The organism is gamma proteobacterium symbiont of Scutellera amethystina, from assembly GCF_059730845.1.
Genome location: NZ_AP035935.1, coordinates 3,884,373 through 3,999,715 on the forward strand (window position 1 = coordinate 3,884,373; position 115,343 = coordinate 3,999,715).

Below are 115,343 nucleotides of genomic sequence, written 5' to 3' on the forward strand. Positions count from 1 at the left end.
CCCAGCACCACCTGCGGCAGATGGGTATAGCGTTTCATAAAGGGATAAACCCACGCCAGCGCCAGCCCGCCAAATGACAGCAGAATGGTCATGCGGTTCATGGTCAGCACCAGCAGGAACGCCAGCAGACCGAGGCCGGCGAACAGCAGTTTCGCCTCTTTCTCCGTTACCGCGCCGCTGGCTAACGGTCGCGCGGCGGTGCGTTTCACGTGGCCGTCGACGTTACGGTCGGCATAATCGTTGATCACGCAGCCCGCCGCACGCATCGCAAACACGCCAAGTACGAACACCACCAGCACCGACAGCGGCGGAATCGCCATGCCGGACAGCCACAGCGCCCACAGTGTCGGCCACAGCAGGAGCAGCGTGCCAATCGGTTTATCAATACGCATCAGGCGACTATAGGCCTGCCATTTGCTCATGGTTAAAGTCTTTTGCACGGGGCGTTATCCTTGCTTCAGCGCGCGGTACAGCGGCGACGCCGGTAAAAACAGTTCAGTTAACAGCAGCGGTTTGCCGGACAGGCGCAGCCGCGAGCGGCGTCCCCACAGGTCATCAATCTGGCCCGGATCGATAAAATCGCGGCTCAGCGTCGAGGAGGAAAACAGGTAGCGTCCCAGCGGTCGCGTGCCGAGATTTTGCAGCATCTGTTCCGGACCGTTCAGCGTGCTCTCCGGCACCACGGTACGGCCAATCAGCCAGGGTTCATTGTCACCGCACAGCACGATTTCACGCAGCCAGAAGCGCGTGTCGGCAGGCAGAAACGCCGCTTCCTGCGGCATCTCATCGGCGGTAATGAACGCTTCCCGCAACAGTTGTACGGTAACCTGCTGGCAGTGCTGCTCAAAGCGGCGCGTCATTGAGTCTTCTTCCAGCAGCCAGTCAAGCAGCGGCGGTGAAAGTAACGGGGAAGAGGCTGGCAGCCAGTGCAGTGCGCGTAACTGGCGCAGCGCGTCATGCGACATCAGGACATCTCCGGTAAAAAAGTTGCCCTAGTGTAGCGCACCGCGCTCAGCGTGACACATCTGCTTGTGCCACGCTGGCGTCGCGGGAGGAGTTACTCACGTTTCAGGCGGTTACTGTTGGCCAGCCACAGCGTCACCACCAGAATCAAAATGGCCGCCGAGTAGCACAACGTATCGAAAGGATTTTTATGGTCGACAATGATCAGACGAATAATCGCCGTGATCCCGATATAGACGAAGTAGCGCAGCGGAAAGTGATAGCCGGACTGAAAGTACTTCACAATCAGCGCGATAAACTCGAAATAGAGAAAGTAGATCACAATGCCTTCGATCAGCAGATATGAGGACGCCTGCTCACCGGTGCTGAACAGCACATTCGCCAGGTGAATGGTCTCTTTACCGAGAAACACCACCAGAATAACGGCCAGAATCACCAGGCCAATGTTCAGTACCCACTGTAATACCGAAGCAATAAGCTGCCCCGCCGCTGGTTTTGTTGTCATTATTTTGCGCCTCAGATGACGAGATTCTTCTGGCGCTATCATGCTGTAATGTGATCTAAATCACAATACATCACACCTCAACATCAACGCACAGCGCGTCATAACGCCAGTACTCGCAGTCGCAGTCAATCACCCGCTTATACTGGTCACGGTTGATACGCGTAATCAGCAGGCCGGGCGTACCGCTCGCCACGTTCAGTGCGGGCGCCGCCCGCGCCGGAAGCGGACCGGGCACAATGGTAAACCGTGCGCCGCCGTAGTGAATGCCGTAGCGCTGGTCATACAGATCGGTCAGCGAGCGGGTGAGATCTTCACGCAGCAGACCGGGAAAGAAGGCCGGATTGAGGTAATGCTCGACGTACAGCACTGCGCGGCCATCTATGCGGCGCAGGCGGCGAATGCGGTACACCTGATCGCCTTCCAGCAGTTGCAGATGACGCGCAATTGCCAGCTGCGCCGGCACCTCGCGCGCCTCCATCACCTCAGTGCTGGCAATGCGCCCCTGCTGCAGCGCCATGGCGTGAAAGTGGCTGTGATGTGCCGGGTTATAGATGAGGCGCGGCGGCGCAATAAACCAGCCGCGCCGCAGTTCGCGGTAGATGACGCCCTGCGCTTCCAACAGGCCAAGCGCTTCACGCAGCGTGATGCGCGTGGTGGAATATTGTTCGCTCAACGCGCGCTCGGCCGGCAATCGTCTGGTGACAAACTCTCCGTTTTCAATCCGTTCGCATAGTGCGGCGGCGATCACATCTGCGGTTTTCGACGACATTTTTTTCAGCCTCATTTTGGGGCAAATCTGCACTATGACAGTTCGATGACTACAATGTGACAAGGCACATCCCACGCTTTAGCGCGCTGTAACCGCATGTGGAACGACGCGCCACATCCCATTTCAACACCCCGGTCATAAAACCTTCATCTATCCGGGCTACATTGGCTCGGTTCTTGCTGGACTAGACCACGACGACCCACAACTTACACCCGGAGCAATCGAGATGAAAGCGTTTATCTCTTCTGTAGTAGCCAGTGCCGTTCTGCTTGCGCTGCCCGCCGCGCATGCCGCCGATAACGATGTTGCCGCGCTGGAAAAAGCCGCGCGCGCTGAAGGCCAGGTGAACAGCGTCGGTATGCCTGACACCTGGGCTAACTGGAAAGATACCTGGAACGATCTCAGCACCAAATACGGTCTGAAGCACAGCGATACCGATATGTCTTCGGCGCAGGAGCTGGCGAAGTTTGCCGCCGAGCAGGATAACGCCAGCGCCGATATCGGCGACGTGGGCGCCGCTTTCGGTCCGATTGCCGTCGCCAAAGGCGTGGCGCAACCCTACAAACCGACGCACTGGGATCAGATTCCGGCATGGGCGAAAGACGCCGATGGCAACTGGATGCTGGCCTACACCGGCACCATCGCTTTCCTGATCGACAAGCAGCAGGTGAAAGACGCACCGCACAGCTGGGCCGATCTGAAAAAAGGTAAGTATGTGGTCACTATCGGCGACGTCGGCACGGCTGCTCAGGCGGCAAACGGCGTCCTCGCCGCCAGCTATGCGCTGGGCGGTGACGAGAAGAACATCAAGCCGGCGCTGGCGTTCTTTGGCGAGCTGGCGAAACAGGGCCGCCTTGGCGTGACCGACCCGGTAATCGCCAACATCGAAAAAGGTGAGATTCAGGTCGCCGTGGTGTGGGACTTCAACGGTCTGAACTACCGCGACCAGATTGATAAAAATCGCTACGAAGTGGTGATTCCGTCGGACGGGTCCGTGACTTCTGGCTACACCACCATTATCAACAAATACGCCCGCCACCCGAACGCGGCGAAGCTGGCGCGTGAATACATTCTGTCGGATGAGGGCCAGATCAACCTGGCGAAAGGCTATGCGCGCCCGATTCGCGCCGAGCATTTAACGCTGCCGGCAGACGTGCAGGCCAAACTGCTGCCGCAGTCGGAATATAAAAATGCCCGTCCGATCAAAGATCAGGCTGCCTGGGATAAGACCTCAAAACTGCTGCCGCGCCTATGGCAGGAGAATGTGGTTATTAACATGAAGCAGTAACGCAGACGTTCTGCCAGTCGCACATACCGTAGCGGCGCGATGTATCGCGCATCCGTTTTCCGGCAATGCGCAATACATTGCGCCGGTACCTATCACCAATTTTTACTGGGTGCGCATTCATGCGCACCTGAGGGAGCGGGGATGAAAACAATCCTGGTGGTACTCGATGGGCTGAGTAATCAGGTGGCGCAGCACGCCATGGGCTATCTGTTTGCCGAATGCAAACAGGGCAACGGCCACTATTACACGCTGACCTGCGAACTGCCGTCGCTGTCGCGTCCGCTGTACGAATGCATTCTGACCGGCATTCCGCCGGTGCGCAGCGGCATCATTCACAACGGCGTCAATCGCCTGAGCAATCAGCGCAGTATCTTCCACTACGCGCGCGACGCCGGACTCACTACCGCCGCTGCCGCTTATCACTGGGTGAGCGAACTGTATAACCGCTCGCCGTTCAACGCCGCGCGCGATCGCCACACTAACGCGCCCGACCTGCCGATCCAGTACGGCCATTTCTACTGGGACGACGGTTACCCCGACTCGCATCTGTTTGAGGATGCCGAAAGCCTGCGCCTGCAGCACGATCCCGATTTCCTGCTGATTCACCCAATGAACATCGACGATGCCGGGCACAAGCACAGCCTGTCATCACCGCAGTACCGTAACCGGGCACGAATGGCGGATGGCTATCTGTCGCAGTGGATGCCCGGCTGGCTGGCCGCCGGTTATCAGGTGATTGTCACCGCCGATCACGGCATGAACGACGATCGCTCGCACGGCGGTATTCTGCCGGAAGAGACGCAGGTGCCGCTGTTTGTTTTTGGCCGCGGCTTCTCGCTGCAGCCCGACCTTGAACCGCAGCAAACCGACCTGTGCGGCACCGTCTGCACCCTGCTCGGCGTCCCGCACGACAAACCGCTGTGTCGTGGTCTGCTGGCGGAGCCGCGCTGATGAAGGGCAAAACCCTGGCCTCGCTGTTGCTGCTGCCGTTCGTGCTGTTCTGGATCGCCTTCCAGCTCGCGCCGCTGCTGTGGATTGCCATCAACAGCTTCTGGAGCGATATCAATGAGCGCTGGGGCATCGATAACTACAGCGATATCCTCACTTCACCGTTCTACCTGCAGGCCTTTCGCCTGTCGCTGGATATTTCACTGTGGTCGAGCGTTTACGGTCTGCTGATCGCGCTGCTTGCCGGTTATTCGCTGCACAAGCTCGGCACCGGGCGTTTTCAGCGCTTTTTGCTGTCGTTCACCAATATGACCAGCAACTTCGCCGGCGTGCCGCTGGCCTTCGCCTTTGTCATCCTGCTCGGACTGAACGGCTGCCTGACGCTGCTGCTGCGCCACTACGGCTGGCTGGACAGCTTTAAGCTGTTTTCGCGCGACGGCATGGTGCTGGTTTACACCTGGTTCCAGATTCCGCTCGGTATTCTGCTGCTCTACCCGGCGTTTGACGGGCTGCGGAAAGACTGGGAAGAGTCGGCGGCACTGCTCGGTGCCAGCCGCTGGCGCTACTGGTGGCACATCGGCCTGCCGATTCTGTTTCCGGCACTGCTCGGCACCTTTGTAATTTTGCTGGCCAACGCGCTGGGCGCCTACGCCACCATTTATGCGCTGACCACCGGCAACTTCAACGTGGTGCCGGTGCGCATCGCCGCGCTGGTGTCAGGCGATATCTCGCTCGATCCCAATACCGGCGGCGCGCTGGCGATGCTGCTGGTGCTGATTATGGCGCTGATTACCGTGGTGCAGCAGTATCTGGTGCGTCGTAGCTATCTGCATGCCCGCGTACAGGAGTCCTGACATGTCTCGCGTCGAAAAACTCTACCATCGCCTGATTGTCTGGCTGCTGCTGATCGTGCTCGCCGCACCGCTGCTGGCGACGCTGCTGTACGGCATCTCCAGTGAGTGGAGCGATACCATTCTGCCGCAGGGCTTTACCCTGAAGTGGCTGACGCAGTTGTGGAGCGATCCGCGCTTCCTCACCGCGCTCGGTCATTCACTGCTGATCTGCGTGGGTGCGCTGCTGTTCTCCCTTCTGCTGGTGCTGCCTGCGATGTTTGTAATCGCTTACTACTATCCAAAACTGGACGCGGTGATGAACGTGCTGATTCTGATGCCGTTTGCCGTGCCGCCGGTGGTCTCGTCGGTCGGGCTGCTGCAGCTCTACTCCTCAGGCCCGCTGATGCTGACCGGCACGCCATGGATTCTCATCGGCTGTTACTTCACCATTGCGTTGCCGTTTATCTACCGCGCCATTGCCAACAACATGCAGGCCATCAACCTGAAAGAGCTGATTGACGCGGCTCATCTGCTGGGCGCCAGCACCTGGCAGGCAGCCCTGTTTGTGGTGCTGCCAAATCTGCGCAAAGGGGTGTTCATTGCCGTGCTGCTCTCCTTCTCCTTTCTGATTGGTGAGTTTGTCTTTGCTAACCTGCTGGTCGGCACCCGCTATGAAACGCTGCAGGTTTATCTCTACAACATGCGCAACGGCAGCGGGCATTTCACCAGCGCGCTGGTGATCTCTTATTTTGCGGTTGTCCTGCTGGTCACCTGGCTGGCCAATGCCCTCAATCCTGAACGAGGCTGACCATGAGTTACCTGAACGTTACCCAACTGAATAAAAGCTACGGCCCGACCACCATTTTTGAAAACATCGATTTCAGCGCCGACGAAGGTGAGTTTGTCACCCTGCTCGGCCCGAGCGGCTGCGGCAAGTCAACGCTGCTGCGCTGCATCGCCGGCCTGACCGATGTCGACAGCGGCACCATTCTGCTGCAGGGCCAGGATCTGGTGCCGCTGCCGCCACAAAAGCGCACCATTGGCATGGTGTTCCAGAGCTATGCGCTGTTTCCCAATATGACGGTGGAGAAGAACGTCGCGTTTGGCCTGAAGATGCAGAAACTGGCCGCCGGTGAGATTCAGCAACGCGTGATGGAAGCGCTGGCGCTGGTGGAGCTGACCGACTTCGCGCGCCGCTATCCGCACCAGCTGTCGGGCGGCCAGTGTCAGCGCGTGGCGCTGGCACGTTCGCTGGTGACGCGGCCGCGTCTGCTGCTGCTGGATGAACCGCTGTCGGCGCTGGACGCCCGCATTCGCCGCCATCTGCGCGAGCAGATTCGCCACATTCAGCAGGAGCTGAAGCTGACCACCATTTTTGTCACCCACGATCAGGAAGAGGCGCTGACGCTGTCGGACCGTATTGTGCTGATGAATCGCGGTCGCATTGTGCAAAACGGCAACGCGGAAACGCTCTATACCCAGCCGGTGGATCTGTTCGCCGCGGGCTTTATTGGCAACTACAACCTGCTGAGTGCCGAACAGGCAACGCAGCTGACCGGTCAGCCGTTCAGCAGCCAGGTGGCGATTCGTCCGGAATCCATCCAGCTGTGCGCACCGCAGGCAGGCATCGCGGCCACCATTCTCAGCCATAGCCTGCTCGGGAACGTGATCCGCTATCGCGTGCTGGCGAATCAGGTCGAGTTGTCGGTGGATGTGCTCAACCGCAGCGTGGCAGATTTACACCCCGCCGGCATGCAGATTGGACTACAGTTAGAGATGTCGACGTTGCGCCAGGTCGCTTAAATTAAACGAAAAATTGGCAACGCAGCGCGACGCAGGTATTTATCGGCTGTGCTTATCGCCAGGCAGGCAGCCGCCTGTTTTCTGCCTGGCGCATAGGAGCCTTTATTCGTGCTAACCCTGCTTAACCTTCTCTCCGCCGTCGCCCTGCTGGTATGGGGCACCCACATTGTCCGCACCGGCGTGATGCGCGTGTACGGTGCCGATCTGCGTCGCGTGTTAAGCCGCAGCGTGGAAAAAAAACCGATGGCGTTTCTTGCCGGGATTGGCGTTACCGCGCTGGTGCAGAGCAGTAACGCCACCACGTTATTAGTCACCTCGTTTGTGGCGCAGAATCTGGTCAGCCTGACGCCCGCGCTGGTGGTGGTGCTGGGAGCCGACGTCGGTACCGCCATCATGGCGCGCATCCTGACCTTCGATCTCTCCTGGCTGTCGCCGCTGTTTATCTTTTTTGGCGTGGTATTTTTCCTCAGCCGCAAACAGACGCGCGCCGGTCAGATCGGACGCGCGGCCATCGGCCTCGGGCTGATTCTGCTGGCGCTGCAGCTGATTGTCGCCGCCGCCAAACCCATTACCCAGGCCGCCGGCGTGCAGGTGCTGTTCTCCACGCTGACCGGCGATATCATGCTGGATGCGCTAATTGGCGCGGTATTCGCCATCATCAGCTACTCCAGCCTGGCTGCGGTGCTGATTACCGCCACGCTGACCGCCACCGGCGTTATCTCGTTCAAAGTGGCGCTGTGTCTGGTGATTGGCGCTAACCTCGGCAGCGGCTTGCTGGCAATGATCAACGCCAGCGGATCGAATGCTGCCGGCAAGCGGGTGGCGCTCGGCAGCCTGTTGTTCAAGCTGATTGGCAGCATCGTTATTTTGCCGTTTGTCGATTACATCGCCGACCTGCTGGATAAGCTGCCGGTTAACGATGAAGAGATGGTGATCTTCTTCCACGTGTTCTACAACCTGGTGCGCTGTCTGGTGATGGTGCCGTTTGCCGAACCGATGGCGCGCCTGTGCCGCCGCATGATCGCCGACGATGCGGAAAACCAGACCCATCTCAAACCTAAACACCTCGACAGCAGCGCGCTGGATACCCCGGCGCTGGCGCTGGCCAACGCGGCGCGGGAGACGCTGCGCATTGGCGATGTGGTGGAGCAGATGCTGGAGAGCTTCAACAAGGTGGTGATGGGCGAACTGCGCGAGGAGCGCGCAGTGCGGCGGCTGGATGATGATGTGGATGTGCTGTACACCGCCATTAAGCTCTATCTGGCGCGCATGCCGAAGGAGGATCTGGCGGAAGAGGATTCACGCCGCTGGGCCGAGGTGATTGAGATGGCGCTGAATCTGGAGCAGGCAGGCGACATTATCGAGCGCATGAGCGCCGACGTGGCGGACAAATCGCTGCAGGCGCGCCGGGCATTTTCGCCGGAAGGGCTGGAGGAGCTGAATTCGCTGCAGGAGCAGGTGTTAAGCAACCTGCGCCTGAGCCTGTCGGTGTTTCTGTCGCACGACGTCAGCAGCGCGAAGCGCCTGCGCCGTGCCAAGCACCGTTTCCGCATCCTGATTCGCCGTTATTCCCACGCCCACGTCGAGCGCCTGCACCGGCAGAATGTGCAAAGCATCGAAACCAGTTCGCTGCATTTAGGTTTGCTGGGAGATATGAAGCGCCTGAATTCGCTGTTCTGCGCGGTGGCGTACACCGTGCTGGACCAGCCGGACGATGAGCGCGAGGTGGATTAATTTTAAGGTCGCCATGAATGGCGACCCTGTAAAACCGACCGGCCGTTGTAGGGTGCGCATTCATGCGCACCAGGCAATTTACGACAACAAACTAAACGCTATCATCCCGACGATAGCGCCGGTGGTGCCGAGAATCGTCTCCATCAGCGTCCAGGTCTTCAGCGTCTCGCCTTCGGTGGCACCGGTGAAGCGGCCGAACAGCCAGAAACCGGCATCGTTGACGTGGCTGATAATAATCGAGCCGCCGCCGATGCAGATCGACAGCGCCGCCAGCTGCGCACCGCTGTAATGCAACGGTTCAATCACCGGCATCACCAGCCCGACGGTGGTTAAACAGGCCACCGTGGCCGAGCCCTGAATCACCCGAATCGCGCCGGAGAGAATAAAACAGGCCAGCGCAATCGGCATGCCGGCACCGGTCAGCGCGTGGCCCAGCACCGGGCCAACGCCGGAATCCACCAGCACCTGCTTGAACACACCGCCCGCACCAATCACCAGCAGAATAATCCCCGCCGGCTGCAGCGCGCTGCCGCATACCTGCATCACCTTCTCTTTATCCATGCCCTGACGGTAAGCCAGGCCGTAAATCGCTACCAGCAGCGCCAGCAGGATGGCGGTAAACGGATGGCCGATAAACTCCAGCCACGCATACAGACGTGAATCCGGTGTGGTAAAGCGCGCGCCGATGGTTTTCAGCCCGACCAGCAGCAGCGGGAACAGAATCAGCGACAGGCTAAAGCCAAACGACGGCAGCTGGCCCTCGCTGACGTCCGGCTGATGATCTTCCGGCGGCGCGCTGAACGTCACATGGCGCGCAATCAGGTTGCCGAACAGCGGACCGGCAATCAGCATGCCGGGGATCGCGGCGCACAGCCCCAGCAGGATCATCCAGCCAAAGTCAGCGTGCATCTGCGCCGCCAGCAGCATTGGTGCCGGTCCGGGCAGCAAAAAGGCAGCCGCGGCGGCGACACCGGCAAACAGCGGGATCACCAGCTTGACCAGATTATCGTGGGTGCGGCGTGCCACAGCGAAGGCGATGCTGATCAACAACACCACGGCCACTTCAAAGAACAGCGGCAGCGCACAAATCAGCCCGGCAATGCCCATCGCATAGTGCGCGCGCCGCTCGCCAAAGGTTTTCAGCATACGAATGGCGATCTGATCGACCGCACCGGTTTCATGCAGAATTTTGCCGAACATGGCGCCCAGCGCCACCACAATGGCGAGAAAGCCGAGCGTGCCGCCCATGCCTTTTTGCATGGTCTCAGCAATTTTATCCAGCGGCATACCGGAGAACAGACCGGCACCCATCGACACTAACATCAGAGCGACAAAGGCGTGCATACGCGCTTTCATCACCAAAAACAGCAGCAGCAGGACAGAGCCTGCTGCGGTTAACACCAGCGTTGCGGTACTCATGACTAGCCCTTGTTGATTGCGCCCTCGATGGTCGCAACCGTGGCCGCAACTACCTCATCCAGTGAGTGATTGATATCGACAACCAGCACATCCGGCTCGTCGGCACCCGGTTCCTGCAGGGTTTCAAACTGTGTTACCAGCATCTGCGGTTTGAAGAAGTGGCCTTTGCGCGCCTTGAGACGAGACTCAATGGTGGCAAAATCGCCCTTCAGATAGATGAATTTCAGGTTGTGATTGCCCTGACGCAGGATGTCGCGATAGGACTTCTTCAGTGCCGAACAGACGATAATCGAGATCGCCTGGGTGCGCTGCATCGCGAACGCCGCATCATTCAGCGCCTGCAGCCACGGCTGGCGATCGTCGTCGTTCAGCGGATGGCCTTCCGCCATTTTGGTGATGTTGCTGCGCGGATGCAGGAAATCACCATCCAGAAACGCGGTGCTGAGCTGATGAGACACCTGATTGGCGACGGCAGACTTTCCGCTGCCGGAAACACCCATCAGGATAAAGACGTGGTGCGATGGAGATGGCGTGGTCATGGTTTTGCGCTCCGGCAGTTGGTGCTGCCAATGTTACCGATAACAATTTTGATTGCCATTGTCCGAGCGCGCTCAGACGCTGGCAACCCTTGTCAGGCGGAAAAGCACGAAAGTGTGAACTGACTCAAAAAATCGCCAAAATCAGATGCTGCCACCTTCGGCAATCTCAAAACCGACATCCAGCGGCGCGGTCACGCTGCGATCGCCGCCAATCCGCGCCAGCAGCATGGCGGCTGATTCACGCCCCATGCGTTCGCGTGGCGTCAGCACCGTAGCCAGCCGCGGATTGACCACCTGGGTAATGTCGTGGCCGTGAAAGCCGGCGATCGCCATCTGCTCCGGCACGCGCAACCCCTGGCGCTGGCATTCAAACATCGCGCCTACCGCCAGGTCATCATTGGTACAGAACAGGCTGTCAGTGTGCGGATAGCGCTTCTGCGCCTCGCGCAGCAGCTGGGCACCGGCGCTGAAGGAGGAGGCATCTTCCATCATGACGCTGTGTGGCGTCAGCCCGGCTTCGCGCATCGCCTGTTCGTAGCCCTGCTGCTTTTGCAGCGTACGCTCATCGAGGCGCGCGCCCAGATAGACGGTGTGACGATGGCCTTTCCTGAGGATAGCATGCGTCATCTGCCGCGCCGCCTCGACGTTGTCGAAGCCCACGGCCATATCAAGGCACGGCGTGACGCAATCCATCATTTCGATCACCGGAATGCCCGCCACTTCCAGCATGCGCAGCGTGCCCGGCGTGTGGGAACGTTCGGTAAGGATCACGCCATCAATGTTCCAGCCCAGCAGCGAACGCAGCTGCAGCTCCTCTTTGTGCGGGTTATAGCCGAAGTGCGCCACCAGCGTCTGATAGCCCGCTTCATCGGTCACGGTTTCAATGCCGCGCAGCACGTCGGCAAATACCTGGTTGGTGAGCGAGGGCAGCAACACGCCAATCGCGCGGCTGGTGGCGTTAGAGAGCATGTCGGGCGCACGGTTGGGGATATAGCCGAGTTCATCCAGCGCCACGGCGATTTTATCGCGCAGCGCGGCAGAGACCTGATCGGGGTTCCGCAGGTAGCGGCTGACGGTCATTTTTGTGATGCCGACGCGATCGGCAACATCCTGTAATACCGGTCTTTTCTTCTTCATCGTGTGCGCCTGAGGTCAGAGATACGCTGAGTTTATCATTTTTTTGTCATGTTATGCCGTTGCGGCCACGGAAGGAGAAGAGGGATAAAGTGCTGAGGACGGGGTTCGGCTGAGGCACAGGCAAAAAAAAAGCCAGCACCCGAGCTGGCTAAGAAACACTGGAAGCAATGTGAGCAATGTCGTGCTTACCCGGTTTGTCAGGAGACGCAGCCGGATTCGCGTTGACAATAATAATCATTATCATTCTCGTCTGTAAAGCCCTTTCCCGATTTTTTTACCGTTGACGTTGCGCGCGAATTCCCTGATGTTAAAGGGGATTTCACTATCTGAGTGCAAGGAGCTGCTTTATGAGTCAGGTTACTGTTCGTCACGCAACGCCCGAAGATGCCGCCGTTCTGACGCGTATCTATAGCCAGCCGGAAACCCAGGCGGGCACGCTGCATCTGCCGTATCAGTCACCGTCACTCTGGCAGGAGCGGCTCGCGAATCCCCGTCCCCATGTCACCATGCTGGTGGCCTGTATTGACGGGCTGGTTGTCGGTCAGCTGACGCTGGAGGTTATGGCGGTGGCACGCCGCCGTCACTGCGCCACTATCGGCATGGGCGTTGATCCGGCATTCCATCGGCGCGGCGTGGGTAAAGCGCTGATGGCGGCGATGGTGGATCTGTGTGACAACTGGCTGCAGGTCACGCGGATTGAACTGACAGTGTTTGCGGATAATTACCAGGCCATGGGTTTGTATCAGCAGTTTGGTTTTGAGATTGAAGGTACCGCCAGAGGTTTCGCGGTCCGCGACGGCCAGATGATCGATACGCACTACATGGCGCGTCTGAAAGGGAATGCGCGATGAATCGCGCCGCTACCGGCCGGTGCACGGTGAGGTAGCGGCGCAATTTATTGCGCGACGTTAATACCCGGCGCTCAAATCATCCACCGAGCGCGGGTCGGATGCGCCGTAGCGCATGCCGTCCGGGCCAATCATGATGCTCTGCGTGCTGCCCATCGCCGGCAGCACTTTGACATGCTGACCTTTTGCTTCCAGCAGACGCAGCGTATCCGGGCTGAAGCCCTTCTCGACGCGCAGCTGATCCGGCAGCCACTGATGATGGAAGCGCGGCGCATTGGTGGCTTCCGCCACGTTCATGCCGAAATCGATACTGTTCACCACCATTTGCAGCACGGTAGTGATAATCCGACTGCCGCCCGGGCTGCCGGTCACCAGCCAGGTTTTACCGTCTTTCGCCACAATGGTTGGCGACATCGATGACAGCGGACGTTTGGCCGGCTGAATCGCGTTCGCCTCACCGCCCACCAGGCCATAGACGTTTGGCGTGCCCGGCTTGGCGGAGAAATCATCCATTTCATTGTTCATCAGAATGCCGCTGTTACCGGCCACCACGCCGCTGCCAAAGTAGGTATTCAGCGTGTAGGTCACCGCCACCGCGTTGCCGTCTTTATCCACCACCGAGAAGTGAGTGGTTTGATTGCTCTCGTACGGTGCCAGCTTGCCGGGCTTGATGTCGGCTGAGGGGCGCGCCTTGTTGACATCAATCTGCTGGGCCAGCGTTTTGGCGTAGGCTTTGCTGGTCAGCGCCTGCTGCGGCACCTTAACGAAGTCGGGATCGCCGAGATACTCGGAGCGGTCGGCGTAGGCATATTTTTCCGCTTCGGCCATAACCTGCATCGCGTCCGCGCTGCCGAAGCCCCATTTCGCCAGGTCGAAGTTTTCCAGGATATTGAGGATCTGCACAATATGAATGCCGCCGGACGACGGTGGCGGCATTGAGAACACCTCGTAGCCACGGTAGCTGCCGCTTACCGGCTTGCGTTCCACTGCGCGGTAGGCCGCCAGATCCGCCTTGCCAATCAATCCGCCGTGCTGCGCCATTTCGGCAGCGATCTCATCGGCAATTTTGCCTTTGTAGAACGCATCCGGCCCCTGCTGGGCAATCAGCTGCAGGCTGTGCGCGAGGTTTTTCTGCACCAGGCGATCGCCCTTCTGGTAAGGCTGACCGTCGGCTTTGTAGAAAATGGCGCGACTGTTGTCGTGGTTGATCAGATTCTCTTTACCGTAGGTAGCGAGATCGTCAGCCAGCGCATCGTTAACGATGATGCCCTCGCGCGCCAGTTTGATCGCCGGCGCCAGCAGCGTGCTGAGCGGCAGCGTGCCGTACTTCTGCGCCGCCAGGGCAAAACCGGCTACGGTTCCCGGCGTGCCCGAAGCCAGATGAGAAGTGAGTGATAACTTACTATCCGCATTGCCCTGCTTATCCAGGAACATATCGCGCGAGGCACGCGCCGGCGCCATCTCGCGGAAATCAATGGCGGTGGTGCGGCCGGCAGCGGTGCGCAGCAGCATAAAGCCGCCACCGCCCAGGTTGCCCGCCTGCGGGTGAGTGACCGCCAGCGCAAAGCCCACCGCAATCGCTGCATCTACCGCGTTACCCCCCTGTTTGAGGATATCGACGCCCACCCGGGTTGCCATGGCGTCCACTGACGCAACCATCCCGTGCTGTGCTTTCACCGGGTGAAAGGTGTCGCTGTCGACGCCATATGACACCGGCGGTGCGCTGGCTGGCGCTGCCTGCGCCCCCTGCACCACGGTAAAACTCATTAACAGCGCCCAGCCGAACTGGCGCACACCGTTATGTATCCTCATCCCGCCACCATCCTTTCAGTTGTTTACATTTGTTATTGATTGCTGCAAGTGTTTGCAAATACTGTAAAAAAGATAGCAGTTAAGCCAAATTAGGTGCACTCCTGGTTTTGGGGTTTGTGATATCGCATAAACTTATGGTTGCGGCGGTTGCTGCCGGGTGGCGAGCAACCTCACACAGCAGGCCGCACTGATGGAGGAACACCATGAAAAAATGGCTGATTGTTATCGCGGTACTGATGCCGCTGAGTGGCATGGCGAACATGCTGAACAACACTAACCAACCGAATCAACCCGGCTATAACCCAAGCCAGCAGCGGATGCAGACGCGCATGCAGGTCCAGCAGCAGCAACAGCAGCAGCAGTTGCGTCAGGATCAGCAGCAGCAAAATCAGGAGATGCAGCGTAAGCTGCAGGAGCGGCGCGATAGCGCCCGGCAGCGCGTGATTCAGTCGCAGCCGGGCCAGCAGAACAGCAATGCGCAGACGCAGTACGGCAATTAACGGAAGTCCGGGCCGATAGCATCAATGCGATCGGTACAGATGGCATCCACGCCCCAGCTCAGCAGCTCGCGCGCCCGCGCGGGCTGATTCACGGTATACACCAGAATACGCAGACCGGCGGCTTTAAGCGCGGCGGTGCGTCCGGCGTCCAGCAAGCGATGATTTAAATGGATTGAGACACAGTCGAGCGCGGCGGTCAGCGCCTGCCAGTCGTCGTGCCACTCATCCAGCAGCAGGCCGCGCGGCAGCTCCGGCGCAGCCTGCATCGCCGCTTCCAGCGCCGCGTACGAGAACGAGGAGAGCAGCGGTGCCGTTTGTCCCTGCCACAGCGTACGCGCGGCCAGCGCCACATCACGTCCGGTTTCCACCTCGGTACCGCTGCTGGGTTTAATCTCAATGTTGGCCATCATCTGATGCTGGCGGCAGCGCGCGGCCACCTCGCTCAGCAATGCCAGCGGTTCACCGTCAAATTCACGGCTAAACCAGCTGCCGGCATCCAGCTGCGCCAGCTGCTGCCACGGCAGATCGCCCGCCACGCCCCAGCCGTTGCTGGTGCGGTCCAGCGTGTCATCGTGCAGCAGGAAAATCTGCTTATCCTGTGACAGTTTGGCGTCGAATTCGATCATGGTATGACCGTAGTGCGCGCCGACATCAATCGCCGCCAGGGTGTTTTCCGGGGCCAGCTTGCCGCCGCCGCGATGCGCAACAATGTGCGGATAGGGCCAGTTTTTTACACTCATTCCAGACGCTTTCCATGGGTAGAATCGAAGAAGTGTAACGCATCTGGCGGCAGTTGTAGCCACAGGCTGCTGCCAGCCTGCGGCCGCTCGCTGTGCGGCAAACGCACCACCAGCCGCGTATTGCCAATGTGGCCATGCGCAAGATTGTCCGCGCCGAGGATCTCCAGCGTATCCACCACCAGCGGCACACCGCCGGCCTCACGGCTGCTGAGCTGAATATGCTCGGGACGAATGCCGAGCGTCAGCGGACGGTTGGCCCATCGCGCTTTGCCGGCGCCGAGCGGCAGGCTGTTGAGCGCGTCGAGCGTAAAGCGCGAGCCATCGCTATTGATCTGACCGGGTAGCAGGTTCATCGCCGGCGCGCCGATGAACGACGCAACAAACTGACTGGCCGGACGCTCATACACCTCCACCGGCGTGCCCACCTGCTCCACCACGCCTTTATTCATCACCATCACGCGCTGCGCCAGCGTCATGGCTTCAACCTGATCGTGCGTGACGTACAGGCTGGTGGTTTTCAGCCGGCGGTGCAGTTGCTGCAGCTCCAGACGCATCTGCACGCGCAGGCGCGCATCCAGGTTCGACAGCGGTTCATCAAACAGAAACACCGCCGGTTCCCGCACGATGGCGCGGCCCATGGCCACGCGCTGACGCTGGCCGCCGGAGAGCTCGCGCGGACGGCGCTGCAACAGGTGATCAAGCTCCAGACTGCGCGCCGCATCCATCACCCGCTGGGTAATCTGTTCCTTGCCCATGCCGCGGATCTTCAGGCCGTAAGCCATGTTCTCTCCCACCGTCATGTGCGGGTAGAGCGCGTAATTCTGGAATACCATGGCGATGCCGCGATCTTTCGGCTCCATGTCGGTGACGCGCCGATCATCGATGTAGATATCGCCCGACGTGACGCGCTCCAGCCCGGCCACCATGCGCAGCAGCGTCGATTTCCCGCAGCCGGACGGGCCGACCATCACCATAAATTCACCGTCATTGATGGTGATGTTCAGCGGCTGAATGATTTGGTTTTTGCCGTCATACGATTTCGTAACGGTCTGAAGGGTTACCGCTGCCATCTATTTCTCACTCTCCACCAGGCCACGCACAAAAGCGCGGTGCATCACAAGCACCACCACCACCGGTGGGATCAGGGTTAATAACATCGCCGCCATCACTTCGTTCCACTGCGTCGGACCGCCGCTGGTGTTGATCATACTTTTCACCCCCGCCACGGCAGTGCTCAGGCCGGCATCGTTGATGATCAGCAGCGGCCACAGATACTGGTTCCAGCCGTAAATAAAGGTGATGACAAACAGCGCGGCGAGATTGGTTTTTGACAGCGGCAGCACGATATCCCAGAAAAAACGCATCGGACTGGCGCCGTCAATGCGCGCCGCTTCAATCAGTTCATCCGGCAGCGACATAAAAAACTGGCGGAACAGGAACGTGGCGGTCGCGGAGGCCATCAGCGGCAATGTCAGACCGCTGTAACTGTCCAGCATGTGCAGCGTGGAGATCACCTCCACCGTCGGGAAAATACGCACTTCTACCGGCAGCATCAGGGTGATAAAAATCAGCCAGAAAAACAGCGTGCGCAGCGGAAAGCGAAACCACACCAGCGCAAACGCCGAGAGCATCGACACCGTGATTTTGCCCACGGTGATGCCCAGCGCCATGATCAGGCTGTTCAGCATCATCAGGCCAAACGCCGCGCTGCCGTTGACGCCATCGCGCCAGATGTGGGTGATGTTGTCGATGAGATGCGGGCCGGGCACCAGCGTCATCGGCACCTGATACACCGCGTTGTTATCCAGCGTCGCGGCGACAAACGCCACGTACAGCGGGAACAGAATGGTCAGCACCCCCAGCGCCAGCAGCGTGTGGGCGAAGATATCCAGCCCGCGTCGGTTTTCAATCATTGGTATTGCACCTTACGCTCGACAAAGCGGAATTGCAGAATGGTCAGGCCGATAACCAGCAGCATCAGCACCACCGACTGCGCGGCGGACGACGAGAGATCGAGTCCGGTGAAGCCTTCGCGGTAGATTTTGTAGATCAGAGTGGTGGTGGCCTGTACCGGCCCGCCACCGGTGGCGGCATCAATCACCGGGAAGGTGTCGAAAAAGGCGTAAACCAGATTCACCACCAGCAGGAAAAAGCTGACCGGCGTAATCAGCGGCAGCGACAGATGAAAGAAACGGCGCACCGGTCCGGCACCGTCAATCGCCGCGGCTTCCACCAGCGATTTAGGAATGGACTGCAGCGCGGCAAAGAAAAACAGGAAGTTGTAGCTCATTTGCTGCCAGATCGACGCTAATACAATCAGGAACATCGCCTGACCGCTGTTCTGCGCATAGTTCCAGTTGTAGCCAAACTGGTTCAGCAGATGGCTGAACAGCCCCAGCCCCGGATTGAACAGGAACATCCACAGTACTGCCGCAACCACCGGCGCTACCGCATAGGGCAGCAGCAGCAGCGTCTGATAGAGCTTTTTCAGCCGGATAACGTAATCCACCAGCGCCGCCAGCAGCAGCGAGAATGTCATGCCGCATACCGTCACCAGCGCGCTAAACACGAGGGTGGTCCAGAACGAATCAAGGTAGTAGTCGTCACTGAACAGGCGGCGGAAGTTATCAAGGCCAACAAAGGTGCTGGAGATGCCAAACGGATCGATGCTTTGCAGCGAGTACCACAGCGCCTCTCCGGCGGGCCAGAGAAAAAAGATCGCGGTGATCGCCAGCTGCGGGGCCACCAGCAGATACGGCAACAAACGGGCGCGGAAAACCGGACGTGATGATGAGGACATAGCAGGCTCGTCAGAAAGAGACAGCGGGACGGACTTACTGTCCATCCCGCCATTACGGAGTTACTTCACTTGCTGTTCAAAGCGACGCAGCAGTTCGTTGCCGCGTTTCACCGCGTTGTCCAGCGCTGCCTGTGGCGACTGTTTGCCGGTCCACACGCCTTCCAGCTCTTCGTCGACAATGGTACGAATCTGCGGCATGTTGCCCAGACGCATCCCTTTGGTGAACGGCAGCGGATCTTTATTCAGCATCTGCCGCGTGGCGATGTCCGCGCCCGGGTTTTTGTCATAGAAGCCCTGCTGTTTGGTCAGCTCATAAGCCGCGGTGGTGATCGGCAGATAACCGGTTTTCTGGTGCCATTCTGCCGCGATATCCGGCTGGGCGAGGAACTTCATGAACTCAGCCGCGCCTTTGTAAGTCGCGGCATCTTTGCCTTTCATCACCCACAGGCTGGCGCCACCGATAATGGCGTTCTGCGGTGCGTTCGGCACGGTGTCATCGTACGGCATCATGCCCACGCCAAAGTTGAATTTGGCGTAATGCTTAATGTCGGCCAGCGAACCGGATGAGGCGGTGGTGATACCGCAGTCGCCGTTGTAGAACTTGGACGTCGACTCATCTTTACGGCCAAAGTAGGTGAAATCACCTTTCTTATTCATCTCTTCCAGCAGCTGGATGTGGCGCACCTGCACGGGTTTGTTGAACTCCAGCACCGCGTCGGTACCGTCAAAGCCGTTGTTTTTGGTGGCAACCGGCAGGCCATGCCAGGCGCTGAAGTTTTCGATCTGAATCCAGCCCTGCCAGCCGCTGGCATAGCCGCAGCTCATGCCGGCTTTACGCAGCGCGGCGGCATCCTGCGCCAGCGCCTGCCAGGTTTTCGGTGGCTGATCCGGGTTAAGACCGGCTTTTTTGAACGCGTCTTTGTTGTAGTACAGCACCGGCGTGGAACTGTTGAACGGCTGCGAGATCAGCTGGCCGTTGCTGTCGCTGTAGTAACCGGCAACCGCAGGGACAAACTGTTTCGGGTCCATCGGCACGCCGGCGTCTTTAAACACTTCATGCACCGGCACGATGGCTTTAGAGGCCATCATGGTGGCGGTGCCCACTTCGTAAACCTGCAGAATGGCCGGTGCCTTACCGCTGCGCACCGCAGCGATACCCGCGGCCAGGCTCTGCTCGTAGTTGCCTTTGTAGGTCGGAACGATTTTGTAATCCGGGTGAGCCTGGTTAAAACGCTGTGCCAGAGAATCGACTTCTTTGCCTAACTCGCCTTCCATGGAGTGCCAGAAAGGGATTTCGGTAGCAGCCAGCGCATTACCGCTGATCGCCAGACCGAGCAGCAGACTCATCAGGCGGGGACGAAGCGTAAAAGCGGACATAAGGGTTTCCTGTGCTTGTGGCGCGCGCGATATCACGCATTTTTTGTTCGCGAAGTAACATGACACGAGGAAATGACGGAAAAATAACAGGATTATGACGGGAATATGACGGGGTTAGTGCGCGCTGATGCCCTCACCCCGGCCCTCTCCCACGGGGAGAGGGGGATAAAAGGCGGTGCGCTGATGCCTTCTTCTGCAGGGCGAGAGAAGTCCGGGAGGATGCCAGGATAGCAACCTGGTCTGAAAAACGCTGCCGTACGGTTCCCTCTCCCGCGTGCGGGAGAGGGTTAGGGTGAGGGCAAATCACCGCACCAACGTCATGACCAAAGCCAGGTCAGGCGCCTAAATACGCGCTTCGCACCGCTTCATTGGATAACAACGCTTCACCGCTATCCTCCAGCACCACGTGACCGTTCTCCAGCACGTAACCACGATCGGCCAGCTTCAGTGCCTGGTTGGCGTTCTGCTCGACGAGGAAGATGGTCATGCCCTCTTTACGTAGCTGTTCGATGGTGTCGAAAATCTGCTGGATAATGATCGGCGCCAGACCCAGCGACGGCTCGTCCAGCAGCAACAGGCGCGGCTGGCTCATGAGCGCGCGGCCAATCGCCAGCATCTGCTGCTCACCGCCGGACATGGTGCCGGCGCGCTGCACTTTGCGCTCCGCCAGCCGGGGGAACAGCTGATAAACGCGCTCAATGCGCTCCTGATACTGCTGACGCGTCGCGAAAAAGCCGCCCATCGCCAGGTTCTCTTCCACCGTCATGCGCGAAAACACGCGCCGGCCTTCCGGTACGATGGCAATCGCTTCACGCATGATTTTTGCCGTCTGCCAGTCGGTAATGGTTTTGCCATCAAAGGTGATGGTGCCGCTGGTGGCGCGCGGTTCGCCACACAGCGTCCCGAGCAGCGTGGTTTTACCCGCGCCGTTAGCGCCAATCAGCGTCACGATTTCGCCCTGGCTGATGTGCAGATTAATGTTATGCAGTGCCTGGATCGGGCCATAGTGCGCACTGACGCCCTGTAAAGTTAAAATCGGGTTCGCCATGTTACGCCTCACCTAAATAAGCACGGATCACATCCGGGTTGTTACGCACTTCTTCCGGCGTACCGTTGGCCAGCGGCGTTCCCTGATTCACCACATAAATGCGGTCAGAAATGCCCATCACCAGTTTCATATCGTGTTCAATCAGCAACACTGTCACCTTGTGTTCGCCGCGCAGTTCAGCGATCAGCTCATCCAGCTCGTGCGTTTCGCGCGGATTGAGGCCGGCCGCCGGTTCGTCGAGCATCAGGATTTCCGGACGCGTCACCATGCAGCGGGCGATCTCCAGCCGGCGCTGCTGGCCGTAAGCCAGATTGCCGGCCTGGCGGTTAGCCAGCTCCAGCAGGCCAATGCGCTCCAGCCAGCTGGCCGCGCGGTCCAGCGCTTCGCTCTCGCCGCGCCGGAACGCCGGGGTTTTAAACAGCCCGGAGAACACGCCGCTTTTCAGATGCTGATGCTGCGCCACCAGCAGGTTTTCAATCACCGTCATCTCACGGAACAGGCGCACGTGCTGGAAAGTTCGCACCACGCCCATGCGCGCAATCTTCTGCCCCGGCAGGCCCTGCAATGGCTGATCGCGCAGTTTGATGGTGCCGCCCGTTGGCTTATAGAAACCGGTCAGGCAGTTGAATACCGTGGTTTTCCCCGCCCCGTTCGGGCCAATCAGCGAGACGATCTCCTGCGGATGCAGTTCCAGCGCCACGTTGTTGACGGCCAGCAGGCCGCCGAAGCGCATCATCAGGCCTTCAACGGCTAATAAAGGCTGACTCATGCCTGCTCTCCTTGTTTTGCCTGTTTCAGCTTCAGGTGCGGACGCTTCATCGGCAGCAGCCCCTGCGGACGCCAGATCATCATCAGCACCATCAACCCACCGAGCACCAGCATGCTGTACTCGTTCAAATCACGCATCAGCTCGCGCGACACCACCAGCAGAATCGCGGCCAGGATCACCGCCAGCTGCGAACCCATGCCGCCCAGCACCACAATCGCCAGCACAAACGCGGACTCGACAAAGGTAAAAGATTCCGGGCTGACAAAGCCCTGACGCGCGGCAAACAGCGTACCGGCGAAACCGGCGAACACCGCGCTGATGGTAAAGGCCGTCAGCTTGATGCGCGTTGGGCTGAGACCGAGCGAACGGCAGGCGATCTCATCTTCACGCAGCGCTTCCCACGCACGCCCCAGCGGCATGCGCAGCAGACGATTGATGACGAACAGCGTCAGCACCACCAGCAGCAGCGCCACCAGATAAAGGAAAATCACGCGGTGATTGGGATCGTACGCCAGGCCTGTCAGATCGTGGAAGGTGGTCCAGCCGCCTTCACTGACGCGCCGGCCAAATTCAATACCAAACAGGCTCGGCTTGGGAATCTGCGCGATTCCATTGGGACCGCCAGTGATTGATGTGCTGTTCAGCAGCAGAATACGCACGATCTCACCAAAGCCGAGCGTCACAATCGCCAGATAGTCACCGCGCAGCCGCAGCACCGGGAAGCCCAGCAGCAGGCCAAAGGCACCGGCAACAATGCCGGCCAGCGGCAGGCTCTCCCAGAAGCCAAAACCGTAATAGTGATTCAGCAGCGCAAAGGTGTAAGCACCGATGGCGTAAAAGCCGCCGTAGCCCAGCACCAGCAGGCCGGACAGGCCCACTACCACATTCAGGCCGAGGCCGAGCATCACGTAGATCAGCGTCAGGGTGGCGATATCCACGCTGCCGCGCGACACGAAGAAGGGCCAGGCGACGGCGGCAATAATCACCAGCAGCATCAGCAGCTTTTGTTTTGGTGTCGAACCGTCAAAACCCGGCAGCACCAGCCCTTTGCCACTGCGTTTGAGCTTGCCCTGCAGCAGCGGACGCAGCAGCTGGAACACAAACACCACTGCGCAGCCGAGGAAGATCCAGTTCCAGCGCACGGTGCCCGCATTCGCCACTACCAGTTTGGTACCGTCGAGATCGAGGCGCATACCCATAAAGAAGCTGGCGAGCACCAGCAGCATCACCGTGGAGACCACGGCGTTAACCAGACCGAGGCGTTTCATACTTTCTCCACCTCCGGACGGCCCAGGATACCGGTTGGCATCACCAGCAGCACCACGATCAGCAGCGCGAATGACACCACGTCTTTATATTCGGTCGACAGATAGGCTGACGTCAGCGCTTCCGCAATGCCCAGCACCAGGCCGCCAATCATCGCGCCCGGAATGCTGCCGATGCCGCCCAGTACCGCCGCGGTAAAGGCTTTCATACCAGCCATAAAGCCGATGAACGGGTTAATGGAGCCGTAAAACTGCCCCAGCAGCACGCCAGCCACGGCCGCCATCGCTGCGCCGATCACAAAGGTCAGTGAGATCACGCGGTCGGTGTTGATGCCCAGCAGGCTGGCCATTTTCAGATCTTCAGCGCAGGCGCGGCAGGCGCGGCCCATGCGCGAATAACGAATGAACAGCGTCAGCGCCAGCATCGCGAGGAAGGTGACGACCCAGATAACCAGCTGCATGGTGGTGAGCGTGGCGGCAAAGCCGTTGCTCTCACCCAGCGTCCACTGGCCGGTGATCAGGCTGGGCAGCGCCAGATCGCGCGAGCCCTGCGTCAGGCTGACGTAGTTCTGCAGAAAGATCGACATACCAATCGCCGAGATCAGCGCGATCAGGCGTTTGGAGGAGCGCACCGGCTTATACGCCACGCGCTCAATGCTCCAGCCGTAGGCGCTGGAGATAATCACCGCCATCACGAACCCGGCGGCAATCATCAGCCACGAGGTGTCGATACCCATCATCATCAGGGCGGCAATCACGATAAAGGAGACATAGCTGCCGATCATGTACACCTCGCCGTGGGCGAAGTTGATCATGCCGATGATGCCGTAAACCATGGTGTAACCGATGGCGATCAGCGCGTAGGTGCTCCCGAGTGTGACCCCGTTGAACATCTGCTGAATGAAATAGAGAAACTGCTCGGACATAGTGAGGACCTGCATGTAAACGGGAAATCCCCGGTGCGTTCGGCACCGGGTTAGGGTGAGAGCACCGCGTCGCAGCGCCTCATTCAGCGCGTGCGCGCGGTGCCGCACCCTGCCCTCGCCCATCAGGAGAGGGACAATTCAGGAGCGTGCTTACTTAACTGCGGTAGAAGAACCGTCTTTGTGCCATTTGAAGACGCCAAATTCGAAGCCCTTCAGATCGCCCTTCTGGTCCCAGCTCAGGTTACCCATCACGGTGGGCACCGGCGCACCCTCTTTCAGGTTTTTAGCAATCGCATCAGGCTCATCGCTTTTGCTGCGCTCAATGCCCGCCACCAATGACTGAATAGCCGCATAGGTGGTCCAGACGAACGGGCCGGTTGGATCTTTGCGGTTTGATGCGCTGTTAGCTTTGATCGCGTCCACAATCGCTTTGTTGTCTGGCAGCTGGTCGTAGCGCTTCGGCAGCGTCACGTACAGGCCTTCAGACGCATCACCCGCGATGTTAGACAGGGAAGCGTTGCCGACACCTTCTGGTCCCATAAAGCCGGCTTTCAGACCGGCGGTTTTGGCCTGACGCAGAATCTGGCCCAGCTCCGGGTAGTAACCGCCGTAGTAAACGAAGTCGACGTTCTCTTTCTTCAGGCGCGCAATCAGCGTGGAGAAGTCTTTATCGCCCGCGGTGATCCCTTCGAACAGCACCACGTTGCCGCCTTTCGCCTTCAGGGTTTTCTGCACGGATTCCGCCAGGCCCTGACCGTACTGCTGCTTGTCATGCACCACGGCAATACGTTTTGGTTTGATCTGATCGAGGATGTAGTTGGCAGCGGTCGGGCCCTGATCGGAATCCAGACCGGTGGTACGCATCACGTCGGCATAGCCGCGCGCGGTCAGTTCAGGCGCGGTCGCCGCCGGGGTGATCATCAGAATGCCTTCATCATTATAAATGTCTGATGCTGGCTGAGTGGAGGAGGAGCACAGGTGGCCGATAACGTATTTGATGCCGTCATTGACCACTTTGTTGGCCACCGCAACCGCCTGTTTCGGGTCACAGGCGTCGTCATATTCTACGCCGACCAGCTTGTCACCGTTTACGCCGCCTTTGGCGTTGATGTCCTTGATCGCCTGGGCCGCACCGGTGAACTGCATGTCACCGTACTGCGCCACCGGGCCGGTTGCCGCACCGACAATCGCAATTTTGATGTCTTTCGCCAGTACCGCATGGCTCATCGCCAGCGCTACGCAACCCGCCAGTAATGCGCGTCCTTTACTCATTTTCATGCGAACTTCCCCATCTGTTGTGTCGTGTCTGTTGTGATTGGTTATTTATCTGCCAGTCAAAGAGCAAAACTGATTTGAGAATAATGAGTTAGCGCTCTTTTCTGGCATTTTTTGTTAAGAAGGCTTTATTTTTCAGGTTATTAAACAGGAACTTTCTTCTGTAAATCAACTGACATATTCAGTAAAAGCTGACAGGAACAGCAGATTACTCTGGTTTTTATGGCCGGTTTTTCACCACCAGGCCAGCGCGTTATGCTGGCTTTTTCAGCGATCGATGCTGGCTTACTCCACAATCCTGGCAAAGTGGCTGGCATTTGACCTCTTTTCATCGCAAAAAAGTGACAGCGCTCTGACTGTCTAAATTCGCTACACTAAGGCCTTTCTGCCAGTACAGGTAAGGGTTATGAAGCTCACTATTCAGCGCATCAGCACGCTGACGCCGCAGGATCGACTGGACTTAGCCAAAGTCTGGCCGCAGCAGGATATCGCGCAGCTGGAAGCCAGCCTCAGTGAAGCGCAGCGGCTGTATGCAGCGCGCTTTAACGATCGCCTGCTTGGGGCGCTGCGGCTGGAGATTCGCGGTACGCTGGGCAAGATTACGCAGCTGGAAGTGCGTGAAGTCACGCGGCGGCGCGGCGTAGGGCAATATCTGCTGGAAGAGACGATAGCGCAGAACAGCGCGCTGGATCACTGGTGGGTTGCCGATGACGGCGAAGACGATCAGCGCGTACGCGCGGCGTTTATGCAGGCGTGTGGTTTCCGCGCGCAGAGCGACGGGTGGGTGCGTTAAGCGGCGATTTTACGCCGTGCAGAGCGGTGCGCATGAATGCGCAGGACGAGTGTACAGATTGCGTGGGATCGTGATTAACGATGCCTATGCATGCGTGTCCTGTAGGGTCGCCATTCATGGCGACCGTGCTGTAATCCGCACAGGTCATAAGTCATCGCCGGTTATTACGCGCATAAAAAAGGGCGACCCGCTGGTCGCCCCATTTATCTGTCAGCCGTTAATCAGGCTTCAATCGCCATACGCAGTTTCTTCATGGCGTTCTTTTCCAGCTGACGCACGCGCTCGGCAGACACACCGTACTGGTCGGCCAGCTCCTGCAGCGTGGTTTTGTTGTCATCATCCAGCCAGCGGGCGCGGATAATGTGCTGGCTACGCTCATCGAGACTCAGCATTGCATCGCTCAGCTTGTCAGCGGCGTGCGCATCCCAGTTGTCCTCTTCGATGCCGTCGGCAAAGTCAGAGGTTTTATCCTGCAGATACAGCACCGGTGCCATCGGCTTGCCTTCGCCCGCATCGTCATCAGACGACATATCGAAGGTCATATCCTGGGCCGCCATGCGCGACTCCATTTCCAGCACGTCTTTGCTGCTGACACCCAGCTCGCGCGCCACCATTTCGACTTCATCCTGATTGAACCAGCCGAGACGCTGCTTGGTTTTACGCAGGTTAAAGAACAGTTTGCGCTGTGCTTTGGTGGTGGCAACTTTCACGATACGCCAGTTACGCAGCACGTACTCGTGAATCTCCGCTTTGATCCAGTGCACGGCAAACGACACCAGACGCACCCCGACTTCCGGGTTGAAGCGACGCACCGCCTTCATCAGGCCGATGTTACCTTCCTGGATCAGGTCCGCCTGCGGCAGGCCGTAACCGGAATAGTTACGAGCGATATGAACAACAAAGCGCAGGTGAGACAGGATCAGCGTCTTAGCTGCATCCAGATCGCCCTGGTAATGCAGCCGCTCAGCCAGTGCTTTTTCCTCTTCTGCCGTTAATACCGGCCAGTTGTTAGCAGCCCGGACGTAAGATTCCAGGTTGCCCAGAGGAGCAATCGCTAAAGTTTGCATTTCTTTGGTCATTCAAACCCTCACAAATTCAATGGACTTGCTGCTCGTTTCCCTGCGCAGCCGTTACATTATGTCAACGACGCGTGAAAACCAAAAGCAATCTGTGCTACTTGGACGTCAAAGTTATCCACAAGTTCAATTATAGCAGTGAATATTTTACACACAGATGACGGCGGGGGAAATCGGAGAAATCCTCTGCTCCCAGGTCGTCGGCAGCAGAGGAAGAGTATATCAAAAAATCGTTGCTATGGGTTACTGCGGCGTAAAACGACGTAAATGTTGCACCGTTGCCAGCCAGGCGGCAATCCAGCCGATGATGGCCGCGATTAACAGCAGCAGCAGACCTTCATCCCATGAAAAGCCCTCCAGTGCGAAGCTGGTGCCGAAGACGGAGGCGACCTGCGCCACCACCGACTGCAGGCGCAGCACCAGCACTTCCGACAGAATCAGCGACAGCACCGCACCGCTGAAACCGAGCAGCGCGCCGCCGTAAAGGAAGGGCCGCAGAATAAAGCCATCGGTCGCGCCAATCAGCTTCTGCACGTTGATGGTGTCGCGCCGGGCAAAAATGCTCAGGCGTACGCTGTTGCCAATCACCAGGAACACCGCTACCACCATCAGCAGGCCGATCATTGACGCCACCTGCCCCACCAGCCCGGTGAGCGCGGCTAAACGCGCAAACCAGCTGTCATCCATGCGCACCTCATCCACGCCCTGCACTTTCGCCACGCGATCGCGCAGATTGGCCATGGTATCGGAGTTCTGGAAGTTCAGCTTCGGCGTGATGATCGCCACCGCCGGCAGCGGGTTCTGCTCCAGCATATCCATCGCACCACCAAAGCCGGACCAGTTGCGGAACTCGCTTTGCGCCTCTTCACGCGTCAGGTAGTTCACCTTGTCCACGCCATCAAGCTTTTTCAGCTCGGCGGTCACGTTCTCTGCCGCCGTGTCATCCAGCGCTTTGTCGAGGTAAACCGTCAGTTGCGGCGCCGGGTACCACTGCGCGGCGGCCTGGCTGACGTTTTTCCACACCATGTAGCACACGCTGGGCAGCGTCAGCGAAATCGCGATCACCATTACCGTCAGCAGCGTCGCCAGCGGCTGACGATACATGTCGGACAGCGTACCGCGCCACGCGTAGCGCCACTGCTCCTGCCAGCCGCCCTTCAGCGCTTTGCTCTTTGACGGCTGCTTCGCCGCTTTCGGCGCAGCCGGACGCTTGTTACGTTTATTGACCATCGTGGCCTCCGTGCAGACGTCCCTGATTAAGCGTCATCACGCGATAATTGCGGCGTGCGATCAGCCCGATGTCGTGCGTCGCCATCAGTACCGTAACGCCCACGCGGTTGAACTCTTCAAACAGGCGCAAAATATCTTCCGACAGCGCGTTATCGAGGTTACCGGTCGGTTCATCCGCCAGTAGCACGGCCGGTTTATTCACTACCGCGCGGGCAATGCCGACGCGCTGCTGTTCACCGCCAGAGAGCTGAATCGGATAACTTTTTGCTTTGTCGAGCAGGCCGACTTTGTCCAGCGCCGCCGACACGCGACGGCGAATATCCTCGCCGCTGGCCCCGGAAATAATCAGCGGAATCGCCACGTTGTCGTAGACCGAACGATCCATCAGCAAATGGTGATCCTGGAAAATCATGCCGATCTGGCGGCGCAGGAAAGGCACTTCGCTGTGACGCAGCCGGGAAATATCGTGACCGCTGAACCAGATTTGCCCGGCGCTCGGGCGCTCAATGCCACAAATCAGCTTCAGTAAGGTACTTTTCCCCGCGCCTGAGTGGCCGGTCAGAAACGCCATCTCACCGGGACGCAAATGGAAATCCACGCCCTGCAGCGCCTGGCGTCCTCCCAGATAAGCCTTACTGACCTCTTCAAAGCGAATCATGCCAATTATTCCTCTCGGGCAAACAGTGCCTCAATAAAGTCGGCGGCCTTAAACGGCCGTAAATCTTCGATGCCTTCCCCGACACCGATATAACGAATCGGAATGCCAAACTGATCGGCCACCGAGAAGATCACGCCACCTTTTGCGGTGCCGTCGAGCTTGGTCAGGGTGATACCGGTCAGGCCGACCGCTTCGTGGAACAGCTTCGCCTGGCTGATGGCGTTCTGGCCGGTGCTGGCGTCAATCGTCAGCATCACCTCATGCGGTGCCTCTTCGTCCAGCTTCTTCATCACGCGGGTGATTTTTTTCAGCTCTTCCATCAGGTGCGCTTTGTTCTGCAGGCGGCCGGCGGTATCGGCGATCAGCACGTCAACGTGGCGCGATTTCGCCGCCTGGATGGCGTCAAAAATGACCGACGCAGAATCCGCGCCCGTATGCTGCGCGACCACCGGAATATTGTTGCGCTGGCCCCAGACCTGCAGCTGCTCTACCGCCGCCGCGCGGAAGGTGTCACCCGCCGCCAGCATGACGGACTTGCCCTGCGCCTGATACTGACGCGCCAGCTTACCGATGGTGGTGGTTTTACCCACGCCGTTAACGCCGACCATCAGGATAACGAACGGCGTTTTGCCCGCCACGTCCAGCGGAGCATCGACCTTTTCCAGAATGCCGGCCATTTCAGCCTTCAGCAGGCCATACAGCGCTTCGGCATCGCGCAGCTGCTTACGGCTGGCCTGTTGCGTCAGGCTGGTGATGATGCGGCGCGTGGTTTCCACGCCGACATCGGCAATCAGCAGCTGCTCTTCCAGCTCTTCAAACAGCTCGTCATCGATTTTTTTGCCGCGGAACAGGCTGATAAAGCCGGATCCGAGATTTTCACGCGTTTTGACCAGGCTGCGTTTCAGGCGGGCAAAGAAGCCCTCTTTGGTGGGGCGCTCCTGCTCCTGGGCCACGATCGGCGCGGCCGCCAGCGGCAGATCGCTCACGGTGTCTGTCGCCACGCGCTCTTCAGCCGCGTCTTCGGCGTAGGTTTCCGCTAACGCCAGCGCTTCCAGTTCTTCATCGCTCAGCGGTGCGTCTGCGTCCTCTGCGTCCTCTGCGTCCTCTGGCTGAGGCTCCCCAGATAAAACCGGTGCTTCAATAATCAGTTCTTCAGCCTGCGGCTCCTCTTCAACCGGCATCAGCTCCGGCTGCGGATGATCTTCCGGCAGTACCTCTTCTTCAATCGCGCTGACGGCAGCGATTTCTGCGTCATCAGCGTTAGCGTCGGATTCGGCTGCGGTTTCTGCTTCCGCGACGGGATGCGTTTCAGCGTCGGCGTGAACCGGCGATTCGGCCTGCTGTTCTGCCACCTGTTCAGTGACGATCACGGTTTCGGCGGCCTGCGCTTCGGCGCTTGCTAACGCGCTCTCTTCAGCGGCGGGTGCCGGTTGATCGGTCGGCTGCTGCTGCGCCTGCTCTTCCGCTGGCTGCTGCTCTTCTTTGCCAAAGCCCAGCCAGGAAAAAAAGCCGCGTTTTTTCTCTTTTGCCATTGTGTGACCACACTCCTCGATGGCTTATTCCCGGTAGCACGCTGTTCCCAGGGGATAAAAAATTCACTTTTTCGCGCGTGAGCGGCGTAAAAATCAGGCAATTACGTCCGCTTTATCAACTTAGTAGTCTAACACTTTCCTGCCAGCGCACCACAGCACCCTTTTTTAACGTTTCTTCTGCCTGCTACGCCCGTTAAACTACGCAACAAATTATGACGAGTTGTGAGCGAAATGAGTAAATCCCCCCGCAACAGCGGCGCGGCAGGCCAGATTCGCCTGATTGGCGGACAGTGGCGCGGCCGCAAATTGCCGGTGCCGGACAGCGCCGGCCTGCGCCCGACCACCGATCGCGTGCGTGAAACGCTATTTAACTGGCTGGCGCCGGATATCCAGCAGGCGCGCTGCCTCGATTGCTATGCCGGCAGCGGCGCGCTGGGCTTAGAAGCGCTGTCGCGCTATGCCGCCTCCGCGACCCTGCTGGAACTGGAACGTCACGTCGCGCAGCAGCTGACGCAAAACCTGCACACGCTGCGCGCCACGAATGCCAGCGTCGTCCAGACCAATACGCTGCAGTGGCTAAGCCAGCCCGGCGAGCCGTTTGACGTGGTGTTTGTTGATCCGCCGTTCCGCAAAGGCCTGCTGCAGGAGACGCTAACGCTGCTGGAGAACAATGGCTGGCTCGCCGCTCACGCGCTGATTTATGTTGAGAGCGAAGTGGAGCACGGCACCCCGCTGGCACCGGCTAACTGGGATCTGTATCGCGAGAAGATTGCCGGTCAGGTGGCCTATCGCCTCTATCAACGCCAACAGGAGACCAATGATGTGGCTTAATCTGGGACGTTTGCTGATGATTTGCGTCTGGGCATTTCTGCTGCTTAACCTGGTGCATCCCTTCCCGACGCCGCTGCGCTACTTTGTCCACGTTGCGCTGTTCTTTATGGTGGTGATGCACGGCCTGCAGCTGGTGCTGCTGCGTGCCACGCAACCAAAGGAAGCGCCAAAGCTGAGCCGCGCCACGCAGGCGAAAATCTTCTTCTTTGGCGTATTTGAACTGCTGGCGTGGCAGAAAAAGCACTATCCGTCGTAACGTAAGGCAGCGCGCGCGGCTTCAGCCCCGTGCGCTTTAGCGCCTATTGCGCCGGGGTAAAGCTGACAAAGCGCGTGCCCTGCATTTTCAGCTCGCCCTTCACGCCTTTGTCCATCTGGTGATAATCGCTGGCGCTGACGTTGACCTTAAAATCACCGGCGCCGTTCAGCGGATGGAACCAGGCTTCATACTTCATCTCTTCCGCCACAATCTCTTCGCGCTGACGCGAACGGCGATTGGGGGCCGGAAACTCTCGCTTGGTTTTCACTTCCACACTCATTGAGCGCACCGGTGAAGCGTCGTTGACCGCGGCTTCGCGGCGCTGCTTGATAAACTGACGGGTTGCCAGGATGGCAATTACAGCCAGGACGATAAAAAAGATTAGCGGTGGTTTGCTCATGTTTTCTCTCGCACTTTACGTCGGGGGTTAACAGATAAAAGACGCCAAAGCATACAACCAGAGTTGCCCGATTGTCACATTTGCCGCCAGTAACTTAAACTGAGATCGCGATTTTGGGAAAATTCATCAATGTGGGCGACACGTTCACAAAAGGGAGAAAAAATGCTTTGGTCTTTCCTTGCAGTCCTTTTTTCCGGTTGGCTGTATGTCGATGCCTCCTACCGCGGCCCGCAGTGGCAGCGCTGGCTGTTCAAACCCGTTACGCTGCTGTTGCTGGTTGCCTGGGCGTGGCAGGCTCCCACGCTTAACACCACCGACTACCTGATTCTGGCTGGCCTGGTCGCTACGCTGGTGGGCGATGCGTTAACCCTGCTGCCGCGTCAGCAGATGCTGTATGCGCTCGGCGCCTTTTTCCTTTCGCATCTGCTGTACACCATCAGCTTTGCCGCGCACATGACCATGAGCTTCTTCTGGCCGATTCCGCTCACCTTCCTGGTGATTGGTATCATCGTGATCGCCATTATCTGGTCAAAACTGGATACGCTGCGCTGGCCGATCTGTACGCTGATTGGCATGACGCTGGTGATGAACTGGATGGCGGCGGAAAATTACTTCTTCCGTCCGACCGATTACAGTTTCTCGCTGCTGGTGGGTGCCGTGCTGCTGTTGCTGGCTAACATAGTGTGGTTTATCTCGCACTATCGCCGTCGCTTCAGCGCTGACAGCGCCATCGTTGCCGCCTGCTACTTCGCCGGTCACTTCATGATTGTGCGTTCACTTTGGCTGTACTGAAAAAATTGACCTCACCGCTTGACTCTGGAGTCCACTCCAGAGTGTAGCATGCAGACTGCGGGCATCGGCCCGCTTCTGCAACCGGAGGTCACATGCATCAACATGCCCACTCTTGCCGCTGTGGCAAATCACACCGTCAGCCAAAACCGCTGTGCGCGGTACGCAGCGTTCAGCCTGCATCCCTGAAGATTTCCGCCGCGCAGCCGGTGGCCGCGTCCAGTGATTGTGGCTGCTGCAACAGCGATGACGACAGTCCCGGCGGCGGCGACGCCGACAGCGACAGGCGCGCATCCGCGTCCTATCAGTTCCGCTGGCAGATTGCCGGCATGGACTGCCCGAGCTGCGCCCGCAAAATCGAAACCGCCGTGCAAAAGCTGCCGCAGGTCGCCAGCGCGCGGGTGATATTCGCCAGTGAAAATCTGCTGGTGGAGGCGCACAGCGATATTCGTCCGGCTATCGAACAGGCCGTTAACCACGCCGGCTTTAGCCTGATTTCTAAAGACAGCCCGGCACCGGCGGCGCGCCGCTGGCGCGATAATGCGGCGCTCATGCTGCTCACGCTGTTGATGATTGCCAGCTGGCTGCTGAGCCAGCTCACGCCGCTGTGGGGCGATCGCCTGTTTGTGCTTACCACGCTGGTCGGTCTGGTGCCGGTAGCCCGCAGCGCGTGGCAGGCCATACGCAGCGGCTCGCCGTTCAGCATTGAAACCCTGATGACCCTCGCCGCCGGGGGCGCACTGGTGATTGGCGCCCACGCCGAAGCTGCCATGGTGCTGCTGCTGTTCCAGCTGGGAGAACGGCTGGAAGCCTATGCCGCCGCGCGGGCGCGCCGTGGCGTCACCGCGCTGATGGCGCTGCGTCCGGACACCGCCACACGCGTCAATGGCACACAGCGTGAGCAGGTAGCACTGGCGGCGCTCCAGCCCGGCGATGTGATTGAAGTGGCGGCAGGCGGTCGTCTGCCCGCCGATGCCGAGCTGCTGCACGCCAGCGCCAGCTTTGATGAAAGCGCGCTGACCGGCGAATCGCTACCGGTGGCCCATCAGCCGGGCGATGCCGTGATGGCAGGCGCCACCAGCGTGGATCGGCTGGTGACGCTGCGCGTGACCTCACAGCCGGGCCACAGCGCTATCGACCGCATTCTGCAGCTGATAGAAGAAGCTGAAAGTCACCGCGCGCCGGTGGAGCGTTTTATCGATCGCTTCAGCCGCCTCTACACGCCGGCCATCATGCTGCTGGCACTGCTGGTGATGGTGCTGCCGCCGCTGCTCGGATTCGGCGCCTGGCTGCCGTGGATCTACAAAGGGCTGACGCTGCTGCTTATTGGCTGTCCGTGCGCGCTGGTGATCTCCACGCCTGCCGCTATCACTTCCGGCCTGGCGGCGGCGGCTCGCCAGGGCGCGCTGATTAAAGGCGGCGCGGCGCTCGAACGCCTCAGCCGGGTGCAGGCGCTGGCGTTTGATAAAACCGGCACCCTGACCGCCGGTAAACCGCAGGTCACCGACGTAAAGCCGTTTGGCGCGGATGCACAGCAACAGCTGCTCAGCCTCGCGGCCGCTATCGAGCAGGGCTCCGGCCATCCGCTGGCGCGGGCGATAGTGGCGGAAGCGCAGCGCCAGCAGCAGGTGATTCCACCGGCGCAGCATCAGCAAACGCTGGCCGGCAGCGGCATTCGCGCACAAATCGACGGCGTGATGCATCAACTGCTGGCACCGCGTGATGCGGCGGCGCTGAGTGACACGCAGCAGCAGCAGATTGCGCAGCTGGAGGCACAGGGCAAAACCGTGGTGGTGCTGTTGCGCGAAGCACAGCCGCTCGGGCTGCTGGCGCTGCAGGATTTGCTGCGCGAGGAGGCGCGCAGTGCGCTGGCGGCGCTGCAGGCGCTGGGAATTCGCAGCGTGATGCTGACCGGCGATAATCCGCGCGCCGCCGCCGCGATAGCCGCCGAACTCGGCATCAGCTATCGCGCCGGTCTGTTGCCTGCGGATAAGGTAGCCGCCGTGCGTGAACTGGGCGAACAACAGCCGCTGGCGATGGTCGGCGATGGCATCAACGATGCGCCAGCCATGAAGGCAGCGACGCTGGGGATTGCCATGGGCAGCGGCACCGATGTGGCGCTGGAAGCGGCCGATGCGGCTCTGACGCAGAATAACCTGGCGATTCTGCCGCGCACCGTGCAGCTGGCACGCCGCACGCGCGCCATTATCCGTCAGAATATTGCGCTGGCGCTGGGGCTGAAGGCGATTTTCCTCGTCACCACGCTGCTCGGCTTTACCGGCTTGTGGCTGGCGGTGCTGGCCGATTCCGGTGCCACCGCGCTGGTCACCGCCAACGCGCTGCGCCTGCTGCGTCAGCGCTGAGGCGGGCGGATGCCGCGATCAGGCATCCGCGCCTTTCTGGATCAGATACTGATACGGCAGGCTCTCGGTCTGCTGTGCCAGCAGCTGATGCTCCATAAAGCGGCAGAAGCCGGGAATATCACGCGTGGTCGCCGGATCGTCGGCGATGATCAACAACGTTTCGCCCGCCTGCATGGTACGCACGGTTTTGCGCACCATCATCACCGGCTCCGGGCAGCGCAGCCCAAGCGCATCAAGTGTATGGTCCGCAGCGGAAAAAGGATCGCTCATGATTCTCTATCTTTATTCAGGGTGGGCGCTCATTCTAACGCGCTACAGCGCGCGCGCAAGGCGAGAACGATTGCGTTAAAATTAACCATTGCATTTGTTGCGCAACACGCTAAGATGCCGTCCGATTTTTTAATGTTACTTCCAATTCCTCAAAATAATTCAGGTTTTAGGAAGGCGGCAAGCCTGCTCACCCCAGGAGCTTACTGAAGTAAGTGACTGGGGTGAGCAGGCGCAGCTAACGCACATAAAACCTGAAGTATGAAGAGGATGGGTTCCCTCACCCCATTTTTAAAAAAGGCCTTTATGATCAACTTCTCTGCAAGTCAGCGCATGCATGCGCTATTCTGGCTATCGCTGTTTCACCTGCTGGTGATTACCTCCAGTAACTATCTGGTGCAGCTGCCGGTCGCGATTTTCGGTTTCCACACCACCTGGGGTGCGTTTAGCTTCCCGTTTATTTTTCTCGCCACCGATCTCACCGTGCGTATTTTTGGCGCACCGCTGGCACGGCGCATTATCCTTGCGGTGATGATTCCGGCGCTGTTTATCTCCTACATCGTGTCGTGCGTGTTTTATCAGGGCGCGTGGCAGGGCTGGGCCTCGCTGCAGGAGGTCAATCTGTTCGTGGCGCGTATCGCCTGCGCCAGCTTTATGGCCTATGCGCTGGGGCAGATCCTTGATGTGCACGTGTTTAACCGCCTGCGTAAACTGCCGCAGTGGTGGATTGCGCCTGCCTGTGCCATGTTCCTCGGTAATATCAGCGATACGCTGGCCTTCTTCTTTATCGCCTTTTATAAGAGTCCGGACCCGTTCATGGCCAGCCACTGGGTGGAGATCGCACTGGTGGATTACAGCTTCAAAGTGCTGATCTGCATGATTTTCTTCCTGCCTGCTTACGGTGTTCTGCTTAATGCGGCACTTAAGCGCCTGGCGGAACGTTCGGCTCAGCGCCAGATGAATTTCGGCTAATTGAACGTAGACGAAACGCCACGGCACGCTAAGATTTCCTGACAAAGCGCTGATTGCTTTTAAGCACCGATTCCGTTTTGATAACGGCTGATGGAAATCTTACGAAGGGATAAGAATGCGTAACTTAGTGAAATATGCGGGCATCGGCCTGCTGGTGTTAGGCCTGGCGGCGTGTGATCAGAAGAAAGACGACACGGCGGCAAACAGCAACGGCGCCAGCGCCAGTCAGTCAGCACAGACGGTGAACCTGATGGACGGTAAGCTGAGTTTCAGCCTGCCAGCAGGCATGTCGGATAAGAGCGGCAAGCTGGGTTCGGAATCCACCAATATGCACGTGTATGCCGATGAAACCGGCCAGCGCGCAATTATCGTGATTGCGGGTGATCCGACCAATGAAGGACTGGATGCGCTGGCTCAGCGTCTGGAGCAGCAGCAGCGCAACCGCGATCCGCAGCTGCAGGTGGTGTCGAACAAGGCGGTGACGCTGAAAGACCAGCCGGCACAGCAGCTGGATACGGTGATTTCCGCCAATAACCAGACCTCCTGGTCCTCGGTTATTCTGGCGAAGGTGGACGGTAAACTGCTGACGCTGCAGATCACCCTGCCCGCCGACAATCAGCAGCAGGCGCAGAGCGATGCCGATGCGATTGTGAAGAGCATTACCCTGAAGTAAGACGTTACCAGGTGCGCATTAATGCGCACCCTACGACAAACAGCAGCGGTTGTGAGATTGTGCCAGGTGCGCATTAATGCGCACCCTGTGACAAACGGCAACGGTTGTGGGATTGTACCCGATGCGCATCAATGCGCATCGGGCCATATTTTGTAGGGTCGCCATTCATGGCGACCTTTTTTATAACCTCACCGGCGAAATATGCCAGATCTCATCCGCGTACTCCTGAATGGTACGGTCGGCGGAGAAATAGCCCATATTGGCGATGTTCAGCGCCGCACGCCGCTGCCACTCTTCCGGCTGACGATAAAGCTTATCCACCTTATCCTGGGTATCCACATAACTGCGGTAATCCGCCAGCAGCTGATAATGATCGCCAAAGTTGACCAGCGCGTCGAACAGGTTACGGTAGCGCCCCGGCTCCTGCGGGCTGAAGACGCCGCTGGCGATTTGCGTCAGCGCCTGGTGCAGTTCCGCATCCTCTTCATAGTATTTACGCGGGTTATAGCCCTCAGTGCGCAGCTTCTCCACCTGCGGCGTGGTGTTGCCGAAGATAAAGATATTCTCTGCGCCGACGTGCTCGCGCATCTCCACGTTGGCCCCATCCAGCGTACCGATGGTCAGCGCGCCGTTTAGCGCAAACTTCATGTTACTGGTGCCGGAGGCTTCGGTGCCGGCGGTAGAGATCTGCTCGGAGAGATCCGCCGCCGGAATGATGATCTGCGCCAGGCTGACGCCGTAGTTAGGGATAAACACCACCTTCAGCTTGTTCTTCACCTGTGGATCGTTGTTGATCACGTTGGCGACATCGTTGATCAGGTGAATGATGTGCTTGGCGACGTAATAGGCCGACGCCGCTTTCCCGGCGAAGATATTGACGCGCGGCACCCACTCTGCGGTCGGATCGGCTTTGATACGGTTGTAACGCGTGATGACGTGCAGCACGTTCAGCAGCTGACGTTTGTATTCGTGAATACGCTTGATCTGCACGTCGAACAGCGCCTGCGGATCCAGCACGATATCCATATTCTTCGCCACCCACTCCGCGAGGCGCTTTTTGTTGGCGAACTTGGCATCGGCAATCTGTTCAATAAAGGCCGGATAGTCAATGTGCGGCACCAGCTCGCTCAGCTGAGCCAGATCGGTACGCCAGGTGCGGCCAATCGCGTCATCCAGCACCTCAGACAAGGCCGGGTTGGCCAGCGCCAGCCAGCGGCGCGGCGTCACGCCGTTGGTTTTATTGCAGAAGCGCCCCGGGAACAGGCGGGCAAAATCGGCGAACAGCGACTGCACCATCAGATTAGAGTGCAGTTCCGACACGCCGTTGACCTTATGGCTAACCACCACCGCCAGCCACGCCATGCGGATGCGGCGACCATCGTTTTCGTCGATGATCGAGATGCGCGCCATCAGATCCCAGTCGTCCGGATAGTAATCCTGAATGGTCTTCAGGAAGTAGTCATTGATTTCGAAAATGATGCTGAGGTGACGCGGCAGGATCTTGCCGATCATGTCCACCGGCCAGGTCTCCAGCGCTTCGCTCATCAGCGTATGGTTGGTGTACGAGAACACCTGGCAGGTGACTTCAAAGGCGTCGTCCCAGGTAAACTTGTGCTCATCAATCAGCAGACGCATCAGCTCGGGAATCGCCAGCACCGGATGGGTATCGTTGAGGTGGATGGCAATTTTGTCGGCCAGGTTGTCCCAGGTTTCATGCATCTGCCAGTGGCGATTGAGGATATCCTGCACCGTGGCGGAGACGAGAAAATACTCCTGGCGCAGACGTAGCTCGCGCCCGGAGTAGGTCGAGTCGTCGGGATAGAGCACGCGCGACACGTTCTCCGAGTGGTTTTTATCTTCCACCGCCGCGAAGTAGTCGCCCTGATTAAACTTGCCGAGGTTGATTTCGTTACTGGCCTGCGCGCCCCACAGCCGCAGCGTGTTGGTGGCATCGGTATCGAAGCCAGGGATAATCTGATCGTAGGCCATCGCCACGATCTCCTCGGTCTCAACCCAGCGCACCCGGCTACCTTCATGCTGCAACCGCCCGCCAAAACGCACTTTGTAGCGGGTGTTAAAGCGCTGGAACTCCCACGGATTGCCGTACTCCAGCCAGTAATCCGGCGATTCACGCTGCTGGCCGTCAACGATGTTCTGTTTGAACATGCCGTAATCGTAGCGAATGCCGTAGCCGCGTCCGGGCAGGCCCAGCGTGGCCAGCGAGTCGAGGAAGCAGGCCGCCAGCCGGCCAAGACCGCCGTTGCCGAGCCCGGGATCGTTCTCTTCTTCCATCAGCTCGCTGAGGTCGAGTCCCATCTCATCCAGCGCCTGGTTGAGATCGTCATAGATACCCATCGCCAGCAAGGCATTGCCCAGCGTGCGCCCCATCAGGAACTCCATCGACAGGTAATAAACCTGGCGCACATCCTGCGACAGTTGCGCACGGCTGGAGCGCAGCCAGCGCTCCACCATGCGATCGCGTACCGCCAGCAGCGCGGCGTTCAGCCACTCATGCTTGTTGGCGATCGACGGATCTTTACCAATGGTAAACATCAGCTTATAGGCGATTGAGTGCTTGAGGGCGTCAACCGTCAGCGTGGGTGAGGCATAGGTGAAAGGTGCGTTCATATGCGGTATCCCAATCTCTCATTACAGCAAGCGTTGATAAAGATCGCGGTAGGCTTGTGCTGCCACCTGCCAACTAAAATCCATCCCCATCGCCTGGCGCTGAACATAACGCCAGAGTGAAGGACGGGACCATAAAACAAAAGCACGACGAATCGCGCGCAGCAGTGACCAGGCATTGCTGTCTTCGAAGCTGAAGCCGCTGGCTACGCCGTCAGCGAGGTTTTCCAGCGAGCTGTCCTGTACGGTATCCGCCAGTCCACCGGTGCGCCTGACCAGCGGCAGCGTGCCATATTTCAGGCCGTACAACTGCGTCAGACCGCACGGTTCGAAACGGCTGGGCACCATAATGACGTCCGCGCCACCGACAATGCGGTGCGAGAAGGCTTCGTGATAACCAATTTGCACGCCGACGCTGCCCGGATGCTCAGCGGCTGCGGCGAGGAAGCCCTGCTGCAGTTCCGCATCGCCCTGGCCCAGCAGCACCAGTTGCCCGCCCTGCGCCAGCAGTCCCGGCAGCGCTTCCAGCACCAGATCCAGCCCTTTCTGTTTGGTTAAACGGCTGATAACGCAGAACACCGGCACTTTGTCATCAACCTTCAGCCCCATGGCAATCTGCAGCTGACGTTTATTCTCCGCTTTGCTCTCCAGCGTGTCGCGGTCGTAGCGGGCGGTCAGCAACAGGTCGTGTGCCGGATCCCAGATGCCGGGATCGACGCCGTTGAGAATCCCGCTCAGCCGTCCTTCGCGCAGCCGCTGCTCCAGCAGCGCTTCCATGCCGTAGCCGAACTCCGGCCGGGTGATCTCCAGCGCATAGGTCGGGCTGACCGCAGTTATATGATCGGCATAAAACAGGCCGGCCTTTAGGTAAGAAATCTGGCCGTAGAATTCCAGCCCGTGCATTTCAAAATAGGCGCGCGGGATCTGGATTTCGTCCAGATGCCGCGCGGAAAACAGCCCCTGATACGCCAGGTTATGCACGGTAAACACCGTTTTCGCCGGACGTCCGCGTGCGGCGATATAGGCCGGTGCCAGACCGGCGTGCCAGTCGTGCGCGTGCACGATGTCCGGCTGCCAGTAAGTATCCAGCCCGCTGGCCAGCTCGGCCGCCATCCAGCCGAGCAGCGCAAAGCGCAGGTAGTTATCGACATAGGCAAACTGCGACGTATCGTGGTACGGGCTGCCGGGACGATCGTACAGTCCCGGCGCATCAATCAAATATATCCCCACGCCGTTGAAGGGCCCAAACAGCAAGCGGACCGGCCCGGCAAAGGTTTGCAGCTCCGCCACCACTTCGGTATCAGGAATCCCTTTACGCAGATCCGGAAACGCCGGAATCAGCACCCGCGTGTCCATACCTTCGGCAATTTGTGCCTGAGGCAATGCACCGACGACATCAGCCAGTCCGCCGGTTTTTAGCAGCGGGAAAAGCTCTGAACAGACATGTAAAACCTGCATCCTGAACCCCTATTGTGTTATCGCCCGCGTTCCACGCGGCAATGTTCTTTGCCTTTCGTCACTTACTGACCCGCAGCGGCCAATTTGGCCAGCATGGCGCGCGTCACCAGTACGATGCCCTCTTCTGAACGGTAAAAACGGCGACTATCCTCATCCGGATTTTCGCCAATCACCATGCCTTCCGGAATGACGCAGGCACGGTCTATGACGCAGCGACGCAAACGGCACGATCGCCCGATAACCACATCGGGCAGCAGCACCGCCGAATCAATATTGCAAAACGAGTTAACGCGCACGCGCGGGAATAGCACCGAATTCACCACCACCGAGCCGGAAATAATGCAGCCGCCGGAGACCAGCGAGTTCATGGTCATGCCGTGACTGCCGGATCGATCCTGGACAAATTTGGCCGGCGGCAGCGGCTCCATGTGAGTACGAATCGGCCATTCGTGGTCATACATATCGAGTTCGGGCGTCACCGAGGCCAGATCGAGGTTGGCGCGCCAGTAAGCTTCCAGCGTACCGACGTCGCGCCAGTAAGGTTCCGCGTTTTCGTCGTTCTGTACGCACGACAGCGTGAAGGAGTGGGCGTAGGCTTCGCCGCTGGCGACGATCTTCGGCAGCAGATCTTTACCGAAATCGTGGCTTGAGTCGGCGATCTGCAAATCCTCCTCCAGCAGCTCATAGAGGTAATCGGCGTTGAACACGTAAATGCCCATGCTGGCCAGCGCTTTGCTGTCGTCGCCCGGCATGGACGGCGGCTGCGCCGGTTTCTCAACGAAATCGATTACATTGTTGTCCGCATCGACTGCCATCACGCCAAACGCGGTGGCCTCATGCAGCGGTACGGGCAGACAGGCGATGGTGCACTTGGCGCCACGATCGGCGTGGTCGAGCAGCATGCGCGAGTAATCCATTTTGTAGATGTGATCCCCGGCGAGAATCACGATGTACTGCGCGTTGTAGCGGCGAATGATGTCGAGATTCTGCGTGACCGCATCGGCGGTACCGCGATACCAGTGTTCGGTCGAGGCGCGCTGCTGCGCCGGCAGCAGATCGACAAACTCATTCATCTCTTCGTTGAACAAGGACCAGCCGCGCTGAATGTGCTGCGTCAGCGTATGTGACTGATATTGGGTGATGACGCCGATGCGCCGAATCCCGGAGTTGATACAGTTGGAGAGCGCAAAGTCGATGATGCGGAACTTGCCGCCGAAGTGCACGGCAGGCTTGGCGCGTTTAGCGGTAAGATCTTTCAGGCGCGTACCGCGCCCGCCAGCAAGGATCAGGGCAACCGTCTGTGTAGGGAGCTGGCGCGCCAGCATCAGGGGGTCGTTTCTATCTAATTTCACCATGTCTGACTCCTTATGATTGCTTTAGGAACACACACACGCCGTGTGCGGGCCCGTGCCAGACAGTTGTCAGGATGGGGTTATCTTCCCCGGCGAAAGGAGGAATGGCTCGCCATTCTCCGTCTGGTAAGGCAAGGTCACTCACCGAATCCGTGGCGTTTATCGTTAGTAACCAGCGGCCGGAGAGCAGGATCTGCAGTCTGTGCATCCCCTGTTCCCACTCATCCCTTTCCAGTGGTTTGCCGCTGGCATTCAACCACTGCACGTTGCCATCGCCCTCCTGCCACCAGCTGTCCTGCGTCAGCGCGGGAATACGCTGACGCAGCCGGATTAACGCGGCAGTGAAGTCGACCAGTCCAAAATCATCCTGTTGCCAGTTCAGCCAGGTGAGCGGGTTATCCTGACAGTACGCATTATTGTTGCCGTGCTGGCTGTGACCGCGTTCGTCACCGGCCAGCAGCATCGGCGTGCCCTGCGCCAGCAGCAGCGTGGTCAGCAACGCGTGCACGCTGCGCCGCCGCCGCTCGACCACATCGAAGTTGCCCTGCAGCCCTTCAAAACCATGGTTATGGCTGAAATTACTGCTGCTGCCGTCGCGATTATCCTCGCCGTTGGCCTGATTATGCTTCTGGTTATAACTCACCACGTCACGCAGCGTGAAGCCGTCGTGCGCGGTGATCAGATTAATGCTGGCGTGCGGCAGACGCGCCGCGCGCTGAAATACATCGCTGGAGCCGGCAAAGCGGCGGGCAAAATCACCGTTACTCAACTCACCGTGCAGCCAGTAGCGGCGCGCCGTATCGCGAAAGTGGTCGTTCCATTCGGCGAAGCCGGGCGGAAAGTTGCCCACCTGATAGCCGCCGGGGCCGATATCCCAGGGTTCAGCGATCAGCTTCACCTGCGACAGCACCGGGCAGGCCTGCATGGCCACAAACAGCGGCGCATCCTGGCGGTAATCCGGCGTGCGCCCGAGCACGCTGGCCAGATCGAAACGAAAGCCGTCAACGTGGCAGGTTTGCACCCAGTAACGCAGCGCGCCCAGCGCCCAGTCAAGCACCTGCGGATCGCTGAGGTTCAGCGTATTACCGCAGCCGGTCCAGTTGTGATATTCACCGTTATAGCCCAGCCAGTAATAGCTGGCGTTGTCGACGCCGCGCAGCGACAGTGTCGGGCCAATCTCTTCCAGCTCGGCGCTGTGGTTGAACACCACGTCCAGAATCACTTCAATGCCGGCCGCGTGTAGCGCTTTTACCGCCTGCTGAAACTCCTGCAGCGGCGTCTGGCCCGCTTCACCCGCCGCGTAATGCGGATGCAGCGCCCACAGCGCAAACGGGTTATAGCCCCAGTAGTTGCTCAGGCCGAGCCGTTGCAGGCGCGGCTCGCTGGCAAACGCGGCTATCGGCAGCAGCTCCAGCGCGGTGATACCCAGCCGGCGCAGATAGCTCACCATAGCAGGATGCCCCAGCGCCGCATATGTCCCGCGTAGCCTTTCCGGAATTTCCGGATGCTGCTGCGTCAGGCCGCGAACGTGCGCCTCGTAAATCACCGTCCTGCCCCACGGCGTGCGGGGCGCACAATCGTCCTGCCAGTCAAAATCGTCGGCGATCACCAGCGATTTGGGCGCAACGCCAGCGCTGTCGGCATCATCCTGCTGCCACTCTCCACCCAGCAGGCGCGCGTCGTCTGGCACCGCGCCGCATACCGCTTTGGCACAGGGATCGACCAGCAGTTTGGCCGGATTGAAACGATGACCGCGCTCTGGCTGCCACGGTCCATGCACGCGGTAGCCATAGCGCTGCCCCGGCTTTAGCGCCGGAACATAGCCATGCCAGATGTCACCGCTGCGCGCCGGCAGTGGGAAGCGTTGTTCACTCCCCTGTTCATCAAACAGGCACAGCTCTACCCGCTCCGCGTGGCGCGAGAACAGCGTAAAGTTAACGCCGCGCCCGTCATAATGGGCACCCGGCGGTACCGGCTGGCCCGGCTGGAGCATCAATCGCCCTCCCGCACCAGCCACAGCGTGGCGAGCGGCGGCAGCGTCAGGTTTAGCGACTGCGCGCGCCCGTGGCTGGCGATGTCATCGGTATGGACGATACCGTGATTGCGCAGATCGCTGCCGTGATAATCATGCTGATCGGTGTTCAGCACTTCGCGCCAGCCGCCGCGCTGATTCACGCCGAAGCGATAGTTGTGGCGCGGCACCGGCGTGAAGTTACTGGCGACAATCAGTTCATTGCCCTCGCGGTCGCGGCGCACAAACACAAAGACCGAGTTTTCGTGATCGTCGACCACCAGCCACTCGAAGCCGCTGGCATCGAAATCAAGCTGATAAAGCGGCGAAAAGTGGCGATAGCTGTGGTTCAGGTCACGTACCAGACGCTGCACGCCGTGGTGCCAGTTGTCCAGCCCCTCCAGCAGATGCCAGTCGAGGCTGGTATCGTGGTTCCATTCCCGCCCCTGAGCGAATTCATTGCCCATGAACTGCAGTTTTTTGCCGGGAAAGCCCCACATCCAGCCGTAATAGGCGCGCAGGTTGGCAAATTTCTGCCAGGTATCACCCGGCATGCGGTCGAGTATCGACTTTTTGCCGTGTACCACTTCGTCGTGCGACAGCGGCAGCACGAAGTTTTCCGTGTAGTTGTACAGCATGCCGAAGGTCATCAGCTGATGATGGTAGCGGCGATGCACCGGATCGAGCTTCATGTAGTCGAGGGTGTCGTGCATCCAGCCGAGGTTCCATTTGAACCAGAAGCCCAGGCCGCCATCCTCGGATGGCCGCGTCACGCCGGGATAATCGGTAGACTCTTCCGCCACGCTGATGCTGCCGGGCGCAGCACGGCCCAGCGTGCGGTTGGTATGGCGCAGGAAGGCGATGGCTTCGAGATTTTCACGGCCGCCAAACTGGTTAGGTACCCACTCACCCTCTTTGCGGCTGTAGTCGCGATAGATCATCGACGCCACCGCATCGACGCGCAGGCCATCAATGCCGAAGCGCTCCATCCAGTACAGCGCATTGCCGGAGAGATAGTTGCTGACCTCGCGCCGGCCAAAGTTGTAGATCAGCGTATTCCAGTCCTGATGGTAGCCTTCGCGCGGATCGCTGTGCTCGTACAGTTCGGTACCGTCGAATTTGGCGAGGCCAAAATCGTCACTGGGGAAGTGGCCTGGCACCCAGTCGAGCAGCACGTTGAGGCCCGCTTCGTGCGCGGCGGCGATGAAATGCCGAAACTCATCACGCGTGCCGAAGCGGCGCGTCGGCGCGTACATGCCGAGCGGCTGATAGCCCCAGCTGCCGTCGAACGGATGCTCGTTGATCGGTAACAGTTCGATATGGGTAAACCCCATCTCTTTGACATAGGGCACCAGCTGTTCGGCCAGCTCTTTGTAACTCAGCCAGAAATTGTTGTCGGTGTGACGACGCCACGAACCGAGATGCACTTCATAAATAGAGATCGGCTGGTCAAAGCCGTTGGCGAGTTTGCGCTGCGGCTGCATCTCCAGCTTCGGCGGCAGGCCGCAAATCATTGAGGCGGTCTGCGGACGCATTTGCGCTTCGAAGGCGAACGGATCGGCTTTGATGCGCATCTGACCGTGCGCATCAATGATTTCGAATTTGTACAGCTGGCCGTTAACCGCGCCGGGCACAAACAGCTCCCAGATGCCGAGCTCGCGACGGAAACGCATCGGATGGCGGCGACCATCCCAGAAGTTAAACTCGCCTACCACCGAAACGCGCTGCGCGTTCGGGGCCCAGACGGCGAAGCGCGTGCCGGCAACGCCATCAATGGTGGTGCCGTGCGCGCCGAGCGTTTCATACGGCCGCAGGTGCGTGCCTTCGGCCAGCAGCCAGGCATCCATTTCCGCCAGCAGCGGGCCAAAGCGGTAGGCATCGTCGATCAGGTTTTGCTGGCCGTGCCAGTTGACTGCCAGCTGGTAGCGAAACAGGTTTTTACGGCGCGGGATCACGCCGCTGAAGAAGCCGCGCGAATCAAGACATTTAAGCTGGGCGCATTTGCGGCCGGTGTTGGTTTCAATCACCCAGACTTCGGATGCATCCGGTAACAGCGCACGCACTTCAAGACCTTGTGTGGTCTGGTGCATCCCCAGTACTGAGAAGGGGTCGGCATAATTACCGGCGAAAAGGGCATTGATCGCATGGCGATCGGGAAGCTCTGACATGACTTTCTTCCTATGATTTTTTGCGCAGGCGACCGGAGAGACAGGATTGTCGCTATAGGTGCGCTGCTTTTCATGAGCCATACATACAGCAGCAAGGAAGGACACCCTCCGTGGGAAAGATCCTGGCCGTGTACAACAACTATTCCATTCGCAAAGTAAAAACAGTTAACAACCGGCACATCACTGTTAAATCATAGCTTGGGGTTGGCAGAAGCCAGGGTGGAACGCAAAAAATTGTTATCGGGCGAGCAAAAAGGGGAAGCTGATCACTTGTCGGGCGCAATTTGGGTTAAGTTTTGCACTCCCGTGGAAAGAAAAAAGGCCGGGAAACCCCGGCCTGTCTGGATTCGCGCTGCGCTTAGTCAATCAGCAAACGCAGCATGCGACGCAGCGGTTCGGCAGCGCCCCACAGTAACTGATCGCCGACGGTAAAGGCCGACAGATACTCCGGCCCCATGTTCAGCTTACGCAGACGGCCCACCGGCGTGGTCAGCGTGCCGGTCACCGCGGCGGGCGTCAGTTCACGCATGGTGATGTCGCGATCGTTCGGCACCACTTTCACCCACTCGTTGTGCGCGGCCAGCAACTGTTCGATTTCGTTCAGCGGCACATCTTTCTTCAGCTTCAACGTGAACGCCTGGCTGTGGCAGCGCAGCGCGCCGACGCGCACGCACAGGCCATCGACCGGAATGGTGTGACGGGTCGAGAGAATTTTGTTGGTCTCCGCCTGGCCTTTCCACTCTTCGCGGCTCTGGCCGTTGTCCAGCTGCTTATCGATCCACGGGATCAGGCTGCCGGCCAGCGGTACGCCGAAGTTGTCGGTCGGCAACGTGCCGGAACGGGTAAAGTCAGTCACGCTGCGCTCAATGTCGAGAATGGCGGAGGCCGGATTTTGCAGCGAAGTCGCAACGTGGTCGTGCAGCATGCCCATCTGGGTCAGCAGTTCGCGCATATGGCGCGCGCCGCCGCCGGAGGCCGCCTGATACGTCGCGACGGAGGCCCACTCGACCAGGTCGTTAGCGAACAGTCCGCCCAGCGACATCAGCATCAGGCTGACGGTGCAGTTACCGCCGACAAAGGTTTTGATGCCGCTGTCGAGGCCCTGACGAATCACCTGATGGTTGACCGGATCAAGAATAATGATGGCGTCATCTTTCATGCGCAGCGTGGAGGCCGCATCAATCCAGTAGCCCTGCCAGCCGCTCTCGCGCAGCTTCGGGTAGACTTCACTGGTATAATCGCCGCCCTGGCAGGTGATGATGATATCCAGCGCCTTCAGCGCCTCAATATCAAACGCATCCTGCAGCGCACCGGTCGACTTACCGCCAAACGTCGGCGCAGCCTGACCCAGTTGCGAAGTGGAGAAGAAGACCGGATTGATCACATCGAAATCGCGTTCTTCGCTCATACGTGACATCAGCACAGAGCCGACCATGCCACGCCAACCAATAAAACCTACATTCTTCATTTTCTGTCCGTCTCAGGAACTCGGGCCGGGGCCTGGGTGGTGCGAAAAAAGACCAGCGCCAGCAATGCGCCAGTCTGCGTAATAATCAGGTTTACCTATGACCCACAACTCTACAAAATGCAGCACTTCTGGCAAGTGAATTAATTCGATTGCGCTAACTTTTTCAGCAGTACAACTTATAACGGCTGTGGCCGACCTGAAGGGATGGTTTACCTCTGATGACTGAAATGATATCCGCGACCATATTGTTGCTGTTGATTATGGACCCGCTGGGCAACCTGCCGATTTTCATGTCGGTGCTGAAGCACCTGGAGCCGAAGCGCCGCCGCGTAGTGCTGATGCGCGAGATGCTGATCGCCTTGATTCTGATGCTGCTGTTCCTGTTTGCCGGTGAACGCATCCTGGCGTTTCTTAATCTGCGCACCGAAACGGTGTCGATTTCCGGCGGCATCATTCTGTTTCTGATCGCCATTCGCATGATTTTCCCGTCCGGCGAGACCAGCACCAGCGGCCTGCCCGCCGGCGAAGAGCCGTTCCTGGTGCCGCTGGCGATCCCGCTGGTCGCCGGGCCCTCGCTGCTCGCCACCCTGATGCTGCTGTCACACCAGTATCCCAACCAGATGACGCACCTGGTCGGCGCCCTGCTGATTGCCTGGGGTGTCACGGTGGTGATTCTGCTGATGTCCGGCCTGTTCCTGCGCCTGCTGGGGGATAAAGGCGTCAACGCGCTGGAGCGATTAATGGGTTTGATCCTGATTATGCTGGCGACGCAGATGTTCCTGGACGGGATTCGGGTTTACCTGAAACTGTAATGTTTCGCGTTTGCGGTCGCCATGAATGGCGACCCTACAAGATTATTGCGCGTTTTTACAGAGGGCGCATTTATGGGGGAACCCTTGACCGTTGAGCGTTTACGGTCGCCATGAATGGCGCCCCTACAAAGTTATCGCACGTTTTGCAGAGGGCGCATTTATTGCCCCTCTGCAAGGTTATCGCGTGTTTTTTGTAGGGTGCGCATTTATGCGCACCGGCATCAACAGGACGATGGTGCGTAACCGATCGTCATTGATGACCACCGGTACGCATGCCCCGTTATTTCTGCTTCTTCTCAATCGTTTTACCCGACCAGTAACCCGCCAGCAGCGAACCGGAGAGGTTGTGCCACACCGAGAACAGTGCGCCGGGCAGTGCGGCCAGCGGTGAGAAGTACAGTTTGCCTAGCGTGGCCGCCAGTCCGGAGTTCTGCATACCGACTTCCAGCGCCAGCGTGCGGCAGGTGGATTCGTCAAAGCCAAACAGCTTGCCACCCCAGTAGCCGCCGAGCAGCCCAATGGCGTTGTGCAGGATCACCGCCGCGATCACCATCAGCCCTACCGAGCCGATAAAGCCCTGGCTACCGGCGACCACCGCGCTAATGATCAGCAGAATACACACCATCGAAAACGCCGGCAGATACGGCTCAACGCGGCGCACCACGCTGTTCATGGAGTGGTGAATAATCAGGCCAAGCCCAATCGGGATCACCACGATTTTGACGATGCTGAGCAGCATGCCCACCACATCGACCTGAATGTGGGTATCTACGTAGAAGCGCGTCAGCAGCGGCGTCGCGAACACGCCCACCAGCGCCGAAACCGACGAGATGGTCACCGACAGCGCCACGTCGCCCTTCGCCAGATAAATCATCACGTTCGAGGCTGTCCCGCTGGCCACGCTGCCGACCAGAATCATCCCGGCGGCCAGATCCGGCGGCATCTGGAACAGTTTCGCCAGCGCCCAGGCCGCCAGCGGCATTACCAGATAGTGCAGGAACGTGCCGGCAATCACCGGTGCCGGACGCACCAGCACGCGTTTGAAATCGTCAATGTTGAGCGTCACGCCCATGCCGAACATGATCAGCATCAGCAGGTAGGTTACCCACGGCCCGATGCCGAGGAAGGTGGACGGCGAATAATAGGCTGCAACGGACAGCAGTACGGCCCAGAGCGGAAACAGGCGGGTGAGTTTGGCGAGCATGAAGAAATGTCCTTAGCGTTTTACTTAATTGGTTTTTTGCCACAGATGAAAAGGCGTGCGGGGAACGACCGCAGCGACCTGCGCCGGATCATAACATTTCATTATCATAAGCGTGGCCGACGACAGAAAATGCCTATCGGCTGCTAAAGATCGCCGGGCAGACACGGGCATTCCGCTGGCATTTGTCCGAAATAGCGTCAGGCTGAACAGCAGAGATAAAAAAAGCCGGACATTGTCCGGCTTCGGGTGACTTACGCGTCAATTAAGATTCGAACAGATTCTTATGCAGCGCGCGCACCACCTCTTCCGCGTCAGGCGTTGGCACCAGGAAGCACAGGTTGTAGCTGCTTGCGCCGTAGCAAATCATGCGCAGGTTAAACGGCTCCAGCGCGCCGAATACCTCTTTGCCGACGCCGCAGGCTTTCGACAGGTTGTTGCCGATGATCGCCACCAGCGCCAGATTCTCTTCCACTTCCACCCGGCACAGGGATGAGAGCTCGGTCAGCAGCGCCTGGGTCAGCAGACTGTCGGCGGTGCTGGTCGAACCGGTGGTATCCAGCGTCAGCGCCACGCTCACTTCCGAGGTGGTAACCAGATCAACCGAAATACTGTGGCGCGCCAGGATAGCAAACACTTCCGCCAGGAAGCCGTGCGCGTGCAGCATGTTCAGGCTGTGCAGCGTCAGCAGCGTCTGTTTGCGCCGCAGTGCCAGCGCGCGGAACAGCGGCGGATTTTTAGTCTCGTTGCAGACGCGTGTGCCGCCCGCAGCCGGATCTTTACTGGAGCCGACAAACACCGGAATATCACTGCGCACCGCCGGCAGCAGCGTCGCCGGATGCAGCACTTTCGCGCCGAAGATCGCCATCTCCGCCGCTTCTTCAAAGGTGATCTCTTCGATGCGTTTCGCCTGCGGCACCACACGCGGGTCAGTGGTGTAGATGCCCGCCACGTCGGTCCAGATATCCACACGCGTCGCCTGCAGCGCTTCGCCGAGCAGCGCAGCGGTGTAATCGCTGCCGCCACGGCCCAGCGTGGTGGTGCGGCCTTTGCCTTCGCTGCCAATAAAGCCCTGCGTGATCACCAGCGCTTCTGCGGTGCGCGGCTGCAGCTGAGCCGCTGCCAGCGTTTTCAGCTCGGCCACATCCGGCTCGGCGCGGCCAAAACGGTCGCTGGTGCGCATCACTTTGCGGACGTCAAACCACTCGGCATTCACCTGGCGCTCGCGCAGGATCTCGACGAACAGCAGGCTCGACATCAGTTCGCCGTGGCTCACCAGCTCATCGGTCAGCGCGGTCGAACGGGCTAATGCCGCCGCTTCCGCCAGCATGATGATGTTCTCCAGCATGCGATCAATCTCCTGACGGATGACGTCCGGCGACTGCAGGCGATCGATGATGGCATATTGAATAGTGCGGATTTGATCCAGCAGATAAGCGCGCTGCTCGAGTTCCTGGCCTTCAGCCAGCGAAACCAGCAGGTTAGTCACGCCCGCCGAGGCAGAGAGCACCACCAGACGGGTATTGGCATCAGACAGCACGACGTCCGCGCTGCGGTTCATGGCATCGAAATCGGCAACGCTGGTGCCGCCAAATTTTGCCACGATCAACGATTGAGACATGTAACAAAACCTCGTGTCAGGTTATCTCCTCCCATTCGCGGAAGAGAAGATCGGGTAACAGCCTTGGCACAAGAGAAGAGCAGAATTGGACAGACAAGATCAGGAGATGAGTCACCAAAAGCACTTCACCTTGCGAAACGTCCGACTGCGGACGCTTCTGGTGACAACCCAGAGGATTCAGCCCCTGCAGCCGACAGCACAACACTCCGCGTGTTGCACCACCTCGGCGTCGCACCCCCTGATGTATTCTCGCTGGATACGGATCCTCAAACACACTGCCTGGGCGACGCGCCTCTTCTGGCTTGCACCCGGAGGTACAAGTCGCGCGCACAAAATACTGATTAATTGTTCCGCTGTCCAGCCTTGCGGCGCCGGGAAAATTCATTTTTACACTTATGCAGCGCATTGCTAAACAAACCCGGAAGCCGCCAGCCGCCTAAAGTAGTCAGCGGTGCGAAAAAACCGGTGTTTTGCTGATGCCGCGCAGAGTAATGCGCGGCGAACCGGCCGACAATCGCCGCCGGATTTACCTGAAACGCTGCGGCTGGCGTCACAAATTTTTTCCTTTCAGTTGCAACTGTGGTCATACTGAAACGCGTGCAAGCCGTAACAAATGCTCAGCATGCCGGGCCAGACAGGATGCGCCCGGATGGAATGACGGTTCTTATATCAACAAGAGTGTTGCCATGAAAAATATCAATCCGACACAAACCGCAGCCTGGAAAGCGCTGCAGCAGCATTTTGATCAGATGAAATCGGTAGAGATTGCCGACCTGTTTGCGCAGGATGCCGATCGTTTTGCGAAATTCTCTGCCACCTTTGATGATCAGATGCTGGTGGATTTCTCAAAAAACCGCATCACCCAGGAAACCCTCGACAAACTCCAGGCGCTGGCGAAAGAGACCGATCTGGCGGGCGCCATCAAATCCATGTTCTCCGGTGAGAAGATTAACCGCACCGAAGATCGCGCCGTGCTGCACGTAGCCCTGCGCAACCGCAGCAACACGCCGATTCTCGTGGATGGCAAAGATGTGATGCCGGAAGTGAACGCGGTGCTGGCGAAGATGAAAGCCTTCTCCGAGCGCATCATCAGCGGCGAGTGGAAAGGCTACACCGGCAAGCCGATTACTGATGTGGTGAACATCGGTATCGGCGGTTCAGACCTCGGCCCGTTCATGGTGACCGAAGCGCTGCGTCCGTATAAAAACCACCTCAACATGCACTTTGTTTCCAACGTTGATGGCACGCACATTGCCGAAACGCTGAAGCCGCTCAGCCCGGAAACCACGCTGTTCCTCGTGGCGTCGAAAACCTTTACCACGCAGGAAACCATGACCAACGCCCACAGCGCGCGTGACTGGTTCCTGAACACCGCCGGCGATCAGCAGCACGTGGCGAAGCACTTTGCCGCGCTCTCGACCAATGCGAAAGCGGTCGGTGAATTTGGTATCGACACCGCCAACATGTTCGAGTTCTGGGACTGGGTCGGCGGCCGCTACTCACTGTGGTCCGCAATTGGCCTGTCGATCATCCTGTCCATCGGCTTCGAAAACTTCGAACAGCTGCTGAGCGGCGCGCACGCCATGGACCAGCACTTCGCGAACACGCCAGCGGAGCAAAACCTGCCGGTGCTGCTGGCGCTGATTGGTATCTGGTACAACAACTTCTTCGGTGCCGAAACCGAAGCAATTCTGCCGTACGACCAGTACATGCACCGGTTTGCCGCTTACTTCCAGCAGGGCAACATGGAATCCAACGGTAAGTACGTCGACCGCGACGGCAACCCGGTGGATTACCAGACCGGTCCGATTATCTGGGGTGAACCCGGCACCAACGGGCAGCACGCGTTTTATCAGCTGATCCATCAGGGCACCAAGCTGATTCCATGCGACTTCATTGCGCCGGCGCAGACCCACAACGCGCTGGCCGATCACCACCAGAAGCTGCTGTCCAACTTCTTTGCTCAGACCGAAGCGCTGGCGTTTGGTAAAGCCCGCGAGGTGGTAGAGAAAGAGTTTACCGATGCCGGTAAATCGGCGGAGTCCGTCGCGCATATCGTGCCGTTCAAGGTGTTTGAAGGTAACCGCCCGACCAACTCGATTCTGCTGCGTGAAATTACTCCGTTCAGCCTCGGCGCGCTGATTGCGCTGTACGAGCACAAGATCTTCACTCAGGGCGCGATTCTCAACATCTTTACCTTCGATCAGTGGGGCGTTGAGCTGGGCAAACAGCTGGCTAACCGCATTTTGCCGGAGCTGGAAAACGATGCGCAGATTAACAGCCACGATAGCTCCACCAATGGCTTAATTAATCGCTACAAATCCTGGCGTTAATTTCACCCCCAGGCTCATCAGGCGGCAGCACATGCCGCCTTTTTTGTTCCGATCAACTGCCCCGCGGCAAATAAGCGGATTTTGCTGCCACGCTGCGGTTAGATAATTCTTAAAATGCCCTAAGGAAAATCGGAAGATGCCATCATGCGTGGCGGGCTTATCTGGTAAAAAATGGATCTGATTTGTCCACCTCACCCACCTAAGCAACTGATTAAATTTGTATTTCTATTTTAACCCTTTCAGGAAAATCTGATTATTCCTATTCCGTGCCATTTTTTAATGCAAAAGTGAAAAATGCTGCTGTGCTATAATGTCCTGCGCAAATATTCCAGCCAGCGAAAAAAGCGCAATTAAAAAAAGCAGCTAACGCCAATTCGCCTTATTTATCACCAGAAACGTCCTGCTTAATCCCCCTCTTTTTCTGGCGCTGAACTCTGGTAATTTGTTGCCCTATACTGAACGCGCCTTCAAGGCTGCCCTGAATACTTCCCCGCTGTCGCCCGGCGGCCCGGGAAACATTATTGCGCGCTGACCACGGTCAGCCAGCTGCATGCGGCCCAGCGGCCATCGGACGGCAGCGTACGGTATGACGGGTAATATCCTTCATTCACGTTTTATCAAGATGCAGGAAACGTTGTTATGAAAAAACTGATGGTTGCCGGTGCAGCCTTACTTTACGTTGCCGTTTCTTCCGCTGCGATTGCCGCACCGGAAGAAGCCGGTGCTGCAGCAGGTGCGCAGGCGGGAGCAATCTCGACCGGTGCGACCACCGCTGTGGGTATCGGCGCACTCGGTGCGTTAGTGGGTCTCGGCGTTGCCGCTGCTGGCGGTGGCGACGGTGCAAATACCGGTACAACAACCACTACCACAACGAGCACCACTCGTTGATGTAGCACCTTTAAACATAACCACACAGTCGTGTGGTTATTTTTTGTTTTTTTGCCTCTATTGAGACAGGGATACACAGTGCGCCGACTCTCTTTGCTGCTTCTTTGCCTGTTGCTGCAGGCTTGCACACAAACGCAAAAAGGCCTCGAACAGACCGTGATGCTCGCCATCAGCGGTCCGGACGATGTCACCGTCAGCGATGAACAAATCGCTAATCTGCCCTACGCCAGCCTGTATGCGCGCGTCGACAACGGTCCGCGCATCTTTGTGGTGCTGGGCTACCTGGAAAACGGCCAGCAGAAATGGGTGACCCAGGATAAAGCCATGCTGGTGATGCAGCACGGCCGCCTGGTGAAAACCCTCGGCCTGCGCGACAACCTGCAGGCCGTCAGTAACCTGGCGCAGGATCCGCTGGCCGATGCGCTGCGGCTGCAAAATGGCGCGCAGTGGACGCGCGTCGTGCAGTGGCGCGAGCAGGACAACGTGCGCGCCGCCACCGCCCACTCCACCTTTCAGCGCGGCGACGATGAAGTGCTGAACCTCGCCGGCGAGCGGGTGCCCTGCCGCGTCTGGCACGAAACGGTAGAGATGGAGAGCCCCGGCGTCAGCTGGCAGAACACCTTCTGGATCGATAACCGCGACGGTACGGTGCTGCAGGCGCAGCAGATGCTGGCGGCTGACCAGTTCCCGATCGCAACCACCCTTCTGAAGCCGGCGAAATCATGAAAAAAATCAATTCTTTGCTGGCGGCATTCGCCCTCACGGCGGCCAGCCACGCGCTGGCGGATAGCCAGGTGACGGTACACCCTGCGCACGATCAGCGCAGTTTCCAGATCGATCATGCCAGCACGCTTAGCGAACTGGTAACGAACCCGGCGCTGCACAGCTGGTGGCCGGGCACGGTGATTGCCGAACGCGGTGCGACCGCCGTGGCGCAGCAGCAGCACGCTCAGCTGCTCGCGGATCTGCGCGCCTGGCAGGCCGACAGCGGTACTTCACTGGCCGCAACCATCGGCAGCGTAATTCAGCAGCTCAGCGCCCTGCAGGTTACCGGGCGCCAGTTTACTTCGCTCGATCCCGACTGGGTGCGGCTGCGTCCGGAAGCCAACCGTAAACTGCAGGGCAGCTACGACCTATACATCGCGGCAGCGCCGACGCAGGTACGGGTGATGGGCGCACTCAGCCATCCCGGCAGTGAGAGCTGGCAGCCAGGACGCACGGTGCGTGACTACCTCGCGCCGCATGCGCGTTTATCGGGTGCCGAACGCAGCGTGGCCACGGTGATTGCGCCGTCAGGTGAGACGCAGCAGGTGCCGATCGCTTACTGGAATCAGCGGCATGTTGAAGTCGAGCCAGGCAGCATCATCTGGCTGGGCTTTTCCACATGGAGCCTGCCCTGGGGCCAGCCTGATTTGAATGCGCGCATGCTTTCCGTTCTGACTCACCGGATGCCAGACTGATGAAAAAACAATTACTCCTCAGCCTGTTGGCTGCTTCTGTCGCCGCCGCATGCCAGGTGCAGGCGGAAACCTGGCCGCAACCGGTCGGTCCTTCACAATCTGATTTTGGCGGCGTGGGCCTGATGCAAACGCCGACCGCGCGCATGGCAAAAGAGGGCGAATTTAGCCTGAACTTCCGCGATAACGATCAATATCGTTACTATTCTGCGTCATTGCAGCTGTTCCCATGGCTGGAAACCACGGTGCGCTATACCGACGTACGCACCCGCCGCTACAGTGCGGTGGAAGGTTTCAGCGGCAACCAGAGCTATAAAGACAAAGCCTTCGACCTGAAGCTGCGCCTGTGGCAGGAGAGCTTCTGGCTGCCGGAAGTGGCGGTCGGTTCGCGCGATTTGGGCGGTACCGGCCTGTTCGACAGTGAATATCTGGTGGCGAGTAAAGCCTGGGGACCGTTTGATTTCAGCCTCGGGCTGGGCTGGGGCTATCTCGGCAACAGCGGCACCATCAAAAACCCGTTCTGCTCCTACAGCGATAGCTTCTGCAGCCGCACCGGCGGCGGTTCGGCGGGTTCCATTAACGGCTCGCAGATGTTCCACGGCCCGGCGGCACTGTTTGGTGGCATCGAATACCAGACGCCGTGGCAGCCGCTGCGTCTCAAGCTGGAGTATGAAGGCAACGATTATCAGGACGATTTTGCCGGCCGGCTGGAGCAGCGCAGTAAGGTCAACGTTGGCGCAATCTATCGCCTTAGCGACTGGGCGGATATCAACGCCAGCTACGAGCGCGGCAATACTTTTATGTTTGGCGTGACCGTGCGCACCAACTTTAATTCGTTACACCAGTCGCACCTTGATAGCGCAAAACCGGCTTATCAGCCACAGCCGCAGGGCGATCTGCTGCAGCCGACGGTGGTCGCTAATCAGCTTACCGATCTGAAATACAATGCCGGACTGGATGGTCCGCGCATCCAGACCAAAGGCCGCACGCTGTACGTCTCCGGCGAGCAGACCAAATATCGCGACACGCGCGAAGGCGTTGACCGCGCTAACCGCATTATCATGAACAATCTGCCGGCTGGCATTGATACGATTGAAGTCACCGAGTCGCGCTTTAACATGCCGCAGGTCACCACGCGCACCGATGTGGTCAGCCTGAATAACGAACTGCGCGGCTATCCGCTCGGCCACGAGCAGCCGCTGCAGCAGACGCGTGAAGAACCGATCGATCCGGGCACCACCGAACAGGGCTATTTCATCCGTAAGGATCGCCTCAACTACAGCCTGTCGCCGGTGCTGAACCAGTCGGTCGGCGGTCCGGAAAGCTTCTACATGTATCAGCTCGGCGTAATGGGCAATGTCGATTACTGGCTGACCGATCACTGGCTGATTGGCGGCAGCCTGTTTGGCAACATCGCCAACAACTATGACAAGTTCAACTACAACGGCGCGCCAGCCGACTCGACGCTGCCGCGCGTGCGCACCCACATTCGCGACTACGTGGAGAACAACGTTTACGTGAATGATCTGCAGGCCAACTACATGCGCTATCTCGGCAATGGCTTCTACGGCCAGGTGTACGGTGGCTATCTGGAAACCATGTATGGCGGCGTGGGCGGCGAGCTGTTGTATCGCCCGGTGGACAGCAACTGGGCTTTCGGTCTCGATGCGAACTACGTGAAGCAGCGTGACTGGGACAACATGATGCAGTTCACCGACTATAAGGCGCCGACCGGGCACCTTACCGCTTACTGGCGTCCGTGGTTCATGCAGGATGTGCTGGTGAAAGCCAGCGTCGGTGAATATCTGGCGAAGGACAAAGGGGTCACGCTGGATGTGTCGAAGCGCTTTGACAGCGGCGTGATGGTCGGCTTCTACGCCACCAAAACCAACGTGTCAGCCGAAGCGTATGGCGAAGGGGATTTCACCAAAGGTTTCTATATTTCGATTCCGATGGATCTGTTTACCGTCACGCCAACCCGTGGCCGTGCGCAGGTGAACTGGGTGCCGCTGACGCGTGACGGCGGTCAGATGCTGGGCCGCAAATACCAGCTGTACGATCTGACCGCCGATCGCGATGCGCGTTTTAATTAAATCGTAGCGCGGGGTTAAACCCGCGCCGGTTTTAAAAAAACGCGCGATGAATCGCGCCGCTACAGAGTGTGCACGTATTTGTAGCGGCGCAATTTATTGCGCAAGCAATAGGGCGCAGTTGATTGCGCGCGCTCTGCGCCGGCAATTCATCAATCCGCGTCGTAGCCTAAATTCGGTGCCAGCCAGCGTTCTACATCGCTGACGCTCATGCCTTTACGCGCCGCGTAATCTTCCACCTGGTCGCGCTGAATCTGCGCCACGGCGAAATATTTACTCTCCGGATGACTAAAATACCAGCCGGACACCGCGGCACCGGGCCACATGGCAAAGGATTCGGTCAGCTTCATGCCGGTGTGATGTTCCACATCCAGCAGCTGCCAGATTTGTGCCTTCTCGGTGTGTTCCGGACAGGCCGGATAGCCCGGCGCCGGACGAATGCCCTGGTAATTTTCGCGAATCAGCTCGTCGTTGCTGAGATTTTCATGGGCGGCATAGCCCCAGATCACCTTACGCACGCGCTCATGCAGGTATTCGGCAAACGCCTCCGCCAGGCGATCCGCCACCGCTTTCACCATGATTTTGTTGTAATCATCGTGCTGCTGATCGAACGCCGCCGCCAGCGCATCCTCCTCCAGCCCGCCGGTGACGGCAAACGCGCCGAGATAATCTGCTTTACCACTGGATTTCGGTGCCACGAAGTCCGCCAGACAGTAGTTGGCGAAGTCGGTTTTTTCCGTTTGCTGACGTAAATGATGGCTGACGCACAGCACCTCGCGCCGGGTCTCGTTACGGTAGATTTCAATGTCGTCGCCAACCCGGTTAGCCGGGAAAATACCGACCACGCCGCGCGGCCTGAGCGTGCCTTGCGCGCTGAGGTTATCCAGCATCGCATTGGCATCGGCAAACAGCCGCGTGGCTTCTTCGCCCACCACCTCATCTTCGAGAATGCGCGGATATTTGCCGGCCAGTGACCAGGTCATAAAAAATGGCGTCCAGTCGATGTAGTTGCGCAGCGTATCGATACTGGCCTCCACTGCGCTGACGCCGGTACGATGCGCCACCGGTGGCGTGTAACGTTGCCAGTCAATGACGTAATGATTATCGCGCGCGGCCTGTAGCGTGACCGGCGGCGTACGCGGCTTTTTACGCGCGTGCTGGATCCGCACGGTTTCGTACTCCTTACGCGTGCGCGCCACAAACGCCTCTTTCAGCGTGGGTGACAGCAGCGAAGAGACCACGCCGACGGTGCGCGAGGCGTTCTGCACATAGACCGTCGGGCCGCTGTAATTCTGCTCAATCTTCACCGCCGTGTGCGCTTTCGAGGTGGTGGCCCCGCCAATCAGCAGTGGCAGCGTAAAGCCCTGGCGCTCCATCTCTTTCGCCACGTTCACCATCTCGTCGAGCGACGGGGTAATCAGGCCGGAAAGTCCGATGATGTCGGCGTTTTCCTCACGCGCGGTTTTCAGGATTTTGTCGCCCGGCACCATCACGCCCAGGTCGATGATTTCGTAGTTGTTACACTGCAGCACCACGCCAACAATATTTTTGCCGATGTCGTGCACGTCGCCTTTTACCGTCGCCAGCACGATTTTACCGTTGCTGCGGCCGGCCTCTTTGCTCGCCTGGATAAAGGGTTCGAGGTAGGCCACCGCCTGCTTCATCACGCGCGCCGATTTCACCACCTGCGGCAGAAACATTTTGCCCTCGCCAAACAGATCGCCGACCACATTCATGCCGGACATCAACGGTCCTTCAATGACTTCAATCGGCCGTGCCGCGGCCTGGCGCGCCTCTTCGGTGTCCTGCTCGATAAACTCGGTGATGCCTTTCACCAGCGAATATTCCAGTCGCTTCACCACGTCCCAGCTGCGCCATTCGGCCTGCTGCTTGTCCTGCTCACCCTCGCCTTTGTTGCCGCGATACTTCTCCGCCAGCGCCAGCAGTCGCTCGGTGCCATCGTCGCGCCGGTTGAGGATCACGTCCTCAACCGCATCGCGCAGCTCCGCCGGCAAATCGTCATAAATCGCCAGCTGACCGGCGTTGACGATGCCCATGTCCATGCCGTTGCGGATGGCATAGTAGAGGAACACCGCGTGAATCGCCTCACGCACCGGTTCGTTACCGCGGAACGAGAACGACACGTTGGAGACGCCGCCGGAGATCATCGCATGCGGCAGTTCGCGTTTGATGTCTTCACAGGCACCGATGAAATCCATCGCGTAGTTGTTGTGCTCTTCGATGCCGGTGGCCACGGCAAAGATATTGGGGTCGAAAATGATGTCTTCCGGCGGGAAACCAACCTCTTCGGTGAGGATGTGGTAGGCGCGGCGGCAAATCTCAATTTTGCGCGCGCGGGTGTCCGCCTGGCCCACTTCGTCGAACGCCATCACCACCACCGCCGCGCCGTAGCGCCGCACTTTGCGCGCGTGCGCAATAAACGGCTCGACGCCCTCTTTCATCGAGATGGAGTTGACGATGCCTTTGCCCTGAATGCACTGCAGGCCTTTCTCAATCACCTCCCATTTCGAGGAGTCGATCATGATCGGCACACGCGCAATATCCGGCTCACCGGCAATCAGGTTGAGAAAGCGCACCATGGCCGCTTCCGCATCCAGCATGCCTTCATCCATATTGATATCGATAATCTGCGCGCCGTTTTCCACCTGCTGGCGCGCCACGTCCAGCGCTTCATTGTACTTCACTTCTTTAACCAGGCGCTTAAATTTGGCCGAGCCGGTCACGTTAGTGCGCTCACCCACGTTGACGAACAGTGAATCGGCCTGAATATTGAGCGGTTCGAGGCCAGACAAGCGGCAGGCGACGGCTATTTCCGGCAGCGGCCGCGGTGGCACGCCCTCGACCGCTGCCGCCATCGCCGCAATGTGCTGCGGCGTGGTGCCACAGCAGCCACCGATAATGTTGAGGAAGCCGGCGCGCGCCCACTCGCCAATCTGCGCCGCCATCGTCGCCGCATCAAGGTCATATTCGCCGAAGGCATTTGGCAGACCGGCGTTGGGGTGGGCGCTGACATAGCCTTCGGCAATGCGCGACAGCTCCTGCACATACTGGCGCAGTTCGTCCGGACCAAGCGCGCAGTTGAGGCCGAACGACAGCGGCTCCGCGTGGCGCAGTGAGTTGTAGAATCCTTCCGTGGTCTGGCCGGAGAGCGTCCGGCCTGACGCATCGGTAATGGTGCCGGAGATCATCAGCGGCAGCGTCACGCCCATCGCTTCCATCTCGCTCTGTACCGCATAAATCGCCGCTTTGGCATTCAGGGTATCGAACACCGTTTCGATCATGATGATGTCAGCACCGCCGCTAATCAGCGCATGGGTCGATTCGCGGTAGGCGTCCACCAGCTGATTGAAGGTGATGTTACGAAACGCGGGATCGTTGACGTCAGGCGAGATCGAGCAGGTGCGGTTGGTCGGGCCGAGCACGCCAGCAACGTAGCGCGGGCGATCGGGCGTTTTTGCCGTCCACGCGTCGGCGCAGGTGCGCGCCAGTTTCGCCGCTTCGAAGTTGATCTCCGCCGACAGCGCGGCCATTTCATAGTCGGCCATGGCAATCGGGGTGGCGTTGAAGGTGTTGGTTTCGAGAATATCCGCGCCAGCCGCCAGGTAAGCATCGTGGATTTCGCGAATGACGTCCGGCTTACTCAGCACCAGCAGGTCATTATTGCCTTTCACATCGCACGGCCAGTCAGCGAAGCGGCTGCCGCGAAAATCCTGCTCATCCAGTTTGTAACTCTGGATCATGGTGCCCATGCCACCGTCCAGAATCATGATGCGTTGTGCCAGCTGCTGCTGTAGCGTTGCGGTTTTATTGCTCACTCTTGCCCCATCCACGTCATTACGCTGGCTAAATGCCAGCCAGTCATACTGGCACAACTTTCAAATGAGCAAAAGTCACCCGTTTGCGGCCACCGGCGGCAAAATGACCAGCAGATCCGACCAGTCAGCCAGCGTTTGCATTCATACCATTAAAAACGAAAATGGTTTCCATACCTGCAATGACTGTGGAGATGTTATGGCAACCCCTGCGCCCGCGAAACGCGGCAAAAAACCCCGTACGGCTCCGGCGGCCAGTGTCCCTGCCGGTGGCCAGGTACAATCTCTGACGCGCGGGCTGCGTTTGCTGGAGCTGATTGCCGAATCACACGGTAGCGTGGCGCTGACCGAGCTGGCGCAACAGGCCGGGCTTCCCAACTCCACCACTCATCGCCTGCTGACTACCATGCAGCAGCAGGGATTTGTGCATCAGGTGGGCGACCTCGGTTTATGGACCATTGGCGCTCATGCCTTTGTGGTCGGCAGCAGTTTTCTGCAGAGCCGCAATCTGCTGGCGATCGTGCACCCGATCCTGCGCCGGCTGATGGAAGAAGCCGGCGAAACCGTGAATCTGGCGGTGCTGGATCTCAGTGATTATCAGGCGGTGATTATTGACCAGGTACAGTGCACCCAGCTGATGCGCATGTCAGCGCCGATTGGCGGCAAGTTGCCGATGCATGCGTCCGGTGCCGGCAAAGCGTTTCTCGCTCACCTTAGCGATGATCAGGTCACCGCTCTGCTGCATCAGAAGGGATTACATCACTACACGCCGAAAACCCTGATGTCGCCGCATAGCCTGAAGGAGAATCTGGCGCTGATCCGTAAGATGGGTTTTTCGCACGACGACGAAGAGCACGCGCTCGGCCTGCGCTGTGTGGCGGCACCGATTTATGATGAACACGGCGAACCGTTTGCCGCCATCTCCATCTCCGGCCCGCTGGCGCGCATGACCGACGACCGCATTACTGAACTCGGGGCGCTGGTGATCCGCGCGGCGAAGCAGGTAACACTGAGCTATGCCGGCCGCTAGGCGGCCACTGACGCGTAGCGCGCGCTGAAACGCTGTCCGGCGCGCCACGCCATCACCTCTTCAATATGCCCGGCACGGATCCGCGCCTGCAGTGCGCGCCACCAGCCGGGATCGAACAACTGCGGATGCAGCTCCTGCAGCAATTTTCCGGTCGCCGGTTCGCTGCACAGCGCGTAGCGGAAAGTTTCCGGAAACACATCATCCGGCCCGACGCTGTACCACGGCTCGGCCTGCAGCTCATCCTCTTCGTAACGCGCCGCCGGAACATCGCGGAACACCAACTCGGTCATCGGGCGGATTTCATCATAGTCGTAAAACACCACGCGGCCATGGCGCGTCATGCCGAAGTTTTTAAACAGCATATCGCCGGGGAAGATATTGGCCGCCGCCAGCTGACAAATCGCATCGCCGTACTCCTCAATGGCGTGCTGGCGCTGTTCCGGCGTCGCCTGCATCAGCCACAGGTTAAGCGGCTGCATGCGACGCTCCAGCCATAAGTGGCGGATGATCAGTACGTCATCGCGCAGCTCAATTTTTTCCGGAATCTCGCGCTCAAATTCCGCCATCAGCGCCGCCGGAATGCGCGCGCGCGGGATGGCGAAATGCTCAAACTCCTGGGTGTCAGCCATGCGCCCGACGCGGTCATGCTCTTTGACCAGCCGGTAACAGGCGCGCACCTGCGCATCCGTCACCTCTTTTTGCGGCGCGAAGCGATCTTTAATCACCTTAAATACCCGATCAAAACCAGGCAGCGTAAATACCAGCATCACCATACCGCGCACGCCGGGCGCGATGGTGAATGCTTCCTGACTGTGCGCCAGGTAATCTAAATATTCGCGATAGCATTCGGTTTTACCGTGTTTCTGACAGCCAATCGCCATATAGCGCTCGGCGAGGGTTTTGCCCGGCAAAATCGGCTGCAGCCAGGCCACCAGCGCGGCTGGCACCGGCGCGTACACCATGAAATAGGCGCGGGCAAAGCCAAACACGATGCTGGCGTCATTGCTGTCGGTGAGACAGGTATCAATCCACAACCGGCCGGCGTCATCGCGCTGAATCGGCAGCAGACACGGTACGATCTCGCCCGCGCTCAGCTGCAGCCGCGCCACAATCCAGGCGGTTTTGTTGCGATAAAACAGCTCGCTGGCGACGTCCAGTGTGGCATTGGCCAGCTGTGTCGCGCTGAACTGCTCGTGCAGATGACGCACAATCCAGCCGATGTCGCGCGTCTGATCCTGCCATGTCAGCCGCAAGGGAATGTCATTCAATACCTGACGCAGCGTCTCATGCCAGCTGTGCTGCGGCCGGTACAGGCGCGACAGCGGTCGCTGCGCCGGCGGCGCGGGCGCGTACGGCTGTGACGGCAGGATAAACAGCCGCTCAGGCAGTAAGTGGCTGTGCCCCAGCAAGCGACAATAGACAGAATTAAAAAAGCTTTCGGCAATTTCATGACGCGGATAGCCCGGCAGCAGCGTGGCATAGTGGCTTTTCACCCGCAGCCAGAAGGCGTCATCCCAGTCGGCCATCTCGTTGAGGATGCGCAACTGATTGGCGACCAGCCCGACGTGATGATCATACAAATGGATACGCGCTTTCATCGCCTGCTGCACCGCCTGCCAGTCCGCCTGTTCAAAGCGCTGCTGCGCGCCTGCGGTAATATCGAGAAAGCGACCGTACTGCGCATCAAAACCCTGCAGAATCGTATGGGCGATAAGGGATTCTCTCGGTGACATCGGCAATCTCCGGCAAGCGTGAGCCAGTGAAACGGTGCGCCATGCTGCGCACCGCGAGTACGCTGATCAGAACTGTGCGGCTTCGGTGGAGCCGGTCAGCGCGGTGACCGACGAGCTGCCGCCCTGAATCACCGTGGTGATGCGGTCAAAATAACCGGTGCCCACTTCCTGCTGATGCGCAGAGAAGGTGTAGCCGCGTTCGCGTGCGGCAAATTCCGGCTGCTGCACCTTTTCCACGTAGTGGCGCATGCCTTCGCCCTGCGCATAAGCGTGCGCGAGGTCGAACATGTTGAACCACATGCTGTGAATGCCGGCCAGAGTGATGAACTGAAAGCGGTAGCCCATCTCGCTCAGTGCCTGCTGGAAGCGGGCAATGGTGCGATCGTCGAGATTCTTCTTCCAGTTAAACGAAGGCGAGCAGTTGTAAGCCAGCAGCTTGCCGGGATACTGCGCGTGAATCGCCTCGGCGAAGCGCTGCGCCAGCGCCAGATCCGGCGTGGAAGTTTCGCACCACAGCACATCGGCATACGGCGCATACGCCAGGCTGCGGGCAATCGCCTGTTCGATACCGGCATGGGTGCGGAAGAAGCCTTCAGCGGTCCGTTCCCCGGAAATAAACGGCGCATCGCGCTCGTCGCAATCGGAGGTAATCAGATCGGCAGCGTCGGCATCGGTGCGCGCAATCAGCACCGTGGGCACATCCATCACATCGGCCGCCAGCCGCGCCGCCACCAGTTTCTGAATCGCTTCCTGCGTCGGCACCAGCACCTTGCCGCCCATGTGCCCGCACTTCTTCACCGCCGCCAGCTGATCTTCAAAGTGCACCGCGCCGGCGCCGGCCTGAATCATCGCTTTCATCAGCTCAAAAGCATTGAGCACCCCACCAAATCCGGCTTCCGCATCGGCGACAATCGGCAGGTAGTAATCGATAAAGCCGTCATCGTCCGGCGACAGTCCGCTCGCCCACTGGATTTGATCGGCGCGCTGAAAACTTTGGTTGATACGTTCCACCACGTTCGGCACCGAATTGACCGGGTAGAGCGACTGGTCCGGATACATCTGCCCGGCCAGGTTTGCATCGGCCGCCACCTGCCAGCCGGAGAGATAAATCGCCTCAATGCCGGCTTTCGCCTGCTGCACCGCCTGTCCGCCGGTCAGGGCACCCAGGCTGTTGATATAGCCTTTGCGCGCGTCACCGTTCAGGAGTGCCCACAGCTTTCTCGCGCCGCGATCCGCCAGCGTGCAGGCGGGATTAACGGAGCCGCGCAGGTTAATGACCTCTTCGGCACTGTAAGGACGGGTAATGCCCTGCCAGCGTGATGCCAGCCAGCTGTTTTCCAGTTGAGCGATCTGTTGGGTACGATTTGACATAGCAGTATCTCCAGAGTCAGGGCAGCAGGCGGTAGCCCGGCAGGGTGAGGAAAGGAACCAGTTGTTCGTCGGTGGTGATTTGCGCCATCAGCGCAGCCGCATCTTCATAGCGACCGGCGTCAAAGCGCGAGTCACCCAGGCTGTTGCGCAGGGCCGCCAGCTCTTCATCAAGAAACTGTTCGAACAGCGCGGCGGTCACCAGCTGACCATCGCTGAGGATTTGCTTGTGGTGAATCCACTGCCAGATGGAGGTGCGGGCAATCTCTGCGGTAGCGGCATCCTCCATCAGCCCATCAATAGGCACGCAGCCATTGCCGCTGATCCACGCTTCCAGATACTGCAGCGCAACGCGGATGTTGGCGCGCATCCCGGCTTCAGTGCGCTGACCACGGCACGGGCGCAGCAGGCGCTCGGCGGTGATCGGCGTATCCTGTTCACGACTGACGTGCAGCTGATTGGGGCGATCGCCCAGCTGACGGTCAAACTCCGCCATGGCGATGTCTGCCAGGCCAGGATGGGCGACCCAGGTACCGTCGTGTCCGTTGCCCGCTTCACGCGCTTTGTCCTCCTGCACTTTCTGCATCACCCAGGCGTTGCGTTCAGCGTCTTTGGCCGGGATCAGCGCCGACATGCCGCCCATCGCCAGCGCACCGCGCCGGTGGCAGGTTTTGATCAGCAGGCGCGAATAAGCCTCGAGGAACGGCTGGTCCATGCTGATCTGCTGACGATCCGGCAGAATGCGGTCACCATGCTGGCCCAGCGTTTTGATATAGCTGAAGATGTAATCCCAGCGACCACAGTTGAGGCCAACCACGTGATCGCGCAGTTCCCACAGGATCTCATCCATCTGGAATACCGCGGGCAGCGTCTCGATCAGTACCGTGGCTTTGATGGTGCCGCGCGGCAGATCGAAACGATCTTCACTGAAGCGGAAGATTTCCCGCCACCATGCCACTTCCGCCGCATGCTCGGTTTTCGGCAGATAGAACCACGGACCGTGGCCCTTCTCCAGCAGCGCGGTGACGTTGTGAAACAGATAGAGCGCAAAGTCGAATAACCCGCCGGGAATGGCCCGATCGCGCCACTCAACATGCTTCTCATCCAGATGTAAGCCGCGAACCCGGCACATCAGCAGCGCCGGATCGGATCGTAACTGGTAGATCTTGCCGTTTTCGCTGGTGAAACTCAGCGTGCCGTTAACCGCATCGCGCAACGCCAGCTGGCCATCAAGCAGTTTTTGCCAGGTCGGTGCCAGCGAATCCTCAAAATCGGCCATGAACACTTTGACGTTAGCGTTCAGCGCGTTGATCACCATTTTGCGATCTGGCGGACCGGTGATTTCGACGCGGCGATCGCGCAGTAGCTGAGGAATGGGTCTCACCTGCCAGTCACTTTGCCGAATGGAAGCGGTTTCCGAATCAAAGTCTGGCAACGCCCCCTGATCGTAGCGCTGCTGGCGCTGCTGACGCGCTTTCAGCAGACGCTCGCGCTCGGGTGCAAAGCGCACTACCAGCGAGTGCAGGAAATCAATAGATTCGGGCGTCAGCAGCTGCTTCTCCGCGTGGGTAAAGGGCTGGCTAAAGGTCAGTGTCGGGCTGATAACCGTGTCTGTCATGCGGGCTGCCTCCTGGTTTGATCCTTTTTCTAACGACAGGATCGGGCTGTAGGGTGTTTTTTAACCGGCAAGATCAGAGCATAATCATTTTTATTTTAATTTCAAAAACTATTTCCATTTTATTGTTTATTTGATTTTATTTGTCTGATTTAACTGTAATTTAATCTCACGAAATAAAGGCAATACGTTCCATCATAGAAAAAAGGCAAAAAAAAGCCGCGACAACACGCGGCTGTCACGGCAGGTTTAAACGCGTTGTTAGCAGGCGTTTTACTCGAGCGTTGGATTCATGTGGCGCAGATCGAATGGCGTAATCTGGTAGACGTAGTAGTTGAGCCAGTTGGAGAACAGCAGGTTGCCGTGGCTACGCCAGGTGGCGCGCGGCGGCAATTCCGGGTTGTCCTGCGGGAAGTAATTGAACGGTACCTCAGGGTGCAGGCCGGCCTCGTAGTCCCGATGGTACTCACCCGACAGCGTGAGAGCGTCATATTCCGGATGGCCAGTGACAAACGCCAGGCGTTTGTCTTTACTCGCCATCAGATAGGCACCGGTGCTTTCCGATTCGGCAAACAGCTCGAGATCGGTGTAGTCGCGGATCAGCTGGCTGGGGAAATCAGCATAACGTGAATGCGGCGCCAGAAAGTTGTCATCAAAACCGCGCGTCAGCAGCGCGTGTGGATGAAGGATCTGATGCTCATAGACGCCAGAAAGCTTGTTCTGTCGCGTCTGTTTAGGAATGCCATACAGGATGTTAAGCGCCGCCTGCACCGCCCAGCAAACAAACAGGGTAGAAGTGACGTGCTCTTTCGCCCAGTGCAGCACGCGCTGAATCTGTGGCCAGTAGGCAACATCATTGAAATCAACCAGCCCCAGCGGCGCGCCGGTGACAATCAGGCCGTCAAAGTTATCGTTAGCGATATCGTCGAAGTTGCAGTAGAAGTTGTTCAGATGCTCGCTTGGCGTGTTGCGCGACTCGCGGCTGTCGATGCGTAACAGCTGAACATCGATTTGCAGTGGCGAGTTAGAGAGCAGGCGCAGAAACTGGTTCTCGGTTTCAATTTTCTTGGGCATCAGGTTAAGGATCAATACTTTAAGCGGACGAATCTCCTGAACACTGGCGCGCGATGAGGTCATGACAAAGACATTCTCATTACGCAAAAAATTCACTGCCGGTAATTCGTCGGGGATCCTGATTGGCATAACCTGCTGACCTCTTGCTGATAACCATATAAACGTTTAGACATCCAGATGCCCGAGATTAGCCTGGCTGCCGCTGGATGTCGAGTCTTCATGCGGTTTATGAAAATGTTTCAGCATTGAACGGCAACAGCCGTGAGCGCCGCGCGGTGAGCAGCAGCAATAAGGTCGGAATAAGAGCGCGTTAGAATTTTTTCAGGATTAAATAAGTCGTTATGGAGGGGGTTTTTAGCGGGAAATTTGCTGAAGTACGGACGTAAAAAAGCCCCGGACTCTCGTCCGGGGCTTTTTTACGGGTTTGATGCCTGGCAGTTCCCTACTCTCGCATGGGGAGACCCCACACTACCATCGGCGCTACGGCGTTTCACTTCTGAGTTCGGCATGGGGTCAGGTGGGACCACCGCGCTGTTGCCGCCAGGCAAATTCTGTTTTCGTCCGCGTCTTTCGCGCTCTGACTGCGTTGCCCCGCTCGCGCCGCTCAGTCACATACTCGTGTATGCTCCTTCACGTCGTCTCGCGTGCCGCCCTGTCACAGCACAAAATCCACTGGACGTAATCCGGTGAACAAAGCTGAAAATTCTTCTGTCTCTCAGACCAAAACGCCTCTGGCGTTGTAAGGTTAAGCCTCACGGGTCATTAGTACCGGTTAGCTCAACGCATCGCTGCGCTTACACACCCGGCCTATCAACGTCGTCGTCTTCAACGTCCCTTCAGGACCCTTAAAGGGTCAGGGAGAACTCATCTCGGGGCAAGTTTCGTGCTTAGATGCTTTCAGCACTTATCTCTTCCGCACTTAGCTACCGGGCAGTGCCATTGGCATGACAACCCGAACACCAGCGGTGCGTTCACTCCGGTCCTCTCGTACTAGGAGCAACCCCCCTCAATTCTCCAGCGCCCACGGCAGATAGGGACCGAACTGTCTCACGACGTTCTAAACCCAGCTCGCGTACCACTTTAAACGGCGAACAGCCGTACCCTTGGGACCTACTTCAGCCCCAGGATGTGATGAGCCGACATCGAGGTGCCAAACACCGCCGTCGATATGAACTCTTGGGCGGTATCAGCCTGTTATCCCCGGAGTACCTTTTATCCGTTGAGCGATGGCCCTTCCATTCAGAACCACCGGATCACTATGACCTGCTTTCGCACCTGCTCGAGCCGTCACTCTCGCAGTCAAGCTGGCTTATGCCATTGCACTAACCTCCTGATGTCCGACCAGGATTAGCCAACCTTCGTGCTCCTCCGTTACGCTTTGGGAGGAGACCGCCCCAGTCAAACTACCCACCAGACACTGTCCGCAGCCCGGATTACGGGCCTACGTTAGAACATCAAACATTAAAGGGTGGTATTTCAAGGTTGGCTCCACGCAGACTGGCGTCCACGCTTCAAAGCCTCCCACCTATCCTACACATCAAGGCTCAATGTTCAGTGTCAAGCTATAGTAAAGGTTCACGGGGTCTTTCCGTCTTGCCGCGGGTACACTGCATCTTCACAGCGATTTCAATTTCACTGAGTCTCGGGTGGAGACAGCCTGGCCATCATTACGCCATTCGTGCAGGTCGGAACTTACCCGACAAGGAATTTCGCTACCTTAGGACCGTTATAGTTACGGCCGCCGTTTACCGGGGCTTCGATCAAGAGCTTCTCCTTGCGGATAACCCCATCAATTAACCTTCCGGCACCGGGCAGGCGTCACACCGTATACGTCCACTTTCGTGTTTGCACAGTGCTGTGTTTTTAATAAACAGTTGCAGCCAGCTGGTATCTTCGACTGGCCTCGGCTCCGGGAGCAAGTCCCTTCACCTACGCGCCAGCGTGCCTTCTCCCGAAGTTACGGCACCATTTTGCCTAGTTCCTTCACCCGAGTTCTCTCAAGCGCCTTGGTATTCTCTACCTGACCACCTGTGTCGGTTTGGGGTACGATTTCGTGTTACCTGGAGCTTAGAGGCTTTTCCTGGAAGCAGGGCATCAGTTACTTCACCGCCGTGGCGGCTCGTCGTCACGCCTCAGTGTTAAAGAAGACCGGATTTGCCTGGTCTTCACACCTGCACGCTTAAACCGGGACAACCGTCGCCCGGATAACCTAGCCTTCTCCGTCCCCCCTTCGCAGTAACACCAAGTACAGGAATATTAACCTGTTTCCCATCGACTACGCTTTTCAGCCTCGCCTTAGGGGTCGACTCACCCTGCCCCGATTAACGTTGGACAGGAACCCTTGGTCTTCCGGCGAGCGGGCTTTTCACCCGCTTTATCGTTACTTATGTCAGCATTCGCACTTCTGATACCTCCAGCGTGCCTCACAGCACACCTTCAGCGGCTTACAGAACGCTCCCCTACCCAACAACACATAGTGTCGCTGCCGCAGCTTCGGTGCATGGTTTAGCCCCGTTACATCTTCCGCGCAGGCCGACTCGACCAGTGAGCTATTACGCTTTCTTTAAATGATGGCTGCTTCTAAGCCAACATCCTGGCTGTCTGTGCCTTCCCACATCGTTTCCCACTTAACCATGACTTTGGGACCTTAGCTGGCGGTCTGGGTTGTTTCCCTCTTCACGACGGACGTTAGCACCCGCCGTGTGTCTCCCGTGATAACATTCTCCGGTATTCGCAGTTTGCATCGGGTTGGTAAGCCGGGATGGCCCCCTAGCCGAAACAGTGCTCTACCCCCGGAGATGAGTTCACGAGGCGCTACCTAAATAGCTTTCGGGGAGAACCAGCTATCTCCCGGTTTGATTGGCCTTTCACCCCCAGCCACAAGTCATCCGCTAATTTTTCAACATTAGTCGGTTCGGTCCTCCAGTTAGTGTTACCCAACCTTCAACCTGCCCATGGCTAGATCACCGGGTTTCGGGTCTATACCCTGCAACTTAACGCCCGGTTAAGACTCGGTTTCCCTTCGGCTCCCCTATGCGGTTAACCTTGCTACAGAATATAAGTCGCTGACCCATTATACAAAAGGTACGCAGTCACACCCGAAGGTGCTCCCACTGCTTGTACGTACACGGTTTCAGGTTCTGTTTCACTCCCCTCGCCGGGGTTCTTTTCGCCTTTCCCTCACGGTACTGGTTCACTATCGGTCAGTCAGGAGTATTTAGCCTTGGAGGATGGTCCCCCCATGTTCAGACAGGATACCACGTGTCCCGCCCTACTCGTCGGACTCACAACCTGTGCATCTTCGTGTACGGGGCTGTCACCCGGTATCGCGCGACTTTCCAGACGCTTCCACTGATGCACAAGCTGATTCAGGTCCTGGGCTGCTCCCCGTTCGCTCGCCGCTACTGGGGGAATCTCGGTTGATTTCTTTTCCTCGGGGTACTTAGATGTTTCAGTTCCCCCGGTTCGCCTCGTTTGACTATGTATTCATCAAACGATGATGCACAGAGTGCACCGGGTTTCCCCATTCGGACATCGACGGCTGTAGCGGTTCATATCACCTTACCGTCGCTTTTCGCAGATTAGCACGTCCTTCATCGCCTCTGACTGCCAGGGCATCCACCGTGTACGCTTAGTCGCTTAACCTCACAACCCACAGACGTTTCATGTCCGGAATCACTGCGCCGGAAAAATGCTGCGTTGCAGCGGTGCTCGCCATGCTCACGTACGTCAGTACGCTCCGCTGGCTGTGCGCCGATGCGCCTTGCCTTTTTCCATGCTCGTTGATTCCTGCATTCCACATGGGGTGTGAAAATTTGAGAGACTCGAACACATCGTAAATTTCATTCTTATTACGGAGAATGAATACGACGTGTCGTTTCAATTTTCAGCTTGTTCCGGATTGTTAAAGAGCAAATACTTCGCAGCATGCTTAATCAGCACACTCTGAAGTATTATCGGTAACGCCTTTCACTCATTACCAGCAAGTGGCGTCCCCTAGGGGATTCGAACCCCTGTTACCGCCGTGAAAGGGCGGTGTCCTAGGCCTCTAGACGAAGGGGACACTGAAGTCTCTTTCGTAAGACGCTTTGCTCATTACTTTTTCATCAGACAATCTGTGTGAGCACTTCGCGGGAAAGTATCTTCAGGTAAGGAGGTGATCCAACCGCAGGTTCCCCTACGGTTACCTTGTTACGACTTCACCCCAGTCATGAATCACAAAGTGGTAAGCGCCCTCCCGAAGGTTAAGCTACCTACTTCTTTTGCAACCCACTCCCATGGTGTGACGGGCGGTGTGTACAAGGCCCGGGAACGTATTCACCGTAGCATTCTGATCTACGATTACTAGCGATTCCGACTTCATGGAGTCGAGTTGCAGACTCCAATCCGGACTACGACGCACTTTATGAGGTCCGCTTGCTCTCGCGAGGTCGCTTCTCTTTGTATGCGCCATTGTAGCACGTGTGTAGCCCTGGCCGTAAGGGCCATGATGACTTGACGTCATCCCCACCTTCCTCCGGTTTATCACCGGCAGTCTCCTTTGAGTTCCCGGCCGAACCGCTGGCAACAAAGGATAAGGGTTGCGCTCGTTGCGGGACTTAACCCAACATTTCACAACACGAGCTGACGACAGCCATGCAGCACCTGTCTCAGAGTTCCCGAAGGCACCAAAGCATCTCTGCTAAGTTCTCTGGATGTCAAGGCCAGGTAAGGTTCTTCGCGTTGCATCGAATTAAACCACATGCTCCACCGCTTGTGCGGGCCCCCGTCAATTCATTTGAGTTTTAACCTTGCGGCCGTACTCCCCAGGCGGTCGACTTAACGCGTTAGCTCCGGAAGCCACGCCTCAAGGGCACAACCTCCAAGTCGACATCGTTTACGGCGTGGACTACCAGGGTATCTAATCCTGTTTGCTCCCCACGCTTTCGCACCTGAGCGTCAGTCTTCGTCCAGGGGGCCGCCTTCGCCACCGGTATTCCTCCAGATCTCTACGCATTTCACCGCTACACCTGGAATTCTACCCCCCTCTACGAGACTCAAGCCTGCCAGTTTCAAATGCAGTTCCCAGGTTAAGCCCGGGGATTTCACATCTGACTTAACAGACCGCCTGCGTGCGCTTTACGCCCAGTAATTCCGATTAACGCTTGCACCCTCCGTATTACCGCGGCTGCTGGCACGGAGTTAGCCGGTGCTTCTTCTGCGGGTAACGTCAATCGGCGAGGTTATTAACCTCACCGCCTTCCTCCCCGCTGAAAGTACTTTACAACCCGAAGGCCTTCTTCATACACGCGGCATGGCTGCATCAGGCTTGCGCCCATTGTGCAATATTCCCCACTGCTGCCTCCCGTAGGAGTCTGGACCGTGTCTCAGTTCCAGTGTGGCTGGTCATCCTCTCAGACCAGCTAGGGATCGTCGCCTAGGTGAGCCATTACCCCACCTACTAGCTAATCCCATCTGGGCACATCCGATGGTGTGAGGCCCGAAGGTCCCCCACTTTGGTCTTGCGACGTTATGCGGTATTAGCTACCGTTTCCAGTAGTTATCCCCCTCCATCGGGCAGTTTCCCAGACATTACTCACCCGTCCGCCACTCGCCACCCAAAGAGCAAGCTCTTCTGTGCTGCCGTTCGACTTGCATGTGTTAGGCCTGCCGCCAGCGTTCAATCTGAGCCATGATCAAACTCTTCAATTTAAAGTTTGATTTGCTGCAACGAGTGCAGCGATGCTCTGTGAATTAAACTTCGTAATGAATTACGTGTTCACTCAGCAAAGACTTGATATTTTTTAAAGCCCGTAGGCTTGTGATATCAATCCTGCGAGTGCCCACACAGATTGTCTGATAAATTGTTAAAGAGCGGTGCGACGCGGCATTCAGCCTGCTGTCGCGAGGTGGCGTATATTACGCTTTCCTCCTTCAGAGTCAAACACTTTTTTCAGCGTTTTTCTCCGGCGGAAGTTCTTAACGAAGCTTCCTGTCTACACCGCATTCCGTAAGTCGTTGTGCCGTGTCGATGGAGGCGCATTATAGGGAGTTGTTCGGCACGCGCAACCGCTAAATTCAATAAAAACAATCGTTCGCTGCATTCCACAGCAAAACCCCGTCTTATACCCGGTTACACACAAAGTTATCCACATCTGCAGCCGGTAATAAATTTAGGCGAGCATCGCGCAAACGTTTTCGCTACAATGCCCCGCGACGTCAAGGATGCCCCTTCTGGGGCGTTACCTGAGGTAAATGTTCTCTTCTATATATAGAGAGAGAAAGTTAAGCCTGATGTAACGCTCTTATTTACGCGAAACAAAGCCAAGGGATAAAACCACCATGCAACAACGTCGTCCTGTACGCCGCGCTCTGCTCAGTGTCTCTGACAAAGCCGGTATCCTCGAATTTGCTCAGGCCCTCTCCCATCGTGGTGTTGAGCTGCTCTCCACAGGTGGCACCGCGCGCCTGCTGGCAGATGCCGGCCTGCCCGTCACGGAAGTTTCTGACTACACCGGTTTCCCGGAAATGATGGATGGACGCGTCAAAACGCTGCACCCCAAAGTGCACGGTGGCATTCTGGGCCGTCGCGGCACTGATGATGCCATCATGGCCGAGCACGCCATCAATCCTATCGACATGGTGGTCGTTAACCTCTATCCCTTTGCCCAGACCGTGGCGAAACCTGACTGCAGCCTGGAAGATGCCGTTGAGAACATTGATATCGGCGGTCCCACTATGGTGCGCTCGGCAGCCAAGAACCACAAAGACGTGGCGATCGTGGTGAAGAGCAGTGACTACGACGCGATCATCGCGGAGCTCGATGCCAACGAAAACTCCCTGACGCTGGAAACCCGTTTCGATCTGGCAATCAAAGCCTTCGAACACACTGCCGCTTACGACAGCATGATTGCCAACTACTTTGGCAGCCTGGTACCGGCCTATCACGGCGAAAGCTCTGCGCCGGCGGGCCGCTTCCCGCGCACCCTGAACCTCAACTTTATTAAAAAGCAGGATATGCGTTACGGCGAGAACAGCCATCAGGACGCTGCTTTCTATATTGAAGAGCAAGTCAGCGAAGCGTCGGTCGCCACCGCACAGCAGCTGCAGGGCAAAGCGCTGTCCTACAACAATATTGCCGATACCGATGCGGCACTGGAGTGCGTCAAGGAGTTCAGCGAGCCAGCCTGCGTTATCGTCAAGCACGCTAACCCATGCGGCGTCGCCGTAGGCGATTCAATTCTTGCCGCCTACGAGCGCGCTTATAAAACCGATCCGACCTCGGCGTTCGGCGGCATCATCGCCTTTAACCGTGAGCTGGATGAAGCGACCGCGCAGGCGATCATCAGCCGTCAGTTCGTGGAAGTCATTATTGCGCCATCGGCCAGTGAAGCGGCACTGCGCGTGACCGCAGCCAAACAGAACGTCCGCGTTCTGGTGTGCGGTCAGTGGCAGAGCCGCGTGGCCGGTCTCGACTTCAAACGCGTCAACGGTGGACTGCTGGTTCAGGATCGCGATCTCGGTATGGTCGATGCCAGCCAGCTGCGCGTTGTCAGCCAACGTCAGCCGACCGAACAGGAGCTGCGTGACGCGCTGTTCTGCTGGAAAGTGGCGAAGTTCGTTAAATCCAACGCCATTGTGTATGCACGCGACAACATGACGATCGGTATTGGCGCGGGCCAGATGAGCCGCGTTTACTCTGCCAAAATTGCCGGCATCAAAGCCGCTGACGAAGGACTGGAGGTGAAGGGTTCCGCCATGGCTTCCGACGCCTTCTTCCCGTTCCGCGATGGCATTGATGCCGCAGCAGCAGTGGGCATCACCTGTGTGATCCAGCCGGGCGGTTCCATTCGCGATGATGAAGTTATTGCTGCCGCCGACGAGCACGGCATCGCGATGATCTTCACTGACATGCGTCATTTCCGCCATTAATAGCCTGGAGCCGTAACGATGAAAATTTTAGTGATTGGTAATGGTGGACGTGAACACGCGCTGGCGTGGAAAGCAGCACAGTCGCCGCTGGCAGAAACGGTATTTGTTGCGCCAGGCAACGCCGGTACCGCGCTGGAGCCGGCCCTGCAGAACGTGGCCATCAGCGCCACCGATATTCCGGCACTGCTGGCGTTTGCGCAGCAGGAAAACATCGACCTGACCATCGTCGGACCGGAAGCGCCGCTGGTGATTGGCGTAGTCGATGCGTTTCGCGCTGCCGGCCTGAAAATCTTTGGCCCGACGCAGGCGGCCGCGCAGCTGGAGGGCTCAAAAGCCTTCACCAAAGATTTCCTTGCCCGCCAGCAGATCCCGACGGCGGAATACCAGAACTTCACCGAGGTGGAACCCGCGCTGGCTTACCTGCGTGAGAAAGGCGCGCCGATCGTCATCAAAGCGGACGGTCTGGCCGCGGGTAAAGGCGTCATTGTCGCCATGACGCTGGCAGAAGCGGAAGCGGCAGTGCAGGACATGCTGGCCGGCAATGCGTTCGGCGACGCAGGTCACCGCATCGTCATCGAAGAATTCCTTGATGGTGAAGAAGCCAGCTTCATCGTGATGGTGGACGGCGATAACGTCCTGCCAATGGCCACCAGCCAGGATCACAAACGTGTTGGCGACGGCGACACCGGCCCGAACACCGGTGGCATGGGCGCTTACTCACCGGCACCGGTAGTGACCGATGAGATCCACCAGCGCGTGATGGATCAGATCATCTGGCCAACCGTCAACGGCATGAAAGCGGAAGGTAACACCTACACCGGTTTCCTGTATGCCGGTCTGATGATCGACAAAGCCGGTCAGCCGAAGGTGATCGAATTCAACTGCCGCTTCGGCGATCCGGAAACGCAGCCGATCATGCTGCGCCTGCAGTCGGATCTGGTCGCGCTGTGCCTCGCCGCCGTCGACGGCACGCTCGATCAGCAGCAGTCACAGTGGGATCCGCGCCCGTCACTCGGCGTGGTGCTGGCCGCTGGCGGTTATCCGGGCGACTACAACACGGGCGATCAGATCCACGGTCTGCCGCTGGAAGATGTCGCGGACGGGAAGGTATTCCATGCCGGCACCACCCTGAAAGATGACCTGGTGGTGACCAGCGGCGGTCGCGTACTGTGCGTGACTGCGCTGGGTGAAGATGTGGCGGCAGCGCAGAAGAATGCTTACGCGCTGGCGCAGCACATCTCATGGAACGGCAGCTTCTGCCGTAATGATATCGGTTACCGCGCGATTAACCGCAAGTAAGCCCCCGGCGGCGGCCAGCCGGTCGCCGCTAAAAATCGGCCTCTTTCGGCTGCCAGCGGCACTCATCTTCCGGCGTGGCACGCAGCAGCTGAATCCCCTCTGGCGCTTCCAGCCACGACAGGGTAATCGGCTGTTGCTGCCCCTGCTGTTGTCGATACAGCGTTGCCAGCGTGTCGCGATCGAACGCCACATTCACCTGCTGCCCCTCACAGTCACGAACCTGCGTACCGCCCTGCCAGTGCCCCTGCCGCAACAGTACCCGGCCACTCAGCAGTGCATTGCTCTGCGCCAGCATGCGCTGCGCGTCAAACCGGTACAGCTCGACGCTGTCGGCGCTGACGGCTTCACGCCGGCCAGCCAGCTGTCGCTGCATAAAATTGAGGTTGCCCTGATGGTCGAAACGCAGGGTTACGTCGTCCGGCTGCTGGCCAGTGACGTGCCGTTCCACGCTCAGCAGTTTATCCGCCTGCCAGATATAGTCGGTGGTTTCCCGGCTATCGCCATTGAAAGGGGTATAGACGGTACGCAGATGGACGGCTTCGTGGTCGCCGTTTTTACGCCAGATTCGCACCGTGCCACGGTCAGACAGATAGCCGCTGGCGGTGAAAGCCGGAAGATCGGGAGTGGCACTGCAGCCGGTGAGTAATACCCCGAGGAGGATGGCGCAGAGGCGCTGAGGAGAGATGTTCAGCATAGCAGGCCCCGGTAACAAAAAGGGGCGAAATCGCCCCTCTTTTAAAGCTAAACCGCGATGCGGAAAACTTACTTAACAGCGTCTTTCAGTGCTTTACCAGAGACGAACGCTGGCACGTTAGCTGCAGCGATTTTGATCTCTTTGCCAGTCTGCGGGTTGCGACCGGTACGCTCAGCGCGGTGGTTCACTTTAAAAGTACCAAAACCAACCAGTTGTACAGCATCACCTTCTTTCAGAGACTCAGTGATCGCAGCCAGGGTAGATTCCAGCGCAGCTTTAGCCTGGGTTTTAGACAGGTCCGCTTTCTCTGCGATCACATCAATCAGTTGAGTCTTGTTCATAAGTTATCCTTAAAGTGTATTTATCGCTTGCTAAGCAACGAGTGCGAGGGAAAAGCCATATTCTGGCACTCTTCAGCCTGCACGCACCGATAGCCACAATTTTCAGCCCCCCAAATGTAGACCAGACAGGGGGCTGATGTGAAGCCTCCAGGCGCGGTAATTCGGGCCTGAAGTCACGTTTTCTCGCCTTATTGCTGAAAAATTATACCGATGTTACTGATTCCGGCTTCACGCAGGTCTGCACGTAGCCCTTTGATTAGCTCCAGGTCCCGTTCTTCGCACTCTGCCAGCAGGCGAAAAATCTCCCACTGCAGGTCCCATTCGTCTATTACCGCCTGGTTGTCACGCAGCTCTTCGTCGCTCATTTCGCGACCGGCCTGGGTCATTTCGAGGATGGCCACGGTGGTGATCGACGTGCGGCTGACTTCGATGGCGTGCTCCAGCGTTTCACCGCTCAGCTGCGCGTGCAGGAGTTCACTCAGCGCCACGCAGGCGTCAATCGCCGGGTGCACGCCGTAAACGTCAAAGTCGTCACCGTTTGGGATCGCCGCTTCCAGTTTCTCCAGCTGGCTGTCGAAATTGATTTTGGCATCCTTCACCGTCAGGCTTTCCCACACCAGGTCGAGAATGCGGCGATAGAGCTGCGGATCGGCAAACTCGGTCTGCTGACAGAAGGCCCAGTAATTGGGGAACATCCGCTCGCACAGACAGGCCATAAAGGTCATGTGCTGCCAGCTTTCCAGCTTCGCCAGACGCAAATGGACGGGGTTCTGTAACATCAAACTTACTCTCGGTAGATTAGCTGGCGGCAGTGTACCGCAAAAGCCGCACACAAACAGCGTTAGCGCGCATTTTGCCACTTCACAAAAGCGGGACGGCCAGATGCCACCGCATCAGCCCAGCGCGTTGGCTCCGGCAAGCGGTAGCCAGCCATGCAGGCCTCAACCCAGTGCAGTGCGCTGTCGAGGCTGACGCGGTGGCCGGTTGAGACAAACAGCGGGTTGCAGCGCGTCTTGCTGCGCCACACCCAGGCAATCTGCTCGCCTTTATCCATCAGCGGCTGACGACTGCCCGGTGCCGCATCCAGCTCAGCGAAACGGCCGCACAGGCGCTTTTTTGCTACGCCGATGGTCGGCACATCCAGCAGCGAGCCGAAATGCGCAGCAACGCCCAGCCGGCGCGGATGAGAGATGCCATGGCCGTCGACGAACAGCAGATCGGGCCGCTGCGACAATTGCTGCCACGCCGCCTGCAGGGCTGGAATTTCGCGAAACGAGAGAAAACCGGGGATGTAAGGCATGGTGGTCGCGACACGCGCGATGCGATGCTCCACCAGCGTTAATGAAGGGTATTCGAGGATCACCAGGGCGGCGCGCGTTACCTCGCCGCCCTGTTCAAAACCGACATCGGCGCCGCCAATAAAGCGCGGCGGCAGTACGTCAAAATCATCCTGCCGCACCACGCTGGCGGCGAGCTGTACCTGTTGCTGTCGTAGTGCGGCTAAATCCATGCTTATCCCTGATGATATGGTCGTGATAACCGATGCACCGCCTCCACAAACGCGCCAGCGTGCTCTGGCGGAACATCCTGATGAATCCCGTGACCGAGGTTGAAGACGTGGCCTTCGCCTGCGCCAAAGCCTTCCAGAATCCCTGCCACTTCCTGCTCAATTCGTGCAGGGGGTGCATACAGCATAGACGGATCCATGTTGCCCTGCAGCGCGACTTTATCGCCCACACGGCGCCGCGCTTCGCCAATATCGGTGGTCCAGTCAAGGCCCAGCGCATCACAGCCGGTGGCCGCCATCTCTTCCAGCCACTGGCCGCCGCCCTTGGTAAACAGGGTGATGGGCACGCGTCGTCCTTCGTTCTCATGCAGCACGCTGTCGACGATTTTGTGCATGTAATAGAGCGAGAACTCGCGATAGTCGCGCCCGGTCAGCACGCCGCCCCAGGTATCAAACACCATCACCGACTGCGCACCCGCTTTAATCTGCGCGTTGAGGTAAAGGATCACGCTCTCTGCCAGCTTATCCAGCAGCGCGTGCAGCGTCTGTGGCTCGGCGTACATCATCTTCTTGATTTTGGTGAAAGCCTTACTGCTGCCGCCTTCTACCATGTAGGTTGCCAGCGTCCACGGGCTGCCGGAGAAACCGATCAGCGGCACTTCGCCCTTGAGGTTATGACGGATGGTGCGCACCGCATTCATCACGTAACCCAGCTCCTGCTCCGGATCCGGCACCGGTAGTTTATCCACATCGGCACGGCAGGCGATGGGGTGAGAGAAACGCGGGCCTTCGCCGGTCTCAAAGTAGAGCCCCAGGCCCATCGCATCCGGAATGGTCAGGATATCGCTGAAGAGGATCGCGGCATCCAGCGCATAGCGGCGCAGCGGCTGCAGGGTGACTTCGCACGCCAGCTCCGCGTTCTTACACAGCGACATAAAATCACCGGCTTCAGCGCGCGTGGCTTTGTATTCCGGCAGGTAACGCCCGGCTTGTCGCATCATCCATACCGGGGTGATATCCACCGGCTGGCGTAACAGGGCGCGCAGATAACGATCGTTCTTCAGTTCACTCATAATGGGCTCTCTCATGCTAAGGCCGGCAGTGTAGCATTTTCACGCCGCGCTGGCGCGACACAGCGCAACCGTATCTTCAATCAGCCGGCGCGCCACGGTGCCCGGCGGCGGCAACAGGGGCAGATCGTCGTAGCGATACCAGCCAGCATCCAGCAGCTCTTTACCATCGTGCTGCAGCTCGCCGCCATCGTACTCCGCCATGAACGCCATCATCAGCGAGTGCGGGAACGGCCACGGCTGCGAGGTCACGTAACGCACATTTTTTACCCGCACGTTGCTCTCTTCCATCACCTCGCGGGCCACCGCCTGCTCCAGCGTTTCGCCGACTTCGACAAAACCGGCCAGCACGGTGTAGATGCTGTTGCGATGGCGCGCATGGTTTGCCAGCAGGATCTCCTCACCGCGACGAATCGCCACAATGATGCAGGGGGCGATTTGCGGATAGTAGCGCTCGCGGCAGTGGCTGCACAGGCAGGCAAATTCGCGCTTGCTGTGCTGCATTTCATGGCCGCAATAGCCGCACCAGCGATGCGAACGGTAGAACTCTGCCAGCTGCACGCCGCGCCCGGCGAGCTGAAACAGACCGACATCTTCGTCAATCAGCTGGCGCACCGAGGCCATATTGTCCGGACGCGCTTCGCATACCAGCCAGACGTTTTCGCCCTGCCACTCGCCAATCACTCTGCCGCTGCTGCCGGTCAGGCCAAACTCGCCGGATAAGCCATGCGGCAACTCGCCTTGCGGCAACCAAAGTTTCTGCGCGGAGCTGACAATCCACCAGCCAGCGTCTACGCTTGAGATCTCACGTTGCATCTTAATCGTTGTCCTTAGCGTCAAATGGCACGCTGAAATCCTGATGTTAAGTGTGTAATAAACAACTATAACTCACCTGGAGCCCCGTATGCTTACCCAGTTAGATAACCTGACCGAGCGTGTAGGTGGCGGTAATGAATTAGTCGACTCATGGTTGCGCGCCCGTCGACAGCTGCTCGTCACCTATTACGAGTTAATTGGCATGAAGCCGAACAAAGAAGCGCTGACCGCGCTGGATGAACAGGCGCTGGATGCGTTTTGCCATCGTCTGGTGGACTATCTCTCTACCGGCCACTTCAGCGTTTACGAGCGCATCATCAGCGAGATGTCCGGCGACAGCCCGATGATTGCGGCGGCGCAGATCTATCCGGCGCTGGAAGGCAATACTGAACGTCTGATGCAACTGTATGACAGCCATCTGCAGCAGGCCATTAATGACGACAACTGCGTGGATTTCCAGCAGGCGCTGTCAGAGGTGGGCGAAGCGCTGGAGTCACGCTTTACGCTGGAAGACAAACTGATTCAGCTCGCCTGGGATAACCAGCTGGCGCGCCCGCCGGTGGCCAATGACAGCACCATTGCTCGTCCGGCCTGAACCGCTGCAGTTGTAAAAGACTTGTTATTCAGGAAAAGCCCTTTTATGCTGAATGGGCTTTTTTATTGTCTTTTTAACGACAATCCACAATCAAACTTTGCGATATAAGCGCAGCGTGCAGCAGTCAATAAAGTCGCTAATCGCGTAAAACGTAAACTTGTCGGAGTGCCCTTAGGGGCTGAGACCGTTAATTCGGGATCCGCGGAACCTGATCAGGTTAGTACCTGCGAAGGGAACAAGAGTAGATGTGATCAGCACGGTGCAGTCAGGCGCCCGGCACCGTTTCTGTTACTCCTTCCGGACTCCGGACAAGCAGCTTCCCCCTTGTTTTCAGGAAACTTGCTATGTCTGATGCTAAAACCTCACGTCGTGAACAACGCGCGCAGGCGCAAAAATTTATCGATTCGCTCCAGGGAACCGCCTTCCCTAACTCAAAACGGATCTGGATCAGCGGCAGCCGCGCGGATATCCGCGTCCCGATGCGCGAAATTCAGCTCAGCCCGACGCACACCGGCGGCAGCAAAGATCATCCGCAATACGCAGAAAATGAACCGGTGCCGGTGTATGACACTGCCGGTGCCTATGGCGATCCCCACGCGACCATCAATGTGCATCAGGGTCTGGCAAAATTGCGCGCCGGCTGGATCGCCGAACGCAACGACAGCGAAACCATCAGCGCACTCAGCTCAAGCTACAGTCAGCAGCGGCTGGCGGATGACGGGCTGGATCATCTGCGTTTTGAACACCTGCCGCTGCCGCGCCGGGCCAAAGCGGGTCGCCGCGTCACGCAGCTGCACTATGCACGTCAGGGCATCATCACGCCGGAGATGGAGTTTATCGCGCTGCGCGAAAACATGGGACGTGAGCGTATCCGCAGTGCAACGCTGTTGCAGCAGCACGCCGGCCACGGCTTTGGTGCGCAGCTGCCAGAGAATATCAGCGCCGAATTCGTGCGCGCTGAAGTGGCCAGCGGCCGCGCCATCATTCCTGCCAACATCAATCATCCGGAATCGGAGCCGATGATTATCGGCCGCAATTTTCTGGTGAAGGTCAACGCCAACATCGGCAACTCGGCGGTAAGTTCGTCGATTGAAGAGGAAGTGGAAAAACTGGTGTGGGCCACGCGCTGGGGGGCAGATACCGTGATGGATCTGTCGACCGGCCGCTATATCCATGAAACGCGCGAGTGGATTTTGCGCAACAGTCCGGTGCCGATCGGCACGGTGCCAATCTATCAGGCGCTGGAAAAGGTCAACGGTATTGCAGAAGATCTTAACTGGGACATTTTCCGCGATACCCTGCTGGAACAGGCTGAGCAGGGTGTTGATTACTTCACCATTCACGCGGGCGTGCTGCTGCGCTATGTGCCGATGACCGCACAACGGCTGACCGGCATCGTGTCGCGCGGCGGCTCAATCATGGCGAAGTGGTGCCTGTCACATCATCAGGAAAACTTCCTCTACCAGCATTTCCGCGAAATCTGTGAAATCTGCGCCGCCTATGATGTCGCGCTGTCGCTCGGTGATGGTTTACGTCCCGGCTCGATTCAGGACGCCAACGACGAAGCCCAGTTTGCCGAACTGCGTACCTTAGGCGAGCTGACGCAAATCGCCTGGCAATATGATGTGCAGGTCATGATTGAAGGCCCCGGTCACGTGCCGATGCAGATGATCCGCCGCAATATGACCGAGCAGCTGGAACACTGCCATGAAGCGCCGTTTTATACGCTGGGCCCGCTGACGACCGATATCGCGCCGGGCTACGATCATTTCACCTCCGGGATTGGCGCCGCCATGATCGGCTGGTTTGGCTGCGCGATGCTGTGCTACGTCACGCCGAAAGAGCACCTTGGCCTGCCGAATAAAGAGGATGTTAAGCAGGGGCTGATTACCTACAAGATCGCCGCGCACGCTGCCGATCTGGCTAAAGGCCATCCCGGCGCGCAGATCCGCGACAACGCCATGTCGAAAGCTCGCTTCGAGTTCCGCTGGGAAGATCAGTTTAATCTGGCGCTCGATCCGCATACCGCGCGGGCCTATCACGACGAAACCCTGCCGCAGGAATCCGGCAAAGTGGCCCACTTCTGTTCCATGTGCGGCCCCAAATTCTGTTCAATGAAGATCACCCAGGAAGTGCGCGAATTTGCCGCCCGCCAGCAGGCTGAAGCCCAGCCGATAGCGCTGGGCATGGCGCAAATGTCCGATGCCTTCCGTAGCCGTGGCGGCGAGCTGTATCACGCCGCCGATGCCCTGAAAGAGGAAAAATGATGACTGAAGCCTTCCCTGCCACCGCGCCAAAACTGGGGCTCTATCCGGTTGTCGATAGCGTGTTGTGGATTGAACGCCTGCTGGCAGCCGGCGTGCGCACCCTCCAGCTGCGCATCAAAGATGGCGATGATCGCCAGATTGAAGCCGCAGTACGCGATGCCATTGCCCTGGGCAAACAGTACGGCGCGCGGCTGTTTATCAACGATTACTGGCGCTTAGCGATTAAGTACAACGCCTATGGTGTGCATCTTGGTCAGGAGGACCTGGATGTGGCCGACCTGGATGCTATCCGCCACGCCGGCTTACGCCTGGGTCTGTCGACACACGATGACGCCGAGCTGGATCGCGCGCTGGCGCTGCGTCCGTCCTATATTGCGCTCGGCCACATCTTTCCGACACAAACCAAAGAGATGCCCTCTGCGCCGCAGGGCATTGCCGAGCTGAAGCGCCATCTGGCGCGGCTACAGCATATTCCCACCGTGGCGATTGGCGGCATTTCGCTGGCGCGCGTGCCGGAGGTGCTGGCGACCGGTGTCGGCAGCATTGCCGTGGTCAGCGCGATTACCCAGGCGGAAGACTGGCAGGCGGCCACCCGCCAGCTGCTGGCGCTGGTAGAATCCCCAGAGCATGTCGCAAAAGCGTTGTAACTGACTGCAACGGCGGTAAAAATCCGCGAATACGGCGCGCAAACGGCAGCAGTCAGGGCTGGCGCGACCGGGGACAATCGCTAAAGTGAGCCTGCCCGCTGTCGCTTGCAGCGGGCCAGGGCTGGCTTCCCCGACTCTCTGTCCGGCCCTGCCTTTCCACCGTTATTCCGTCAGGGAGGTGATATGGCGCGTTTCCGCACTGCAGGCCTGCATGGCACGCTCCACGGCTGCGCCGAGGCTAGCAATCGCCTGCTCGGTTTGCTCATTCATTGGCAGACCATAATTGAGGCGCAGGCAGTTGCGATATTTACCCGCCGCCGAAAACAGCGAACCGACCGCCACCTGGATTTTCAGCTCCCGCAGCTCCGCATTCAGCCGCACCGCATCGAAGGCTTCCGGCAGCTCAATCCACATCAGGAAACTGCCCTGCGGCCGCGAGACGCAAATGCCGCAGGGAAAATAGTGGCGCACCCAGCAACTAAACGTCTCATAGTTACGCTGATACACCTGGCGCATGCGGCGCAAATGCGGCAGGTAATGGCCCTGACGAATAAACTCCGCGACCGCATACTGCGGCTGCGTTGCCGTCGAACCGGTGCCAATATATTTCATGTGCAGTACGCGATCGCGATAGCGTCCCGGCGCGACCCAGCCCACGCGCAAGCCGGGCGCCAGGGTTTTGGAAAACGAACTGCACAGCAGCACGCGGCCATCCATATCCAGCGATTTGATGGTGATCGGACGCGGATACTCCCACGCCAGCTCGCCGTAAACATCATCTTCAATGATCGCTGCATCAAAGCGCTGCGCCAGCGTCAGCAGCGCGCGCTTACGCGCTTCCGGCATGATAAATCCAAGCGGATTATTGCAGTTGGGTACCACCACTACCGCTTTGATTGGCCACTGCTCAAACGCCAGCTCCAGCGCCTCAAGACTGATCCCGCTGACCGCATCGGTAGGGATTTCAATGGCGCGAATGCCCAGACCGCGCAGTGTCTGCATGGTGCCGTGAAACGCCGGCGACTCGACGGCAATGATATCGCCTGGCTCGCACGCGGCGCGAATCGACACCGACAGCGCTTCATGGCAACCGGTGGTGATGACAATTTCTTCCGCCGTCAGCTGACAGCCGCTGTCAATTGTCAGCCGCGCAATCTGCTCGCGCAGCGCTGCCACGCCGAGCAGGCTGTCATAGTTGAGCTGATCAATGTCCTGCTTCTGCGCCATGCGGCCCATGATTTTCCACAGCGGCTTGAGTGTCGGCTGGGTCAGGTCCGGCATGCCGCTGCCCAGCTGCAGCACGTCGCCATTAATGCGGCTGCTCAGCAACTCCAGCACCGATTCCCACTGGGTGATCTCAACCGGACGCTGTACGGGTCGGGTCATTGCGGGAACCGGCGGCGTGGCTTTACGGTTAGCGACAAAATAGCCGGAACGCGGCTGCGGCACGATAAGCTGCTTCTCTTCCAGCAGATGATAAGCCTGCTGCACGGTGCTGATGCTGACGCCGTGCTCGATGCTGAGCGTACGCACCGAGGGCAAGCGTTCGCCGCTGCGATACAGCCCCTGCTCAATACGGTCTGAAAGCAGACAGGCCAGATGTTGATAGCGCGTCATTGTGTGCCTCGCTGCGTTAACGGTGATCAAAAATCAGTACAGATGACGTCTATTTCTACCATTCAGATCGGTACGGGCGCAATCTGTATGTTAAAGATAAGTGATTTTTGAATCTGTATTGCATTCGCCCTCAGAGGGAAAATGTCGTTCAGACATCATACTGAGGGCTGGGATTATGGAATTCGATCAGAACCGGGCGGCAAAACCGTTCAGCGTGACCTTACTCGATATCTTTCGTGGCGGCGTGCGCGCGATAAAACGCTGGCATGCCAGACGGGAAACACGGGAGATTCTTTCGCACCTGAGTGATGCGCAGTTGCGTGACATCGGGCTGACGCGTCAGGATATCAATCAGAAATAACGCGGATTTGAGACGAAAAAAAACCCTGCCGAGGCAGGGTTTTTTCATGGTCAGCAGAGCAGACGATTATTCGTCGTCGCTACCGCCCAGACCGGCGTTCAGCAGCTCAGCGAGGCTGGCAGAGGCTTCATCCGCAGTCACCTGTGGTGCAACCGGTGCTTCACCCGCCTGACGGCGACGCATACGATCCTGGTGGTAAGCATAACCGGTACCGGCCGGGATCAGACGACCCACGATAACGTTCTCTTTCAGGCCGCGCAGCTCGTCGCGCTTGCCTGCTACCGCTGCTTCGGTCAGGACACGGGTGGTCTCCTGGAACGATGCCGCAGAGATGAACGATTCGGTTGCCAGCGAGGCTTTGGTGATACCCAGCAGGTCACGCATGTACGTCGCGCCGATTTTGCCGTTCGCTTCCAGATCGCGGTTGGAGATCTTGATACGAGAGACTTCCGCCTGCTCGCCTTCCAGGAACTCCGAGCTACCCGCGTTCATGATGGTTGCTTTACGCAGCATCTGACGCACGATGACTTCGATGTGCTTATCGTTAATCTTAACGCCCTGCAGGCGGTAAACTTCCTGCACTTCGTTGGTGATGTAACGGGTCACAGCATGGACGCCACGCAGACGCAGGATGTCGTGCGGAGACTCTGGGCCGTCGGATACGACGTCACCACGTTCTACACGTTCACCTTCGAATACGTTGAGCTGACGCCATTTCGGAATCATCTCTTCATACGGATCGCTACCGTCAACCGGGGTGATCACCAGACGACGCTTGCCTTTAGTCTCTTTACCGAAGGAGATGATACCGCTGATCTCCGCCAGGATTGCTGGCTCTTTCGGACGACGCGCTTCGAACAGGTCGGCAACGCGTGGCAGACCACCGGTGATGTCCTTGGTACCGCCAGATTCCTGCGGAACACGCGCCAGGGTATCACCCGAGCTGATCTTCACGCCATCTTCCAGCTGCACAATCGCTTTACCTGGCAGGAAGTACTGTGCCGGCATGTCAGTGCCCGGGATCAGTACGTCGTTGCCGTTGGCATCAACGATTTTCAGTGCCGGACGCAGGTCTTTACCGCCCGCAGTACGCTCTGCAGAATCCAGTACCACCAGCGATGACAGACCGGTGAGGTCGTCAGTCTGACGGGTAATGGTCTGACCGTCGATCATGTCGGTGAAGCGGATGAAACCGCCCACTTCGGTGATAACCGGCATGGTGTGTGGATCCCAGTTTGCAACGGTTTCGCCCGCGGCAACCTGCTCGCCATCACCTTTCGCCATGACCGCACCGTAAGGCACTTTATAGCTCTCTTTGGTACGACCGAACTCGTCGATCATCTTCAGCTCAACGTTACGCGAGACGATAACCAGCTTCCCGGAGGAGTTGGTTACTGACTTGGCGTTGGTCAGCTTGATAGTACCTTTGTTCTTCACCTGAATGCTGGATTCAGCTGCCGCACGCGATGCCGCACCACCGATGTGGAAGGTACGCATGGTCAGCTGGGTACCCGGCTCACCGATGGACTGTGCTGCGATAACGCCGATGGCCTCACCTTTGTTGATGATGTGACCACGTGCCAGATCGCGACCGTAGCAGTGTGCACACACACCGAAGTCGGTTTCACAGCTCACCACGGAACGCACTTTAATCGCGTCCACGGAGTTCAGTTCAACCACGTCACACCAGTGCTCATCGATCAGGGTGTTACGCGGGATCAGGATGTCCGCAGTGCCCGGTTTCAGCACGTCTTCTGCCGTCACACGACCCAGTACACGCTCACGCAGTGGCTCTTTAACGTCGCCACCTTCGATGACCGGGGTCATCATGATGCCTTCGAATGTGCCACAGTCGTCTTCGGTGACTACCAGGTCCTGCGCCACGTCAACCAGACGACGGGTCAGGTAACCGGAGTTCGCCGTTTTCAGTGCGGTATCGGCCAGACCTTTACGCGCACCGTGGGTCGAGATGAAGTACTGGAGTACGTTCAGACCTTCACGGAAGTTCGCGGTGATCGGCGTCTCGATGATGGAGCCATCTGGCTTCGCCATCAGACCACGCATACCTGCCAGCTGACGAATCTGTGCCGCAGAACCACGCGCACCGGAGTCGGCCATCATGTAGATGCTGTTGAACGAAACCTGCTGCTCTTCTTCGCCGTGACGGTTGATCACGGTTTCGGTCTGCAGGTTATCCATCATCGCTTTGGATACGCGTTCGTTAGCCGCAGCCCAGATATCGATGACTTTGTTGTAACGTTCGCCCGCGGTAACCAGACCAGACTGGAACTGCTCCTGAATCTCGGCCACTTCCGCTTCAGCTTCTGCAATGATTTCTGCTTTCTTGGCAGGAATCACCATGTCGTCGATACCGACTGAGGCACCTGAACGGGCTGCATAGGCAAAGCCGGTGTACATGGTCTGGTCAGCAAAGATAACGGTCGGCTTCAGGCCCAGGATGCGGTAACAGGTGTTCAGCATCTTAGAGATCGCTTTCTTACCCAGCGCCTGGTTGACGATGGAGTAAGGCAGACCTTTCGGTACGATCATCCACAGGATCGCACGACCAATGGTGGTGTCGATCAGGCTGGTTTTCGCAACGAGCTCTTCCTGCTCATTTTTGCTGTATTCAGTGATACGCACTTTAACGCGTGCATGCAGCTCGGCCTGGCCAGCGCGGTAAACACGCTCAGCTTCTTTCGGGCCGGTCAGCACCATGCCTTCGCCTTTGGCGTTCACTTTGTCGCGGGTCATGTAGTACAGACCCAGAACAACGTCCTGTGAAGGAACGATGATTGGCTCGCCGTTCGCTGGAGACAGAATGTTGTTGGTAGACATCATCAGCGCACGCGCTTCCAGCTGGGCTTCCAGCGTCAGCGGTACGTGAACAGCCATCTGGTCACCATCGAAGTCGGCGTTATACGCCGCACACACCAGCGGGTGCAGCTGGATCGCTTTACCTTCGATCAGAACCGGTTCAAACGCCTGGATACCCAGACGGTGCAGGGTTGGTGCACGGTTCAGCAGTACCGGGTGTTCGCGAATCACTTCATCCAGGATATCCCAGACGACCGCTTCTTCGCGCTCAACCATTTTCTTGGCCGCTTTAATGGTGGTCGCGAGGCCACGCAGTTCCAGCTTGCCGTAGATGAACGGTTTGAACAGCTCCAGTGCCATTTTCTTCGGCAGACCGCACTGATGCAGACGCAGGTATGGACCTACGGTGATAACCGAACGACCGGAGTAGTCAACACGTTTACCCAGCAGGTTCTGACGGAAACGACCCTGCTTACCTTTGATCATGTCGGCCAAAGATTTCAGAGGACGTTTGTTAGAGCCGGTGATGGCACGACCGCGACGGCCGTTATCCAGCAGGGCATCTACCGCTTCCTGCAGCATACGTTTTTCGTTACGTACGATGATATCTGGAGCAGCCAGATCCAGCAGACGCTTCAGACGGTTGTTACGGTTGATCACGCGACGATATAGATCGTTCAGATCCGACGTAGCGAAACGACCGCCGTCCAGCGGTACCAGCGGACGCAGATCTGGCGGCAGCACCGGCAGAACGGTCAGGATCATCCACTCTGGCTTGTTGCCAGACTGCACGAACGCTTCCAGCAGCTTGATACGCTTGGTCAGCTTTTTACGTTTGGTCTCAGAGTTGGTTTCGTTCAGCTCTTCACGCAGCTGCTCGCACTCCTGCTCCAGATCCATATTTTTCAGCAGCGCCTGGATAGCTTCCGCACCCATCTTCGCGTCGAATTCGTCACCGAACTCTTCCAGCGCGTCAAGGTACTGCTCTTCGGTCAGAATCTGACGTTTTTCCAGGTTGGTCATGCCGCCTTCGACCACAACATAAGATTCGAAGTACAGTACGCGCTCGATATCACGCAGCGGCATATCCAGCAGCAAACCGATGCGGGACGGCAGTGATTTCAGGAACCAGATGTGCGCGGTCGGCGAAGCCAGCTCGATGTGGCCCATACGCTCACGACGCACTTTGGTCTGCGTGACTTCAACGCCACACTTCTCACAGATCACGCCACGGTGTTTCAGACGCTTGTACTTACCGCACAGGCATTCGTAATCTTTTACCGGTCCGAAAATACGGGCACAGAAAAGACCGTCACGCTCCGGCTTGAAGGTACGGTAGTTAATGGTTTCCGGCTTTTTAACTTCACCGAAAGACCAGGAACGGATCATGTCTGGCGAGGCCAGCGCAATTTTGATCGCATCAAACTCTTCGGTTTTAGTTTGCGCTTTCAGAAACTTAAGTAAGTCTTTCACGGATTAGCTCCCGTCGGAGTGGAACTCTCAGGGACGCGCCAGGCGCGTCCCATAACCAGTACTTGCGAGTGCTTACTCGTCTTCCAGCTCGATGTTGATACCCAGCGAGCGAATCTCTTTCAACAGTACGTTGAAGGATTCCGGCATGCCCGGTTCCATCTGATGGTTGCCGTCAACGATGTTTTTATACATCTTGGTACGGCCGTTGACGTCATCAGACTTAACGGTAAGCATTTCCTGCAGGGTATACGCGGCACCGTATGCTTCCAGTGCCCACACTTCCATCTCACCGAAGCGCTGACCACCGAACTGCGCCTTACCACCCAGCGGCTGCTGCGTAACCAGGCTGTAAGAGCCGGTAGAACGGGCGTGCATCTTGTCGTCGACCAGGTGGTTCAGTTTCAGCATGTACATGTAACCTACGGTTACCTGACGCTCAAACTGCTCACCGGTACGGCCGTCAAACAGGGTGATCTGACCGGAAGAAGGCAGACCGCCGAGCTGCAGCAGCTCTTTGATTTCGCTCTCTTTCGCACCGTCGAACACTGGCGTCGCGATTGGCATACCTTTTTTCAGGTTCTCTGCCAGACGCAGCACTTCGTCGTCCGAGAAGGTGTTCAGGTCAACTTTCTGACGCACATCGGTGCCCAGATCGTAAGCACGCTGGATAAACTCACGCAGTTTGGCGACTTCTTCCTGCTTCTTCAGCATCGCATTGATCTTCTCACCAATGCCTTTCGCCGCCATACCCAGGTGGGTTTCCAGAATCTGACCGATGTTCATACGCGATGGTACGCCCAGCGGGTTCAGTACGATGTCGACCGGCGTACCGTTCTCATCGTATGGCATGTCTTCGATTGGGTTGATCTTCGAGATAACACCTTTGTTACCGTGACGACCCGCCATTTTGTCACCAGGCTGAATCTGACGCTTAACGGCCAGATACACCTTAACGATTTTCAGCACGCCCGGTGCCAGATCGTCGCCCTGGGTGATCTTGCGACGCTTCGCTTCGAGTTTCTTCTCAAACTCGTGCTTCAGCTCGTCATACTGCTCAGCCAGCTGCTCCAGCGCGTTCTGCTTCTCTTCGTCGGTCAGACCGAGTTCCAGCCAGCGCTCACGTGGCAGCTTGTCCAGTTTCTCCGCTTCCACGCCACCTGAAATCAGGACGGCCTGGATACGGCTGAACAGGCCCGCTTCGAGGATCTGCAGTTCTTCAGACAGGTCTTTTTTCGCCTGCTTCAGCTGCATCTCTTCGATTTCCAGCGCGCGCTTGTCTTTTTCCACGCCATCGCGGGTGAAGACCTGTACGTCGATAACCGTACCGGAAACGCCGTTCGGTACGCGCAGTGACGAGTCTTTCACGTCAGAGGCTTTTTCACCGAAGATTGCACGCAGCAGTTTCTCTTCTGGCGTCAGCTGGGTTTCACCTTTCGGCGTCACCTTGCCTACCAGAATGTCGCCACCGGTCACTTCCGCACCGATATACACGATGCCGGATTCATCCAGTTTGGAGAGCGCGGCTTCACCCACGTTCGGGATGTCAGCGGTGATCTCTTCCGGCCCCAGTTTGGTGTCACGCGACACGCAAGCCAGTTCCTGAATGTGGATGGTGGTGAAACGGTCTTCCTGCACAACACGCTCAGAAACGAGGATGGAGTCTTCGAAGTTGTAACCGTTCCATGGCATGAACGCCACGCGCATGTTCTGACCCAGCGCCAGCTCACCGAGGTCGGTAGACGGGCCGTCAGCCAGCACGTCGCCACGCTCGATAGGTTCACCCAGAGAAACACACGGCATCTGGTTGATGCAGGTGTTCTGGTTAGAACGGGTGTACTTGGTCAGGTTGTAGATGTCGATACCTGCTTCGCCCGGATACATCTCGTCTTCGTTAACTTTGATAACGATACGTGACGCATCGACGTACTGCACGGTACCACCACGTTTCGCGACGGCAGTTACACCGGAGTCGACCGCAACAGCACGTTCCATACCGGTACCAACCAGCGGCTTGTCAGCACGCAGGGTAGGTACAGCCTGACGTTGCATGTTCGCACCCATCAGGGCGCGGTTAGCATCATCGTGCTCCAGGAACGGGATCAGTGACGCACCGACAGAAACCACCTGCTGGGTGGAAACGTCCATGTAGTCAACCTGATCGCGGCTGAACAGGCTCGATTCACCTTTGCTACGGCAGGTGACGAGATCGTCAACAAAACTGCCGTCATCGGCGAGGTTGGTGTTCGCCTGAGCGATAACGTAGTTACCCTCTTCGATAGCAGAGAGGTAATGAATTTCATCACTCACTTTACCGTCAACCACGCGGCGGTACGGCGTTTCGAGGAAGCCGTATTCGTTAGTCTGCGCGTAAACAGAGAGTGAGTTGATCAGACCGATGTTCGGACCTTCCGGGGTTTCGATTGGACATACGCGACCGTAGTGAGTCGGGTGTACGTCACGCACTTCGAAGCCGGCGCGTTCACGGGTCAGACCGCCTGGGCCCAGAGCAGAGATACGACGTTTGTGCGTAATCTCAGACAGCGGGTTGTTCTGGTCCATAAACTGGGACAGCTGGCTGGAACCAAAGAACTCTTTCACCGCGGCCGAAATTGGCTTGGCGTTGATCATGTCCTGTGGCATCAGCGTGTCGAGGTCGCCCAGAGACAGACGCTCTTTCACAGCGCGCTCTACACGCACCAGGCCAACGCGGAACTGGTTTTCCGCCATTTCACCGACCGAACGGATACGACGGTTGCCGAGGTGGTCGATATCATCCACTTCGCCAATACCGTTACGGATACCGATGAGCTTCTTCATCACTTCAATGATGTCGTCTTTGCTCAGGATACCGGAACCTTCGATCTCGTCACGCAGCAGAGAACGGTTGAACTTCATGCGGCCAACGGCCGACAGATCGTAACGATCTTCGGAGAAGAACAGGTTCTCGAACAGGTTTTCTGCGGCTTCACGCGTTGGCGGCTCGCCAGGACGCATCATGCGGTAGATCTCAACCAGCGCGCTCAGGCGATCGTTGGTTGGGTCAACGCGCAGCGTCTCAGAAATGTACGGGCCGTGATCCAGGTCGTTGGTGAACAGGGTTTCGATGCGCTTGTGACCGGACTGGCTCAGTTTCGCCAGCAGATCCAGTGACAGCTCCATGTTCGCCGGCACGATCAGCTCACCGGTGTTCAGATCGATGTAATCTTTTGCGACCACTTTGCCCGCGATGTACTCGACCGGCACTTCGATGTGCTGAATGTTGTCTTTTTCCAGCTGACGGATGTGGCGCGCAGTGATGCGACGACCTTTCTCAACGTAGACCGTGCCGTTGGCTTCGATATCGAAGGAGGCGGTTTCACCACGCAGGCGCTCAGGCACCAGTTCCATCTGCAGCTTGTTGTCGCGGATTTCAAACACCACTTTTTCGAAGAACAGATCGAGAATCTGCTCAGTGGTGTAATCCAGCGCGCGCAGGATGATACTGGCCGGCAGCTTACGACGACGGTCAATACGGACGAACAGGTTGTCTTTCGGGTCAAACTCGAAGTCGAGCCATGAACCGCGGTAAGGAATAATACGTGCGTTATACAGCACTTTACCGGAAGAGTGCGTTTTACCCTTATCGCTGTCAAAGAATACGCCAGGACTACGATGCAGCTGAGAAACGATAACACGCTCAGTACCGTTGATGACAAAGGTACCGTTGTCGGTCATGAGCGGAATTTCGCCCATGTACACTTCTTGTTCTTTGATGTCTTTTACGGTGCCTTCCGGCGCTTCGCGCTCGTAGATCACCAGACGCAGTTTAACGCGCAGCGGTGCGGAGTACGTCACGCCACGGATCTGACATTCTGTCACGTCAAACACCGGCTCACCCAGACGGTAGCTGACATACTGCAACTCAGAGTTGCCGCTGTAGCTCGCGATTGGGAACACGGAACGGAAGGCTGCTTCCAGACCGTACTGGCCTTCTGGATCTTGCTCGATAAACTTCTGGAACGAGTCAAGCTGGATAGAAAGGAGATAAGGCACATCCAGTACTTGTGGACGTTTACCAAAATCCTTACGAATACGTTTTTTCTCGGTATAGGAGTAAACCATAGGGTTCCTCAGCTAGCTGACAAGTCGACCCACGCTGTCCGTCCTGAAGGGACAGTTCATGCAACACTATTTTGTTTTTCATGCGATGCGCGGCACCCCATGCAATACATCTTTCTATCACTCTTAAATCATTTCATCGCCGTTGCGCAGGCAGGGAACCCTCACAGGAAAGCGGTATATTAAGTCGTCGATAGAAAAAGATATTGAAGAGGAACAATGGACAAACAGTGCGAAACGCCATCGTTCCCCTGTAGCGCAAAAAGGCTGGTGACCAAAAAGTCACCAGCCATCAGTCTGTTTACGCAGACTGCAACCCGAGGGTTGTCTTACTTAACTTCAACTTCAGCGCCAGCTTCTTTCAGAGCAGCTTCAAGTGCAGCTGCGTCGTCTTTGCTGATGCCTTCTTTGATTGCAGCTGGAGCAGCTTCAACCAGGTCTTTAGCTTCTTTCAGGCCCAGACCAGTTGCGCCACGAACGGCTTTGATTACAGCAACTTTGTTCGCGCCAGCAGCTTTCAGGATAACGTCGAATTCAGTTTTCTCTTCAACAGCTTCAGCCGGGCCAGCAGCAACAGCGACAGCAGCAGCAGCAGAAACGCCGAATTTTTCTTCCATAGCAGAAACCAGCTCAACTACTTCCATTACGGACATAGCTGCAACGGCTTCCAGGATTTGATCTTTAGTGATAGACATGACAATTGTTCCTAAGAATCAGTAAAAGTTTATACGTTAGCAAGTACGAAGAAAAAGAATCTGGCCTTAAGCCGCTTCTTTCGCGTCGCGAACAGCAGCCAGAGTGCGGACCAGCTTGCCAGCAGCAGCTTCTTTCATGGTCGACATCAGACGTGCCAGTGCTTCTTCGTAAGTCGGCAGCGTTGCCAGACGGTCAATTTGTGCCGCCGGGATCAGCTCACCTTCAAAGGCTGCAGCTTTGACCTCAAAGTTTGCATTCGCTTTCGCGAACTCTTTGAACAGACGAGCAGCAGCGCCCGGGTGTTCCATAGAGTATGCAATCAGGGTCGGACCAACAAACGTGTCTTTCAGGCACTCGAATGGAGTACCTTCAACGACGCGGCGCAGCAGGGTGTTACGAACAACACGCATGTAGACGCCAGCTTCACGACCTGCTTTACGCAGTTCAGTCATTTTATCAACGGTAACGCCACGGGAATCCGCAACAACCGCTGAAAGCGCGCCTTTGGCTACTTCGCTAACTTCAGCAACAATTGCTTGTTTGCCTTGAAGATTTAATGCCATTAGCTTTGCTCCTGGATTTGACCGGGAAAATTTCCCGGAACTCACTTCACTTACACACCCGAAGGCCGTAAGCGCGTTACACGGTGAGCAGAATCCAGTGAAGAAAAAATTCTTTTTGGTTCTGTCACCGTCTACGCAGGATATTAAGCATCACTTCCGAAGAGGTTCTGCTCCTGCGGTCTTGGACGGAGGCCAGGATCAGGCCTGGCTCCAACCTTAGTCGCTGAATGACAAGGTGTTTAGACCTGTGCACTCCGCGACTATGAATTTGGGTTCTGAATTGATGGATCAACCAGAACAACGGGCGTAAGATTCTAGATGAATTTTTCGCCCGTTACAAGCAGCAATTAGTTTGCTGCTGCGTTCAGACCAGCCTGGTCAACGGCAACGCCGGCGCCCATGGTGGTAGAGATGCTGACTTTCTTGATGTACACGCCTTTCGCCTGAGCAGGTTTAGCTTTTTTCAGCGCAACCAGCAGAGATTCCAGGTTTTCTTTCAGTTTGTCAGCATCGAAGTCCACTTTACCAATGGTGGTGTGGATGATGCCGTTTTTGTCGTTACGGTAACGAACCTGACCCGCTTTAGCGTTTTTCACAGCTTCAGCAACGTTAGGAGTTACGGTACCAACTTTCGGGTTTGGCATCAGACCACGTGGGCCCAGAACCTGGCCCAGCTGGCCAACAACGCGCATTGCATCCGGAGAAGCAATAACAACGTCAAAGTTCATTTCGCCTTTCTTGATCTGATCAGCCAGGTCTTCCATACCTACCAGCTCAGCGCCAGCTGCTTTAGCAGCTTCAGCGTTTGCGCCCTGGGTAAAGACGGCAACACGTACTGAACGACCAGTACCGTGTGGCAGAACGGTCGCACCGCGTACGTTCTGGTCAGATTTACGTGCATCGATGCCGAGGTTAACAGCAACGTCCACGCTCTCTACGAATTTAGCGGTAGCCAGTTCTTTCAGCAGAGCAACAGCTTCGTTGATGTCATACTGTTTAGTCGCATCAACTTTGTCACGGATCACGCGCATGCGCTTGGTCAGCTTAGCCATTTCTTAGTCCTCCACTACCAGGCCCATGGAACGAGCAGTACCTTCGATAGAGCGAGTCATCGCTTCTACGTCAGCACCAGTCATGTCCGCAGCTTTGGTTTCTGCGATTTCACGTACCTGAGCACGAGTTACTTTACCGACTTTATCTTTGTTCGGCTTACCAGAACCAGACTTGATGCCTGCTGCTTTTTTCAGCAGAACGGCAGCCGGAGGCGTTTTGGTAACGAAGGTGAAAGAACGGTCGCTGTATACGGTGATAACTACTGGAGTCGGCAGACCTTTTTCCAGTGATTCTGTTTTGGCGTTGAACGCTTTACAGAATTCCATGATGTTAACACCCTGCTGACCCAGAGCCGGACCAACTGGTGGGCTCGGGTTAGCCATACCAGCTGCAACCTGCAGCTTGACGTAGGCTTGTACTTTCTTGGCCATGATATTTCCTCTATTGGGTATAGCGCCTGGCGAACAGGCTCCCCGTGATAACGATTTACACGCTGTTGCCAGCGCATAAAAACAAAAGGCGCGAAATTATAGGTAAATTTCGCGCCTTCCGCAAGAGCTAAAAAGTGAACAAAAGGCTTAGCCTTTCTCCACCTGAGCAAAGTCGAGTTCTACCGGCGTTGCACGGCCGAAGATAGAAACAGAAACCTTCAGGCGGCTCTTCTCGTAATCCACTTCTTCGACCACACCATTGAAGTCGGCAAACGGGCCGTCGTTGACACGCACCATCTCGCCTGGCTCGAACAGCGTTTTCGGACGCGGCTTATCACCCACCTGCTGCAGGCGGTTCATGATCGCATCCACTTCTTTATCACTGATCGGTGCCGGACGGTCAGAGGTACCACCAATGAAGCCCATTACACGCGGTACACTGCGCACTAAGTGCCAGCTGGCGTCATTCATCACCATCTGGACCAGTACGTAACCAGGGAAGAATTTGCGTTCGCTTTTGCGACGCTGGCCGCCACGGATTTCCACGACTTCTTCAGTCGGCACCATGACTTCGCCAAACAGTTCTTCCATGTTGTGCAGTTTGATATGCTCTTGCAGCGACTTGGCTACGCGGGCTTCAAAACCGGAAAACGCCTGAACGACGTACCAGCGTTTTTTTGGAGCTTCAGACATCTCAGAACCTCAGGCCAGTGATAAACGATACCAGACGGACCAGAATACCATCCAGCCCCCACAAAATCAGTGACATCACGGCAGTGACCGCGGCAACGATTAACGTGGTGTGCAATGTTTCCTGGCGAGTTGGCCAGATGACCTTACGCATTTCGGTTCTTGCTTCACGTGCAAAAGCCACGGTTGCTTTGCCTTTGGTGGTCAGCAACGCAATGCCGCCCGCCGCAGCGATCAACACCACGACAGCCAGCGCGCGTAAAGGCAGTGTCACATCGCGATACAGGTAGTTACCGACGATTGCTACCAGCAGCAATGCGATCACAACTACCCACTTTACCGCTTCCAGGCCGCGCCCGCTCCCTTGAGCTTCGGTATTCGCACTCATAAACCAACCTGCCACAATAATTCAGAAACTATTCTGCCCCGCAGAGCGAGGCATCCAAACCGAATGCGCTTTTGGGCATAACTCGGTATCCAGCGCCGTAATACAGAGCCTGTCTCAGCAATGATTATGATCGAAAATCACTGATGAGCCAGGTTCTGGTTAACAGCGTACAAAAAGGGCATCAAATGATGCCCTTTCCGTGTGCATTGCGTCAAATATTATCGCTATTACGCGATAACTTTAGCAACAACGCCCGCGCCAACGGTACGGCCGCCTTCGCGGATTGCGAAGCGCAGACCTTCGTCCATTGCGATTGGATGGATCAGGGTAACAACCATTTTGATGTTGTCGCCTGGCATTACCATCTCAACGCCTTCTGGCAGCTCTACTGAACCGGTTACGTCAGTGGTACGGAAGTAGAACTGTGGACGGTAGCCTTTGAAGAACGGAGTATGACGGCCGCCTTCGTCTTTAGACAGAACGTAAACTTCTGACTCGAACTGGGTGTGTGGCTTGATGGTACCTGGCTTAGCCAGAACCTGACCACGCTGGATCTCTTCACGCTTGATACCGCGCAGCAGAACACCACAGTTCTCGCCTGCCTGACCCTGGTCCAGCAGTTTGCGGAACATTTCAACACCGGTACAGGTAGACTTGGCAGTCGCTTTGATACCTACGATTTCTACTTCGTCGCCCACTTTCACGATGCCGCGCTCAACACGACCGGTAACAACGGTACCACGGCCAGAGATTGAGAATACGTCTTCGATTGGCAGCAGGAACGGCAGGTCGATAGCACGGACTGGATCCGGGATGTAGTTATCCAGGTGCTCAGCCAGCTCAACGATTTTCGCTTCCCACTCAGCGTCGCCTTCCAGCGCTTTCAGCGCAGAACCGCGTACGATTGGGGTATCGTCGCCAGGGAAGTCGTAAGCAGACAGCAGGTCACGCACTTCCATCTCAACCAGTTCCAGCAGCTCTTCGTCATCAACCATGTCGCACTTGTTCAGGAACACGATGATGTAAGGAACGCCAACCTGACGACCCAGCAGGATGTGCTCACGGGTCTGAGGCATTGGGCCATCAGTCGCCGCAACAACCAGGATCGCGCCGTCCATCTGCGCAGCACCGGTGATCATGTTTTTCACATAGTCGGCGTGGCCTGGGCAGTCAACGTGTGCGTAGTGACGGGTCGGGGTTTCATATTCAACGTGAGAGGTGTTGATGGTGATACCACGAGCCTTCTCTTCTGGCGCGTTATCGATCTGATCGAATGCACGTGCCTGGCCGCCGTAGGTTTTAGCCAGAACGGTGGTGATTGCCGCAGTCAGAGTGGTTTTACCGTGGTCGACGTGACCGATGGTGCCCACGTTTACGTGCAGTTTGTTACGTTGAAATTGCTCTTTAGCCATCGCTTGTCCCTCTAAGACACGGATATATCAAAGATATCGTCACATTAACCAGGCAAAACCTGATGTTAGTTTTACAGAGAGAGAATCAGGAGAGAGATAAAGGAAGTGGTGCTGATACCCAGAGTCGAACTGGGGACCTCACCCTTACCAAGGGTGCGCTCTACCAACTGAGCCATATCAGCACATCTGGAGCGGGCAGCGGGAATCGAACCCGCATCATCAGCTTGGAAGGCTGAGGTAATAGCCATTATACGATGCCCGCATCCTGGAACTCGGCTACCTGTTCTTTCTGTAGCTTATGAATAATAAAAGAAGACCTTCTATTATTCGAGCCAGTCAGAGTTTCCGACTGACGGTGATCACGCTACTGCGCAATCTGAATTCGAAGGTGAGAGAATTGAACTCACCCATCAGATAAGCCTTTATCTGACGCTCAACCGAGAGGTTGAGATGGTGGTGGGAGAAGGATTCGAACCTTCGAAGTCTGTGACGGCAGATTTACAGTCTGCTCCCTTTGGCCGCTCGGGAATCCCACCTACTTGATGGTGCCGGCTACCGGAATCGAACTGGTGACCTACTGATTACAAGTCAGTTGCTCTACCAACTGAGCTAAGCCGGCATCAAGTGACGCGCATTCTAGGAAGACCGGGTTCAGGATGCAACAAAAAAATTGCTAAATTTGCACTACCGCTTACTATTTGTGCAAATCCTCGCAAAACGCCCCGCCAGCGCAGCAAAAAGCAGCAAACATGGTGTGTTTTTCCGTCAACCCACTGCCTGATTATTCTTTGATACTGCGTTAGCCTCATAATGTGATCATAAAAATGCGGGCCTGCTTACGAAAGCGTGCTCAGGTTTATCATTTTACTTCTTTTTAAAGTCACACTGGTGTTACCCTCCTGCCCATTGTTCTCGTTAAATTACCCCTGTGACGTGCAACTGAGTTCGACACATCGCTGTATGCCTGTTGCTGCAAGGTGTTGATGAGCCAGAATTTGCGGTCAGATGCATGCTTATGAGTAAAAAAACGACGCCACTGACGACGCCCTACCTGCAGTTTGATCGCCAGCAATGGGCTGCGCTGCGAGATTCCGTACCGATGACGCTGGCCGCCAGCGAAATTGAACGGCTGCGCGGTATCAATGAAGATCTTTCGCTGGAAGAAGTTGCCGAGATCTATCTGCCGCTATCACGTCTGCTGAACTTCTATATCAGTTCAAATCTGCGCCGTCAGGCGGTACTGGAGCAGTTCCTTGGCACCAATGGCCAGAAGATCCCGTACATTATCAGTATTGCCGGCAGTGTCGCCGTCGGTAAAAGCACCACCGCGCGCGTGTTACAGGCGCTGCTTAGCCGCTGGCCCGAGCACCGCAAGGTGGAACTCATCACCACCGATGGCTTTTTGCACCCTAATGCGGTGCTGAAAGAGCGCGGCCTGATGAAAAAGAAAGGCTTCCCGCAGTCGTATGATATGCATCGACTGGTGAAGTTCGTATCGGATTTGAAATCGGGCGCCAGTCAGGTCACCGCACCGGTGTATTCACACCTGATTTACGATGTCATCCCGGATGGCGATAAGGTGGTGCAGCAGCCGGACATCCTGATTCTGGAAGGGCTGAACGTCCTGCAGAGCGGTATGGATTATCCGCACGATCCGCATCATGTATTTGTCTCAGATTTCGTCGACTTTTCAATATATGTCGATGCGCCAGAAAACTTATTAGAGCGCTGGTACGTTAATCGCTTTCTTAAATTCCGCGAAGGTGCCTTCAGCGATCCGGACTCTTATTTCCACCACTATTCTCAGCTGCCTGAAGAGGAAGCAGAGAGTATTGCACGTGGGTTATGGAAAGAGATTAACTGGCTGAATTTAAAAGAAAACATCTTACCTACGCGTGAGCGGGCCAGCCTAATCATGACCAAGTCTGCGGATCATGCCGTGCAAAGCGTGCGGTTACGAAAATAGTATTAAAAACGCCCTGCTTTATCAGGGCGTTTAATGCATTACTGTTTACCGTGTCAATTAGCGGGACGTAATGAAATTTCCCCGCCGACCCAGGATTTAATCTCACCATCCTGTTCCAGCAATAAACCGCCCTGCTTATCAATTCCGCGCGCAATGCCATGCACTTCACGATCGCCAATCAGCAGTTTTACCGGACGATGGATAAAGTTATCCAGCGCTTCCCAGCGGCCGACAAACGGCGCCAGCCCATCGCGTTCAAACAGCGGTAAAGCTTCACGCAGACGGTTTATCAGCCTGGCGGCAAGTTCGTTACGATTGATCTCGATGCCCGCTTCCTGAAGATTGATCCAACCCTGATTGATTTCTGCCGTGCCTTCGCCCCGCATCACCAGGTTGATCCCCGCGCCCATCACAATTTGCGCCGCATCGCCGGTTTTACCGGTGAGCTCAACCAGAATACCCGCCAGTTTACGATCCTGCAGATAGAGGTCATTTGGCCACTTAACGCGAACGTCGGCCGCGCCCAGCGACTGGATAACCTCTGCCATCACGATACCAATCACCAGACTCAGGCCCATTGCCGCAGCTGGCCCCTGCTCCAGTCGCCAGTACATGGACATGTAGAGATTGGCGCCAAACGGCGAGAACCATTTCCGTCCGCGCCGGCCGCGCCCGGCCTGTTGATATTCCGCGATGCACGCATAGCCGGAGTTCAGCTGGTCCATGCGATCGAGTAAATACTGATTCGTTGAGTCAATAACCGGAATCACCGCCAGATCCGCCTGATGCAGATGCGCCAGTATCGCCTCTTCATTCAGCAACTGAATGGGCGCTGGCAGGCTGTAACCTTTCCCTGTCACGGTGTAGACATCGAGGCCCCAGCTTTTCAGCGTCTGAATATGTTTATTCACGGCAGCGCGGCTCATACCGAGCGCTTCACCCAGCTGTTCACCAGAGTGAAATTCGCCATCGGCCAGCAGGGCGACCAGTTTTAATGGAACGCTATGATCTTTCATGAAATCACCTCGACGGCGTTACGCTCGCCCTGCGCGCCAATAAACCGCACCTCAGGCTCCAGCCACACGGCAAATTTTTTCCCCACCTCCTGACGCACATGATGGGCCAGGGCGATAATATCCTGCGGTGTGGCATTGTCTTCATTGATCAGTACCAGTGCCTGCTGCCGATGCACCGCAGCGCCGCCAAGACGATAGCCTTTCAACGCACACTGATCGATCAGCCAGCCCGCGGCCAGCTTGACCTCACCACTGTGCTGTGGATAGTGCGGCATAGCAGGATAGTGCGTGAGCAATGCCTCTGCCTGCTGAGTGGAAATCAGGGGATTTTTAAAGAAACTGCCTACATTGCCTGTTATGCGCGGATCGGGCAGCTTACTTTGCCGCATATGGCACACCGCATTGAATACGTCCCACGCGCATACGGTAGCGGGATTGAGCTTCGCCAGATCGCCATAGCTCAGCACCGGTTTCCACTGCTTGGCCAGACGCAGACCGACGGCCACAATCACATAGTCGTGCTTCATCGCGTGTTTGAAGATGCTGTCGCGATAGCCAAACTGGCACTCATCACGGTGCAGACGCGTGACTGTGCTATCCGGCAGGTGTAACACCTCGACGTACTGGCAAATATCTTTAAATTCAACACCGTAAGCGCCAATGTTCTGGATGGGTGCCGATCCCGTCACGCCAGGAATCAGCGCCAGATTTTCCAGCCCGGTGAGGCCTTTCTTTAGAGTGTGCTCAACCAACTGATGCCAGTTTTCGCCAGCACCAACGTGCAGATGCCAGGCTTCGTCGTGCTCTTCCAGGGTGATACCTTTAATCGCGTTAATCACCACGCAGCCGGCAAAATCTTCGAGGAACAGGACGTTACTGCCCTCGCCAAGCACCATAAACGGCTGATTATTTTGCTGGCTGGCGTGCCAGGCAGAGGAAATGGCTTCTGCGCTATCCGCAACAACAAGCTTTTCAGCCGCGATTGCAAGACCCAGTGTGTTGAACGCTTTCAGGGAAGTCTGAGGGCTGGACATGTTACGGCCTTTACTGATTAATCTGGCCGTAGTTTACCCGATTGCACGGTTTTACAGTGGGGAGTTTTCGCGTTTTTAGCGGTAAATTTGCCGGAGTACGGACGTAAAAAAGCCCCGGACTCTCGTCCGGGGCTTCTTCACTGGTTTGATGCCTGGCAGTTCCCTACTCTCGCATGGGGAGGCCCCACACTACCATCGGCGCTACGGCGTTTCACTTCTGAGTTCGGCATGGGGTCAGGTGGGACCACCGCGCTGTTGCCGCCAGGCAAATTCTGTTTTCGTCCGCGTCTTTCGCGCTCTGACTGCGTTGCCCCGCTCGCGCCGCTCAGTCACATACTCGTGTATGCTCCTTCACGTCGTCTCGCGTGCCGCCCTGTCACAGCACAAAATCCACTGGACGTAATCCGGTGAACAAAGCTGAAAATTCTTTCGGTCTCTCAGACCAAAACGCCTCTGGCGTTGTAAGGTTAAGCCTCACGGGTCATTAGTACCGGTTAGCTCAACGCATCGCTGCGCTTACACACCCGGCCTATCAACGTCGTCGTCTTCAACGTCCCTTCAGGACCCTTAAAGGGTCAGGGAGAACTCATCTCGGGGCAAGTTTCGTGCTTAGATGCTTTCAGCACTTATCTCTTCCGCACTTAGCTACCGGGCAGTGCCATTGGCATGACAACCCGAACACCAGCGGTGCGTTCACTCCGGTCCTCTCGTACTAGGAGCAACCCCCCTCAATTCTCCAGCGCCCACGGCAGATAGGGACCGAACTGTCTCACGACGTTCTAAACCCAGCTCGCGTACCACTTTAAACGGCGAACAGCCGTACCCTTGGGACCTACTTCAGCCCCAGGATGTGATGAGCCGACATCGAGGTGCCAAACACCGCCGTCGATATGAACTCTTGGGCGGTATCAGCCTGTTATCCCCGGAGTACCTTTTATCCGTTGAGCGATGGCCCTTCCATTCAGAACCACCGGATCACTATGACCTGCTTTCGCACCTGCTCGAGCCGTCACTCTCGCAGTCAAGCTGGCTTATGCCATTGCACTAACCTCCTGATGTCCGACCAGGATTAGCCAACCTTCGTGCTCCTCCGTTACGCTTTGGGAGGAGACCGCCCCAGTCAAACTACCCACCAGACACTGTCCGCAGCCCGGATTACGGGCCTACGTTAGAACATCAAACATTAAAGGGTGGTATTTCAAGGTTGGCTCCACGCAGACTGGCGTCCACGCTTCAAAGCCTCCCACCTATCCTACACATCAAGGCTCAATGTTCAGTGTCAAGCTATAGTAAAGGTTCACGGGGTCTTTCCGTCTTGCCGCGGGTACACTGCATCTTCACAGCGATTTCAATTTCACTGAGTCTCGGGTGGAGACAGCCTGGCCATCATTACGCCATTCGTGCAGGTCGGAACTTACCCGACAAGGAATTTCGCTACCTTAGGACCGTTATAGTTACGGCCGCCGTTTACCGGGGCTTCGATCAAGAGCTTCTCCTTGCGGATAACCCCATCAATTAACCTTCCGGCACCGGGCAGGCGTCACACCGTATACGTCCACTTTCGTGTTTGCACAGTGCTGTGTTTTTAATAAACAGTTGCAGCCAGCTGGTATCTTCGACTGGCCTCGGCTCCGGGAGCAAGTCCCTTCACCTACGCGCCAGCGTGCCTTCTCCCGAAGTTACGGCACCATTTTGCCTAGTTCCTTCACCCGAGTTCTCTCAAGCGCCTTGGTATTCTCTACCTGACCACCTGTGTCGGTTTGGGGTACGATTTCGTGTTACCTGGAGCTTAGAGGCTTTTCCTGGAAGCAGGGCATCAGTTACTTCACCGCCGTAGCGGCTCGTCATCACGCCTCAGTGTTAAAGAAGACCGGATTTGCCTGGTCTTCACACCTGCACGCTTAAACCGGGACAACCGTCGCCCGGATAACCTAGCCTTCTCCGTCCCCCCTTCGCAGTAACACCAAGTACAGGAATATTAACCTGTTTCCCATCGACTACGCTTTTCAGCCTCGCCTTAGGGGTCGACTCACCCTGCCCCGATTAACGTTGGACAGGAACCCTTGGTCTTCCGGCGAGCGGGCTTTTCACCCGCTTTATCGTTACTTATGTCAGCATTCGCACTTCTGATACCTCCAGCATGCCTCACAGCACACCTTCAGCGGCTTACAGAACGCTCCCCTACCCAACAACACATAGTGTCGCTGCCGCAGCTTCGGTGCATGGTTTAGCCCCGTTACATCTTCCGCGCAGGCCGACTCGACCAGTGAGCTATTACGCTTTCTTTAAATGATGGCTGCTTCTAAGCCAACATCCTGGCTGTCTGTGCCTTCCCACATCGTTTCCCACTTAACCATGACTTTGGGACCTTAGCTGGCGGTCTGGGTTGTTTCCCTCTTCACGACGGACGTTAGCACCCGCCGTGTGTCTCCCGTGATAACATTCTCCGGTATTCGCAGTTTGCATCGGGTTGGTAAGCCGGGATGGCCCCCTAGCCGAAACAGTGCTCTACCCCCGGAGATGAGTTCACGAGGCGCTACCTAAATAGCTTTCGGGGAGAACCAGCTATCTCCCGGTTTGATTGGCCTTTCACCCCCAGCCACAAGTCATCCGCTAATTTTTCAACATTAGTCGGTTCGGTCCTCCAGTTAGTGTTACCCAACCTTCAACCTGCCCATGGCTAGATCACCGGGTTTCGGGTCTATACCCTGCAACTTAACGCCCAATTAAGACTCGGTTTCCCTTCGGCTCCCCTATGCGGTTAACCTTGCTACAGAATATAAGTCGCTGACCCATTATACAAAAGGTACGCAGTCACACCCGAAGGTGCTCCCACTGCTTGTACGTACACGGTTTCAGGTTCTGTTTCACTCCCCTCGCCGGGGTTCTTTTCGCCTTTCCCTCACGGTACTGGTTCACTATCGGTCAGTCAGGAGTATTTAGCCTTGGAGGATGGTCCCCCCATGTTCAGACAGGATACCACGTGTCCCGCCCTACTCGTCGGACTCACAACTCATGCATCTTCGTGTACGGGGCTGTCACCCGGTATCGCGCGACTTTCCAGACGCTTCCACTGATGCACAAGCTGATTCAGGTCCTGGGCTGCTCCCCGTTCGCTCGCCGCTACTGGGGGAATCTCGGTTGATTTCTTTTCCTCGGGGTACTTAGATGTTTCAGTTCCCCCGGTTCGCCTCGTTAACCTATGTATTCAGTTAACGATAGTGTGTCGAAACACACTGGGTTTCCCCATTCGGACATCGACGGCTGTAGCGGTTCATATCACCTTACCGTCGCTTTTCGCAGATTAGCACGTCCTTCATCGCCTCTGACTGCCAGGGCATCCACCGTGTACGCTTAGTCGCTTAACCTCACAACCCACAGGCGTTTTGCAACGCTGCGGACTGCAAGCATTTGAGAGACCCGAACGCATCGTGATTCATTTCTTATTACGGAGAAATGAACGCGACGCGTCGTTTCAAATTTTCAGCTTGTTCCGGATTGTTAAAGAGCAATATCTCAAACACGACGTTACCGTCAGTTTTGAGATATTCTGTGGAGACACCTTTCACCTGTCACCAAGCAGTGGCGTCCCCTAGGGGATTCGAACCCCTGTTGCCGCCGTGAAAGGGCGGAGTCCTAACCGCTAGACGAAGGGGACACAAAGTGTCACGACTTCGCAGCCGTCCTGCTCGTTACTTTTCTATCAGACAATCTGTGTGAGCACTTCGCGGGAAGGTATCTTCAGGTAAGGAGGTGATCCAACCGCAGGTTCCCCTACGGTTACCTTGTTACGACTTCACCCCAGTCATGAATCACAAAGTGGTAAGCGCCCTCCCGAAGGTTAAGCTACCTACTTCTTTTGCAACCCACTCCCATGGTGTGACGGGCGGTGTGTACAAGGCCCGGGAACGTATTCACCGTAGCATTCTGATCTACGATTACTAGCGATTCCGACTTCATGGAGTCGAGTTGCAGACTCCAATCCGGACTACGACGCACTTTATGAGGTCCGCTTGCTCTCGCGAGGTCGCTTCTCTTTGTATGCGCCATTGTAGCACGTGTGTAGCCCTGGCCGTAAGGGCCATGATGACTTGACGTCATCCCCACCTTCCTCCGGTTTATCACCGGCAGTCTCCTTTGAGTTCCCGGCCGAACCGCTGGCAACAAAGGATAAGGGTTGCGCTCGTTGCGGGACTTAACCCAACATTTCACAACACGAGCTGACGACAGCCATGCAGCACCTGTCTCAGAGTTCCCGAAGGCACCAAAGCATCTCTGCTAAGTTCTCTGGATGTCAAGGCCAGGTAAGGTTCTTCGCGTTGCATCGAATTAAACCACATGCTCCACCGCTTGTGCGGGCCCCCGTCAATTCATTTGAGTTTTAACCTTGCGGCCGTACTCCCCAGGCGGTCGACTTAACGCGTTAGCTCCGGAAGCCACGCCTCAAGGGCACAACCTCCAAGTCGACATCGTTTACGGCGTGGACTACCAGGGTATCTAATCCTGTTTGCTCCCCACGCTTTCGCACCTGAGCGTCAGTCTTCGTCCAGGGGGCCGCCTTCGCCACCGGTATTCCTCCAGATCTCTACGCATTTCACCGCTACACCTGGAATTCTACCCCCCTCTACGAGACTCAAGCCTGCCAGTTTCAAATGCAGTTCCCAGGTTAAGCCCGGGGATTTCACATCTGACTTAACAGACCGCCTGCGTGCGCTTTACGCCCAGTAATTCCGATTAACGCTTGCACCCTCCGTATTACCGCGGCTGCTGGCACGGAGTTAGCCGGTGCTTCTTCTGCGGGTAACGTCAATCGGCGAGGTTATTAACCTCACCGCCTTCCTCCCCGCTGAAAGTACTTTACAACCCGAAGGCCTTCTTCATACACGCGGCATGGCTGCATCAGGCTTGCGCCCATTGTGCAATATTCCCCACTGCTGCCTCCCGTAGGAGTCTGGACCGTGTCTCAGTTCCAGTGTGGCTGGTCATCCTCTCAGACCAGCTAGGGATCGTCGCCTAGGTGAGCCATTACCCCACCTACTAGCTAATCCCATCTGGGCACATCCGATGGTGTGAGGCCCGAAGGTCCCCCACTTTGGTCTTGCGACGTTATGCGGTATTAGCTACCGTTTCCAGTAGTTATCCCCCTCCATCGGGCAGTTTCCCAGACATTACTCACCCGTCCGCCACTCGCCACCCAAAGAGCAAGCTCTTCTGTGCTGCCGTTCGACTTGCATGTGTTAGGCCTGCCGCCAGCGTTCAATCTGAGCCATGATCAAACTCTTCAATTTAAAGTTTGATTTGCTGCAACGAGTGCAGCGATGCTCTGTGAATTAAACTTCGTAATGAATTACGTGTTCACTCAGCAAAGACTTGATATTTTTTAAAGCCCGTAGGCTTGTGATATCAATCCTGCGAGTGCCCACACAGATTGTCTGATAAATTGTTAAAGAGCGGTGCGACGCGGCGTTCGGCCTGCTGTCGCGAGGTGGCGTATATTACGCTTTCCTCCTTCAGAGTCAAACACTTTTTTCAGCGTTTTTCTCCGGCGGGGTGAATCACTTCACGCCCTGCTGAGCCGCCTGCGTTGCCGCTTTGCCGTCTCAGTGGTGGCGCATTATAGGGCGTTAATTCTGGCTGACAAGGGTTTATTGCAAAAAAATGATCGTTCGGCCTAAATTTCACCACTACGCGTTATTTTGCGGCAATTTGCCTGGTAACTGTGCGAAATCCTGGGCAAAACGCGTGACTTTCTCCCAGTCGGTGTATTCAACTTCCTTCGATGTATCCGTTTCGCCGCCAGTCATACGCATAATGAACTGAATCATGATGCGATCGAACCAGCGATAGCGTGGATAGCGCAGCGCACCGGCAAACACCGCACAGCGATCCGGTTGCCACGGTGACTGCGCCAGGAACTTACGCGTATAGGCATTGGTTTCCGGCGTGCACTTATCGGCTTTGCGCGCAGTAAGATTGACGCTGAAAAAGCCGCTGACGCGCTGCTGCAGTTCCGCCTTATGTTGCGTGACGAATTTCATCAGCTCGGGCTGGAAATGACCATAGCGGATCGAGGCACCAATCAGCACGCGATCATACTGTGCCCACTCCACCTGCGGTGCCTGCGCCAGATCCAGCACATCACATAGCTGCTGCGGTGTCAGCGTGCGGGCAATACGCGCCGCGATTTCACGGGTTTGCCCGTCGCGGCTGGAATAAAGAATTAACGCTTTCATCACTCATTCCTGTTTTATTATTCGCGCCAGAAGGTGGGCGTGAACAGCACCAGCAGCGTGAACACTTCAAGGCGTCCAAACAGCATGGTGGAGATTAAAATCCACTTGGCGACATCATTCATCGACGTGAAGTTATCTGCCACCACACCCAGCCCCGGGCCAAGGTTATTCAGCGTCGCCGCCACCGCGGCGAAGGCCGAGAAGTCATCCACACCGGTGGCGATAATCGCCAGCATGCTGACCAGAAACACCAGCGCGTAAGCCGAGAAAAAGCCCCACACCGCTTCGAGAATACGTTCCGGCAGTGCACGGTTCCCCAGTTTAATGGTATAGACCGCATTGGGATGCACCAGGCGTTTCAGTTCGCGCGACCCTTGCTTGCACAGCAGCAGAATGCGAATCACCTTCAGGCCACCGCCGGTCGAACCCGCCATACCGCCGATAAAGGCTGAACACAGCAGCAGCACCGGCAGGAACAGCGGCCAGCGCGCAATACTGTCGGTGGTAAAGCCCGCCGTCGTCGCCATCGATACCACCTGGAAAAATGCCTGATTGAGGGTTTGCCAGCCGCTGGAATAGACATTGTGGAACCACAGCACCAGGGTACAAATCAGTACCAGCGTCAGCTGCACGCCAATGAACATGCGGAATTCCGGATCGCGCCAGTAGACTTTCAGGTTTCGCCCGCTGAGCAACGAGAAGTGCAGGCCGTAGTTACAGCCGGAGATCAGCAGGAAAATCGCCACGATGGTATTAATGGTCGGGCTATTGAAGTAGCCGATGCTGGCATCATGGGTAGAAAAACCGCCGATGGCGATGGTCGAGAAGCTGTGGCCGATAGCATCAAACATCGGCATGCCCGCCAGCCACAGCGCCAGCGCACAGGCCACCGTTAGCAGCACATAAATCAGCCACAGGGTTTTCGCCGTTTCGGCAATGCGCGGGCGCATTTTGTTATCTTTCAGCGGTCCCGGCATCTCGGCGCGGTAGAGCTGCATGCCGCCGACGCCGAGAATCGGCAGAATGGCCACCGCCAGCACGATGATCCCCATGCCGCCAAGCCACTGCAGCATCTGGCGATAGAACAGAATGGCTTTGGGCAGCGAGTCGAGCCCTACTAACGTAGTGGCACCGGTGGTGGTTAAGCCAGAGAACGATTCGAAGAAGGCGTCGGTCACCGACAGGTGTGGCTGCTCGGCGAAGATAAACGGCATTGCCCCCACGCTGCCCAGCACGGTCCAGAACAGCACTACAATCAGAAAGCCTTCACGCGGTTTCAGCTCACTCTTTTGTTTGCGGTTGGGCCACCACAGCAGCGAACCGATGACGATCGCCATCATAAACGTCTGACTGAACGCGCGCCCGGCACCGTCGCGATAAATCAGGGCCACTAAGCCAGGCAGGATCATGGTTACCGAGAACAGAATCACCAGCAGGCCCACGATGCGGGTAATGGCGCGAAAATGCATTCAGCCGTTTCCTTTAAACAGATGCGGTTAGTTGTCCAGCGGGATCAGCGCCAAAGCGCCCCGGCTGTAATCAGAAAGGTTTTGCCTGAAGCCATCAATCTGCGGATGGGGCAACGCCAGACGTAGCGTAATGCGATCCTGATAATGGCTCTGTTCAATGCTGCCGTCAAAACGCTGCAGCAGGCGCTCTATATCGCTCAGTTGCGCATAGTCACACTGCAGGGTGAAACATTGCATCGGCACTTTACGCTGGCGCGCCAGCAGCTTCAGCCCCTGCTGCACGCCGCCACCGTAGGCTTTCACCAGCCCGCCGGTGCCCAGCATGATACCGCCATAATAGCGCACCACCACGGCGGTGATCTCGCCCACGCCGCTGCCCATCAGCTGCGCCAGCATCGGCTTACCGGCCGTGCCGGAGGGTTCGCCATCGTCAGAAAACCCCAGCTGTTGTGAATCATCGGGCGCGCCCGCCACCCAGGCCCAGCAGTGATGCCGCGCGGTCGGGTGTTCGTGCTTTACCTGCTGCACAAAGGCGCGCGCAGCGGCCACCCCATCGGTATGCGCCAGCAGGGTAATAAAGCGGCTCTTTTTGATGGTCTCCTCGCTGAGACTGACGGCCTCAGCGGGAATGTCGTAAGCGTCCATCAGGCCAGATGCAAGTCACGCGTCATGTTTTCGATGCGGCTGGCGTGAATCACCACATTATCCTCGATACGAATGCCCCCGTACGGCTTCAGGGCATCAATCGCCTGCCAGTCAAAGTGCTGACTGAACTTACCGCTGCGCAGCGGCGCCAGCAGTGAATCGATAATATAGAAGCCCGGTTCAATGGTCAGCACCATGCCCGGCTGCAGCACCCGCGTACAGCGCAGATAAGGATACTGCGATGGCGCCGCCAGATGCGTGCCGCTGTCGTCCTGCATAAACCCGGCAACGTCGTGCACCTGCAGGCCCAGCGGATGGCCGAGACCGTGCGGCATAAACGGCCCGGTGAGGTTTTCCGCCACCAGCGTCTCTTCGCTCAGCCCCTGCACCAGTTCAAACTTCAGCAGCATACGCGCGATACGCTGATGCATTTGCAGATGGTAATCGGTATAGCGCACGCCGGCTTTCAGCGTGGCGATCAGCGCCAGCTCTTCTTTATTCATCGCGGCAACCATTTCCGCATAGCGCGTTTTGCTCTGCGCCGCATAGCTGCGCGTCAGGTCTGCCGCATAGCCAAGATACTCTGCGCCGGCATCAATCAGGAAGCTGTGACGTTTCGCCGGCGGCTGATGGTCAAGCCGGGTGTAGTGCAACACCGCAGCATGTTCATTCAGCGCGATGATATTGCCATACGGTACATCAATGTCACGGTGGCCGGTGGCGGTCAGATAGGCAAGATTGATATCAAACTCGCTCATGCCGGAGAAGAACGCCTCTTTCGCTGCGCGATGGCCTGCCACCGCCAGCTTCTGCGCTTCGCGCATACAGGCCAGCTCGTAATCGGTTTTGATGCTGCGATGATAATGCAGAAAGTCGATGACGCCCTGAGGATTGATCCCCTCGCTGCGGATGCCCAGCTGGGTGGCGCGAGACGGTACCGGCCCGATATAGGCCACCTT

89 protein-coding genes, 6 tRNA genes, 6 rRNA genes and 2 riboswitches (2 of these 103 cut by a window edge) are annotated in these 115,343 nt (G+C 57.4%); of the genes, 29 read left to right on the forward strand and 72 right to left on the reverse strand.

All coding sequences use genetic code 11. The features are described from left to right. From ubiA to AC6I79_RS18425, 4 genes are all read right to left on the reverse strand, one after another. Window positions 1-422, reverse strand: partial view of a 4-hydroxybenzoate octaprenyltransferase gene (gene ubiA, locus AC6I79_RS18410; RefSeq protein WP_201449146.1) — the 5' portion only. The gene continues 445 nt to the left of window position 1, outside the view; 422 of the gene's 867 nt are visible here — the first part of the coding sequence; its start codon is at window positions 420-422; its stop codon lies off the left edge, out of view. A gap of 24 nt (window positions 423-446) precedes the next feature. Beyond that, the gene (ubiC, locus tag AC6I79_RS18415; RefSeq protein WP_010616617.1) at window positions 447-965 is read right to left on the reverse strand and encodes a chorismate lyase; all 519 of its coding nucleotides are present in this window, start codon (window positions 963-965) and stop codon (window positions 447-449) included. A 92-nt stretch (window positions 966-1,057) separates the two neighbouring features. Next, window positions 1,058-1,468: a phosphate-starvation-inducible protein PsiE gene (psiE, locus tag AC6I79_RS18420; protein ID WP_010616618.1), complete on the reverse strand. Its 411-nt coding sequence runs from the start codon at window positions 1,466-1,468 to the stop codon at window positions 1,058-1,060. 70 nt (window positions 1,469-1,538) lie between these two features. Further along, window positions 1,539-2,237 carry a UTRA domain-containing protein gene (locus AC6I79_RS18425; protein ID WP_159377389.1) on the reverse strand — a complete coding sequence of 233 codons (699 nt, stop codon included), beginning with the start codon at window positions 2,235-2,237 and terminating at the stop codon, window positions 1,539-1,541. Window positions 2,238-2,463: 226 nt separating this feature from the next. Here AC6I79_RS18425 and AC6I79_RS18430 point away from each other — a divergent pair, with 226 nt between their 5' ends. The 6 genes from AC6I79_RS18430 to AC6I79_RS18455 all read left to right on the forward strand — a co-directional run bounded on the left by AC6I79_RS18430 (window position 2,464) and on the right by AC6I79_RS18455 (window position 8,843). Further along, window positions 2,464-3,525 (forward strand): ABC transporter substrate-binding protein, encoded by a 1,062-nt coding sequence (locus tag AC6I79_RS18430; RefSeq protein WP_058770009.1) that lies wholly within the window; start codon window positions 2,464-2,466, stop codon window positions 3,523-3,525. 141 nt (window positions 3,526-3,666) lie between these two features. Next, complete coding sequence (locus AC6I79_RS18435; protein WP_058770008.1) at window positions 3,667-4,476, forward strand: alkaline phosphatase family protein; 810 nt, start codon at window positions 3,667-3,669, stop codon at window positions 4,474-4,476. Beyond that, window positions 4,476-5,327: an ABC transporter permease gene (locus tag AC6I79_RS18440; RefSeq protein WP_021507865.1), complete on the forward strand. Its 852-nt coding sequence runs from the start codon at window positions 4,476-4,478 to the stop codon at window positions 5,325-5,327. The genes AC6I79_RS18435 and AC6I79_RS18440 overlap by 1 nt, the downstream gene beginning before the upstream one ends. A 1-nt stretch (window position 5,328) precedes the next feature. Continuing rightward, window positions 5,329-6,114, forward strand: coding sequence for an ABC transporter permease (locus AC6I79_RS18445; RefSeq protein ID WP_058757571.1), 786 nt, complete (start codon window positions 5,329-5,331; stop codon window positions 6,112-6,114). Between the two features lie 2 nt (window positions 6,115-6,116). After that, complete coding sequence (locus AC6I79_RS18450; protein ID WP_058770007.1) at window positions 6,117-7,109, forward strand: ABC transporter ATP-binding protein; 993 nt, start codon at window positions 6,117-6,119, stop codon at window positions 7,107-7,109. A 108-nt stretch (window positions 7,110-7,217) separates the two neighbouring features. After that, the gene (locus AC6I79_RS18455; RefSeq protein WP_058757573.1) at window positions 7,218-8,843 is read left to right on the forward strand and encodes a Na/Pi cotransporter family protein; all 1,626 of its coding nucleotides are present in this window, start codon (window positions 7,218-7,220) and stop codon (window positions 8,841-8,843) included. Window positions 8,844-8,921: 78 nt separating this feature from the next. Here the strand turns inward: AC6I79_RS18455 and gntU are convergent, their stop codons facing one another. The 3 genes from gntU to gntR all read right to left on the reverse strand — a co-directional run bounded on the left by gntU (window position 8,922) and on the right by gntR (window position 11,938). Next, on the reverse strand, window positions 8,922-10,262 hold the full coding sequence (gene gntU, locus AC6I79_RS18460; protein ID WP_021507994.1) for a gluconate transporter: 1,341 nt from the start codon (window positions 10,260-10,262) through the stop codon (window positions 8,922-8,924). A 2-nt stretch (window positions 10,263-10,264) separates the two neighbouring features. Next, window positions 10,265-10,801, reverse strand: coding sequence for a gluconokinase (gene gntK, locus AC6I79_RS18465; RefSeq protein WP_010615889.1), 537 nt, complete (start codon window positions 10,799-10,801; stop codon window positions 10,265-10,267). A 141-nt stretch (window positions 10,802-10,942) separates the two neighbouring features. Then, a complete protein-coding gene (gntR, locus tag AC6I79_RS18470) occupies window positions 10,943-11,938 on the reverse strand; it encodes a gluconate operon transcriptional repressor GntR (RefSeq protein WP_021507996.1) in 996 nt (331 codons plus the stop codon). Window positions 11,939-12,285: 347 nt separating this feature from the next. Here gntR and AC6I79_RS18475 point away from each other — a divergent pair, with 347 nt between their 5' ends. Further along, entirely contained in the window at window positions 12,286-12,789 is a 504-nt protein-coding gene (locus tag AC6I79_RS18475) for a GNAT family N-acetyltransferase (RefSeq protein ID WP_159377390.1), read from the forward strand. Window positions 12,790-12,846: 57 nt separating this feature from the next. On the opposite strand, the gene ggt is transcribed toward AC6I79_RS18475, so the two are convergent. Then, on the reverse strand, window positions 12,847-14,598 hold the full coding sequence (gene ggt, locus AC6I79_RS18480; RefSeq protein WP_159377391.1) for a gamma-glutamyltransferase: 1,752 nt from the start codon (window positions 14,596-14,598) through the stop codon (window positions 12,847-12,849). 203 nt (window positions 14,599-14,801) lie between these two features. On the opposite strand from ggt, the gene AC6I79_RS18485 reads away from it, so the two are divergent. Next, window positions 14,802-15,098, forward strand: a complete 297-nt coding sequence (locus tag AC6I79_RS18485) for a DUF2756 domain-containing protein (protein WP_498027463.1) — start codon at window positions 14,802-14,804, stop codon at window positions 15,096-15,098. On the opposite strand, the gene ugpQ is transcribed toward AC6I79_RS18485, so the two are convergent. The 10 genes from ugpQ to AC6I79_RS18535 form a co-directional block, all read right to left on the reverse strand. After that, window positions 15,095-15,838 carry a glycerophosphodiester phosphodiesterase gene (gene ugpQ, locus AC6I79_RS18490; RefSeq protein ID WP_021508000.1) on the reverse strand — a complete coding sequence of 248 codons (744 nt, stop codon included), beginning with the start codon at window positions 15,836-15,838 and terminating at the stop codon, window positions 15,095-15,097. The two genes, AC6I79_RS18485 and ugpQ, sit on opposite strands and share 4 nt — an antisense overlap. Continuing rightward, window positions 15,835-16,908, reverse strand: a complete 1,074-nt coding sequence (locus tag AC6I79_RS18495) for a sn-glycerol-3-phosphate import ATP-binding protein UgpC (protein ID WP_021508001.1) — start codon at window positions 16,906-16,908, stop codon at window positions 15,835-15,837. The genes ugpQ and AC6I79_RS18495 overlap by 4 nt, the downstream gene beginning before the upstream one ends. Then, the gene (gene ugpE, locus AC6I79_RS18500) at window positions 16,909-17,751 is read right to left on the reverse strand and encodes a sn-glycerol-3-phosphate ABC transporter permease UgpE (protein WP_498027464.1); all 843 of its coding nucleotides are present in this window, start codon (window positions 17,749-17,751) and stop codon (window positions 16,909-16,911) included. It abuts the gene before it with no gap. After that, window positions 17,748-18,638, reverse strand: coding sequence for a sn-glycerol-3-phosphate ABC transporter permease UgpA (gene ugpA, locus AC6I79_RS18505; RefSeq protein ID WP_058757578.1), 891 nt, complete (start codon window positions 18,636-18,638; stop codon window positions 17,748-17,750). The genes ugpE and ugpA overlap by 4 nt, the downstream gene beginning before the upstream one ends. A 60-nt stretch (window positions 18,639-18,698) precedes the next feature. Then, window positions 18,699-20,015 carry a sn-glycerol-3-phosphate ABC transporter substrate-binding protein UgpB gene (gene ugpB, locus AC6I79_RS18510; protein WP_058757579.1) on the reverse strand — a complete coding sequence of 439 codons (1,317 nt, stop codon included), beginning with the start codon at window positions 20,013-20,015 and terminating at the stop codon, window positions 18,699-18,701. Between the two features lie 334 nt (window positions 20,016-20,349). After that, the gene (livF, locus tag AC6I79_RS18515; protein ID WP_010615896.1) at window positions 20,350-21,063 is read right to left on the reverse strand and encodes a high-affinity branched-chain amino acid ABC transporter ATP-binding protein LivF; all 714 of its coding nucleotides are present in this window, start codon (window positions 21,061-21,063) and stop codon (window positions 20,350-20,352) included. 1 nt (window position 21,064) lies between these two features. Continuing rightward, a complete protein-coding gene (gene livG, locus AC6I79_RS18520) occupies window positions 21,065-21,832 on the reverse strand; it encodes a high-affinity branched-chain amino acid ABC transporter ATP-binding protein LivG (protein ID WP_021508005.1) in 768 nt (255 codons plus the stop codon). Further along, complete coding sequence (locus tag AC6I79_RS18525; RefSeq protein ID WP_498027465.1) at window positions 21,829-23,100, reverse strand: high-affinity branched-chain amino acid ABC transporter permease LivM; 1,272 nt, start codon at window positions 23,098-23,100, stop codon at window positions 21,829-21,831. The genes livG and AC6I79_RS18525 overlap by 4 nt, the downstream gene beginning before the upstream one ends. Further along, on the reverse strand, window positions 23,097-24,023 hold the full coding sequence (livH, locus tag AC6I79_RS18530; RefSeq protein ID WP_010615899.1) for a high-affinity branched-chain amino acid ABC transporter permease LivH: 927 nt from the start codon (window positions 24,021-24,023) through the stop codon (window positions 23,097-23,099). The genes AC6I79_RS18525 and livH overlap by 4 nt, the downstream gene beginning before the upstream one ends. Window positions 24,024-24,173: 150 nt before the next feature. Beyond that, window positions 24,174-25,301: a branched-chain amino acid ABC transporter substrate-binding protein gene (locus AC6I79_RS18535; RefSeq protein WP_021508007.1), complete on the reverse strand. Its 1,128-nt coding sequence runs from the start codon at window positions 25,299-25,301 to the stop codon at window positions 24,174-24,176. 403 nt (window positions 25,302-25,704) lie between these two features. Between AC6I79_RS18535 and panM the strand changes: the two genes are divergently transcribed. Then, window positions 25,705-26,091 carry an aspartate 1-decarboxylase autocleavage activator PanM gene (gene panM, locus AC6I79_RS18540; RefSeq protein WP_021508008.1) on the forward strand — a complete coding sequence of 129 codons (387 nt, stop codon included), beginning with the start codon at window positions 25,705-25,707 and terminating at the stop codon, window positions 26,089-26,091. A 221-nt stretch (window positions 26,092-26,312) separates the two neighbouring features. On the opposite strand, the gene rpoH is transcribed toward panM, so the two are convergent. From rpoH to ftsY, 4 genes are all read right to left on the reverse strand, one after another. Beyond that, window positions 26,313-27,170, reverse strand: coding sequence for an RNA polymerase sigma factor RpoH (gene rpoH, locus AC6I79_RS18545; RefSeq protein ID WP_021508009.1), 858 nt, complete (start codon window positions 27,168-27,170; stop codon window positions 26,313-26,315). A 240-nt stretch (window positions 27,171-27,410) separates the two neighbouring features. Next, window positions 27,411-28,397: a permease-like cell division protein FtsX gene (gene ftsX / locus AC6I79_RS18550; protein WP_058770000.1), complete on the reverse strand. Its 987-nt coding sequence runs from the start codon at window positions 28,395-28,397 to the stop codon at window positions 27,411-27,413. After that, window positions 28,387-29,055: a cell division ATP-binding protein FtsE gene (gene ftsE, locus AC6I79_RS18555; RefSeq protein ID WP_021508011.1), complete on the reverse strand. Its 669-nt coding sequence runs from the start codon at window positions 29,053-29,055 to the stop codon at window positions 28,387-28,389. Before ftsE ends, ftsX begins: the two co-directional genes overlap by 11 nt. A gap of 5 nt (window positions 29,056-29,060) precedes the next feature. After that, window positions 29,061-30,587 (reverse strand): signal recognition particle-docking protein FtsY, encoded by a 1,527-nt coding sequence (gene ftsY / locus AC6I79_RS18560; protein ID WP_104187817.1) that lies wholly within the window; start codon window positions 30,585-30,587, stop codon window positions 29,061-29,063. Window positions 30,588-30,818: 231 nt separating this feature from the next. On the opposite strand from ftsY, the gene rsmD reads away from it, so the two are divergent. Beyond that, window positions 30,819-31,418, forward strand: a complete 600-nt coding sequence (rsmD, locus tag AC6I79_RS18565; RefSeq protein ID WP_309785525.1) for a 16S rRNA (guanine(966)-N(2))-methyltransferase — start codon at window positions 30,819-30,821, stop codon at window positions 31,416-31,418. Next, complete coding sequence (locus AC6I79_RS18570; RefSeq protein WP_021313674.1) at window positions 31,408-31,674, forward strand: DUF1145 family protein; 267 nt, start codon at window positions 31,408-31,410, stop codon at window positions 31,672-31,674. Before rsmD ends, AC6I79_RS18570 begins: the two co-directional genes overlap by 11 nt. Before the next feature lie 43 nt (window positions 31,675-31,717). Here the strand turns inward: AC6I79_RS18570 and AC6I79_RS18575 are convergent, their stop codons facing one another. Beyond that, complete coding sequence (locus AC6I79_RS18575; RefSeq protein WP_021508014.1) at window positions 31,718-32,074, reverse strand: DUF2500 domain-containing protein; 357 nt, start codon at window positions 32,072-32,074, stop codon at window positions 31,718-31,720. Window positions 32,075-32,236: 162 nt separating this feature from the next. Here AC6I79_RS18575 and AC6I79_RS18580 point away from each other — a divergent pair, with 162 nt between their 5' ends. Both AC6I79_RS18580 and AC6I79_RS18585 read left to right on the forward strand, forming a co-directional pair. Beyond that, window positions 32,237-32,866, forward strand: coding sequence for a lysoplasmalogenase (locus tag AC6I79_RS18580; protein ID WP_021508015.1), 630 nt, complete (start codon window positions 32,237-32,239; stop codon window positions 32,864-32,866). Window positions 32,867-32,958: 92 nt separating this feature from the next. Continuing rightward, a complete protein-coding gene (locus AC6I79_RS18585) occupies window positions 32,959-35,226 on the forward strand; it encodes a zinc/cadmium/mercury/lead-transporting ATPase (protein ID WP_498027466.1) in 2,268 nt (755 codons plus the stop codon). Between the two features lie 18 nt (window positions 35,227-35,244). On the opposite strand, the gene tusA is transcribed toward AC6I79_RS18585, so the two are convergent. Next, on the reverse strand, window positions 35,245-35,496 hold the full coding sequence (gene tusA / locus AC6I79_RS18590) for a sulfurtransferase TusA (protein WP_021508017.1): 252 nt from the start codon (window positions 35,494-35,496) through the stop codon (window positions 35,245-35,247). A gap of 303 nt (window positions 35,497-35,799) precedes the next feature. Between tusA and AC6I79_RS18595 the strand changes: the two genes are divergently transcribed. Both AC6I79_RS18595 and AC6I79_RS18600 read left to right on the forward strand, forming a co-directional pair. Then, the gene (locus AC6I79_RS18595) at window positions 35,800-36,465 is read left to right on the forward strand and encodes a 7-cyano-7-deazaguanine/7-aminomethyl-7-deazaguanine transporter (protein WP_498027467.1); all 666 of its coding nucleotides are present in this window, start codon (window positions 35,800-35,802) and stop codon (window positions 36,463-36,465) included. A gap of 115 nt (window positions 36,466-36,580) precedes the next feature. Continuing rightward, a complete protein-coding gene (locus AC6I79_RS18600) occupies window positions 36,581-37,138 on the forward strand; it encodes a DcrB family lipoprotein (protein ID WP_058774949.1) in 558 nt (185 codons plus the stop codon). 180 nt (window positions 37,139-37,318) lie between these two features. Here AC6I79_RS18600 and glgP read toward each other — a convergent pair whose 3' ends face one another. The 6 genes from glgP to asd all read right to left on the reverse strand — a co-directional run bounded on the left by glgP (window position 37,319) and on the right by asd (window position 48,220). Further along, window positions 37,319-39,766: a glycogen phosphorylase gene (gene glgP, locus AC6I79_RS18605; RefSeq protein WP_058769996.1), complete on the reverse strand. Its 2,448-nt coding sequence runs from the start codon at window positions 39,764-39,766 to the stop codon at window positions 37,319-37,321. A 21-nt stretch (window positions 39,767-39,787) separates the two neighbouring features. Then, complete coding sequence (gene glgA / locus AC6I79_RS18610; protein ID WP_058757589.1) at window positions 39,788-41,221, reverse strand: glycogen synthase GlgA; 1,434 nt, start codon at window positions 41,219-41,221, stop codon at window positions 39,788-39,790. Window positions 41,222-41,283: 62 nt separating this feature from the next. Next, window positions 41,284-42,576, reverse strand: a complete 1,293-nt coding sequence (glgC, locus tag AC6I79_RS18615) for a glucose-1-phosphate adenylyltransferase (RefSeq protein WP_058757590.1) — start codon at window positions 42,574-42,576, stop codon at window positions 41,284-41,286. A 10-nt stretch (window positions 42,577-42,586) separates the two neighbouring features. Continuing rightward, window positions 42,587-44,566, reverse strand: a complete 1,980-nt coding sequence (glgX, locus tag AC6I79_RS18620; RefSeq protein WP_498027468.1) for a glycogen debranching protein GlgX — start codon at window positions 44,564-44,566, stop codon at window positions 42,587-42,589. Further along, on the reverse strand, window positions 44,566-46,752 hold the full coding sequence (gene glgB, locus AC6I79_RS18625; protein WP_498027469.1) for a 1,4-alpha-glucan branching enzyme: 2,187 nt from the start codon (window positions 46,750-46,752) through the stop codon (window positions 44,566-44,568). Before glgB ends, glgX begins: the two co-directional genes overlap by 1 nt. Before the next feature lie 358 nt (window positions 46,753-47,110). Continuing rightward, window positions 47,111-48,220 (reverse strand): aspartate-semialdehyde dehydrogenase, encoded by a 1,110-nt coding sequence (asd, locus tag AC6I79_RS18630; RefSeq protein WP_059009874.1) that lies wholly within the window; start codon window positions 48,218-48,220, stop codon window positions 47,111-47,113. A 218-nt stretch (window positions 48,221-48,438) separates the two neighbouring features. Between asd and AC6I79_RS18635 the strand changes: the two genes are divergently transcribed. Then, the gene (locus AC6I79_RS18635; protein ID WP_031279795.1) at window positions 48,439-49,032 is read left to right on the forward strand and encodes a YhgN family NAAT transporter; all 594 of its coding nucleotides are present in this window, start codon (window positions 48,439-48,441) and stop codon (window positions 49,030-49,032) included. 280 nt (window positions 49,033-49,312) lie between these two features. On the opposite strand, the gene panS is transcribed toward AC6I79_RS18635, so the two are convergent. The 3 genes from panS to AC6I79_RS18650 all read right to left on the reverse strand — a co-directional run bounded on the left by panS (window position 49,313) and on the right by AC6I79_RS18650 (window position 52,441). Further along, window positions 49,313-50,236, reverse strand: coding sequence for a ketopantoate/pantoate/pantothenate transporter PanS (panS, locus tag AC6I79_RS18640; protein ID WP_021508027.1), 924 nt, complete (start codon window positions 50,234-50,236; stop codon window positions 49,313-49,315). Window positions 50,237-50,498: 262 nt separating this feature from the next. Continuing rightward, complete coding sequence (lysC, locus tag AC6I79_RS18645; protein WP_021508028.1) at window positions 50,499-51,854, reverse strand: lysine-sensitive aspartokinase 3; 1,356 nt, start codon at window positions 51,852-51,854, stop codon at window positions 50,499-50,501. Window positions 51,855-51,964: 110 nt separating this feature from the next. Further along, window positions 51,965-52,159: riboswitch (Lysine riboswitch) on the reverse strand. 36 nt (window positions 52,160-52,195) lie between these two features. After that, window positions 52,196-52,441, reverse strand: a complete 246-nt coding sequence (locus AC6I79_RS18650) for a hypothetical protein (protein WP_125309290.1) — start codon at window positions 52,439-52,441, stop codon at window positions 52,196-52,198. Between the two features lie 99 nt (window positions 52,442-52,540). Here AC6I79_RS18650 and pgi point away from each other — a divergent pair, with 99 nt between their 5' ends. The 5 genes from pgi to AC6I79_RS18675 all read left to right on the forward strand — a co-directional run bounded on the left by pgi (window position 52,541) and on the right by AC6I79_RS18675 (window position 58,625). Then, window positions 52,541-54,187 (forward strand): glucose-6-phosphate isomerase, encoded by a 1,647-nt coding sequence (pgi, locus tag AC6I79_RS18655; protein ID WP_021508030.1) that lies wholly within the window; start codon window positions 52,541-52,543, stop codon window positions 54,185-54,187. A 639-nt stretch (window positions 54,188-54,826) separates the two neighbouring features. Further along, window positions 54,827-55,075 (forward strand): exopolysaccharide production protein YjbE, encoded by a 249-nt coding sequence (yjbE, locus tag AC6I79_RS18660; RefSeq protein ID WP_021508031.1) that lies wholly within the window; start codon window positions 54,827-54,829, stop codon window positions 55,073-55,075. 78 nt (window positions 55,076-55,153) lie between these two features. Continuing rightward, on the forward strand, window positions 55,154-55,801 hold the full coding sequence (locus AC6I79_RS18665; protein WP_058757594.1) for a YjbF family lipoprotein: 648 nt from the start codon (window positions 55,154-55,156) through the stop codon (window positions 55,799-55,801). Further along, complete coding sequence (locus AC6I79_RS18670; RefSeq protein WP_058774953.1) at window positions 55,798-56,535, forward strand: capsule biosynthesis GfcC D2 domain-containing protein; 738 nt, start codon at window positions 55,798-55,800, stop codon at window positions 56,533-56,535. The genes AC6I79_RS18665 and AC6I79_RS18670 overlap by 4 nt, the downstream gene beginning before the upstream one ends. Then, window positions 56,535-58,625: a YjbH domain-containing protein gene (locus tag AC6I79_RS18675; RefSeq protein ID WP_498027470.1), complete on the forward strand. Its 2,091-nt coding sequence runs from the start codon at window positions 56,535-56,537 to the stop codon at window positions 58,623-58,625. The genes AC6I79_RS18670 and AC6I79_RS18675 overlap by 1 nt, the downstream gene beginning before the upstream one ends. Before the next feature lie 149 nt (window positions 58,626-58,774). Here the strand turns inward: AC6I79_RS18675 and metH are convergent, their stop codons facing one another. After that, on the reverse strand, window positions 58,775-62,458 hold the full coding sequence (gene metH / locus AC6I79_RS18680) for a methionine synthase (protein WP_498027471.1): 3,684 nt from the start codon (window positions 62,456-62,458) through the stop codon (window positions 58,775-58,777). 196 nt (window positions 62,459-62,654) lie between these two features. Here metH and iclR point away from each other — a divergent pair, with 196 nt between their 5' ends. Next, complete coding sequence (gene iclR, locus AC6I79_RS18685) at window positions 62,655-63,485, forward strand: glyoxylate bypass operon transcriptional repressor IclR (RefSeq protein WP_141496141.1); 831 nt, start codon at window positions 62,655-62,657, stop codon at window positions 63,483-63,485. Here iclR and aceK read toward each other — a convergent pair. The 8 genes from aceK to AC6I79_RS18725 form a co-directional block, all read right to left on the reverse strand. After that, a complete protein-coding gene (gene aceK / locus AC6I79_RS18690; RefSeq protein ID WP_498027472.1) occupies window positions 63,482-65,218 on the reverse strand; it encodes a bifunctional isocitrate dehydrogenase kinase/phosphatase in 1,737 nt (578 codons plus the stop codon). The genes iclR and aceK overlap by 4 nt on opposite strands. Before the next feature lie 66 nt (window positions 65,219-65,284). Further along, window positions 65,285-66,589: an isocitrate lyase gene (aceA, locus tag AC6I79_RS18695; protein WP_498027473.1), complete on the reverse strand. Its 1,305-nt coding sequence runs from the start codon at window positions 66,587-66,589 to the stop codon at window positions 65,285-65,287. Window positions 66,590-66,605: 16 nt separating this feature from the next. Then, on the reverse strand, window positions 66,606-68,204 hold the full coding sequence (aceB, locus tag AC6I79_RS18700; protein WP_498027474.1) for a malate synthase A: 1,599 nt from the start codon (window positions 68,202-68,204) through the stop codon (window positions 66,606-66,608). Between the two features lie 270 nt (window positions 68,205-68,474). Further along, entirely contained in the window at window positions 68,475-69,404 is a 930-nt protein-coding gene (metA, locus tag AC6I79_RS18705; RefSeq protein WP_031279798.1) for a homoserine O-acetyltransferase MetA, read from the reverse strand. 300 nt (window positions 69,405-69,704) lie between these two features. Beyond that, window positions 69,705-69,820, reverse strand: a 5S ribosomal RNA gene (gene rrf / locus AC6I79_RS18710). A 196-nt stretch (window positions 69,821-70,016) separates the two neighbouring features. Continuing rightward, window positions 70,017-72,920, reverse strand: a 23S ribosomal RNA gene (locus tag AC6I79_RS18715). Between the two features lie 342 nt (window positions 72,921-73,262). Further along, window positions 73,263-73,338 (reverse strand) — tRNA-Glu (locus AC6I79_RS18720). 86 nt (window positions 73,339-73,424) lie between these two features. After that, a 16S ribosomal RNA gene (locus AC6I79_RS18725) occupies window positions 73,425-74,966 on the reverse strand. Together the 16S, 23S and 5S rRNA genes with 1 tRNA gene alongside form the textbook arrangement of a ribosomal RNA operon. 630 nt (window positions 74,967-75,596) lie before the next feature. Between AC6I79_RS18725 and purH the strand changes: the two genes are divergently transcribed. Together purH and purD are read left to right on the forward strand one after the other, a co-directional pair. Then, window positions 75,597-77,186 (forward strand): bifunctional phosphoribosylaminoimidazolecarboxamide formyltransferase/IMP cyclohydrolase, encoded by a 1,590-nt coding sequence (gene purH / locus AC6I79_RS18730; RefSeq protein ID WP_058776450.1) that lies wholly within the window; start codon window positions 75,597-75,599, stop codon window positions 77,184-77,186. 18 nt (window positions 77,187-77,204) lie between these two features. Further along, entirely contained in the window at window positions 77,205-78,485 is a 1,281-nt protein-coding gene (gene purD / locus AC6I79_RS18735; RefSeq protein ID WP_150361801.1) for a phosphoribosylamine--glycine ligase, read from the forward strand. Between the two features lie 28 nt (window positions 78,486-78,513). On the opposite strand, the gene AC6I79_RS18740 is transcribed toward purD, so the two are convergent. From AC6I79_RS18740 to nudC, 6 genes are all read right to left on the reverse strand, one after another. Beyond that, window positions 78,514-79,179, reverse strand: coding sequence for a DUF1481 domain-containing protein (locus AC6I79_RS18740; protein WP_021508194.1), 666 nt, complete (start codon window positions 79,177-79,179; stop codon window positions 78,514-78,516). Between the two features lie 68 nt (window positions 79,180-79,247). Continuing rightward, window positions 79,248-79,520: a nucleoid-associated protein HU-alpha gene (hupA, locus tag AC6I79_RS18745; protein ID WP_006121511.1), complete on the reverse strand. Its 273-nt coding sequence runs from the start codon at window positions 79,518-79,520 to the stop codon at window positions 79,248-79,250. A 188-nt stretch (window positions 79,521-79,708) separates the two neighbouring features. Next, on the reverse strand, window positions 79,709-80,299 hold the full coding sequence (locus AC6I79_RS18750; protein WP_031279834.1) for a YjaG family protein: 591 nt from the start codon (window positions 80,297-80,299) through the stop codon (window positions 79,709-79,711). Between the two features lie 62 nt (window positions 80,300-80,361). Next, window positions 80,362-81,030 (reverse strand): deoxyribonuclease V, encoded by a 669-nt coding sequence (gene nfi, locus AC6I79_RS18755; protein ID WP_058781855.1) that lies wholly within the window; start codon window positions 81,028-81,030, stop codon window positions 80,362-80,364. Between the two features lie 2 nt (window positions 81,031-81,032). Further along, window positions 81,033-82,100 carry a uroporphyrinogen decarboxylase gene (gene hemE, locus AC6I79_RS18760; protein ID WP_058769978.1) on the reverse strand — a complete coding sequence of 356 codons (1,068 nt, stop codon included), beginning with the start codon at window positions 82,098-82,100 and terminating at the stop codon, window positions 81,033-81,035. A gap of 39 nt (window positions 82,101-82,139) precedes the next feature. Next, window positions 82,140-82,913, reverse strand: a complete 774-nt coding sequence (nudC, locus tag AC6I79_RS18765; protein ID WP_021508198.1) for an NAD(+) diphosphatase — start codon at window positions 82,911-82,913, stop codon at window positions 82,140-82,142. 88 nt (window positions 82,914-83,001) lie between these two features. Between nudC and AC6I79_RS18770 the strand changes: the two genes are divergently transcribed. From AC6I79_RS18770 to thiE, 3 genes are all read left to right on the forward strand, one after another. Next, the gene (locus AC6I79_RS18770; protein ID WP_021508199.1) at window positions 83,002-83,508 is read left to right on the forward strand and encodes an Rsd/AlgQ family anti-sigma factor; all 507 of its coding nucleotides are present in this window, start codon (window positions 83,002-83,004) and stop codon (window positions 83,506-83,508) included. A gap of 151 nt (window positions 83,509-83,659) precedes the next feature. Further along, window positions 83,660-83,760: riboswitch (TPP riboswitch) on the forward strand. A gap of 92 nt (window positions 83,761-83,852) precedes the next feature. Continuing rightward, window positions 83,853-85,775: a phosphomethylpyrimidine synthase ThiC gene (gene thiC, locus AC6I79_RS18775; RefSeq protein WP_021508200.1), complete on the forward strand. Its 1,923-nt coding sequence runs from the start codon at window positions 83,853-83,855 to the stop codon at window positions 85,773-85,775. Beyond that, window positions 85,775-86,422 carry a thiamine phosphate synthase gene (gene thiE / locus AC6I79_RS18780; protein WP_021508201.1) on the forward strand — a complete coding sequence of 216 codons (648 nt, stop codon included), beginning with the start codon at window positions 85,775-85,777 and terminating at the stop codon, window positions 86,420-86,422. Before thiC ends, thiE begins: the two co-directional genes overlap by 1 nt. A 162-nt stretch (window positions 86,423-86,584) precedes the next feature. Here thiE and AC6I79_RS18785 read toward each other — a convergent pair whose 3' ends face one another. Further along, window positions 86,585-88,039, reverse strand: coding sequence for an aminotransferase-like domain-containing protein (locus AC6I79_RS18785; RefSeq protein WP_159377820.1), 1,455 nt, complete (start codon window positions 88,037-88,039; stop codon window positions 86,585-86,587). Between the two features lie 175 nt (window positions 88,040-88,214). On the opposite strand from AC6I79_RS18785, the gene AC6I79_RS18790 reads away from it, so the two are divergent. Continuing rightward, window positions 88,215-88,400, forward strand: a complete 186-nt coding sequence (locus AC6I79_RS18790) for a DUF1127 domain-containing protein (protein ID WP_021508203.1) — start codon at window positions 88,215-88,217, stop codon at window positions 88,398-88,400. A 66-nt stretch (window positions 88,401-88,466) separates the two neighbouring features. On the opposite strand, the gene rpoC is transcribed toward AC6I79_RS18790, so the two are convergent. From rpoC to AC6I79_RS18855, 13 genes are all read right to left on the reverse strand, one after another. Beyond that, complete coding sequence (gene rpoC / locus AC6I79_RS18795) at window positions 88,467-92,690, reverse strand: DNA-directed RNA polymerase subunit beta' (RefSeq protein WP_021508204.1); 4,224 nt, start codon at window positions 92,688-92,690, stop codon at window positions 88,467-88,469. 72 nt (window positions 92,691-92,762) lie between these two features. Beyond that, window positions 92,763-96,791 carry a DNA-directed RNA polymerase subunit beta gene (gene rpoB, locus AC6I79_RS18800; protein WP_021508205.1) on the reverse strand — a complete coding sequence of 1,343 codons (4,029 nt, stop codon included), beginning with the start codon at window positions 96,789-96,791 and terminating at the stop codon, window positions 92,763-92,765. A gap of 326 nt (window positions 96,792-97,117) precedes the next feature. Then, entirely contained in the window at window positions 97,118-97,483 is a 366-nt protein-coding gene (gene rplL / locus AC6I79_RS18805; protein WP_021508206.1) for a 50S ribosomal protein L7/L12, read from the reverse strand. Window positions 97,484-97,549: 66 nt separating this feature from the next. Beyond that, complete coding sequence (gene rplJ / locus AC6I79_RS18810; protein WP_021508207.1) at window positions 97,550-98,047, reverse strand: 50S ribosomal protein L10; 498 nt, start codon at window positions 98,045-98,047, stop codon at window positions 97,550-97,552. Between the two features lie 347 nt (window positions 98,048-98,394). Beyond that, the gene (gene rplA / locus AC6I79_RS18815; RefSeq protein WP_021508208.1) at window positions 98,395-99,099 is read right to left on the reverse strand and encodes a 50S ribosomal protein L1; all 705 of its coding nucleotides are present in this window, start codon (window positions 99,097-99,099) and stop codon (window positions 98,395-98,397) included. A 3-nt stretch (window positions 99,100-99,102) separates the two neighbouring features. After that, window positions 99,103-99,531 carry a 50S ribosomal protein L11 gene (rplK, locus tag AC6I79_RS18820; RefSeq protein WP_013507401.1) on the reverse strand — a complete coding sequence of 143 codons (429 nt, stop codon included), beginning with the start codon at window positions 99,529-99,531 and terminating at the stop codon, window positions 99,103-99,105. Between the two features lie 147 nt (window positions 99,532-99,678). Further along, the gene (gene nusG, locus AC6I79_RS18825; protein ID WP_010616908.1) at window positions 99,679-100,224 is read right to left on the reverse strand and encodes a transcription termination/antitermination protein NusG; all 546 of its coding nucleotides are present in this window, start codon (window positions 100,222-100,224) and stop codon (window positions 99,679-99,681) included. 1 nt (window position 100,225) lies between these two features. Next, window positions 100,226-100,609, reverse strand: a complete 384-nt coding sequence (secE, locus tag AC6I79_RS18830; RefSeq protein ID WP_021508209.1) for a preprotein translocase subunit SecE — start codon at window positions 100,607-100,609, stop codon at window positions 100,226-100,228. 227 nt (window positions 100,610-100,836) lie between these two features. After that, window positions 100,837-102,021 carry an elongation factor Tu gene (gene tuf, locus AC6I79_RS18835; protein WP_022547082.1) on the reverse strand — a complete coding sequence of 395 codons (1,185 nt, stop codon included), beginning with the start codon at window positions 102,019-102,021 and terminating at the stop codon, window positions 100,837-100,839. A 106-nt stretch (window positions 102,022-102,127) separates the two neighbouring features. Further along, a tRNA-Thr gene (locus tag AC6I79_RS18840) sits at window positions 102,128-102,203 on the reverse strand. A gap of 5 nt (window positions 102,204-102,208) precedes the next feature. Continuing rightward, window positions 102,209-102,283 (reverse strand) — tRNA-Gly (locus tag AC6I79_RS18845). A gap of 189 nt (window positions 102,284-102,472) precedes the next feature. After that, window positions 102,473-102,557: transfer RNA gene (locus AC6I79_RS18850), tRNA-Tyr, on the reverse strand. 7 nt (window positions 102,558-102,564) lie between these two features. Continuing rightward, window positions 102,565-102,640, reverse strand: a tRNA-Thr gene (locus AC6I79_RS18855). 396 nt (window positions 102,641-103,036) lie between these two features. On the opposite strand from AC6I79_RS18855, the gene coaA reads away from it, so the two are divergent. Next, a complete protein-coding gene (gene coaA, locus AC6I79_RS18860) occupies window positions 103,037-103,987 on the forward strand; it encodes a type I pantothenate kinase (RefSeq protein ID WP_058759911.1) in 951 nt (316 codons plus the stop codon). Between the two features lie 53 nt (window positions 103,988-104,040). Here the strand turns inward: coaA and birA are convergent, their stop codons facing one another. The 10 genes from birA to pepQ all read right to left on the reverse strand — a co-directional run. After that, window positions 104,041-105,003 carry a bifunctional biotin--[acetyl-CoA-carboxylase] ligase/biotin operon repressor BirA gene (gene birA / locus AC6I79_RS18865; protein ID WP_058759910.1) on the reverse strand — a complete coding sequence of 321 codons (963 nt, stop codon included), beginning with the start codon at window positions 105,001-105,003 and terminating at the stop codon, window positions 104,041-104,043. After that, on the reverse strand, window positions 105,000-106,037 hold the full coding sequence (gene murB, locus AC6I79_RS18870; protein WP_498027475.1) for a UDP-N-acetylmuramate dehydrogenase: 1,038 nt from the start codon (window positions 106,035-106,037) through the stop codon (window positions 105,000-105,002). Before murB ends, birA begins: the two co-directional genes overlap by 4 nt. A 150-nt stretch (window positions 106,038-106,187) precedes the next feature. Further along, window positions 106,188-106,303: ribosomal RNA gene (gene rrf / locus AC6I79_RS18875) — 5S ribosomal RNA — on the reverse strand. A gap of 197 nt (window positions 106,304-106,500) precedes the next feature. Beyond that, window positions 106,501-109,405 (reverse strand): 23S ribosomal RNA (locus AC6I79_RS18880). A 215-nt stretch (window positions 109,406-109,620) separates the two neighbouring features. Beyond that, window positions 109,621-109,695: transfer RNA gene (locus tag AC6I79_RS18885), tRNA-Glu, on the reverse strand. A gap of 88 nt (window positions 109,696-109,783) precedes the next feature. Continuing rightward, window positions 109,784-111,325: ribosomal RNA gene (locus AC6I79_RS18890) — 16S ribosomal RNA — on the reverse strand. Window positions 111,326-111,721: 396 nt separating this feature from the next. After that, window positions 111,722-112,270, reverse strand: coding sequence for a menaquinone-dependent protoporphyrinogen IX dehydrogenase (gene hemG, locus AC6I79_RS18895; RefSeq protein ID WP_215800465.1), 549 nt, complete (start codon window positions 112,268-112,270; stop codon window positions 111,722-111,724). Window positions 112,271-112,287: 17 nt separating this feature from the next. Beyond that, window positions 112,288-113,739 carry a Trk system potassium transporter TrkH gene (gene trkH / locus AC6I79_RS18900; RefSeq protein ID WP_021506935.1) on the reverse strand — a complete coding sequence of 484 codons (1,452 nt, stop codon included), beginning with the start codon at window positions 113,737-113,739 and terminating at the stop codon, window positions 112,288-112,290. Window positions 113,740-113,766: 27 nt separating this feature from the next. Then, the gene (locus tag AC6I79_RS18905) at window positions 113,767-114,384 is read right to left on the reverse strand and encodes an IMPACT family protein (protein ID WP_058758129.1); all 618 of its coding nucleotides are present in this window, start codon (window positions 114,382-114,384) and stop codon (window positions 113,767-113,769) included. Further along, window positions 114,384-115,343: the 3' portion of a Xaa-Pro dipeptidase gene (gene pepQ / locus AC6I79_RS18910; RefSeq protein WP_498027476.1), read on the reverse strand. The gene runs 372 nt beyond the window's last position; the window shows 960 of its 1,332 coding nt (coding positions 373-1,332); its start codon lies beyond the right edge, outside the window; the stop codon is at window positions 114,384-114,386. Before pepQ ends, AC6I79_RS18905 begins: the two co-directional genes overlap by 1 nt.

Excerpts from the sequence above, each read along its gene's own strand:
- ubiC (WP_010616617.1), bottom strand. The coding sequence starts at position 965 with ATGTCGCATGACGCGCTGCGCCAGTTACGCGCACTGCACTGGCTGCCA.
- psiE (WP_010616618.1), bottom strand. The coding sequence starts at position 1,468 with ATGACAACAAAACCAGCGGCGGGGCAGCTTATTGCTTCGGTATTACAG.
- AC6I79_RS18425 (WP_159377389.1), bottom strand. The coding sequence starts at position 2,237 with ATGTCGTCGAAAACCGCAGATGTGATCGCCGCCGCACTATGCGAACGG.
- AC6I79_RS18430 (WP_058770009.1), top strand. The coding sequence starts at position 2,464 with ATGAAAGCGTTTATCTCTTCTGTAGTAGCCAGTGCCGTTCTGCTTGCG.
- AC6I79_RS18435 (WP_058770008.1), top strand. The coding sequence starts at position 3,667 with ATGAAAACAATCCTGGTGGTACTCGATGGGCTGAGTAATCAGGTGGCG.
- AC6I79_RS18440 (WP_021507865.1), top strand. The coding sequence starts at position 4,476 with ATGAAGGGCAAAACCCTGGCCTCGCTGTTGCTGCTGCCGTTCGTGCTG.
- AC6I79_RS18445 (WP_058757571.1), top strand. The coding sequence starts at position 5,329 with ATGTCTCGCGTCGAAAAACTCTACCATCGCCTGATTGTCTGGCTGCTG.
- AC6I79_RS18450 (WP_058770007.1), top strand. The coding sequence starts at position 6,117 with ATGAGTTACCTGAACGTTACCCAACTGAATAAAAGCTACGGCCCGACC.
- gntU (WP_021507994.1), bottom strand. The coding sequence starts at position 10,262 with ATGAGTACCGCAACGCTGGTGTTAACCGCAGCAGGCTCTGTCCTGCTG.
- gntK (WP_010615889.1), bottom strand. The coding sequence starts at position 10,801 with ATGACCACGCCATCTCCATCGCACCACGTCTTTATCCTGATGGGTGTT.
- gntR (WP_021507996.1), bottom strand. The coding sequence starts at position 11,938 with ATGAAGAAGAAAAGACCGGTATTACAGGATGTTGCCGATCGCGTCGGC.
- AC6I79_RS18475 (WP_159377390.1), top strand. The coding sequence starts at position 12,286 with ATGAGTCAGGTTACTGTTCGTCACGCAACGCCCGAAGATGCCGCCGTT.
- ggt (WP_159377391.1), bottom strand. The coding sequence starts at position 14,598 with ATGAGGATACATAACGGTGTGCGCCAGTTCGGCTGGGCGCTGTTAATG.
- AC6I79_RS18485 (WP_498027463.1), top strand. The coding sequence starts at position 14,802 with ATGAAAAAATGGCTGATTGTTATCGCGGTACTGATGCCGCTGAGTGGC.
- ugpQ (WP_021508000.1), bottom strand. The coding sequence starts at position 15,838 with ATGAGTGTAAAAAACTGGCCCTATCCGCACATTGTTGCGCATCGCGGC.
- AC6I79_RS18495 (WP_021508001.1), bottom strand. The coding sequence starts at position 16,908 with ATGGCAGCGGTAACCCTTCAGACCGTTACGAAATCGTATGACGGCAAA.
- ugpE (WP_498027464.1), bottom strand. The coding sequence starts at position 17,751 with ATGATTGAAAACCGACGCGGGCTGGATATCTTCGCCCACACGCTGCTG.
- ugpA (WP_058757578.1), bottom strand. The coding sequence starts at position 18,638 with ATGTCCTCATCATCACGTCCGGTTTTCCGCGCCCGTTTGTTGCCGTAT.
- ugpB (WP_058757579.1), bottom strand. The coding sequence starts at position 20,015 with ATGTCCGCTTTTACGCTTCGTCCCCGCCTGATGAGTCTGCTGCTCGGT.
- livF (WP_010615896.1), bottom strand. The coding sequence starts at position 21,063 with ATGGCGAACCCGATTTTAACTTTACAGGGCGTCAGTGCGCACTATGGC.
- livG (WP_021508005.1), bottom strand. The coding sequence starts at position 21,832 with ATGAGTCAGCCTTTATTAGCCGTTGAAGGCCTGATGATGCGCTTCGGC.
- AC6I79_RS18525 (WP_498027465.1), bottom strand. The coding sequence starts at position 23,100 with ATGAAACGCCTCGGTCTGGTTAACGCCGTGGTCTCCACGGTGATGCTG.
- livH (WP_010615899.1), bottom strand. The coding sequence starts at position 24,023 with ATGTCCGAGCAGTTTCTCTATTTCATTCAGCAGATGTTCAACGGGGTC.
- AC6I79_RS18535 (WP_021508007.1), bottom strand. The coding sequence starts at position 25,301 with ATGAAAATGAGTAAAGGACGCGCATTACTGGCGGGTTGCGTAGCGCTG.
- panM (WP_021508008.1), top strand. The coding sequence starts at position 25,705 with ATGAAGCTCACTATTCAGCGCATCAGCACGCTGACGCCGCAGGATCGA.
- rpoH (WP_021508009.1), bottom strand. The coding sequence starts at position 27,170 with ATGACCAAAGAAATGCAAACTTTAGCGATTGCTCCTCTGGGCAACCTG.
- ftsX (WP_058770000.1), bottom strand. The coding sequence starts at position 28,397 with ATGGTCAATAAACGTAACAAGCGTCCGGCTGCGCCGAAAGCGGCGAAG.
- ftsE (WP_021508011.1), bottom strand. The coding sequence starts at position 29,055 with ATGATTCGCTTTGAAGAGGTCAGTAAGGCTTATCTGGGAGGACGCCAG.
- ftsY (WP_104187817.1), bottom strand. The coding sequence starts at position 30,587 with ATGGCAAAAGAGAAAAAACGCGGCTTTTTTTCCTGGCTGGGCTTTGGC.
- rsmD (WP_309785525.1), top strand. The coding sequence starts at position 30,819 with ATGAGTAAATCCCCCCGCAACAGCGGCGCGGCAGGCCAGATTCGCCTG.
- AC6I79_RS18570 (WP_021313674.1), top strand. The coding sequence starts at position 31,408 with ATGTGGCTTAATCTGGGACGTTTGCTGATGATTTGCGTCTGGGCATTT.
- AC6I79_RS18575 (WP_021508014.1), bottom strand. The coding sequence starts at position 32,074 with ATGAGCAAACCACCGCTAATCTTTTTTATCGTCCTGGCTGTAATTGCC.
- AC6I79_RS18580 (WP_021508015.1), top strand. The coding sequence starts at position 32,237 with ATGCTTTGGTCTTTCCTTGCAGTCCTTTTTTCCGGTTGGCTGTATGTC.
- AC6I79_RS18585 (WP_498027466.1), top strand. The coding sequence starts at position 32,959 with ATGCATCAACATGCCCACTCTTGCCGCTGTGGCAAATCACACCGTCAG.
- tusA (WP_021508017.1), bottom strand. The coding sequence starts at position 35,496 with ATGAGCGATCCTTTTTCCGCTGCGGACCATACACTTGATGCGCTTGGG.
- AC6I79_RS18595 (WP_498027467.1), top strand. The coding sequence starts at position 35,800 with ATGATCAACTTCTCTGCAAGTCAGCGCATGCATGCGCTATTCTGGCTA.
- AC6I79_RS18600 (WP_058774949.1), top strand. The coding sequence starts at position 36,581 with ATGCGTAACTTAGTGAAATATGCGGGCATCGGCCTGCTGGTGTTAGGC.
- glgP (WP_058769996.1), bottom strand. The coding sequence starts at position 39,766 with ATGAACGCACCTTTCACCTATGCCTCACCCACGCTGACGGTTGACGCC.
- glgA (WP_058757589.1), bottom strand. The coding sequence starts at position 41,221 with ATGCAGGTTTTACATGTCTGTTCAGAGCTTTTCCCGCTGCTAAAAACC.
- glgC (WP_058757590.1), bottom strand. The coding sequence starts at position 42,576 with ATGGTGAAATTAGATAGAAACGACCCCCTGATGCTGGCGCGCCAGCTC.
- glgX (WP_498027468.1), bottom strand. The coding sequence starts at position 44,566 with ATGCTCCAGCCGGGCCAGCCGGTACCGCCGGGTGCCCATTATGACGGG.
- glgB (WP_498027469.1), bottom strand. The coding sequence starts at position 46,752 with ATGTCAGAGCTTCCCGATCGCCATGCGATCAATGCCCTTTTCGCCGGT.
- asd (WP_059009874.1), bottom strand. The coding sequence starts at position 48,220 with ATGAAGAATGTAGGTTTTATTGGTTGGCGTGGCATGGTCGGCTCTGTG.
- AC6I79_RS18635 (WP_031279795.1), top strand. The coding sequence starts at position 48,439 with ATGACTGAAATGATATCCGCGACCATATTGTTGCTGTTGATTATGGAC.
- panS (WP_021508027.1), bottom strand. The coding sequence starts at position 50,236 with ATGCTCGCCAAACTCACCCGCCTGTTTCCGCTCTGGGCCGTACTGCTG.
- lysC (WP_021508028.1), bottom strand. The coding sequence starts at position 51,854 with ATGTCTCAATCGTTGATCGTGGCAAAATTTGGCGGCACCAGCGTTGCC.
- AC6I79_RS18650 (WP_125309290.1), bottom strand. The coding sequence starts at position 52,441 with ATGACCACAGTTGCAACTGAAAGGAAAAAATTTGTGACGCCAGCCGCA.
- pgi (WP_021508030.1), top strand. The coding sequence starts at position 52,541 with ATGAAAAATATCAATCCGACACAAACCGCAGCCTGGAAAGCGCTGCAG.
- yjbE (WP_021508031.1), top strand. The coding sequence starts at position 54,827 with ATGAAAAAACTGATGGTTGCCGGTGCAGCCTTACTTTACGTTGCCGTT.
- AC6I79_RS18670 (WP_058774953.1), top strand. The coding sequence starts at position 55,798 with ATGAAAAAAATCAATTCTTTGCTGGCGGCATTCGCCCTCACGGCGGCC.
- AC6I79_RS18675 (WP_498027470.1), top strand. The coding sequence starts at position 56,535 with ATGAAAAAACAATTACTCCTCAGCCTGTTGGCTGCTTCTGTCGCCGCC.
- iclR (WP_141496141.1), top strand. The coding sequence starts at position 62,655 with ATGGCAACCCCTGCGCCCGCGAAACGCGGCAAAAAACCCCGTACGGCT.
- aceK (WP_498027472.1), bottom strand. The coding sequence starts at position 65,218 with ATGTCACCGAGAGAATCCCTTATCGCCCATACGATTCTGCAGGGTTTT.
- aceA (WP_498027473.1), bottom strand. The coding sequence starts at position 66,589 with ATGTCAAATCGTACCCAACAGATCGCTCAACTGGAAAACAGCTGGCTG.
- aceB (WP_498027474.1), bottom strand. The coding sequence starts at position 68,204 with ATGACAGACACGGTTATCAGCCCGACACTGACCTTTAGCCAGCCCTTT.
- metA (WP_031279798.1), bottom strand. The coding sequence starts at position 69,404 with ATGCCAATCAGGATCCCCGACGAATTACCGGCAGTGAATTTTTTGCGT.
- purH (WP_058776450.1), top strand. The coding sequence starts at position 75,597 with ATGCAACAACGTCGTCCTGTACGCCGCGCTCTGCTCAGTGTCTCTGAC.
- purD (WP_150361801.1), top strand. The coding sequence starts at position 77,205 with ATGAAAATTTTAGTGATTGGTAATGGTGGACGTGAACACGCGCTGGCG.
- AC6I79_RS18740 (WP_021508194.1), bottom strand. The coding sequence starts at position 79,179 with ATGCTGAACATCTCTCCTCAGCGCCTCTGCGCCATCCTCCTCGGGGTA.
- hupA (WP_006121511.1), bottom strand. The coding sequence starts at position 79,520 with ATGAACAAGACTCAACTGATTGATGTGATCGCAGAGAAAGCGGACCTG.
- AC6I79_RS18750 (WP_031279834.1), bottom strand. The coding sequence starts at position 80,299 with ATGTTACAGAACCCCGTCCATTTGCGTCTGGCGAAGCTGGAAAGCTGG.
- nfi (WP_058781855.1), bottom strand. The coding sequence starts at position 81,030 with ATGGATTTAGCCGCACTACGACAGCAACAGGTACAGCTCGCCGCCAGC.
- hemE (WP_058769978.1), bottom strand. The coding sequence starts at position 82,100 with ATGAGTGAACTGAAGAACGATCGTTATCTGCGCGCCCTGTTACGCCAG.
- nudC (WP_021508198.1), bottom strand. The coding sequence starts at position 82,913 with ATGCAACGTGAGATCTCAAGCGTAGACGCTGGCTGGTGGATTGTCAGC.
- AC6I79_RS18770 (WP_021508199.1), top strand. The coding sequence starts at position 83,002 with ATGCTTACCCAGTTAGATAACCTGACCGAGCGTGTAGGTGGCGGTAAT.
- thiC (WP_021508200.1), top strand. The coding sequence starts at position 83,853 with ATGTCTGATGCTAAAACCTCACGTCGTGAACAACGCGCGCAGGCGCAA.
- thiE (WP_021508201.1), top strand. The coding sequence starts at position 85,775 with ATGACTGAAGCCTTCCCTGCCACCGCGCCAAAACTGGGGCTCTATCCG.
- AC6I79_RS18785 (WP_159377820.1), bottom strand. The coding sequence starts at position 88,039 with ATGACGCGCTATCAACATCTGGCCTGTCTGCTTTCAGACCGTATTGAG.
- AC6I79_RS18790 (WP_021508203.1), top strand. The coding sequence starts at position 88,215 with ATGGAATTCGATCAGAACCGGGCGGCAAAACCGTTCAGCGTGACCTTA.
- rpoB (WP_021508205.1), bottom strand. The coding sequence starts at position 96,791 with ATGGTTTACTCCTATACCGAGAAAAAACGTATTCGTAAGGATTTTGGT.
- rplL (WP_021508206.1), bottom strand. The coding sequence starts at position 97,483 with ATGTCTATCACTAAAGATCAAATCCTGGAAGCCGTTGCAGCTATGTCC.
- rplJ (WP_021508207.1), bottom strand. The coding sequence starts at position 98,047 with ATGGCATTAAATCTTCAAGGCAAACAAGCAATTGTTGCTGAAGTTAGC.
- rplA (WP_021508208.1), bottom strand. The coding sequence starts at position 99,099 with ATGGCTAAGCTGACCAAGCGCATGCGCGTGATCCGTGACAAAGTTGAT.
- rplK (WP_013507401.1), bottom strand. The coding sequence starts at position 99,531 with ATGGCCAAGAAAGTACAAGCCTACGTCAAGCTGCAGGTTGCAGCTGGT.
- nusG (WP_010616908.1), bottom strand. The coding sequence starts at position 100,224 with ATGTCTGAAGCTCCAAAAAAACGCTGGTACGTCGTTCAGGCGTTTTCC.
- secE (WP_021508209.1), bottom strand. The coding sequence starts at position 100,609 with ATGAGTGCGAATACCGAAGCTCAAGGGAGCGGGCGCGGCCTGGAAGCG.
- tuf (WP_022547082.1), bottom strand. The coding sequence starts at position 102,021 with ATGGCTAAAGAGCAATTTCAACGTAACAAACTGCACGTAAACGTGGGC.
- coaA (WP_058759911.1), top strand. The coding sequence starts at position 103,037 with ATGAGTAAAAAAACGACGCCACTGACGACGCCCTACCTGCAGTTTGAT.
- birA (WP_058759910.1), bottom strand. The coding sequence starts at position 105,003 with ATGAAAGATCATAGCGTTCCATTAAAACTGGTCGCCCTGCTGGCCGAT.
- murB (WP_498027475.1), bottom strand. The coding sequence starts at position 106,037 with ATGTCCAGCCCTCAGACTTCCCTGAAAGCGTTCAACACACTGGGTCTT.
- hemG (WP_215800465.1), bottom strand. The coding sequence starts at position 112,270 with ATGAAAGCGTTAATTCTTTATTCCAGCCGCGACGGGCAAACCCGTGAA.
- trkH (WP_021506935.1), bottom strand. The coding sequence starts at position 113,739 with ATGCATTTTCGCGCCATTACCCGCATCGTGGGCCTGCTGGTGATTCTG.
- AC6I79_RS18905 (WP_058758129.1), bottom strand. The coding sequence starts at position 114,384 with ATGGACGCTTACGACATTCCCGCTGAGGCCGTCAGTCTCAGCGAGGAG.